The organism is Microbacterium mangrovi, assembly GCF_000802305.1.
GTDB lineage: Bacteria > Actinomycetota > Actinomycetes > Actinomycetales > Microbacteriaceae > Microbacterium > Microbacterium mangrovi.
This window is the reverse complement of sequence record NZ_JTDK01000006.1, coordinates 1-113330: the sequence shown is the minus strand read 5'-3', so window position 1 is coordinate 113330 and position 113330 is coordinate 1. Positions and strand designations below refer to the sequence as shown.

General features: G+C 70.8%; 101 protein-coding genes and 4 tRNA genes (1 of these 105 running past the window's edge). 42 read left to right on the top strand and 63 right to left on the bottom strand.

Going from position 1 to position 113330, the window contains the following annotated elements:
- Positions 1–439, bottom strand: the 5' portion of a protein-coding gene (locus LK09_RS04550; protein WP_039396563.1) for a DUF1990 family protein. 212 nt of this gene lie to the left of the window's left edge; only the first 439 of its 651 coding nucleotides appear in the window; its start codon is at positions 437–439; its stop codon lies off the left edge, out of view.
- Positions 440–496: 57 nt separating this feature from the next.
- Positions 497–1405 (bottom strand): LysR family transcriptional regulator, encoded by a 909-nt coding sequence (locus LK09_RS04545; protein WP_039396560.1) that lies wholly within the window; start codon positions 1403–1405, stop codon positions 497–499.
- Positions 1406–1502: 97 nt separating this feature from the next.
- Here LK09_RS04545 and LK09_RS04540 point away from each other — a divergent pair, with 97 nt between their 5' ends.
- The gene (locus tag LK09_RS04540) at positions 1503–4991 is read left to right on the top strand and encodes a bifunctional proline dehydrogenase/L-glutamate gamma-semialdehyde dehydrogenase (RefSeq protein WP_039396557.1); all 3489 of its coding nucleotides are present in this window, start codon (positions 1503–1505) and stop codon (positions 4989–4991) included.
- A 122-nt stretch (positions 4992–5113) separates the two neighbouring features.
- On the opposite strand, the gene lepA is transcribed toward LK09_RS04540, so the two are convergent.
- Positions 5114–6982, bottom strand: a complete 1869-nt coding sequence (gene lepA / locus LK09_RS04535; RefSeq protein WP_039396553.1) for a translation elongation factor 4 — start codon at positions 6980–6982, stop codon at positions 5114–5116.
- 214 nt (positions 6983–7196) lie between these two features.
- Here lepA and LK09_RS04530 point away from each other — a divergent pair, with 214 nt between their 5' ends.
- A complete protein-coding gene (locus LK09_RS04530) occupies positions 7197–9995 on the top strand; it encodes an ExeM/NucH family extracellular endonuclease (protein ID WP_197060965.1) in 2799 nt (932 codons plus the stop codon).
- A gap of 202 nt (positions 9996–10197) precedes the next feature.
- Positions 10198–10458: a 30S ribosomal protein S20 gene (gene rpsT / locus LK09_RS04525; RefSeq protein ID WP_039396550.1), complete on the top strand. Its 261-nt coding sequence runs from the start codon at positions 10198–10200 to the stop codon at positions 10456–10458.
- Positions 10459–10524: 66 nt separating this feature from the next.
- Here rpsT and holA read toward each other — a convergent pair whose 3' ends face one another.
- The 5 genes from holA to leuS all read right to left on the bottom strand — a co-directional run bounded on the left by holA (position 10525) and on the right by leuS (position 17969).
- On the bottom strand, positions 10525–11586 hold the full coding sequence (gene holA, locus LK09_RS04520) for a DNA polymerase III subunit delta (RefSeq protein ID WP_039396547.1): 1062 nt from the start codon (positions 11584–11586) through the stop codon (positions 10525–10527).
- 43 nt (positions 11587–11629) lie between these two features.
- Positions 11630–12091, bottom strand: coding sequence for a pyridoxamine 5'-phosphate oxidase family protein (locus LK09_RS20585; protein WP_052226414.1), 462 nt, complete (start codon positions 12089–12091; stop codon positions 11630–11632).
- A 97-nt stretch (positions 12092–12188) separates the two neighbouring features.
- On the bottom strand, positions 12189–14564 hold the full coding sequence (locus LK09_RS04510) for a ComEC/Rec2 family competence protein (RefSeq protein ID WP_052226413.1): 2376 nt from the start codon (positions 14562–14564) through the stop codon (positions 12189–12191).
- A complete protein-coding gene (locus LK09_RS04505; protein ID WP_331454262.1) occupies positions 14564–15253 on the bottom strand; it encodes a ComEA family DNA-binding protein in 690 nt (229 codons plus the stop codon). Before LK09_RS04505 ends, LK09_RS04510 begins: the two co-directional genes overlap by 1 nt.
- Before the next feature lie 136 nt (positions 15254–15389).
- Positions 15390–17969: a leucine--tRNA ligase gene (gene leuS / locus LK09_RS04500; RefSeq protein ID WP_039396544.1), complete on the bottom strand. Its 2580-nt coding sequence runs from the start codon at positions 17967–17969 to the stop codon at positions 15390–15392.
- Positions 17970–18104: 135 nt separating this feature from the next.
- On the opposite strand from leuS, the gene LK09_RS04495 reads away from it, so the two are divergent.
- From LK09_RS04495 to LK09_RS04480, 4 genes are read left to right on the top strand one after another with little or no spacing between them, the layout of a single operon-like run.
- Complete coding sequence (locus tag LK09_RS04495; RefSeq protein WP_052226412.1) at positions 18105–18779, top strand: DedA family protein; 675 nt, start codon at positions 18105–18107, stop codon at positions 18777–18779.
- A gap of 4 nt (positions 18780–18783) precedes the next feature.
- Entirely contained in the window at positions 18784–19866 is a 1083-nt protein-coding gene (locus tag LK09_RS04490; protein WP_052226411.1) for an App1 family protein, read from the top strand.
- Positions 19867–19871: 5 nt separating this feature from the next.
- Positions 19872–20588, top strand: coding sequence for an SOS response-associated peptidase (locus LK09_RS04485; protein ID WP_039396540.1), 717 nt, complete (start codon positions 19872–19874; stop codon positions 20586–20588).
- Positions 20585–21460, top strand: a complete 876-nt coding sequence (locus LK09_RS04480) for a hypothetical protein (protein WP_039396536.1) — start codon at positions 20585–20587, stop codon at positions 21458–21460. Before LK09_RS04485 ends, LK09_RS04480 begins: the two co-directional genes overlap by 4 nt.
- Here the strand turns inward: LK09_RS04480 and LK09_RS04475 are convergent, their stop codons facing one another.
- The 3 genes from LK09_RS04475 to LK09_RS04465 form a co-directional block, all read right to left on the bottom strand.
- Positions 21461–23149 carry an acyl-CoA dehydrogenase family protein gene (locus LK09_RS04475; protein WP_039396533.1) on the bottom strand — a complete coding sequence of 563 codons (1689 nt, stop codon included), beginning with the start codon at positions 23147–23149 and terminating at the stop codon, positions 21461–21463.
- Between the two features lie 41 nt (positions 23150–23190).
- Complete coding sequence (locus LK09_RS04470) at positions 23191–24240, bottom strand: YihY/virulence factor BrkB family protein (protein ID WP_039396530.1); 1050 nt, start codon at positions 24238–24240, stop codon at positions 23191–23193.
- A gap of 135 nt (positions 24241–24375) precedes the next feature.
- Positions 24376–25257, bottom strand: a complete 882-nt coding sequence (locus LK09_RS04465; RefSeq protein ID WP_039396528.1) for an SDR family oxidoreductase — start codon at positions 25255–25257, stop codon at positions 24376–24378.
- An 84-nt stretch (positions 25258–25341) separates the two neighbouring features.
- On the opposite strand from LK09_RS04465, the gene LK09_RS04460 reads away from it, so the two are divergent.
- Entirely contained in the window at positions 25342–25914 is a 573-nt protein-coding gene (locus tag LK09_RS04460) for a TetR/AcrR family transcriptional regulator (protein ID WP_039396525.1), read from the top strand.
- On the opposite strand, the gene LK09_RS04455 is transcribed toward LK09_RS04460, so the two are convergent.
- The 5 genes from LK09_RS04455 to LK09_RS04435 form a co-directional block, all read right to left on the bottom strand.
- Positions 25869–27095 carry a sensor histidine kinase gene (locus tag LK09_RS04455; protein ID WP_082008057.1) on the bottom strand — a complete coding sequence of 409 codons (1227 nt, stop codon included), beginning with the start codon at positions 27093–27095 and terminating at the stop codon, positions 25869–25871. The genes LK09_RS04460 and LK09_RS04455 overlap by 46 nt on opposite strands.
- Positions 27092–27826 (bottom strand): response regulator transcription factor, encoded by a 735-nt coding sequence (locus LK09_RS04450; RefSeq protein ID WP_039396523.1) that lies wholly within the window; start codon positions 27824–27826, stop codon positions 27092–27094. The genes LK09_RS04455 and LK09_RS04450 overlap by 4 nt, the downstream gene beginning before the upstream one ends.
- A gap of 73 nt (positions 27827–27899) precedes the next feature.
- On the bottom strand, positions 27900–29237 hold the full coding sequence (locus LK09_RS04445) for a glycosyltransferase family 39 protein (RefSeq protein ID WP_039396519.1): 1338 nt from the start codon (positions 29235–29237) through the stop codon (positions 27900–27902).
- Positions 29237–30328 carry an NAD-dependent epimerase/dehydratase family protein gene (locus LK09_RS04440; RefSeq protein ID WP_039396511.1) on the bottom strand — a complete coding sequence of 364 codons (1092 nt, stop codon included), beginning with the start codon at positions 30326–30328 and terminating at the stop codon, positions 29237–29239. Before LK09_RS04440 ends, LK09_RS04445 begins: the two co-directional genes overlap by 1 nt.
- Positions 30325–31143: an S-methyl-5'-thioinosine phosphorylase gene (locus LK09_RS04435; RefSeq protein WP_039396509.1), complete on the bottom strand. Its 819-nt coding sequence runs from the start codon at positions 31141–31143 to the stop codon at positions 30325–30327. Before LK09_RS04435 ends, LK09_RS04440 begins: the two co-directional genes overlap by 4 nt.
- A gap of 128 nt (positions 31144–31271) precedes the next feature.
- Between LK09_RS04435 and LK09_RS21905 the strand changes: the two genes are divergently transcribed.
- The 3 genes from LK09_RS21905 to LK09_RS04425 are packed head-to-tail and all read left to right on the top strand — an operon-like array spanning position 31272 to position 32906.
- Entirely contained in the window at positions 31272–31865 is a 594-nt protein-coding gene (locus LK09_RS21905; protein WP_231562956.1) for a hypothetical protein, read from the top strand.
- Positions 31855–32466 (top strand): molybdopterin-dependent oxidoreductase, encoded by a 612-nt coding sequence (locus LK09_RS21900; RefSeq protein ID WP_231562955.1) that lies wholly within the window; start codon positions 31855–31857, stop codon positions 32464–32466. Before LK09_RS21905 ends, LK09_RS21900 begins: the two co-directional genes overlap by 11 nt.
- Positions 32463–32906, top strand: a complete 444-nt coding sequence (locus tag LK09_RS04425; RefSeq protein ID WP_052226410.1) for a hypothetical protein — start codon at positions 32463–32465, stop codon at positions 32904–32906. Before LK09_RS21900 ends, LK09_RS04425 begins: the two co-directional genes overlap by 4 nt.
- 12 nt (positions 32907–32918) lie before the next feature.
- Here LK09_RS04425 and LK09_RS04420 read toward each other — a convergent pair whose 3' ends face one another.
- Genes LK09_RS04420 through LK09_RS04410 form a run of 3 tightly spaced genes read right to left on the bottom strand, consistent with a single transcriptional unit; the run spans position 32919 to position 34902 of the window.
- Positions 32919–33587 carry a methyltransferase domain-containing protein gene (locus LK09_RS04420; protein WP_039396507.1) on the bottom strand — a complete coding sequence of 223 codons (669 nt, stop codon included), beginning with the start codon at positions 33585–33587 and terminating at the stop codon, positions 32919–32921.
- Positions 33584–34246 carry a TIGR04282 family arsenosugar biosynthesis glycosyltransferase gene (locus LK09_RS04415; RefSeq protein WP_082008056.1) on the bottom strand — a complete coding sequence of 221 codons (663 nt, stop codon included), beginning with the start codon at positions 34244–34246 and terminating at the stop codon, positions 33584–33586. The genes LK09_RS04420 and LK09_RS04415 overlap by 4 nt, the downstream gene beginning before the upstream one ends.
- Positions 34243–34902, bottom strand: coding sequence for a glycosyltransferase family 2 protein (locus tag LK09_RS04410; RefSeq protein ID WP_039396505.1), 660 nt, complete (start codon positions 34900–34902; stop codon positions 34243–34245). The genes LK09_RS04415 and LK09_RS04410 overlap by 4 nt, the downstream gene beginning before the upstream one ends.
- Before the next feature lie 134 nt (positions 34903–35036).
- Here LK09_RS04410 and LK09_RS04405 point away from each other — a divergent pair, with 134 nt between their 5' ends.
- Both LK09_RS04405 and LK09_RS04400 read left to right on the top strand, forming a co-directional pair.
- The gene (locus LK09_RS04405; protein ID WP_039396503.1) at positions 35037–35474 is read left to right on the top strand and encodes a MarR family winged helix-turn-helix transcriptional regulator; all 438 of its coding nucleotides are present in this window, start codon (positions 35037–35039) and stop codon (positions 35472–35474) included.
- Positions 35474–36952: an MFS transporter gene (locus LK09_RS04400; RefSeq protein ID WP_082008055.1), complete on the top strand. Its 1479-nt coding sequence runs from the start codon at positions 35474–35476 to the stop codon at positions 36950–36952. The genes LK09_RS04405 and LK09_RS04400 overlap by 1 nt, the downstream gene beginning before the upstream one ends.
- A gap of 92 nt (positions 36953–37044) precedes the next feature.
- On the opposite strand, the gene LK09_RS04395 is transcribed toward LK09_RS04400, so the two are convergent.
- Positions 37045–37120 (bottom strand) — tRNA-Ala (locus LK09_RS04395).
- A gap of 139 nt (positions 37121–37259) precedes the next feature.
- On the opposite strand from LK09_RS04395, the gene LK09_RS04390 reads away from it, so the two are divergent.
- Positions 37260–37685 (top strand): VOC family protein, encoded by a 426-nt coding sequence (locus tag LK09_RS04390; protein WP_039396502.1) that lies wholly within the window; start codon positions 37260–37262, stop codon positions 37683–37685.
- A 13-nt stretch (positions 37686–37698) separates the two neighbouring features.
- On the opposite strand, the gene rsfS is transcribed toward LK09_RS04390, so the two are convergent.
- The 9 genes from rsfS to rplU all read right to left on the bottom strand — a co-directional run bounded on the left by rsfS (position 37699) and on the right by rplU (position 44531).
- Positions 37699–38052, bottom strand: a complete 354-nt coding sequence (gene rsfS, locus LK09_RS04385; protein WP_197060999.1) for a ribosome silencing factor — start codon at positions 38050–38052, stop codon at positions 37699–37701.
- A 23-nt stretch (positions 38053–38075) separates the two neighbouring features.
- The gene (locus tag LK09_RS04380; RefSeq protein WP_039396500.1) at positions 38076–39293 is read right to left on the bottom strand and encodes a hypothetical protein; all 1218 of its coding nucleotides are present in this window, start codon (positions 39291–39293) and stop codon (positions 38076–38078) included.
- Entirely contained in the window at positions 39290–39886 is a 597-nt protein-coding gene (gene nadD / locus LK09_RS04375) for a nicotinate-nucleotide adenylyltransferase (protein ID WP_039396499.1), read from the bottom strand. The genes LK09_RS04380 and nadD overlap by 4 nt, the downstream gene beginning before the upstream one ends.
- Before the next feature lie 8 nt (positions 39887–39894).
- Entirely contained in the window at positions 39895–40122 is a 228-nt protein-coding gene (locus tag LK09_RS04370) for a hypothetical protein (RefSeq protein WP_039396497.1), read from the bottom strand.
- A 71-nt stretch (positions 40123–40193) separates the two neighbouring features.
- Positions 40194–41489 carry a glutamate-5-semialdehyde dehydrogenase gene (locus tag LK09_RS04365; RefSeq protein WP_082008052.1) on the bottom strand — a complete coding sequence of 432 codons (1296 nt, stop codon included), beginning with the start codon at positions 41487–41489 and terminating at the stop codon, positions 40194–40196.
- Between the two features lie 4 nt (positions 41490–41493).
- Complete coding sequence (proB, locus tag LK09_RS04360; RefSeq protein WP_039396495.1) at positions 41494–42315, bottom strand: glutamate 5-kinase; 822 nt, start codon at positions 42313–42315, stop codon at positions 41494–41496.
- On the bottom strand, positions 42312–43829 hold the full coding sequence (gene obgE, locus LK09_RS04355; protein WP_039396493.1) for a GTPase ObgE: 1518 nt from the start codon (positions 43827–43829) through the stop codon (positions 42312–42314). The genes proB and obgE overlap by 4 nt, the downstream gene beginning before the upstream one ends.
- A gap of 120 nt (positions 43830–43949) precedes the next feature.
- Positions 43950–44204 carry a 50S ribosomal protein L27 gene (rpmA, locus tag LK09_RS04350; protein ID WP_039396491.1) on the bottom strand — a complete coding sequence of 85 codons (255 nt, stop codon included), beginning with the start codon at positions 44202–44204 and terminating at the stop codon, positions 43950–43952.
- An 18-nt stretch (positions 44205–44222) separates the two neighbouring features.
- Positions 44223–44531 carry a 50S ribosomal protein L21 gene (gene rplU / locus LK09_RS04345; RefSeq protein ID WP_039396490.1) on the bottom strand — a complete coding sequence of 103 codons (309 nt, stop codon included), beginning with the start codon at positions 44529–44531 and terminating at the stop codon, positions 44223–44225.
- A gap of 247 nt (positions 44532–44778) precedes the next feature.
- Between rplU and LK09_RS04340 the strand changes: the two genes are divergently transcribed.
- Both LK09_RS04340 and LK09_RS04335 read left to right on the top strand, forming a co-directional pair.
- Positions 44779–45060 carry a DUF4031 domain-containing protein gene (locus LK09_RS04340; RefSeq protein WP_039396488.1) on the top strand — a complete coding sequence of 94 codons (282 nt, stop codon included), beginning with the start codon at positions 44779–44781 and terminating at the stop codon, positions 45058–45060.
- Complete coding sequence (locus LK09_RS04335; protein WP_052226409.1) at positions 45057–45689, top strand: TMEM175 family protein; 633 nt, start codon at positions 45057–45059, stop codon at positions 45687–45689. Before LK09_RS04340 ends, LK09_RS04335 begins: the two co-directional genes overlap by 4 nt.
- A 25-nt stretch (positions 45690–45714) precedes the next feature.
- On the opposite strand, the gene LK09_RS04330 is transcribed toward LK09_RS04335, so the two are convergent.
- On the bottom strand, positions 45715–48111 hold the full coding sequence (locus tag LK09_RS04330) for an Rne/Rng family ribonuclease (protein ID WP_052226566.1): 2397 nt from the start codon (positions 48109–48111) through the stop codon (positions 45715–45717).
- A gap of 329 nt (positions 48112–48440) precedes the next feature.
- Between LK09_RS04330 and LK09_RS04325 the strand changes: the two genes are divergently transcribed.
- Complete coding sequence (locus tag LK09_RS04325) at positions 48441–49073, top strand: vitamin K epoxide reductase family protein (protein WP_039396486.1); 633 nt, start codon at positions 48441–48443, stop codon at positions 49071–49073.
- A 70-nt stretch (positions 49074–49143) separates the two neighbouring features.
- On the opposite strand, the gene ndk is transcribed toward LK09_RS04325, so the two are convergent.
- Genes ndk through ileS form a run of 4 tightly spaced genes read right to left on the bottom strand, consistent with a single transcriptional unit; the run spans position 49144 to position 54727 of the window.
- Entirely contained in the window at positions 49144–49560 is a 417-nt protein-coding gene (ndk, locus tag LK09_RS04320; RefSeq protein ID WP_039396484.1) for a nucleoside-diphosphate kinase, read from the bottom strand.
- Positions 49561–49563: 3 nt separating this feature from the next.
- A complete protein-coding gene (locus LK09_RS04315; protein ID WP_039396482.1) occupies positions 49564–49998 on the bottom strand; it encodes a DUF4233 domain-containing protein in 435 nt (144 codons plus the stop codon).
- Positions 49995–51359, bottom strand: coding sequence for a bifunctional folylpolyglutamate synthase/dihydrofolate synthase (locus LK09_RS04310; RefSeq protein ID WP_039396479.1), 1365 nt, complete (start codon positions 51357–51359; stop codon positions 49995–49997). The genes LK09_RS04315 and LK09_RS04310 overlap by 4 nt, the downstream gene beginning before the upstream one ends.
- Entirely contained in the window at positions 51359–54727 is a 3369-nt protein-coding gene (gene ileS, locus LK09_RS04305) for an isoleucine--tRNA ligase (RefSeq protein WP_039398005.1), read from the bottom strand. Before ileS ends, LK09_RS04310 begins: the two co-directional genes overlap by 1 nt.
- Before the next feature lie 330 nt (positions 54728–55057).
- On the opposite strand from ileS, the gene LK09_RS04300 reads away from it, so the two are divergent.
- From LK09_RS04300 to LK09_RS04240, 13 genes are all read left to right on the top strand, one after another.
- Positions 55058–57556, top strand: a complete 2499-nt coding sequence (locus tag LK09_RS04300; RefSeq protein ID WP_039396477.1) for a circularly permuted type 2 ATP-grasp protein — start codon at positions 55058–55060, stop codon at positions 57554–57556.
- Positions 57556–58452, top strand: coding sequence for a transglutaminase family protein (locus LK09_RS04295; RefSeq protein WP_231562953.1), 897 nt, complete (start codon positions 57556–57558; stop codon positions 58450–58452). Before LK09_RS04300 ends, LK09_RS04295 begins: the two co-directional genes overlap by 1 nt.
- Before the next feature lie 115 nt (positions 58453–58567).
- Entirely contained in the window at positions 58568–59329 is a 762-nt protein-coding gene (locus tag LK09_RS04290; protein WP_039396475.1) for a DeoR/GlpR family DNA-binding transcription regulator, read from the top strand.
- The gene (gene pfkB, locus LK09_RS04285) at positions 59326–60273 is read left to right on the top strand and encodes a 1-phosphofructokinase (RefSeq protein WP_039396473.1); all 948 of its coding nucleotides are present in this window, start codon (positions 59326–59328) and stop codon (positions 60271–60273) included. Before LK09_RS04290 ends, pfkB begins: the two co-directional genes overlap by 4 nt.
- 19 nt (positions 60274–60292) lie before the next feature.
- Positions 60293–62392: a PTS fructose transporter subunit IIABC gene (locus LK09_RS04280; RefSeq protein WP_039396471.1), complete on the top strand. Its 2100-nt coding sequence runs from the start codon at positions 60293–60295 to the stop codon at positions 62390–62392.
- 30 nt (positions 62393–62422) lie between these two features.
- Entirely contained in the window at positions 62423–62692 is a 270-nt protein-coding gene (locus tag LK09_RS04275; RefSeq protein ID WP_039396469.1) for an HPr family phosphocarrier protein, read from the top strand.
- A 1-nt stretch (position 62693) separates the two neighbouring features.
- Positions 62694–64382 carry a phosphoenolpyruvate--protein phosphotransferase gene (gene ptsP, locus LK09_RS04270; RefSeq protein WP_039396467.1) on the top strand — a complete coding sequence of 563 codons (1689 nt, stop codon included), beginning with the start codon at positions 62694–62696 and terminating at the stop codon, positions 64380–64382.
- 63 nt (positions 64383–64445) lie between these two features.
- Entirely contained in the window at positions 64446–65780 is a 1335-nt protein-coding gene (locus LK09_RS04265) for an MFS transporter (protein ID WP_082008050.1), read from the top strand.
- On the top strand, positions 65780–66439 hold the full coding sequence (locus LK09_RS04260; RefSeq protein ID WP_039396466.1) for a pentapeptide repeat-containing protein: 660 nt from the start codon (positions 65780–65782) through the stop codon (positions 66437–66439). The genes LK09_RS04265 and LK09_RS04260 overlap by 1 nt, the downstream gene beginning before the upstream one ends.
- 109 nt (positions 66440–66548) lie before the next feature.
- Positions 66549–67763 (top strand): MFS transporter, encoded by a 1215-nt coding sequence (locus LK09_RS04255; protein WP_052226408.1) that lies wholly within the window; start codon positions 66549–66551, stop codon positions 67761–67763.
- A gap of 30 nt (positions 67764–67793) precedes the next feature.
- Complete coding sequence (locus tag LK09_RS04250; RefSeq protein ID WP_082008049.1) at positions 67794–68729, top strand: hypothetical protein; 936 nt, start codon at positions 67794–67796, stop codon at positions 68727–68729.
- Positions 68730–68894: 165 nt separating this feature from the next.
- Positions 68895–71456, top strand: a complete 2562-nt coding sequence (gene valS / locus LK09_RS04245; RefSeq protein ID WP_039396462.1) for a valine--tRNA ligase — start codon at positions 68895–68897, stop codon at positions 71454–71456.
- Entirely contained in the window at positions 71456–71689 is a 234-nt protein-coding gene (locus LK09_RS04240) for a hypothetical protein (protein ID WP_039396458.1), read from the top strand. The genes valS and LK09_RS04240 overlap by 1 nt, the downstream gene beginning before the upstream one ends.
- Positions 71690–71716: 27 nt before the next feature.
- Here LK09_RS04240 and LK09_RS04235 read toward each other — a convergent pair whose 3' ends face one another.
- Together LK09_RS04235 and tdh are read right to left on the bottom strand one after the other, a co-directional pair.
- Positions 71717–72895: a glycine C-acetyltransferase gene (locus tag LK09_RS04235; protein ID WP_039396455.1), complete on the bottom strand. Its 1179-nt coding sequence runs from the start codon at positions 72893–72895 to the stop codon at positions 71717–71719.
- Positions 72896–72918: 23 nt separating this feature from the next.
- Complete coding sequence (gene tdh, locus LK09_RS04230) at positions 72919–73962, bottom strand: L-threonine 3-dehydrogenase (RefSeq protein ID WP_039396452.1); 1044 nt, start codon at positions 73960–73962, stop codon at positions 72919–72921.
- Between the two features lie 24 nt (positions 73963–73986).
- Between tdh and LK09_RS04225 the strand changes: the two genes are divergently transcribed.
- The gene (locus LK09_RS04225; RefSeq protein ID WP_407939141.1) at positions 73987–74958 is read left to right on the top strand and encodes a LysR family transcriptional regulator; all 972 of its coding nucleotides are present in this window, start codon (positions 73987–73989) and stop codon (positions 74956–74958) included.
- Here the strand turns inward: LK09_RS04225 and LK09_RS04220 are convergent.
- Genes LK09_RS04220 through LK09_RS04210 form a run of 3 tightly spaced genes read right to left on the bottom strand, consistent with a single transcriptional unit; the run spans position 74936 to position 77014 of the window.
- On the bottom strand, positions 74936–76198 hold the full coding sequence (locus LK09_RS04220; protein ID WP_039396446.1) for an MFS transporter: 1263 nt from the start codon (positions 76196–76198) through the stop codon (positions 74936–74938). The genes LK09_RS04225 and LK09_RS04220 overlap by 23 nt on opposite strands.
- On the bottom strand, positions 76195–76410 hold the full coding sequence (locus tag LK09_RS04215; RefSeq protein ID WP_039396443.1) for a hypothetical protein: 216 nt from the start codon (positions 76408–76410) through the stop codon (positions 76195–76197). Before LK09_RS04215 ends, LK09_RS04220 begins: the two co-directional genes overlap by 4 nt.
- 1 nt (position 76411) lies before the next feature.
- Entirely contained in the window at positions 76412–77014 is a 603-nt protein-coding gene (locus LK09_RS04210) for a winged helix-turn-helix domain-containing protein (protein ID WP_039396440.1), read from the bottom strand.
- Positions 77015–77107: 93 nt separating this feature from the next.
- Here LK09_RS04210 and LK09_RS04205 point away from each other — a divergent pair, with 93 nt between their 5' ends.
- Positions 77108–79162, top strand: a complete 2055-nt coding sequence (locus tag LK09_RS04205) for a M3 family metallopeptidase (protein WP_039396437.1) — start codon at positions 77108–77110, stop codon at positions 79160–79162.
- A gap of 6 nt (positions 79163–79168) precedes the next feature.
- Here the strand turns inward: LK09_RS04205 and LK09_RS04200 are convergent, their stop codons facing one another.
- The 8 genes from LK09_RS04200 to LK09_RS04165 form a co-directional block, all read right to left on the bottom strand.
- Positions 79169–80407 carry an MFS transporter gene (locus LK09_RS04200; protein ID WP_039396434.1) on the bottom strand — a complete coding sequence of 413 codons (1239 nt, stop codon included), beginning with the start codon at positions 80405–80407 and terminating at the stop codon, positions 79169–79171.
- Positions 80404–81753 (bottom strand): GH1 family beta-glucosidase, encoded by a 1350-nt coding sequence (locus LK09_RS04195; protein WP_039396431.1) that lies wholly within the window; start codon positions 81751–81753, stop codon positions 80404–80406. The genes LK09_RS04200 and LK09_RS04195 overlap by 4 nt, the downstream gene beginning before the upstream one ends.
- A 56-nt stretch (positions 81754–81809) precedes the next feature.
- Positions 81810–83078 carry an ATP-dependent Clp protease ATP-binding subunit ClpX gene (clpX, locus tag LK09_RS04190; RefSeq protein ID WP_039396429.1) on the bottom strand — a complete coding sequence of 423 codons (1269 nt, stop codon included), beginning with the start codon at positions 83076–83078 and terminating at the stop codon, positions 81810–81812.
- A 186-nt stretch (positions 83079–83264) separates the two neighbouring features.
- Complete coding sequence (locus LK09_RS04185; RefSeq protein WP_039396426.1) at positions 83265–83939, bottom strand: ATP-dependent Clp protease proteolytic subunit; 675 nt, start codon at positions 83937–83939, stop codon at positions 83265–83267.
- A gap of 23 nt (positions 83940–83962) precedes the next feature.
- Positions 83963–84553 (bottom strand): ATP-dependent Clp protease proteolytic subunit, encoded by a 591-nt coding sequence (locus tag LK09_RS04180; RefSeq protein ID WP_039396423.1) that lies wholly within the window; start codon positions 84551–84553, stop codon positions 83963–83965.
- Positions 84554–84646: 93 nt separating this feature from the next.
- Entirely contained in the window at positions 84647–85159 is a 513-nt protein-coding gene (locus tag LK09_RS04175; protein WP_039396420.1) for a tetratricopeptide repeat protein, read from the bottom strand.
- A 65-nt stretch (positions 85160–85224) separates the two neighbouring features.
- Entirely contained in the window at positions 85225–86652 is a 1428-nt protein-coding gene (gene tig, locus LK09_RS04170) for a trigger factor (RefSeq protein ID WP_039396417.1), read from the bottom strand.
- Between the two features lie 78 nt (positions 86653–86730).
- A tRNA-Pro gene (locus LK09_RS04165) sits at positions 86731–86804 on the bottom strand.
- Positions 86805–86930: 126 nt separating this feature from the next.
- On the opposite strand from LK09_RS04165, the gene LK09_RS04160 reads away from it, so the two are divergent.
- Positions 86931–87004, top strand: a tRNA-Gly gene (locus tag LK09_RS04160).
- Positions 87005–87104: 100 nt separating this feature from the next.
- On the opposite strand, the gene LK09_RS04155 is transcribed toward LK09_RS04160, so the two are convergent.
- The 4 genes from LK09_RS04155 to LK09_RS04140 form a co-directional block, all read right to left on the bottom strand.
- On the bottom strand, positions 87105–87383 hold the full coding sequence (locus LK09_RS04155) for a hypothetical protein (RefSeq protein ID WP_039396414.1): 279 nt from the start codon (positions 87381–87383) through the stop codon (positions 87105–87107).
- Between the two features lie 615 nt (positions 87384–87998).
- Positions 87999–88307: a hypothetical protein gene (locus LK09_RS04150; RefSeq protein ID WP_156138646.1), complete on the bottom strand. Its 309-nt coding sequence runs from the start codon at positions 88305–88307 to the stop codon at positions 87999–88001.
- Between the two features lie 262 nt (positions 88308–88569).
- Positions 88570–89520: an alpha/beta hydrolase gene (locus LK09_RS04145; protein ID WP_052226406.1), complete on the bottom strand. Its 951-nt coding sequence runs from the start codon at positions 89518–89520 to the stop codon at positions 88570–88572.
- Positions 89517–90053 carry a gamma carbonic anhydrase family protein gene (locus tag LK09_RS04140; protein ID WP_039396408.1) on the bottom strand — a complete coding sequence of 179 codons (537 nt, stop codon included), beginning with the start codon at positions 90051–90053 and terminating at the stop codon, positions 89517–89519. Before LK09_RS04140 ends, LK09_RS04145 begins: the two co-directional genes overlap by 4 nt.
- Positions 90054–90275: 222 nt before the next feature.
- On the opposite strand from LK09_RS04140, the gene LK09_RS04135 reads away from it, so the two are divergent.
- Positions 90276–93650 (top strand): S8 family serine peptidase, encoded by a 3375-nt coding sequence (locus tag LK09_RS04135; RefSeq protein ID WP_082008048.1) that lies wholly within the window; start codon positions 90276–90278, stop codon positions 93648–93650.
- A gap of 78 nt (positions 93651–93728) precedes the next feature.
- On the opposite strand, the gene LK09_RS04130 is transcribed toward LK09_RS04135, so the two are convergent.
- The 5 genes from LK09_RS04130 to LK09_RS04110 are packed head-to-tail and all read right to left on the bottom strand — an operon-like array spanning position 93729 to position 98609.
- Positions 93729–95243 carry an amidohydrolase gene (locus tag LK09_RS04130; RefSeq protein WP_039396405.1) on the bottom strand — a complete coding sequence of 505 codons (1515 nt, stop codon included), beginning with the start codon at positions 95241–95243 and terminating at the stop codon, positions 93729–93731.
- Between the two features lie 3 nt (positions 95244–95246).
- Positions 95247–95879: an FMN-binding negative transcriptional regulator gene (locus tag LK09_RS04125; RefSeq protein WP_039396404.1), complete on the bottom strand. Its 633-nt coding sequence runs from the start codon at positions 95877–95879 to the stop codon at positions 95247–95249.
- Between the two features lie 15 nt (positions 95880–95894).
- On the bottom strand, positions 95895–96905 hold the full coding sequence (locus tag LK09_RS04120) for an Fpg/Nei family DNA glycosylase (RefSeq protein WP_039396401.1): 1011 nt from the start codon (positions 96903–96905) through the stop codon (positions 95895–95897).
- On the bottom strand, positions 96905–97396 hold the full coding sequence (locus LK09_RS04115; RefSeq protein ID WP_039396397.1) for a ribose-5-phosphate isomerase: 492 nt from the start codon (positions 97394–97396) through the stop codon (positions 96905–96907). Before LK09_RS04115 ends, LK09_RS04120 begins: the two co-directional genes overlap by 1 nt.
- A gap of 34 nt (positions 97397–97430) precedes the next feature.
- Positions 97431–98609 (bottom strand): ferrochelatase, encoded by a 1179-nt coding sequence (locus LK09_RS04110; protein ID WP_039396393.1) that lies wholly within the window; start codon positions 98607–98609, stop codon positions 97431–97433.
- A gap of 162 nt (positions 98610–98771) precedes the next feature.
- On the opposite strand from LK09_RS04110, the gene pepN reads away from it, so the two are divergent.
- From pepN to LK09_RS04090, 4 genes are read left to right on the top strand one after another with little or no spacing between them, the layout of a single operon-like run.
- Positions 98772–101318, top strand: a complete 2547-nt coding sequence (pepN, locus tag LK09_RS04105) for an aminopeptidase N (RefSeq protein ID WP_039396389.1) — start codon at positions 98772–98774, stop codon at positions 101316–101318.
- An 11-nt stretch (positions 101319–101329) separates the two neighbouring features.
- The gene (locus tag LK09_RS04100; RefSeq protein ID WP_052226565.1) at positions 101330–102412 is read left to right on the top strand and encodes a mechanosensitive ion channel family protein; all 1083 of its coding nucleotides are present in this window, start codon (positions 101330–101332) and stop codon (positions 102410–102412) included.
- Between the two features lie 11 nt (positions 102413–102423).
- Positions 102424–102873, top strand: a complete 450-nt coding sequence (locus LK09_RS04095) for a globin (protein ID WP_039397989.1) — start codon at positions 102424–102426, stop codon at positions 102871–102873.
- Complete coding sequence (locus LK09_RS04090; RefSeq protein ID WP_039396388.1) at positions 102870–104531, top strand: FAD-binding dehydrogenase; 1662 nt, start codon at positions 102870–102872, stop codon at positions 104529–104531. Before LK09_RS04095 ends, LK09_RS04090 begins: the two co-directional genes overlap by 4 nt.
- A 6-nt stretch (positions 104532–104537) precedes the next feature.
- Here LK09_RS04090 and corA read toward each other — a convergent pair whose 3' ends face one another.
- Both corA and LK09_RS04080 read right to left on the bottom strand, forming a co-directional pair.
- The gene (corA, locus tag LK09_RS04085; protein WP_039396386.1) at positions 104538–105527 is read right to left on the bottom strand and encodes a magnesium/cobalt transporter CorA; all 990 of its coding nucleotides are present in this window, start codon (positions 105525–105527) and stop codon (positions 104538–104540) included.
- 54 nt (positions 105528–105581) lie between these two features.
- On the bottom strand, positions 105582–106220 hold the full coding sequence (locus LK09_RS04080) for a hypothetical protein (RefSeq protein WP_039396383.1): 639 nt from the start codon (positions 106218–106220) through the stop codon (positions 105582–105584).
- A gap of 73 nt (positions 106221–106293) precedes the next feature.
- On the opposite strand from LK09_RS04080, the gene LK09_RS04075 reads away from it, so the two are divergent.
- On the top strand, positions 106294–107208 hold the full coding sequence (locus LK09_RS04075; RefSeq protein ID WP_156138645.1) for an acyl-CoA thioesterase: 915 nt from the start codon (positions 106294–106296) through the stop codon (positions 107206–107208).
- Between the two features lie 28 nt (positions 107209–107236).
- Here the strand turns inward: LK09_RS04075 and LK09_RS04070 are convergent, their stop codons facing one another.
- From LK09_RS04070 to LK09_RS04055, 4 genes are read right to left on the bottom strand one after another with little or no spacing between them, the layout of a single operon-like run.
- Positions 107237–107761, bottom strand: coding sequence for an acyl-CoA thioesterase (locus LK09_RS04070; RefSeq protein WP_052226404.1), 525 nt, complete (start codon positions 107759–107761; stop codon positions 107237–107239).
- Positions 107754–109433: an energy-dependent translational throttle protein EttA gene (gene ettA, locus LK09_RS04065; RefSeq protein WP_039396380.1), complete on the bottom strand. Its 1680-nt coding sequence runs from the start codon at positions 109431–109433 to the stop codon at positions 107754–107756. The genes LK09_RS04070 and ettA overlap by 8 nt, the downstream gene beginning before the upstream one ends.
- A gap of 23 nt (positions 109434–109456) precedes the next feature.
- A complete protein-coding gene (locus tag LK09_RS21715; protein WP_197060964.1) occupies positions 109457–109969 on the bottom strand; it encodes a DUF6993 domain-containing protein in 513 nt (170 codons plus the stop codon).
- A gap of 60 nt (positions 109970–110029) precedes the next feature.
- Positions 110030–110533 carry a single-stranded DNA-binding protein gene (locus LK09_RS04055; RefSeq protein ID WP_052226403.1) on the bottom strand — a complete coding sequence of 168 codons (504 nt, stop codon included), beginning with the start codon at positions 110531–110533 and terminating at the stop codon, positions 110030–110032.
- 282 nt (positions 110534–110815) lie between these two features.
- Between LK09_RS04055 and LK09_RS04050 the strand changes: the two genes are divergently transcribed.
- Positions 110816–111085, top strand: coding sequence for a hypothetical protein (locus tag LK09_RS04050; RefSeq protein ID WP_052226402.1), 270 nt, complete (start codon positions 110816–110818; stop codon positions 111083–111085).
- Between the two features lie 7 nt (positions 111086–111092).
- On the opposite strand, the gene yczR is transcribed toward LK09_RS04050, so the two are convergent.
- Entirely contained in the window at positions 111093–112520 is a 1428-nt protein-coding gene (gene yczR / locus LK09_RS04045) for a MocR-like transcription factor YczR (RefSeq protein ID WP_039396377.1), read from the bottom strand.
- Positions 112521–112582: 62 nt separating this feature from the next.
- On the opposite strand from yczR, the gene yczE reads away from it, so the two are divergent.
- Both yczE and LK09_RS04035 read left to right on the top strand, forming a co-directional pair.
- On the top strand, positions 112583–113206 hold the full coding sequence (gene yczE / locus LK09_RS04040; protein ID WP_052226401.1) for a membrane protein YczE: 624 nt from the start codon (positions 112583–112585) through the stop codon (positions 113204–113206).
- 13 nt (positions 113207–113219) lie between these two features.
- A tRNA-Arg gene (locus LK09_RS04035) sits at positions 113220–113292 on the top strand.
- Positions 113293–113330 lie beyond the last annotated feature (38 nt).

Genomic DNA, 113330 nt, shown 5'->3' with positions numbered 1-113330 from the left:
GGGCGAACCCGACGCGGTGCGAGTCTTCGGCGACGAAGATCACGCGCAGTTCGCCGTCGGCCTTCAGGCCCTTGACGCGGCCGTGCAGATTCAGGGTGGCGCCCGGGCTCACCCACGGGGTGCCGTCGGCGTCGAAGCGCTGCTCGGCCTCGGACTTGCTGGGGGCGACCGGGTGCCCCTCGTGGTCGAAGCTGACCCCCGAGTACACCGGGCCGGCGGCCGGACGGATGTCGCTGACCGTGAGCCCGCTCCCCCGCTGCGCGCCCCATTCGAGCAGGGCTTCGCCGGCCGCCTGGAATCGCGCCTCGCCGCTGCCGATCCGCCACGACTCGCTGTACGGGGTGCTCTTCTCGGGCGGATACTGCATCAGATCCGCGGCCTGTGTGGCCCCGACAGCGGCGTAGTCGACGGTTTCGTCTCTGAAGGTCCCACGGCGCATGACATCCAGCCTACCGAGGACATCTCTGGACGGAACGTGGGAATCGGGCGCCGCGGGTCACCGCGGACGGTGCGCGGCGAGGGCCTCGCGGAGGGTATCGGCGACCGCCGTGATCGCCCGGCTGTCCCGGGACGACGCGCGGATCGCGGCGAAGATCTGGCGCACGGGAGCACCGGGAAGCTCCACCAGCCGGACCGTGCCGCGGTCCCCGGTCCACAGCATGTCCGGAAGGATCGCGACGGCGAGGCCGGCGGCCGCCATCCGCACGTGGGTGGTGAGGTCGGTGGCCTCGAAGCGCACGTCGGGTTCGAACCCCGCGGCGCGGCACTGCTGCACCGCCCACTCCCGCACCGCCGTGCCCGGCGGTTCGAGGATCCACGCGCGGCCGGCCAGGTCCGCGAGACCGGCGGCCGGATCGTCCGGCGCGAGCACGAGTCGCACGGGGTCCGCTCCGAGGAGCGTCCGGTCGAACCCGGCCCGGATCTCGCGGATGTGCCCGGGATACTGCTCGGCCACGACGAGGTCGAACTGGCGCATCGCCAACTCGCGCAGCCCCTCCTCCGGCGACATCTCGACGGACTCCAGGCGCAGTTCCGGCTCGCGCTCGGCGAGGAGCCGCAGTGCCCGCGGCACCAGCGCCTGCGCGGCGGTCGGCATCACCGCGATCCGCACGACCGTCGGCGCCCCGCGGGATGCCGCGAGTTCCGCGTGCGCAGCCTCGTCCAGTTCCAGCATCCGGGCGGCGTGCTGCGCGAGCGAGCGCCCGGCCGCGGTCAGCCGCACCCGGCGCCCGTCCGGCTCGAGGAGGGCAGTGCCGGCCTCGCGGGCGAGAATCTCCAGCTGCTGCGACACCGTCGACGGGCTGTAGGAGGTCGCCGCGGCGACGTCGGCGATCGTTCCGCGCTGCGCCAGCTCATGGAGCAGCCGCAGGCGGCGGAGCTCGAACGGTCGAGGGTGATCATTCATCGAGATATCCGAACTGTATTGGATGCAAACAATCGCTTTTCATAGTAGGTGGACGCGCGGACAATCGAGACGTCCCGCCTTCGACAATGGAGTCCCGTTGACCTCACTCGACCTCACCCCGTCCGCTCCCCTCTCCGACGCCGCGCCCGCCCCGGCGGATCTCGCCGACGAGGCCGTCGCGCTCGTGCGGACCTGGCTGGCCGAGAGCCGGGGCATCCCCGTGGACAAGGCGGCCCGGCGGCTCGCCGGCGTGCTGCGGGACGAGAACGGGCTGGACTTCGTCGTGGGCTTCGTCGACGGTGTGGTCCGTCCGGAGGACGTCCGTGTCGCGGCCCGCAATCTCCATGACCTGGTGCCGCTCACCCCGGGGTTCCTCCCGGCGCCCCTGCGCGGCGTCATCCGGCTCGGCGGCGCGCTGGCCCCCATCCTGCCCGGCGTCGTCATCCCGGTCAGCCGGCGCGTGCTGCGCGGCATGGTGCGCCACCTCATCGTGGATGCCACCGACCGCCGACTGGGCCGCACCATCCGGCACCTGCGCTCCACCCCCGGCGTGCGCCTGAACGTCAACCTCCTCGGCGAGGCGATCCTCGGCGAGGAGGAAGCCGCCCGCCGCCTGGAGGGGACCCGTCGCCTCCTCGCCCGCGACGACGTCGACTACGTGTCGATCAAGGTGTCCTCCACGGTCGCCCCGCACAGTCCGTGGGCGTTCGACGAGGCCGTCGAGCACGCCGTGAACGCCCTTCTCCCGCTCTACCGGATCGCCGCGACCGCTGCGGACGGGGGCAAGTTCATCAACCTGGACATGGAGGAGTACAAGGACCTCGACCTGACCCTCGCGGTCTTCACGACGCTGCTCGACCGGCCCGAGTTCCGGCAACTCGAGGCCGGCATCGTCCTGCAGGCCTACCTGCCGGACGCCCTGGCGGCGATGATGCGCCTGCAGGAGTGGGCCACCGCCCGCGTCGCGGGCGGCGGGGCGCCGATCAAGGTGCGCGTGGTCAAGGGCGCCAACCTCCCGATGGAGACGGTCGACGCCGAAGTGCATGACTGGCCGCTCGCGACCTGGCACAGCAAGCAGGCGACGGATGCCTCCTACAAGGCGGTCCTGGACTACGCGCTGCGCCCCGAGCACACGGCCGCCGTGCGCATCGGGGTCGCCGGTCACAACCTCTTCGACATCGCGCTCGCCTGGCTCCTCGCGGACCGGCGCGGGGTGTCCTCGCCCGCGGGGGTCGAGTTCGAGATGCTCCTCGGCATGGCCTCCGCGCAGGCGACCGTCGTCCGCGGCACCGTCGGCGGCCTCCTGCTGTACACGCCGGTCGTCCACCCCAAGGAGTTCGACGTCGCGATCGCGTATCTGATCCGCCGGCTCGAAGAGGGCGCCTCCGCGGACAACTTCATGTCGGCGATCTTCGACCTCGACGACAACCCGGCCCTGTTCGAGCGCGAGCGGGACCGATTCCTCGCCGCCGTCGCGTCGATGCCGGATGCCGTGCCCGCCCCGAACCGGACGCAGAACCGCGAGCTGCCCGCCGAGCCCGCCGCGCGCACCGGATTCCGCAACACGCCCGACACCGACCCGAGTCTCGCCGCGAACCGCGCCTGGGGCGACCGCATCCGGGCGCGGATCGCCGGATCGACGCTCGGTGCGGCGACCGCCGCCGCCCACGTGATCTCCGAGGAGGCGGTGCTCGATGAGACCGTGCGCCGCGGCGTCGCCGCCGGAGCCGCGTGGCGTGGACTCACCGCCGACGAGCGCGCCGCGATCCTCCACCGCGCCGGCGACATCCTCGAGAGCCGCCGCGCGCAATTGCTCGAGGTGATGGCCTCGGAGTGCGGAAAGGTGCTCGAGCAGGGCGACCCGGAGGTGTCCGAGGCGGTCGACTTCGCCCATTACTACGCCGAGCGCGGCCGCGACCTCGTACGCGTGGACGGCGCCCGGCCGAAGCCCGTCGGCATGACCGTCGTCACCCCGCCGTGGAACTTCCCGGTCGCGATCCCGGCCGGCTCCACGCTCGCCGCGCTCGCGGCGGGATCCCCGGTGATCATCAAGCCCGCGCGTCAGGCGCGGCGCTCGGGCGCGGTCATGATCGAGGCGCTCTGGGAGGCCGGCGTCCCCCGGGACGTGCTGCAGTACGTGCAGCTCGACGGGCGCGACCTCGGACGGAAGCTGATCGGCGACCCTGCCGTGGAGCGCGTGATCCTCACCGGCGGCTACGAGACCGCGGAGCTGTTCCGCAGCTTCCGCCCCGAGCTGCCCCTTCTCGCCGAGACGAGCGGCAAGAACGCGATCATCGTGACGCCCAGCGCAGACTTGGACCTCGCCGCCAAGGACGTCGCCTCCTCCGCCTTCGGCCACGCCGGACAGAAGTGTTCCGCGGCATCCCTCGTCGTGCTCGTCGGCTCGGTGGCGACGTCCGACCGCTTCCGACGCCAGCTCGTGGACGCCGTGCGCGCCTACCCGGTGGGTCTTCCCGACGCCGCGTCGTCGCGGATCGGGCCGCTCATCGCGCCGGCCGAGGGCAAGCTGCTGCGTGCCCTGACCACGCTGGATGCCGGGGAGTCGTGGCTGCTGGAGCCGGAGCGCCTGGACGAGCACGGGGCGCTGTGGCGGCCGGGCATCCGCGAGGGCGTCGCGCCCGGTTCCGAGTTCCACCTCACCGAGTACTTCGGTCCGGTGCTCGGCATCATGACCGCCGAGACCCTCGAGGACGCGATCGCGCTCGTGAACGCGATCGAGTACGGCCTGACGTCGGGTCTGCACGCGCTGGACGCAGACGAGATCGCCACGTGGCTCGACACCGTCGAAGCCGGCAACCTCTACGTCAACCGCGGGACCACCGGTGCCATCGTGCAGCGGCAGCCGTTCGGCGGGTGGAAGAAGGCGGCCGTCGGAACGGGCGCCAAGGCCGGCGGACCCAACTACCTGTACGCCCTCACCGACTGGACGGACGCCCCGGTCTCGGCCGCGCCGTCCGACGCGCTCACGACCAGCGCGGTCCGTGCGGCCTCCGGGGCGTCACCCTCGGAGCGCGCGTGGCTCAGCGGGGCCCTGGCCACCGACGCCGTCGCGTGGGCGGACGAATTCGGCACCGTCCGGGATGTCACGGGCCTGCGCACCGAGCAGAACGCGTTCCGATACCAGGCTGTGCCGGTGACGATCCGATTCGAGGGCGCCCGCCTGGTGGAGCTCGTCCGCGTCGCCGCGGCCGGCATCCGCGTCCACGCGCCCCTCGTGGTCAGCACCGCGACACCGCTTCCCGCGGACCTCACCACCTGGCTGCGCGAGAACGGTGCCCCGGTCGCCGTCGAGGGCGCGACGGAGTGGGCCCGGCGCGCCGCGCGCCTGGCCGAGGGCGGCGGCCGCATCCGGCTGGTGGGCGGTTCCGCGTCGGATGTCGCCCGGGCCGTGGACGGATCCCCGGCGGTGGCCGTCCACGCGGCGCCCGTCGTCTCGGCGGGGCGCATCGAGATGCTCGCGTTCCTGCGCGAACAGGCGATCTCCATCGCCGCGCACCGCTTCGGAACGCCGCGCCGCCTCCCGATCGCGCCGCTCGTGCCCGGCGGGCAGACCCTGCTTCCCTGAGCACCCGCGTTTCGTCTCGCTTCGCGGTTCCTGAGCGAGCGAAGCGAGACGAAGGGCGCTCAACGACCGACAACCCTCGGTCGTTGAGCGAGGAGCGCAGCGACGAGACGAAACGCGGCGGCCTACTTCTTCGCGCTCTCCACGTCGCCGGACAGTGCGGCGATGAAGGCCTCCTGCGGCACCTCGACGCGACCGACCATCTTCATGCGCTTCTTGCCCTCCTTCTGCTTCTCGAGGAGCTTGCGCTTGCGGGTGATGTCACCGCCGTAGCACTTGGCCAGGACGTCCTTGCGGATCGCGCGGATGTTCTCGCGGGCGATGATGCGCGCACCGATCGCCGCCTGGATCGGCACCTCGAACTGCTGCCGAGGGATGAGCTTGCGCAGCCGCTCGGTCATCATCGTGCCGTAGGCGTACGCCTTGTCGCGGTGCACGATCGAGCTGAAGGCGTCCACCTTGTCGCCCTGCAGCAGGATGTCGACCTTCACGAGGTCCGCGGTCTGAGAGCCGGCCGGTTCGTAGTCGAGGCTCGCGTAGCCCTGCGTCTTGGACTTCAGCTGGTCGAAGAAGTCGAACACGATCTCGCCGAGCGGCATGTTGTAGCGCAGTTCGACGCGATCCTCGCTGAGGTAGTCCATGCCCAGAAGGGATCCACGCCGCGACTGGCACAGCTCCATGACGGTGCCGACGTAGTCCTTCGGCAGCAGGATGCCGACCTTGACGACCGGCTCGGACACCTCGGCCACCCGGCCGTCGGGGTACTCGCTCGGGTTGGTGACGGTCACGGTCTCGCCGGTGTCGGTCGTCACCTCGTAGGTCACCGACGGCGCGGTGGTGATGAGGTCGAGGTCGAACTCGCGAGCCAGGCGCTCGGTGATGATCTCGAGGTGCAGGAGGCCGAGGAATCCGCAGCGGAACCCGAAGCCGAGGGCCACCGAGGTCTCCGGCTCGTACTGCAGGGAGGCATCCGACAGCTTCAGCTTGTCCAGCGCCTCACGGAGGTCGGCGTAGTCGCTGCCGTCGATCGGGTAGATGCCGGAGAACACCATCGGCTTCGGGTCGGTGTACCCGGCCAGCGCCTCGGTCGCGGGCTTGCGGTGGTTGGTGATCGTGTCGCCGACCTTCGACTGGCGCACGTCCTTCACGCCGGTGATGAGGTAGCCGACCTCGCCGACCCCGAGTCCCTTGGTGGGGGTCGGCTCGGGGCTCGACACGCCGATCTCGAGCAGTTCGTGGGTGGCCTTGGTCGACATCATCTGCACCCGCTCCCGGGGGGACAGCTGGCCGTCGACCATGCGCACGTAGGTCACCACGCCGCGATACGAGTCGTACACCGAGTCGAAGATCATCGCGCGGGCCGGGGCGTCCGCGTCGCCCTTCGGCGCGGGGATCTCGGCGACGATGCGGTCCAGCAGCGCCTCGACGCCCATGCCGGTCTTGCCCGAGACCCGCAGCACGTCGTCGGGCGAGCCGCCGATGAGGCCGGCGAGCTCGGCCGCGTACTTCTCGGGGTCGGCCGCGGGAAGGTCGATCTTGTTCAGCACCGGAATGATGTGGAGGTCGTTCTCGAGCGCCAGATAGAGGTTGGCGAGGGTCTGCGCCTCGATCCCCTGGGCGGCATCCACCAGCAGGATCGCGCCCTCGCACGCGGCGAGGGACCGGCTGACCTCGTACGTGAAGTCGACGTGCCCGGGCGTGTCGATCATGTTCAGGGCGTACACGGTCCCTGAGCCTGTCGACGGGCCGTCGTCCGTCTGCCACGGCATCCGCACGGCCTGCGACTTGATCGTGATGCCGCGCTCGCGCTCGATGTCCATGCGGTCGAGGTACTGAGCGCGCATGTCGCGCTCGGCGACCACGCCGGTGATCTGGAGCATGCGGTCGGCCAGCGTCGACTTGCCATGGTCGATGTGGGCGATGATGCAGAAATTGCGGATGAGCTCCGGCGGCGTGGCGGCGGGCTGGAGAGGCTGGAGGGCGCGCGGGGACATATCCCTTCGATTCTACGGGCGACGACGTCCCGGAAACCTGCACGCGTTGCGCGGGTGTTCGCTGACGTTCACCGATTGATTCCCAGCTGATTCTTTTCTTTCTCCTCGGAGAAGGCCAGGGTGGATCGGGTGAGCCCCAACGAAGGGCTCCCTCACCCCAGGAGAAACCGTGATCCAACACTCACCACGCAGGACCCTCGGGTCCGCTGCGGCCGTGACCGCTGTGGCCTGCCTGCTCGGCGCCGGACTGTCCGCGCCGGCATCCGCGAACGTCGGCGGCACCGACCTCGTCATCAGCGAGGCGTACGTCAACGGCGGTTCGAGCGGCGCGACGTACCTCAACAAGTTCGTGGAGCTGTACAACCCCACCGCGGCCGCGATCTCGCTCGCGGGCGACTCGCTGCAGTACCGCGCGCCCGGCGGCGCCGGCCTGCCGACGGGCGTCTTCGCGCTGAGCGGATCCGTTCCCGCCCACGGTCACTTCCTGATCCAGCTCCCCGGCAACGCTGCGAACGGCGTCGCGCTGCCCGCTCCCGACCTGACGAGCACCAACGTCAACCCCGGCGCTGCCGGCGGCACGCTCTACCTCGCCCGCACCACGACGGGCGTCGTTCCGGGCGACTCCAGCGTGATCGACCGGCTCGGGTGGGGCACGAGCAACGCCCCCGAGGGCACGGCCGCCACCGGCAACTCGGTCATCCTGAGCTATCAGCGGAACGCGGGCGGGACCGACACCGACGACAACGCGGCCGACTTCACGGCGGCCGCACCGACCCCGCAGGCGGCCGGGAACACGACTCCGCCCGACCCGGGCGAGACTCCCACACCCCTCACGATCGCCGAGATCCAGGGCGACGGAGCGACCTCGCCGTATGCGGGCAAGAGCGTCCAGACCGAGGGCGTCGTGACCGCGGACTACCGCACGGGCGGCTTCAACGGCTTCTACCTCGAGACCGGCGGCGCGGGCGGCACGGCGGCCGACGACAGGACGCCGGGCCGCTCGGATGCGGTCTTCGTCTTCGGGTCGATCTCCGCCGGACAGGTCGAGGTCGGCGACAGCGTCTCGGTGACCGGCAAGGTGCAGGAGTTCAACGGCACCACCGAGATCACCTCGCCCACCGTCACGAAGCTCGGCACGGCGCTCGCCCCGGTGCAGCCGGACACCCTCGACTGGGCGGACCTGACCACCGACGCGCAGAAGGAGGCCCACGAAGGCGAACTGATCGCACCGCAGGGCCCGTTCACCGTCACCGACAATTACGACGCGAACTACTACGGCTCGTTCACGCTGGCGGTCGGTGCCGAGCCCCTCCGCCAGCCGACGGATGCCGGCACCCCCGGCTCGCCGGAGGCGGTCGCGGCGGCCGCGGACAACGCCGCACGCACCATCACCCTCGATGACGGCGCGAGCACCAACTACAACTCGGCCGCGAACACCGGCACCGCGCTCCCCTGGCTCAGCGCCACCCATGCAGTGAGCATCGGCGCGAGCGTCACCTTCCACCAGCCGGTCGTGCTCGAGTACCGCAACAGCCTGTGGAACTTCCAGCCGACCGCCCAGGTCACGGGCGACGGCGCCGCCGTCGCCACGTTCGCCGACCAGCGCGCCGCCAACCAGCAGCCCGCGGCCACCGGCGGCGACGCCCGCCTGGCCACGTTCAACGTGCAGAACTACTTCCCCATGACGGGTGCGCGGTTCGTCGGCGACGGCCTGGGGACGTGCACGCTCTACAAGGACCGCGCCGGCACCCCCATCACCGTCAACCGCTGCACGACCACGGCCGGCGGCCCGGGCCCCCGAGGTGCCGCCGACGAGGCGAGCTTCCTGCGTCAGCAGGCCAAGATCGTCGCCGGGATCAACCGGCTCGGCGCGAGCATCGTCTCGCTGGAGGAGGTCGAGAACTCGGTGAAGTTCGGCGAGCCGCGCGACACCGCCCTCGCCGGTCTCGTGGATGCGCTGAACACGGCCGCGGGGTCGACGGTGTGGGCGTACATCCCGTCGCCCGCCGCCGACAAGCTGCCCCCGCTCGCCCAGCAGGACGTCATCCGCACGGCGTTCATCTACAAGCCCGGCGCCGTCACCCCGGTGGGCACGTCGACCGTGCTGACGGACAAGTCCGGTCCCGGTCAGTCCTTCTCGATCGCCCGCCAGCCGCTCGCTCAGGCGTTCAAGCGCGCGAACGCGAGGGATGCCGACGCCTTCCTGGTGGTCGCGAACCACTGGAAGTCCAAGGGCAGCGGCACCCCGCTGTACGACGGCGACCTGCAGGACACGTCCTCGCCCGCCAAGGACCAGGGCGCGTTCAACGCGACGCGCGTGCGTGAGGCCGAGGACACCGTCGCCTTCGCGAACGGCGTCGCCGCCGGACTCGGCACCGAGCGGATCTTCCTGCTCGGCGACCTGAACGCCTACACGCACGAGGACCCGCTCGAGAAGCTGTACTCGGCCGGCTACACCGACCTCGGCAGCGCCTTCGCCCCGGACGAGCACACCTACTCGTACAACGGGCTGCAGGGCTCGCTCGACCACGTGCTCGCGAACGCGGCCGCGCTGAAGATGGTCACCGGCGGCGACATCTGGCAGATCAATGCGCAGGAGTCGGTCGCCTACAACTACAGCCGCTTCAACTACAACGCGGCGCAGCTGTTCGACGCGGGCGACCCGTTCGCGGCATCCGACCACGACCCGGAGGTCATCGGGCTGACGCTCCCGGCCCCCGCCGCGTGGCGGGCCGACGCCGCGTACAGTGCAGGCGACCTCGTGACGTTCGGCGGCTCCATCTGGCGTGCGCAGTTCTCCACGAAGGGTGAGACCCCGGGCGCTTCCAAGAAGGTCGTGTGGGAGCAGCTGGCCACCGCACCCGACGGTTCGGTGCAGTGGACGGCGACGCGCGTGTTCACGACCGGCGACGTCGTGGAGTACGACGGAGTGAAGTACGTCGCGCAGTGGTGGACGCAGGGCGACGTGCCCGGCGCCGCCGCGAAGAAGCAGCCGTGGAAGGTGCTCGGCTAGGAGTCCGACCGGTGAGGGCCCTCGGGATCGGAATCGGTCCCGAGGGCCTTCGTGTCCCGTGCAGGTTCGAGGCGGCGACACCTGGTAGAGTTGTTCCTTGGCTTGCGTGTGAGTGTCTACTCGCACAACGCCGGGTGACTCCCCCTCTCTCTCAACCGTCGTCCGGCACTCAACCGATCACCAAACGAAAGAAACGTCGAACGTGGCGAACATCAAGTCGCAGATCAAGCGCAACAAGACCAACGAGAAGGCGCGTCAGCGCAACCAGGCCGTCAAGAGCGAGCTGAAGACCGAGGTGCGTCGCACCCGCGAGGCCATCGCTGCCGGCGACAAGGCTGCTGCCGAGAAGGCTCTGGCCAAGGCGTCGCGCAAGCTCGACAAGGCCGTGAGCAAGGGCGTCATCCACCAGAACCAGGCGGCGAACCGCAAGTCGGCCATCGCCAAGCAGGTTTCTGCGCTCTGAGCCGCTGAGCTTCAGAAGGCCCGTCCCCCTGGGGGCGGGCCTTCGTCGTTTTCTCGCCCGGAGCGCTCAGCGGGTGCCGTAGGGCGCCTTGGTCGCGATCACGGTGATGAGGCGCTCCAGCGCGAACACGGCGTCGCGGGAGGCGCCCTTCACGTCGGCGTCGGCCTGGGCGGCCGCCATGATCGCCAGGCCGAGGGTCTGCTGGTTCCAGCCCGACAGGTCGCGGCGGGCGTTGTTGACCTGCCAGTCCTTCATGCCGAGCCGGGATGCCAGCGCCTGCGCCGACTCCCGGCTGCCGGCCACCCGCGCCATGGTGCGCAGCTTCATCGCGATCGCGGCGACGAGCGGCACGGGGTCGACGCCGGAGTCCATCGCCTGACGCAGCGCCATGAGCGCGTCGCCGAGACGGCCGGAGATCGCGGTGTCGGCGACAGTGAAGGCCGACGTCTCGACCCGCCCGCCGTAGTAGCGCTCGACGACCTCGGCGGTCACGTCGCCGGGGACGTCGGCGATGAGCTGCTGGCAGGCGGCGGCGAGTTCGGTCAGGTCGCCCGTGAAAGCGGACACCAGCGAGCGAAGTGCTGCCGGCGCGATCCGCTTGGATGCCGCCTTGAACTCGCCGGCCGCGAAGTCGTACCGGTCGCCGTCGCGCTTGATCACGGGGCACGGCACCTCGACACCGCCGCCGGTGCCGGCGCGGATCGCGTCGAGCAGCTTCTTGCCGCGCACGCTCGCGCCGGAGTGGCGCAGCACCACCGTCGCCCCGTCTTGCGGTGCGTCGAGGTAGGCCAGCGCCTCGGTCAGGAACGCGTCGCTCATCTTCTCGCCCCCGGTGATGCGCACCAGCCGCGGCTCGCCGAACAGAGAGGGCGACGTCACCGCCAGCAGCGTGCCCGCGGCGTAGTCGTCGGCGCGGATGTCGGAGACTTCGAGCGTGGGGTCTTCGGCGCGCAGGTAGTCGCGCACGCCGGCGATCGCCCGCTCGGCGCAGACGTCTTCGGGCCCGGAGACCAGCACGATCGGCGCCGGCTGCGGGTCGCGCCAGGACAGCTGCGGGATGACCGCGCGCGACGCCGTGCGGGCGGCGCCGGACTTCGATGCGGGTGAGCGTCGGGGTGCCGGGGCCATGCCCTCAAGCGTAGTCGGGGGCTCGGACACCCCTGTCGAGGACTCAGACCTCCACCGTCGTGTCCAGCGTGTTTCCGTGCTCAGGGTCGCCGCCGCGCACCAGCACGTACCGATGCCGGATGTGCGCGGAGTACATCGTCAGCGGGCCCGCCGGCGCGAGATCCGCGGGACCGAGCTTCTTGCCCTCCGGCAGTCGCGCGTTGAGGGCCGCGAGTGCGAGATCACGAGACTCCTCGGGAAGGAAACCGGCGTCGGCGTCGAAGTAGGCGGCTTCCGCCCGCCCGACGGGGACCGTGCTGTCGAACACCGTGATCGCCACGGCGGCGTGCGAGAGGATGTTCTGCGAGTGCCGGGCGGCCGGGTCGGACACCCAGCAGATCCGATCGTCATCGAGCTGCGCGAAGAAGACGGGACTCACCCACGGCCGCCCGGCCGCATCCGCCGTGCCGAGCACGCAATAGCGGTTCTCCATCAGGATCCGATCGATCACGGAACCGTCGATCATGGCGCACCTCTCCCTCCGGATGTGCTTCGGACACTACCGTCAACGTGCCGGTCCCACACGGCGCGTGGCGCAGCGCAGCGCAGCTCACCCCCGGACGTCACCGCCCGGGGGTGAGCTGCGGCGCTGTGCGGTCGTGCTCGTGCCAAAGGGCGGGGCCGGCAGAGGTCTCGGTGACGGTGACGATGCCCTCCTGGTCGGTGCGGTGGATGTCTGCGCGGTCGGCGGCGAGGAACTGCAGGGTCGGGGCCCGCGGGTGGCCGTAGTCGTTGCCCGCCCCGACCGAGATGAGCGCGACGGGGGCGCGCAGCGCGGCGTACAGGGGCGGATCCTGGTCCGCGCTGCCGTGGTGGGCGACCTTGACGACCTCGTACGGGGGCCGCAGGCCTCCGGTGCGGAGGATCGCCGCCTGCGCCACCTCGTCGGTGTCGCCGAGGAAGAGCCCGGTCGGCATCCCGGGTCCGCGGATGTCCAGCACCACGCATGACTCGTTGCCCGGCGGGTACGCCTTGCCGTCACGCAGCGGCCAGAGGACGGTCCACGAGGCGGCCCCGAGCGGGCCGCGCATTCCGGCCGCGGCATCCACCACGTCCGCACCGGATGCCGCGAGCTCGCGCAGCAGTCGGTCGGCCCTCGGAGAATCGGGCGGGCCGTGCAGAACGACGTCGGCGCGCCCGCGCACCGCCTCGACGCCGCCGACGTGGTCGTGGTCGTAGTGCGTCAGCACCAGGAGGTCGATCCGGCTGATGCCGAACCGGTGCAGGCAGGTCGCGAGGGGCTCCGGATCGGGCCCGGTGTCGATGAGGGCGATCCGCCCCTGGGAGCGGAGCAGGATGGCGTCGCCCTGGCCGACGTCGCACAGCGCGACCGACCAGTCTCGCGGAACGGTGAGCGGCGCGGCCACGCCACCGAGCGTTGCGAACCCGCCCCACACGCCCAGCGCGATCGCGACGCCCGCGGCGACCGCCGCACGAATGCGTCTCGCCGTCCGGCCCGGCACGGCGGGCACCAGCAGCCACACGATGCCCGCGCTCAGCAGCGCGAGAGCGGCCGCGCCGGCGACCCCGCCGAACCACGGCAGCCCGTGGCCGGGAAGCTGCGCGAACAGCCGCGCCGTCGCCGCGATCCACGCGGCCGGCACCCAGGTCAGCGCAGTGAGCCCGGCCTGCAGCACGGGCAGCGGCAGGGCGAGGCACGCCGCCAGCCCGAGCACGGTCGCCGCCGGCGCCGCGGGCTCGGCGAGGAGGTTCGCGACGACGCCGAACACGGGGATGGTCGGGGTGAGGAGCACGAGGAGCGGCCCGCACACCAGCTGCGCGGACAGCGGCACGCTGAGCGCGAAGGCCAGCGTGCGCGGCATCCAGCGGGCAAGTCCCGCCGCCAGCGGACGCGCGAGCACCAGCAATGCGCCGGTCGCGGCCGCCGACAGGGCGAACCCGACCGACATCGCCAGCCACGGATCCGCGAGCAGTGCGACAACGACGGCGAGGAGGAGAAGCGCGATCCCGAGCCGGGCCCGCCCGAGCAGCAGCGCGAGCATCGCGATCGCCGCCATCATCGCGGCACGCACGACGCTCGGTTCCGGCGTCACGAGCACGACGAAGCCCGCAAGCGCGGCGAGACCGCACCCGACCCGGATGATCCGGCGTGCTCCGCACAGAGCGGCCAGGCCGAAGGCGATGCCCACCACGACCGCGCAATTGGCGCCGGACACCGCCGTCAGGTGCGTCAGCGAACTCGCCTTCATGTCCGCGTCCAGCTCGGCGGTGACGGCCGTGGTATCCCCGACGGCGAGCCCCGGGATAAGACCGGCGCCCGGCTGCGGGAGCCCGCCCGTGGCCGTGACGAGCCCCCGGCGCAGGACGGAGGCGATCTGGAGCGCGCCGGTCGCGTGACCGGTGAGGCGGGCGTCACCGTCGCCGAACACGATGAAGACCGGCCGCTCCCCCGGCCCGGTCGGGCGCACGGTGCCGCGCACCATGATGGTGTCACCGAGCCCCACCGGGATGGTCTTGCTCAGCAGGACCTTCACCGGGACGCGGAGCGTGTGCGTCTCCGGCCCGATCCGGATGCTGCGGGCGTCTGCGTCGAACAGCACGCCCCCCGCAGCCGTGCGAGAAGACGAGCCGGTGACCGTCGCCTCGACGACGACGCTGCGACCGCCGCCCGCGGGCAGACTTCCGGCGGCGGTGCGCGCCGGCTCGGCGACGCCGACGGCGGACAGGGCCGCGGCCGCACCGGCGAGGGCGACAGCGGCCAGAACGAGCGCCGCACCCGCGCGTGAGCGCGTGAAGCGGCCGGCGTGCGAAAGCACCAGCGCCACGACGACTGCAGCCACCACCGCCCACAGGATCGCGGCCGCGGTCCCCGCGTGCGCGGGATTCACCACGCCCCAGGCCGCCGCCGTCCAGCAGGCCGCCGCGACCGGCACGAGCCGAAGATCGGTGCGCCGCAGCCGCTCCGTCTCGGCACCCATCAGACCCTCACGAGGTCGCGGAGCGCCGCCAGCATCTTGTCTCCGATCCCCGACACCGCCTGCAGATCATCGACACTCGTGAACCGGCCGTTGTCCTTGCGCCACTGCAGGATCCGCTGCGCCAGCGCCGGGCCGATCCGCGGAAGCTCCTCCAGCTGCTCCTTCGTGGCGGTGTTGAGATCCACCTTCCCGCCGGCCGCAGGCGCTCCGGACGAGTCCCCTACCGAGGAGGTGTTCGCGGCATCCCCCGTCGGCGACGGCGTAGCGCCTTCCGCCGGGACGACGAGCTGCTCGCCGTCGGTCAGCGGCCGCGCGAGGTTCACCGACCCCCGTGCGGCCTTCGACGCGAACCCACCCGCGGCCGAGATCGCATCCAGCACGCGGGCATCCCCCGGCAGCACGAACAACCCGGGACGCTTCACCGCACCGGCCACGTCGACATAGACGCGCTTCTGCGTGCCGGACGTCGGCGCCGCAGCGGGCCGCGTCGCGGACACCGCCGGGGTGGATGCCGCCCCGCCGCCCGCACGGACGACCCCGATCACGACCGTGACAGCCAGAGCCCCGAGGATCAGGATGATGGCCGCGCCGACTCCCAGCCGTCGCCTGGGCGACGCCGCCTCCGGGATGTCGCCGCGGGGCTCTGTCTCATCGTCCCGCTCGGGGACCTCGTCGATCGCTGTGGCCACGCCGCAACGCTAGGCGGCCCGCCCTCCGACGATTCGTCCGGGACGCTCGACTGTGCACAACCGCGGCCCCGCGGCCCGGTGTGGACACACGAGTGCCCCGCCACCACGGGCGAGGCACTCGTGTCAGGTCACGTGCTCAGCGCACGATGAAGCTGACGACCTTCGGGGCGCGCACGATGACACGCACGATCTCGCGGTCCCCGATCGCGCGCTGCACGCGCTCGTCGTCGCGGGCGAGCTTCTCCAGTGCGTCCGGCGTGATGCGCGCCGGCACGTCGAGCGTCGCGCGCACCTTGCCGCCGATCTGCACGACCGCGGTCACGGTGTCTTCGACGAGGAGCGTCGGGTCGGGCTGGCGCCACACGGCGAGCCCCACGAACTTGTCGTAGCCGAGGATCTCCCACATCTCTTCCGCGACATGCGGCGCGAACGGGTCGAGCAGCATCGCGACGGCCTCGGCCGCCTCGCGCACGGCGGGATCGGCCGCCCCGGCCCCCGAGTCGATCACCTTGCGGATCGCGTTGACGAGCTCCATCAGACGCGCGACGACGACATTGAACTTGGTGTGCTCGATGAGACCAGGTGCATCCGCCAGCAGACGGTGGGTGACGCGGCGCAGCGCGGCATCGCCCTCGGCCCAGACCACGTCGGTCTCGCTCGTGACGTCGCGCGCAACGCGCAGAGCGCGCGCCAGGAACTTCGCGGCGCCCGTGGTCGACACGTCGTCCCAGTCCTTGTCGTCCTCCACCGGACCGGCGAAGGCGAGGGCGACACGCAGCACGTCGGCGCCGTGCTGTTCGAGCTCCTCCTGGAACAGGACGAGGTTGCCCTTGCTCTTGGACATCTTCGCGCCGCCCAGGATCACCATGCCCTGGTTGATGAGGCTGGAGAACGGCTCCGTGAAGTCGACCAGCTTCATGTCGTAGAGCGCCTTGGTGATGAAACGCGCGTACAGCAGGTGCAGGATCGCGTGCTCGACGCCGCCGATGTAGAAGTCGACCGGGGCCCACCGGGCCGCCTGCTCCACCGAGAACGCCTGGGCGGTGTCGCCCGGCGACAGGAAGCGCAGGAAGTACCAGGAGCTGTCGACGAAGGTGTCCATCGTGTCGGGATCGCGCAGCGCCGGCGCCCCGGTCGCGGGGTCGACCGTGTTGACCCACTCGGTCGCGGCGCCGAGCGGAGAGGCGCCCTTCGGCGTGAGGTCGAGGCCGTCGGCGTCGGGAAGCGTCACCGGCAGCTGGTCCTCGGGCACCGGGATGATCTGGCCGTCCTCGGTGTGCAGCATCGGGATCGGCGTGCCCCAGTACCGCTGGCGCGAGATCAGCCAGTCCCGCAGACGGTACGTCTTGGCCGCGTGACCGGTCCCGGCGGCCTCGAGCTCCTCGATGACCCGCGCGATCGCGTTGCGCTTGGACAGGCCGTCGAGCGAACCCGACCGGATCATCCGGCCCTCGCCCGTCAGCGCGATGCCGGTGCGCACCGGATCCAGTTCGTCCAGGGATGCCTCGGGCTCGATCGGCACGCCGTCGTCATCCAGCTCGATCACCGGGATCGCCCCCGTGATGGGAGCGGTCGTGTCGACCACCACCTTCACCGGCAGGTCGAAGGCGCGGGCGAAGTCGAGGTCGCGCTGGTCGTGGGCCGGCACCGCCATCACCGCGCCGTGACCGTAGTCCGCCAGCACGTAGTCGGCGGCCCAGATCGGCAGGCGCTCGCCGTTGATCGGGTTGATCGCGTAGCGCTCCAGGAAGACGCCCGTCTTGGGGCGGTCGGTCGACTGCCGGTCGATCTCGGTGGTGCGCTGCACGGTCTCGAGGTACGCCTGGAACCGCATCCGCACGTCGGCGGGTGCCTCGGACGCGATCTCGGCGGCGAGGTCGGAATCCGGCGCGATCACCATGAAGGTCGCCCCGTGCAGGGTGTCCGGGCGCGTCGAGAACACCGTCACCTTCTCGGCGCGGCCCTCGATCTCGAACCGGATGTCGGCGCCCACGGAGCGGCCGATCCAGTTGCGCTGCATCTGGATGACCTTCTGCGGCCAGAAGCCCTCGAGCTGGTTCAGGTCGTCGAGCAGACGGTCGGCGTAGTCGGTGATGCGGAAGTACCACTGGGTGAGCTTCTTCTTCACGACCTCGGCGCCGCAGCGCTCGCAGCGCCCGTCGACGACCTGCTCGTTGGCGAGCACGGTCTGGTCGTTGGGGCACCAGTTGACCGGGCTCTGCTTGCGGTAGGCCAGGCCCCGCTCGTACAGCTTCTGGAACAGCCACTGGTTCCAGCGGTAGTAGTCGGGGTCGCTCGTGTGCAGCACGCGCGACCAGTCGAACGAGACGCCGTACTGTTCCATGCTGGCGCGCTGCTGCGCGATGTTCGCGTACGTCCAGGTGGGCGGGTTGGCCCCGCGCTTGATGGCCGCGTTCTCGGCCGGCAGCCCGAAGGAGTCCCAGCCGATGGGGTTGAGCACGTTGTACCCGCGGTGGCGCCAGAAGCGCGCCACGATGTCCGAGTACACGTAGTTCTCGGCGTGCCCCATGTGCAGGTCCCCCGACGGATAGGGGAACATGGCGAGCACGTACTTGCGCGGACGGGTGTCGTCGTCGCCACCCGCGCGGAACGGATCGCTCTCGGCCCAGAGCGCCTGCCACTTCGCCTGGATCGCGTGGGCGTCGTAACCGCCCTCGCCGGGGGCTACGTGGTGTGACTCGGTGGTCTGTGACACAGGTAAGGCCAATCGCAGTTCGTACGGAGGATTTGCGCGCGACGAGCGCACCTTTCAGGTTACCGGACCGCGCCGGGAAGGGTCTGCGCCGCTGATTCCCAGCGCCACCGAAGCCCAACGACCTACCCTCGGAATATGAACGAGTTCGTCACGTGGCTGCTCGGCGTCATCCAGGACGTCGACCCGATCGTGCGGACCCTGCTGGCAGGCGTCGCGATGGCCTTCGAGACCAGCATCTTCCTCGGCCTGATCGTCCCCGGCGACACGATCGCGATCGCCGCGGGCACCGCCGTGACGACGCCGCTGGGCGGCATCGCCCTGGTGGGCGCGATCGTCGCCGGCTCGCTCGTCGGCGAGAGCGTCGGTTTCTGGCTCGGCAAGACGTTCGGACCGGCGATCCGCGCCTCGTGGCTCGGCCGGAAGCTCGGCGAAGAGAACTGGGACCGCGCCGAGGGCTACATCGACCGTCGTGGCGGACCCGCCGTGTTCCTCTCGCGGTTCCTGCCCGTGCTCCACTCGCTCGTCCCGCTCGTGGTCGGCATGAGCGGCATGCGCTACCGCCGGTTCCTCGCCTGGACCGTCCCGGCCTGCGTCATCTGGGCGACCGCCTACGTGACGGTGGCGGCGCTGGCGGCCGGCAGCTATCGGCAGATGGCCGAGAGCCTGCATCAGGCCGGCTACATCTTCGTCGCGATCATCGCGACCTTCATCCTGCTCGCGTACGTCGTCAAGCGCATCATCGCGCACAACGAGCGGCAGCACCTGCGCAAGACGACGGATCCAACCGGTACGACGGGCGTGGAAGACTGAGAGGATGCCCCACCCGACGGCTGACACCCCCGCGCCGCGACGCGCCACCGAGGCGCGCCGCGTCGAGGTCGGTCTGCCCGCGCGTGCGGAGTACCGCTTCCACGCCTGGCGGGAACGCCGGGCGCGCCATCGCGGGCTCGTGCCGACGGTCACGGCGTTTCCGGGGTACGGCGGCGAGGACTGGGTGCGGGTCCTCGGCCGCGTCCTGATCACGTCCCCCATCCCGTCGAAGTCCGACGGCGAGTACGCCCGGGTGCGCGGATGGCGCAGCTTCGTGGCGGTCCCGATCGGCTTCGCGCAGGTGAGCATCACCGTGGGCGGTGTGACGCACGAGGTGGTCGCCGACCGCGGCGGCGTCGTCGACGCCGTCCTGCCGGCACGGCTCTCCCCCGGCTGGCAGACGCTCACGATGACCGTCGAAGACGGCGACGCCGTCGAAGCCCGGGTGTTCATCGTCGGCGCGGACGTGCGCTTCGGGGTGGTGTGCGACATCGACGACACCGTCATGGTCACCTCGCTGCCGCGCCCGCTCATCGCCGCCTGGAACTCGTTCGTCATCGACGAGCACGCGCGCCAGCCCGTGCCCGGCATGGCCGTCCTGATGAACCGCATCGTCGGGGAGAACCCGGGAGCGCCGGTCGTCTACCTGTCGACGGGGGCATGGAACGTCGGCCCCACGCTCGCCCGCTTCCTCGCCCGGCACCTCTTCCCGCCCGGGGCCATGCTGCTGACCGACTGGGGCCCCACGCACGACCGGTGGTTCCGCAGCGGGTCCGACCACAAGAGCACCAACCTCGCGCGCCTCGCCGAGGAGTTCCCGCAGGTGACCTGGCTGCTCATCGGCGATGACGGCCAGCACGACGAGCAGATCTACAAGACGTTCACGCAGGCGCATCCGGACCGGGTCGCGTCCATCGCCATCCGGCGGCTCACTCCGGCCGAAGCCGTGCTCGCCGGTGGTCGCTCCCCGGCGGATGAGCCCTCCGTCGCCGTGCCGCACGTGACCGGCGACGACGGCGCGGCCCTGCTCGCCCGTCTCGAAGAGGTCGGCGTGCTGCGCGAACGTCGGACCCCCGGCGTAGGGTGACGGCCATGTGCGGACGATTCGTGGTGGCCAATGTCGCGTCGGAACTCGTGGGGGTGCTCCGGGTGGACGTCGTGGGCGACGACCTGCCCGCGCCCTCGTACAACGTCGCGCCCACCAACCAGGTCGGCATCGTCCTCGATTCCGCCAAGACCGAACCGCCCACCCGCCGGCTCGAGTCGGCCCGGTGGGGCTTCGTGCCCTCGTGGGCGAAAGATCTGTCCGGAGGCGCCCGGGCGATCAACGCGCGGGCCGAGGAGGCCGAGCACAAGCCGATGTTCCGCGACGCCCTCATCAAACGCCGCGCGGTGGTTCCGGCGAGCGGCTACTACGAGTGGAAGCGCGAGGGCGAGCGCAAGATCCCGCATTTCATCCACCCCGAGGGCGATGAGCCCATGCTGTTCGCCGGCCTGTACTCGTGGTGGCGCAACCCCGCGCTCGGCGACGACGATCCCGCGCGGTGGGTGCTGAGCTTCACGATCCTCACCCGCGACGCCATCGGACGCCTCGGCTCCATCCACGACCGGATGCCACTGTTCCTCGATGCCGACTTCGCCGACGCGTGGCTCGACCCGACGGTCGAGAACGTCGGCGACGTGCTGGATGCCGCGATCGACGCCGCCCCGGACGTCGCCGGCACGCTCGAAGACCACGTGGTCGGCACCGAGGTGGGCAACGTGCGCAACGACTCCCCCTCGCTCATCGAGCCTGCGGACGCCGCGTGACCCTTCTCCCCCGCGCCGAGTGGCGGGAGATCGAGCGCGCCCACCGTGATCGGGCCGACGCACTCACGGCGGGGCACCGCGAGCGCGCGACCCGCGGCGAGCGGCATCCGGTCGAGGACTTCCTGTTCACGTACTACTCCTACAAGCCGGCGATCCTGCGCCGCTGGCATCCCGGAGCCGGCGTCGAACTGGCCGACGCGGCCGACACCGACCGCGCCACGTGGCGATGGTACGGCGCGGGCACCACACCCGGTGCCCTGGCCGTCGATGCCGCCGCGTTCCGGGCCGAGAAGCCCGAACTGGTGGATTCGATCGAACGCCTGCTGCGGGCGACCGCCGCCCGACCGGCGTCGTTCGGGTGCTTCGGACTTCACGAGTGGGCCATGGTCTACCGGCAGGGCGAGCACCGGCATCCCGTCCCGCTGCGACTCGGTCAGCAGGCCACCGACGCCGTGGTCGAGGCTCACGACCTTCGATGCACGCACTTCGACGCGTTCCGGTTCTTCACCGACGACGCGGTCCCGCGCAACCGCACCACGCTCACCCGGGCGTCGCAGCCGGCGCTCGAGCAGCCGGGCTGTCTGCACGCCAACATGGACGCCTACAAGTGGGCGGTCAAGCTGGGGCCGCTCACGCCCGGCGACCTCCTGCTCGACGCCTTCGAACTCGCACGCGACATCCGGTACCTGGACATGCAGGCATCCCCCTACGACATGCACGAGTGGGCGGGCGAACCGGTCCGGATCGAGACGCCTGAGGGCAAGGCCGAATACGTGCGCCGGCAGCGCGAATTCACGGGTCGCGCGCAGCTTCTGCGCACACGGCTGCTCGCGGCGCTCGACTCCGCCGCGGACCGACAGCAGGCGGCCTGATCAGACCGCGGCCGGTGATTCGTGACGCCGCAGGATGCGGGCGGCATCCGTTCCGCGCGGGAGGGTCCCGTACTGCGCGCCCCGATCGTCGCCCAGCCGCGCCGTGATGAACGCCTCGGCAGCATCCCGCGGCGCGAATCGCAGCATCAGCGACCCCTGCAGCGCGAGCGCGATCATCTCGGTGAGCCGGCGAGCCTGAGCCGCCGCGTCGTCGGGAGCGCGCTGCACGTCCGTGAGCAGCGTGAGCGTGCGCCGCGTGTGCGCATCGAGGATCGGATGCTCCCCCGCCGTGAGATCGAGCTCGGCAGCGAGGGCTGCGGCGGAGGCCGCATCCCGTCCGAGCGCGCGCAGCACGTCCAGCGCGATCACATTGCCCGAGCCCTCCCAGATGGCCATGACCGGCTGCTCCCGATACCGACGCGCCAGTGGGAAGCCCTCGGTGTAGCCGTTGCCGCCGAGGGACTCCATCGCCTCGTACGCGTGGTGCGGACCACGTTTGCAGACCCAGTACTTCAGCACCGGCGTGGCCAGCCGGCGAAACGCCCGGTCGGCATCCCTGGCGTCGGCTTCGAACGACTGTGCCAGGCGCAGGCCGCTGAGCAGGGCCGCCTCGTACTCGAGCGCGAGGTCCGCGAGCACGGCGGTCATCGCGGGCTGGTCGGCCAGGACCGCGCCGAACGCGCGGCGATGCCGCGCGTGCCAGGTCGCCTCCGCGACCGCCTGCCGCATGCCGGCAGCCGTCCCGAGCACGCAGTCGAGCCGGGTGCGCTGGACCATCTCGATGATCGTCGGCACGCCTCGGCCGGCCTCGCCCAGCAGGATGCCGGAGGTGCCGTCGAACTCGATCTCGCTGGACGCGTTGGCGCGGTTTCCGAGCTTGTCCTTGAGGCGCTGAATGCGGAACACGTTTCGCGTCCCGTCGGGGAGCACTCGCGGGACGAAGAGGCACGAGAGCCCTTCGTCGCGTCCTGAGCGACGGGTCTGGGCGAGCACGAGGAAGGCGTCCGACATCGGCGCGGAGCAGAACCACTTGTGCCCGGTGATGCGGTAGTCCTCACCCGTGTCGTGTTCGGCGACCGTGGTGTTCGCCCGGACGTCGGAGCCGCCCTGCTTCTCGGTCATCGCCATCCCGATCAGGGCGCTGCGCTTGCCGCCGGGCACCGACAGTCTCGGATCGTAGGTGCGAGCGTAGAGCCGCGGCAGCCACGTGCCGGCGACGGCGGTGTCGGCGATCGACGCGACGGCGGCGTGCGTCATCGACACCGGACACGCATGGCCGGGTTCGATCTGCGCGTACAGCATGAAGGTCGCCGCGCGCGCGACGGCGGCGCCGGGGCCGGGATCCGACCACGATGCCGTGTGCGCGCCGTCCGCGACCGCGGCGCCGATCACCCGGTGGTACGACGGGTCGTACTCGACCTCGTCCAGCCGGTGACCCCAGCGGTCGAAGGCGTGCAGCACGGGCTCGTGTTCGTTCGCGCGTTCGGCATCTCCCTGGAACTCTGCCGTGCCGACCCGGGTGCCGGTGACGGTGAGGGCGTCGTGCGCGTGGTCGGCTCCGAAGGCCGCCACGGCCTGCACGAGCGGCACGTTCGCGGTGTACTCGTCCAGGCCCGTCCGCCAGGGCGGCTGGTTGTCGACGGTGTGGGTGCGCAACTCGGCCTGCTGCCCGCGCGACAGGGTCGTCATACGGTCAGGCTACGCCCGTGGTCCCTGTCCTTCGTCCGAGGTCAGTCGGCCGCCGCCGCGCCGACGCGGATGCTCCGCGCGTCCTCGATCGACTTCTCGTCCTTGGCCTCTGCCTTGTCGCTGCGCCGGCTGTCGCGCACCGGCAGTTCGAGATGGCGTTCGGCGGCCACGCCGGCCTGGAGTTCGCGACCCCGCTCGATCTCGGCGTCGAGTTCCGCGCCGAACAGCAGGGCGAGGTTCGCGATCCACAGCCACAGCAGGAAGATGATCACCGCCGCGAACGACCCGTAGGTGCGCCCGTAGTTGGAGAAGTTCGCGACGTACAGTGCGAACACCAGGGTTCCGGCGACCAGCACCACGATGGCCAGGAGCGAGCCGGCGGTGATCCAGCGCGCCCGCGGCTGCTTCACGTTCGGCGTCATCCGGTAGAGCACCGTCACCAGGAGGATCACCACGAGCAGCATGAGGGGCCAGCGAAGGATGTTCCAGGCGATGCGTGCGGCGGCGCTCGCACCGAGGAATCGTCCGATCGCATCGACGAGGCCGCCGGACAGGATGAGGACGAGGGCGAGGAGCGCCATCGCCACCACCGTGACCACCGTGACGAGGAGCAGGACGGGACGCAGCTTCCAGAACGGGCGCCCTTCGCTCACCTCGTAGATCCGATTCATGGCGCGCGCGAATGCGCCCACGTACGCCGAGGCCGACCAGAGCGCGAGCAGGATGCCGACGACCAGCGCGAGACCTGCTCCCGGCGCATGGGCGAACTGTTCGATCGGCCCGCGCAGGGTCGCGACCGTGCCCGCGGGAGCCACCTGCGACAGGACGTCGAGGACGGCGCCGGCGGCATTGCCGCTCTGACCGAAGACCCCGAGCAGGGAGAACACCGCGATGAGGGCCGGGAACAGCGACAGCACGGCGTAGTAGGTCAGCGCCGCCGCCGCATCCGTGCCCTGGTCCTGACCGAACTCCCGGATCGTCCGCCGCATGACGTACTTCCAGGTGCGGCCCCGCAGGCGGTCCGGATGCCGTCGCCCGTCTGCCCGGTCCGGAGACTGCGGCTCGCTGGACGTGTCGGTCGGCGTGGCCATGGTTGCCTTCCTCTCGTCAGGCAGGTCGGCTCGTCCGCCGGACGCGCCGGGACACCCTGCGCTCCTCAGTCTCGCGCGAGCAGAGCGTCACGGAAGGCGGTTGCCGCGGGCGCGCCGTCTTGGGACAATCGGCTCTCACGGCCGGATCAGTTCGAGGTCTTCCAGCAGGCTCGGATGGGTCGGATTCCACCCCAGGGTCGCCCGGGTGTACGCGCTCGAGGACGGCTGGTCGGCCGCGAAGATCGGACCGAGGGTCCCGTAGGTCTCCGGCGGGACCGCCTGCACCGGAACCTGCAGGCGACGTCCGATGACCGCCGCGATGTCGCGCACGGCGTCGCCCTCGTCTGCGACGGCGTGCCAGCTGGAGCCGGCGGGCGCGCTTTCGAGGGCGAGCCGGAACAGCACTGCGGCATCCCGTGCGTGCACCGCCGGCCAGCGCTGCGTACCGTCGCCCGGATAGCCGGAGACACCGGACTCGCGGGCGAAACGCGTGAGCAGTCCGGCGAACCCGCCGGCGCCGTCCGCATGCACCGTGCGCGGCAGACGGACCGCACTCGTCCGCACTCCGCGATCGGCCAGGCCGAGCATCGACGTGAGAGTGACCGACCGGCCGGCGACGGGCCCGACCGTGGGGAGCGGATCGGTCTCGAGCGACGCCCGCCCGGGGATGGCGGGAGTCCCCGAGACCGAGACGAACGGCTTGCCGGTGCCCACGAGAGCATCGCCGATCGCCGCGACCGCCGCGGACTCGTCGGCGATGTCGCGAGCCAGGGCCTCGGGGCTGGAGAAGTCGTTGCCGAAGGCGAGGTGGACGGCGCCGTCGGCGCGCTCCGCGCCGCCGCGCACCGTGGTGACGTCGCCCAGGGCGCCGCGGAGCACGTCGGCCCCCGCCGCCTCGAGCGCCGCGGCGCTTCGGTCCGAACGCGCGAGACCCGTGACGGTGTGACCGCTGCGGAGAAGTTCGGCGACGACGACGGATCCGATCAGACCGGTGCCACCGGTGATGAAGACATGCATGGTGCTCCCTCGCGTTGATGCGACCTTTGTGCCATCAGTCTAGACCCGCGACGGGACAATTGTCCCATCGGATAGAATCAACGCATGCCGCGATGGGAACCGGGTGCCCGAGAACGAATGGTCGTCGCCGCCGTGGACCTGTTCACCGAGCAGGGCTACGACGCCACCACCGTCGCCCAGATCGCCGAGCGCGCCGGTGTCACCAAGAGCACCTTCTTCCGCCACTTCCCCGACAAGCGGGACGTGCTCGTCGCCGGCCAGGAGACGCTGAGCACCCTGATCTCCGAGGGGATCGCGGACGCGCCGGACGACGCGACGCCCCTCGAAGCGGTGTCCCTCGGTCTCGACCGCGTGTCTGCGGCGATGGGCTCGATGAACCGGCAGCTCGGCCCGCGGATGAAGGCGGCCGTCGCCGCGAGCGCCGAACTCCGCGAACGCGAAGCTCTCAAGAGCGTGGGGCTGGCGGCCGCGACCTCGGACGCCCTCATCGCACGCGGGGTCCCGGATGCCACGGCCCACGTCGCGGCCGAGCTGGGCGTACTGGCCTTCAAGCGCGGGTATACGCTCTGGGCCGAGTCGACGGCCGAGGTCGATCTCGCGTACTACACGCGTCAGGCGCTCGCCGAACTGCGCGCGGCATCCGCCGAGCTCGGCTGACCGCCGGCCTCCCCCGGCGATCCCTGGCCGGCCAGGAGCGGCAGCAGCACGTCGAAGCGCGCCCCGGAGGCGACGTTGCGCACGCGGATCTCTCCGCCGTGCGCCGCCACGATCCCCTGGGCGATGGTGAGGCCCAGCCCGGCCCCTCCCGAGCGTCCTGACCGGCTGTCGTCGCGCCGGTCGGCGGACGGGGTGCGTGACGCCGCGCCCCGCCATCCGGCCCGGAACACGTCTTCCAGGTCTGCGGCGGGGATGCCCCCGCCCTGGTCGACGACGCTCAGCACCGCGCGTCCGTCGTCGCGCACGTGCGTCGTGACCGAGACCGCCGTGCCGGTCGGCGAGTACTGGATCGCGTTGATGAGCAGGTTCCCCACGGCGCGGCCCAGCTCGTGGGCGTCGCCGGGCACCATCACGTCGGCGCCGGGCGATTCGCTGATGGTCACCGACCGCGTCTCGGCGAACGCGGCGAGCTCTGCGGCCGCGTCGCTGACCAGGTCGTGCAGGGAGACGGGCTCGACGGAGAGGGTCAGGCGCCCGGATTGGATCTTGGACAGCTCGAACAGATCGTCGACGAGGTCCGAGAGGTGGTCGACCTGCAGCCGCATCTGGCGGTGGAAGCGCTGCGGGTCGCTGGCGAGGCCGTCCTCGAGCGCTTCGGCCATCGCCCGGAGACCCGCGAGGGGTGTGCGCAGATCGTGGGAGATCCAGGCGACGAACTCGCGACGCGAAGCCTCGAGCGCCGCGACCTCGGCTCGGGCATCCGCCAGGCGCCGGCTGGTGAGCTCGAGCTCCTGGACGACCGCGGCAAGCTCGGATGCCGCGGCATCCGGCGCGGCGACGGCCTCCCCCTCGCCGAGGGCCTGCGCGATGCTGCGCACGCGACGGGTCTGCCGCACGAACGTCGCCGCCAGGACGATGCCGACGACGAGCGACACGACGGCCGAGACCCCGGCCACCCACAGCGTGACGGTGAGGTCGTGCAGCGAGAGGAACATGGCGCGCGCGACCGCCGCCATGCCGAGCGCTGTCGCGAGCGTCCCGGTGAGAACGACGATCGAGACCTGCAGCAGGATCGACGCGCGCCGCGCCAGGCGCAGTGCCACGATGCCGGCGAGGCCGACGACGACCGCGGCGGCGAGCGCCATCCCGATAATCGCGGCGAGATCGGCGAGGGGGATCATGCGGCATCCGCATCGAGACGGTAGCCCACGCCCCACACCGTCTGCAGGATGCGCGGGCGCGCCGGATCGTCTTCGACCTTCTCGCGGAGCCGCCGCATCGTGACGGTCACGGTCGAGAGGTCGCCGTAGCGCCACCCCCAGACCTCTTTGAGCAGCTCCTCCCGCGTGAACGCGCGCGTCGGATGCTTGAGCAGAAACGCGAACAGGTCGAACTCGCGCGTGGACAGCGCCATCGGCACGCCGTCTCTCAGCACGTAGCGCGCCGAGGGATGCAGGGTGAATCCGCCGACGTCGAAGGGGACCTCGGGCGCGTAGTCGGCGACGCTCCGGCGCAGCACCGTGCCCACCCGGAGCACCAGTTCGCGCGGCGAGAAGGGCTTCGTCAGGTAGTCGTCCGCGCCGGCCTCGAGCCCGTCGATCCGGTCGTCCGTCGCTCCGAGGGCAGTCAGCATGACGACCGGGACATCGCGCTCCGCGCGGATCCGCCGGCACACCTCGACGCCGTCGATGCCGGGCAGCATGCGGTCCATCACGATCAGATCGGGGACGCGCTCGGCGAGCAGGTCCATCGCCGCGAACCCGTCGCCCACCTCGTCGACGAGACAGCCCGCCGCCTCGAGGTACGTGCGCACCACCTCGCGCACCGTCTCGTCGTCCTCGACGACGAGGATGCGCCGATCGCTGAGGGCGCCCACAGCGGCCGGCGGGTCGGCCTCGGGGTCAATCGCCATGCCGTCATCGTACGTCGGCGCCCTGGTCGGGCCGGGGTGCTGACCTTACGGCTCGGTGACAACGCACGGCGCATCACCACCCGGTCTTGACGAGATGCTCGACCAGGAGTGCGAACACCGCCTGCCCGGCCAGCCCCCACCGCTGCCACCGTGGCGTGAGCAGTGCCGTGCCGACGAGGGTCCACGGCACGAACGGCAGCCAGATGCGCTCGACTTCCGCGCGGCTCATCTGCGAGGCGTCCGCCAGCAGCACCGTCGTGACCGCCGCGAGGCAGAGCACGATCGCCACGACCGCGGCACGCGGCAACGGCGGCCTGGCGCCGGTCAGGCGCGCGGCCGCCGCCGCGCCGGCGGTCGCGACGGCGGCTCCGGCGATCGGACCCGTGCTGACCGCGAAGGCGGCGAGGTTCGCCCAGGTCCAGTACGCGGCGGGCCGGGAGGACGCGAGACCGTCCCAGTAGCGGCGGGTCAGGACCGGCAGTGCCTCCCACCACGCGAAGCCTGCGACGGCGAATCCGCCGACGACCAGCACGACGCCCGCGACCACCCACGGGAGCGGTCGCAGGCTCCGGGCGAGGACGAGCACCGCGAGCGCGAGGACGGCGACGAGCGCCAGCCCGTAGGACATCAGAAGGCAGACCCCGAACAGGATGCCGGACGCTCCCGCCCACACCCGTGCGCGCACGCCGACCGACGTCGCGGCGAGGGCCAGGGTGCACAGCGCCCACGCGGCGACGGCCGCGAAGACGGCATCGCCGGTGCTCGCCATCCAGATCGCCGCGGGCGCGATCACGAGGAACGGCGCGGATCGGCGCGCGGCCTCCTCGCCGCCGAGCCGGCGCATGGTGGTCAGGACGGCGACGGCGGTGGTCGACGCGAGGAGCACGATCACCAGGCCCGACGCGATCGCACTGCCGAGGCCGAGGCGCACCAGCAGCACGAAGAACAGCACGGCCCCCGGCGGATGCCCCGCCACGTGCACCGGCCAATTGTGCGGGGCGGCGCTGAACGGGATCCGGGCGACGAACTCGCGCAGCATCGCCCCGACGTCGGTGATGGTCCGCGCCGTGGGCAGGTAGTCGTTGCCGTGGTCGAGCTGCGCGGCGATGCCCGCCCAGCCGTCCACCGTGGCCAGGCTCAGCATCCAGCCGATCCCGGCCAGGACGACGACGACCTGGAGCCGCCACCAGGGCCAGCGCGTGATCCGGGGTGCGAAGACGACGGCGGCGACGGCGAGCAGGATGGCCGCGGGCGTTCCCGGACCGACCCGCGGCTGCCACGGCCCGTGGAGCGGTGCGACGCCCAGGCTGTGCACGGCCCAGCCGGTGAGCGGCGGCACCGCGGCGGCGACGGCGATCAACGCGATCGTGACGCCCAGTCCCGCCCACGCCGCCCGGGTCGGTCGCGTCATCACGGTGGCGGCACCGGGCGCCGGAACCGCGTGGACGCGAGTTCCCGGATGCCGTCGGCGAAGTCGATCTCGGCGCGCCAGTCGAGTTCGTAGCGGGCCCGGGTGACGGACGCGGTGATGTGCCGGACGTCGCCGAGGCGGTATCCCCCGGCGATCTGCGGGGCGGGGCCGCCCAGGGCCCCGGCGAGGGCGTCTGCCAGGTCGCCGACGGTGCGGGGGCTTCCGGAGCCGATGTTGAAGGCGCGCGCGGGCGGGGCGGATGCCCGGGGATCCTGCGTCCAGGCCAGTGCCGCGAGGTTGGCGGCGGCGACATCGCGGACGTGGACGAAGTCACGGCGCTGACCGCCGTCCTCGAAGACCTGCGGGGCTCGTCCGGCGGCCAGCGAGGAGCGGAAGATCGCGGCCACGCCCGCGTACGGCGTATCGCGCGGCATCCGCGGCCCGTAGACGTTGTGGTAGCGAAGCAGTGCGGCCCGTCCGCCGGTCTCGCGGGCCCACGCGGCGGCGAGATGCTCCTGCGCGAGCTTCGACGCCGCGTAGACGTTGCGCGGATCGGTTCCGTCGTCCTCTCCCGTGAGCGCCGGCGAAACGGGCGAACCGGTCCGGGGAGAGACCGGCTCGAACCGCCCCGCCGCCAGGTCGGCGGCCGTCCGGTGGGGCGTTGCCAGGCGGCCGCGTTCGTCGCAGCTCACGCCGGCACCGTAGACGACCATCGAGGAGGCCAGGACGAACCGCGAGACGCCGGCGCGGGTCATCGCCCGCAACAGCACGGCGGTCCCGGAGGCGTTGGTGTGCATGTAGTCCGGCGCATCGCTGAAGTCGACGCCGAGCCCCACCTTCGCGGCGAGGTGCAGCACCGCGTCGGTGCCACGCACCGCGCGGGCGGCGACCGATGGATCGGTGACGTCGCCGACGAGGAACTCCGCGTCACCGCACACCGCCGTGGGCGTCCAGCCATCCGGCCTCACCGGGTGGACGTCGGGCCGCAGCGAGTCCAGCACGCGCACCCGCATGCCCGCTCCCAGCGCCGCCTCCACCACGTGCGACCCGATGAACCCGGCCCCGCCGGTGATCAGGAGCATGCCCGTCATGCCGGAGATCCCGCGAGGAGCGTGCGCACGACCTCCGGCGGCACGAGCGTCCGGGGTGCGTAGTCACGAGGCAGCGCGCGGATCGCGGCATCCAGCACCGCGACGATCCGCGGTCGGGCCTCCGACAGCCGCTGCAGCACCGTCTCGGCGGTGACGACGGGGCTTCCGCTGCCCGGTCCGGCATCCGCGTCGGTGACGAACGCGAGACTCGCGTAGCCCAGCCCGAGTTCCGCGGCGAGGGCCGCCTCCGGGTACTGGGTCATGTTGACGACGTCGGCGCCCTCGGCACGCAGCGCACGGGATTCGGCGCGCGTGGAGAATCGCGGACCCCGGATGACGGCCGTCGTCGCGACCGTCGTCATCGCCTCGCCGCTCGCCGAGAGCCCGTCTGCGAGAGCGGCGCGGATGGCCGGGCAGAACGGATCGGCGAACGGAAGATGCTGCGGCACATCCTCGAAGAAGGTGTCGTCGATGCGCCCCGTGCGATCGAGGAGCTGGTCGGGCACGACGAACTGCCCGGGCGGCAGCTGCGGGTGGAGGCTCCCGACGGCCGCCGTGGCGATCACCGCCCGGACGCCGAGGGACGCGAGCGCCCACACGTTGGCCCGATACGGCACGCGGCGAGGCGACAGCGAGTGGCCGGATCCGTGCCGGGCGAGGAACGCGACGGTCCGTCCGGCGAATCGGCCCACGGCGATCCCGGCGGACGGTGCGCCGTACGGCGTGGAGACGACACGAATCTCCGGTTCGTCGATCAGCTCGTACATCCCGGAGCCGCCGATGACCGCGATATCGATGGGCTGCTGTGCGTGCATGAGCCCACGTTCGCAACCGGGCGTCGCCGTCGCACGTGCATCCGGTGACGAACCGATGACGGATGTTGTCCCCGGTTCGTAAGCCGACGGCCCGCTGCCGTCCCCTCCCGCCGGGACACAATGACGGCATGTCCCGCCTCGTGGATCGGATCGGAGGCCGGCTGGAGCCGCGCTTCGCCGCCGCCCGGCGTGCTCTCGGAACGCCCGAGCGGAACCCGCGCACGGCCGTCGTGATCGGGCGGCTGCTCGGCGCGGGCATGCTCGTGTGCTTCGCCACCGGGGTGTACAGCCACCTCCTGCAGCACCCGATTCCCGGGCTCGCCCTCCCGACGCGACCCGTCTCGCTCTACGCGTGGACGCAGGGAGCACACGTCACCATCGGGGAGATGCTCATCCCGCTGCTGCTCGCCAAGCTCTGGGTGGTCTATCCGCGGCTGTTCGAGTGGCCGCCGGTGCGGTCGTTCTCCCACGCGATCGAACGCGCATCGATCGCCGCGCTGGTCGGCACGGCGCTGCTCCAGCTGCTGATGGGCACCCTGAACACCTTCCAGTGGTACCCGTGGCCCTTCTCGTTCCCGCGCACGCACTGGGCGCTGTCGTGGGTGCTGATCGGCCTCATCGCCGTGCACGTCGGCATCAAGCTCCCCCTCATCATGCGCGAGTGGCGGCGGAGTCCCGCGGCAACGGCACCCGATCGCGAGGAGTCGCCCCATGAACGATGAACGGCCCCCGAGCCGGCGGGCGTTCCTGCTCGGGGTCGGGGCGTCGGCGGTGCTCCTCGGCGCTCTCACCGGAGGCCAGTCGTTCGGGGCGCTCGTACCGCTGAACGCCTTCGCACCGCGCGTCAAGGGTGCCGGCCCGCAGTCGCTCCCGGTCAATCGCACCGGTGCCCAGGCGGGGGTGACCGCATCCGCTCTCTCCGCCGGCTGGCGGCTGCGCGTGACCGGTCCTCGCGGCACGGTCGCGCTCTCGCGGGCGCAGCTGGCGGCGATGCCGCAGGCGTCCGCCCGCCTGCCGATCGCGTGCGTGGAGGGATGGAGCACGACCGCGGACTGGTCGGGGATTCGCCTCGCCGACCTGCTGGATGCCGCCGGCATCCCACCCCGGAGCACGATCCGGCTCGACAGCCTGCAGACGAGGGGCGGGTACCGTTCCACGACCCTGGGTCCGGAGTACGCGCGCGATCCGCTGGCGCTCGTCGCCCTGCGGGTCAACGGAGAGACCCTCGACCTCGACCACGGGTATCCGGCGCGGATCATCGTCCCCGGCCGGCCCGGCGCGCTGCAGACGAAGTGGCTGCAGACGATCGCGGAGCACGCATGAGCGCACGCGCCGGGATCGTGCGGGCGGCCCTCGTCGCGGTCGGCGTCGGGACCGCCGGCTTCGGAGCCCTGACCCTGGTGACGACGATCGCCCCGGTGCAAGTCGCCTGGGTCGTGGTGTGGCTGGCCGCCGCGGTGGTGATCCATGACGGACTCCTCGTGCCGGCGCTGTCGGTCGCCCGATCCCGCCTGCGGGCATGGGGTGTGCGATGGGCGCGCGGCGTCACCGTGGCGATCGAGACGGGGTTCATGGCCTTCGCCACGACGGCGCTGTTCGTCATCCCCGAGATCTGGGCTCAGCTGCGCGGCAACGCCAATCCGACCGTCCTGCAGGGCGACTACGCTGCCCGGCTCGTCGTGCTCGGGATCGCGATCGCAGGTCTCGTGCTGGTGTTCTCCTGGTCGGCCGACGCCCGGGAGCGCCGCCGCGATCGCCGTTAGGCGGGCCGGACGTCAGAAGCCGTACTCGGCGAAGGAACGCCCCGCCGCGCGCCATTCGCGCCGGCACGTCAGCCCCGCGGCGCGCGCATGCCGCCGCAGCGCGTTCGCTCCGGCCTCCGCCCAGGGGAAGGTCTCGCTGACCGCACCGGAGTCGTCCTCGACGATCCCCGCGAAGCGTGCGTCCCGGTCTTCGTCGGGGTGGGTCTCGACCACGATGACGCCTGCGGGGTGGAGCAGTTCGGCGCATCGCGCCAGCAGGAGGTTCGGATCTCCTCCGATGCCGATGTTCCCGTCCAGGAGCAGGGCCGTGGCCCACGTGCCTTCTGCGGGCAGGGCGTCGAAGACCGAGCCGTGCAGGGCGATCACACCGCGGGCCGCGGCGATCGCGACGGATGCCGCGGACACGTCGATCCCCAGCGCGGGGCGCCGAGCGCGGGCGGCGGCCAGCAGCATCCTCCCCGGCCCGCAGCCGATGTCCAGCACGGGGCCGCGCCGCGCCCGGAGGAGTCGCCGCTCGGCGGCGGACGGGTCGCCCAGGAAACGCCCCACGTCCACCGCGACGCCCGGCCGCCCGGCGGCGGCATCGCGCAGAGTGAGGGCGGATGCTGCGCCGAGCAGCACGCGCTCGTACGGTTCCGACCCGCCGGCTCCGAACGCGGGCGCCATCGCCGGGAACGTCACGGGTCGACCGTGAGTCGGGCCAGCAGCAGCGCGCCGGCGTCCGGATGGCGGAACATCTTGTGCAGGTTGCCCTCCGGCGGCACGGCCGGCAGCACGCGTCGGAGGCTGTAGACGTCGTCGATGTCGGTCCGCGTGGGCAGCATTCTCACCCGATACCCGCGGCGCAGGAGGTGAGCGTGCACGCGCGCCCCGGTGTCCGCTCGCGACATCGGGATCCCGTGCACCGCCTCGCCGTCGGGCCGGCCCATCGCGAGGGCCCAGAATCCGCCGTCGGAGGCGGGGCCCAACCATGCCTCCTCCACCGCGGCCTCGTGCTCCCAGGAGCGGAACACCGCCTCGACGTCCGACATGCGCAGGTGCGGGGTGTCCATGCCGAGGAGCAGCACCGGCTCCGCGAAGTCATCGAGCACGGCGCCGATCCGCAGGTCCAGGGCACCGGAGTCCTGAGGGCGCACCTCGAACCCGGACGTGTCGAAGTCCGGGTTGCCGTCGAACGCCAGAACCCGCCGGTCCACGGGCATCCGGCGCACGAGCGTCAGTGTGTCCGCGAGGCTCGCGGCGGCGATCGCGGCGGCGTCCGCTGCGGTGAACGGAGGGCAGAGCCGGGTCTTGACCCGGCCCGGCAGGCACTCCTTCGCCAGGACGACGACCGCGGTCATGCGCGCGCCTCGTGCAGCAGGCGGGACATGTCCGCGACCGCCGAGAACGTGCCGCGCACGGTGCCGGTCACCTTCGATCGCCCGATGCGCGGCCGGTAGGTCACGTCCACTTCTCGGATGCGCCAGCCGGCTTCACTCGCTCGCAGCACCATCTCCAGCGGGTAGCCGCTCCGGCGATCGGTGAGGCCGAGCGCGAGCAGGTCGGCCCGACGGGCGGCGCGCATCGGGCCGAGGTCGCGCAGGGTGAGTCCGGTGAGCGCGCGCAGCCGCGCGGTGAGGGCGGCGTTCGCCACCCGTGCGTGGACCGGCCAGGCGCGGCCGGATGCCGGTCGCCGGCGCCCGAGCACCAGATCGGCCTCCCCCGCGATGACCGGTCGGCAGACGCGGTCGAGTTCTGCGAGGTCGAGCGAGCCGTCGGCGTCGCAGAACGCGACGATGTCAGCGGTGGCGGCCAGGAGCCCGCGATGGGCCGCGGAGCCGAACCCGCGCACCGGCTCGTCGACGACGGTCGCACCGTGTGCCGCCGCCCACTCCCCCGAACCGTCCGACGAGCCGTTGTCGACGACGATCGCCCGGCAGTGGGGAGGGACGCGCGACAGCACTGCGGCCAGCGCGTCCCGTTCGTCGAGGCAGGGCAGGATGATGTCGACCGGCATGTCTTCGACGCTACGAACGAAGGCAGCGCCGGCGCCCGCCCGGATGCTTACAAACCGGGAACACCTCGTCCCTGGGCGGACGCGCCGGTCACGGAAGGATAGCCAGGTACAACTGAACAGTTTAGCCTGTCTATATGCCCGAGCAACGCACCGACTCCGCAGTCCACGTCGCGATCGACCTGCGCGCCGTCGTCGCCCGCCTGTTGCGCCGATTCCGCGAGGCGGGCGCCGATGACGAGATCACGCCGTCCCAGGCCTCCGCACTCGCCCGCCTCAGCAAGGGCGGCGTCTCGACGGTCAGCGTCCTCGCCGCCGCCGAGAAGGTGCGACCGCAGTCCATGGCCGCGACGATCGAGGCGCTCGAGAGCGCCGGCCTGGTCACCCGCACCCCGGATCCGCGCGACGGACGCCGTCAGATCATCGACCTCACCGAGGCCGGATGGCAGCACGTCGAGGGGCAGCGCGAAGCCGGTGCGGCCTGGCTCGAAGAAACGCTCGGCACCCGGGTCAGTGCGGACGAACTGCGCACTCTCGGGGAGGCCGTCGCCATCCTGCAGCGGGTGCTCGCCTGATGGCGCTGAAGCCTCCGCCCGCCGATCGCTTCGACAGGCGACTGCTGGCGCCGATGATGCTCGGCGCCACGCTGAACCCGGTCAACACCGCGATCATCGCGGTCGCACTGACCCCGATCGGCATCGCCCTGGGCGCCCCCGCATCCGACACGGTGTGGCTCGTGTCGAGCCTGTACCTCGTCACTGCCATCGGTCAGCCGCTCGTGGGGCGCCTGGTGGACATCTTCGGCGTCAAGCGCCTGTTCCTCGCGGGAGGCGCGCTCGTGGCGCTGGCCGGTGCGATCGGCCTGTTCGCGCCGACGTCCTCGAGCAGCATCTGGTGGCTCGTGGCATCCCGGGTCATCCTCGGCATCGGCACCTGCGCCGGATACCCCGCTGCCATGCACATGATCCGCGCCGAGGGGCGGCGCACCGGCATGGCGTCGCCGGCCGGCATCCTCACCGCCCTCGCCGTCACCACCCAGACGGTCGCGGTCGTCGGCCCGACCCTGGGCGGACTCCTCATCGGCACCTGGGGCTGGCGGGCGACCTTCGCGGTGAACATCCCGCTGGGGATCGCGAGCGTGGTGCTCGGCTGGATCTTCTTCCCGCGCAAGACGGGACTCGAACCCGCACCCGCAGACCGTCCCCGCATCGACGCCGCCGGTGTCGCGCTGTTCGCGATCACGATGCTCGCCCTGCTGGTGTTCCTGCAGAACATCTCGTTCGGCCTCGTCTGGCTGCTGGCGGTCGCGCTCGTCGCCGGCGCGGCGATGGTGTCCTGGGAGCTGCGCACGGCGGAGCCGTTCATCGATGTGCGCGTGCTCGGCGGCAACGTCCCGCTGCTGCTCACCTACCTGCGTTCGACGCTCACCGCGATCATCGCCTACACGTTCGTCTACGGATTCACGCAGTGGCTCGAAGACGGGCGCGGACTCACCGCCACCGGAGCGGGCCTCGTGCTGCTCCCGGTGTTCGCGGCGGGGATCATCGCCTCGATCACGTTCGGCCGCCGCCCCGAGGTCCTCTGGAAGCTGCTCGTCGGCTCGATCGCCCAGCTCGTCGCGGGCGTGCTGGTGCTCTTCATGACGGGCGATTCCCCGATCTGGATGCTCGTGGTCACCATGCTCGTGCTCGGCATCCCGCAGGGCCTGAACAACCTCGCCATCCAGAACACGCTGTACTACCAGGCCGAGCCCGAGCGCATCGCGTCGTCCGCAGGACTGCTGCGCACCTTCATGTATCTCGGCGCGATCATCTCGTCGGTCGTCTACGGCAACGTGTACGGCGCTCGCGCGACCACCGGCGGCCTGCATACGCTCGGCTGGGTCGTCATCGGGATCTCGATCGTGTTCTTCCTGGTGACCGTGTTCGACCGCAGCCTCCGGCGGCTGGGGCGCCCCTCGCCGCAGGATGCCGAGACGACAGCGCGTCCTGACCCGGCGGCCGATCCCCGCACAGCTCCGCGCGGCCCTGCGCCCCGTGCCCAGGACAGATAAGCGCATCGCAGCACGAGAACGGCGAACGCGGCCGTTCAGTCCGACAGAAAACCCCCGGAGATCCGCGAAGTACCGCGTCTTTCCGGGGGTGATGGTGGACCTGAGGGGACTCGAACCCCTGACCCCCTGCATGCCATGCAGGTGCGCTACCAGCTGCGCCACAGGCCCATCTTTTCGTCTTCCCGGCCTCCCGGGGCAACTCCTCTACCTTACAACACATTTCGCGCGGGCCCGAACTCGGCCGGCATCCCGGGCGCGTTGTCGGAGCCCCGGCGTAGTCTCGGCGCATCCGATGGATGGAGGCGCCATGGCCGGTCTCGGCAACATCACGTTCTACGCGGACGATCCCGTTCGACTGTCCCACTTCTGGGCGGACGTCTTCGGGTATCCGCACACCGAGTTCGACGGCGAGCTCAAAGACATGCTGCTCGCAAATGGACTGACCGAGGTCGATCTCGCCCACCGCGGGCTCGCCGAAGATCCCGACGGCATCGGGCCACGGCTGTTCTTCCACCACGCCGGCGAACGGAAGACGGGCCGAAACCGCATCCACCTCGACATCGCGGCGACGCCGGGCCGCCGGCCCGCTCCCGACGAACTCGACGCGGAGAAGGATCGTCTCGTCGCGCTCGGGGCGAGCGTCGTTCGACTCGTCGAACAGGACTGGGGTCCGTGGGGCGAGCGGTACTACCAGCTGCAGGATCCCGAGGGCAACGAGTTCTGCCTTCAGTGACTCCGCGAAGCGGTCAGGCCTCGACCTCGGCGGGCGCCGTCAGTTCGACGGGGACCGTCGGGCAGTCCTTCCAGAGGCGCTCGAGACCGTAGTAGGTGCGCTCATCGGGGTGGAACACGTGCACGATGAGGTCGCCGAAGTCCAGCAGGACCCAGCGCGCCTCCTGCCGGCCCTCGCGGCGCAGCCGCTTGTGACCGGCCTCGAGCAGGCGATCCTCCACCTCGTCGGCGATCGCCGCGACGTTGCGTTCGCTGCGGCCGGTCACCAGCAGGAAGACGTCGACCAGCGGGAGCGGCTCGGAGACGTCGAGGGCGACGAGGTCCTCACCGCCCAGCTTGTCGGCGGCACGTGCCGCGATCTGCAGCATCTGACGGCCGTTTTCGGTTGCGGTCACTTGAAGACTCCTGTGACGAGGGCGAAGACGAGAACACCGATCAGGGCGACGGCCAGCACACCCGCGGTGATGGCGAGCGTGAGCATGAGCTTGTTCCCCTTCTCGGGGGCCGGCGGCGTGATGATCTCATCGGGCGTGACAGCCGTGCTGACCGCGGCGCTGGCCGAGATCGGCGTGGGCGAGGAATGTGTGGGGAGTTCACCGTCGACGAGGGTCGCGTCGATCTCTTTGCCGTCGGTGGTGCCGGGAGCATGCCCGGTCGAGCCCATCCCCTCCGGCAGGTTCCAGGAGCCGGTGACGATGACCTCGCCCGTCGCGGCCACCGGGGCGACCAGGGACGCCCCGGTCGGTGCCTGCGACACGATGAGCGTGCTCGGTCCGGCGATCGAGCCGGTGGTGGCGGTGTCGCGCTGCAGAAGCTGGTCGAAGGACGTGACCGGGCTCGTCGAGGCCGCGCCGGCGAGGAGACCCGCACCGAGTGCCGGGTTGACCGTCGCACGCGGCCCTTCGGGGGCGCTCGGACCGCCCTCGTCTTCGAAGATGCGCAGGTCGTCGTCATCGGGCGCGGCGAGGTGATCCGGCAGCGGGTGCGACGGATCCTCGGTCGGGAAGGCCGGGGCGGGGGCCGTCGGTCCGGCGAACAGGGCCGTGACCGGCTCGGCCGGCTCCGTCGTCGCGGGGCGCTCGGGCGCGAGGGCGGGCGGGACGCTCGCGATGATGCGCGTCGGCGCGTCCGTGGTCGAGGACTCGGCCGGAGCCGGCGCCGGGGCGGGCGCCTGCGGAACCGCCGAAAGCGCGACGTTGGGTGCCAGAGCGCCGGCCGCGACCTCCGGCGTGATGACCGGAACCGACGCCGTGCGGATGCGCTCCTGCTGACGCGCCTGGCGACGGGTGAGCGGAGCGGTGCCCAGGTCGACGCTCGCATCGGCCACGGGGGCCGGCGGGATCACGACCGGCTCGGCCGCTCGCGGCAGGGGGGCGACGACCGCGGGAGCAATCGGGGCGGGGGTCGGCGCCGGGGCCGGCACGACGGGGGCGGCGGCCGGGGTGGGGACCGGCCGCGGCGCGGGCTCGGGGGCGGCGGCCGGAGCGGATTGTTCGGCGGCGTCCGCGGCGCCGGGGCCGGTGATGACCGGGGTGGCGCCGGTGTTGCGCAGCTCACGCATCTGCTTGCGGGTGAGCTGGGGAGTTTCCGGCTGATCGGGTGTGCTCATGCCATGCTCCGGTAAAGATGATGCTTCGCGATGTATTGGACGACCCCGTCGGGAACGAGGTACCACACGGGGTGGCCGTTGCTCACGCGTTCTCGACAGTCCGTCGACGAGATCGCGAGCGCGGGAACCTCCAGCTGGCTCACTCCTGCGGAGGGCAGCCCAGCGGTGCTGAGCACGTGTCCTGGTCGCGACACGGCGACGAAGTGGGCGAGGTCCCACAGACCATCATGGTCTCTCCAGCTGAGAATCTGCGCTACGGCGTCGGCTCCCGTGATGAAGAAGAGCTCGGCATCCGGCCGCTGCGACTGGAGATCGCGCAGCGTGTCGACGGTGTACGTCGGCCCGTCGCGGTCGATGTCGACCCGGCTGACGGTGAATCGCGGGTTGGATGCCGTCGCGATGACCGTCATCAGGTAGCGATGCTCGGCCGGAGACACCTGCGACTTCTGCCACGGCTCGCCGGTCGGCACGAACACGACCTCGTCGAGGTCGAACGACTGCGCCACCTCGCTGGCCGCGACCAGGTGCCCGTGATGGATGGGATCGAATGTCCCACCCATCACCCCGATGCGCGGAGCGCGTGTCGCCGTCATGCGAGACGTCAGTGGCCGTGTCCTGCCTGCCGCAGGTCGCCCTCGTGGGCCCGTGCGAAGGCCTCCGCCTTGTGGGCGTGCCGGTTGGCGACGTGGCGGTACGACGAGGTGACCAGCGCGAGGCCGCCGAACACGCAGATGGCGATGATCGGGAACACGATCGTCTCGAGCATGACGTTGCCGCCCTCGGCGCCGCCTTCAGCGGCAAAGGCGATCAGCTGCGTGGCCAGGGTCATCGGTGCTCCGTTTCAGAGATGAGCGCATTCACCGTCGGTTGCGGGGCGCGCTGAGCTTTCAGTGTAGTTCGTCAGGGGCGGACTTGCCCGGTGCCGCGCGCGAGCCACTTGGTGCTCGTCAGCTCGGGCAGGCCCATCGGGCCGCGGGCGTGCAGCTTCTGCGTCGAGATGCCGACCTCGGCGCCGAATCCGAACTCGCCTCCGTCGGTGAAGCGCGTGGACGCGTTCGCCATCACGACGGCCGAATCGACCTCGGCGAGGAAGCGCTCCGCGGAGGCCTCGTCGTCGGTGATGATCGACTCGGTGTGGTGGGTCGAGTAGCGGCGGATGTGGTCGAGCGCGTCGTCGAGGTCGGGCACCACCCGCATCGACAGCTCGAGGCTCATGTGCTCCGTCGCCCAGTCGTCGGCGACGGCGGGGACGACCCCCTCGGCGCGACGCGCGACCTCGGCGTCCCCGTGCACGACGACCCCGGCATCCTGGAGCGCCGCAACGAGCGGCCTCACGATGCGGTCCGCGGCATCCTGATGCACGAGCACGGTCTCGACGGCGTTGCACACGCTCGGGCGCTGCACCTTCGCGTTGACGACGATGTCGCGCGACCGCTCCAGCGGGGCGGAGGCGTCGAGGAAGATGTGCACGACACCGGCTCCGGTCTCGATCACCGGCACGGCGGACTCGGTGACGACCGTCTCGATCAGCTGGGCGCTTCCGCGCGGGACGAGCACGTCGACCACGCCGCGAGCGGCCATCAGGGCGCGCGCGCCGTCGCGGCCGAAGTCATCGACGGTCTGGACGGCCTCGGGGTCGATGCCGACGCCGTTCAGCGCCCCGCGGATGAGACCGACGAGCGCGCGATTCGACTCGAGCGCGGCACTGCCGCCGCGCAGGACCACGGCGTTGCCGGAGCGCAGGGCGAGGGCGGCGATGTCGACGGTGACGTTGGGACGGGCCTCGTAGATCGAGCCGATCACGCCGAACGGAACGCTGACCTTCTGCAGGCGGATGCCGTTGGGCAGCGTGCGCTCGTCGAGCATGCGGCCCACCGGATCGGGCAGGTCCGCCACGTCGCGCACCGCGGCCGCGAGGGCGGCGACGCGGGAGGCGTCCAGGGTCAGCCGGTCGAGCAGGCCGTCGGAGAGGCCGTTCTCGCGCCCGCGCTCGAGGTCGAGGGCGTTCGCGGCCACCACCTCGGCGGCGTGCGCGTCGATCGCGTCTGCGATCGCGAGCAGCGCCTCGCGCTTGCGGGCGTCGGAGAGGAGCCCGACCGACCGCGACGCCTCTTTGGCGCGGCGCATCCGCTCGGCGGCCGTCGGAGCCTCCGATTCCGGGGTCGCGACCGTCGCCTCCGTCGTCGTGCTGCTCATCCGGTCAGTCTACCGAGGCGTGCGCCATCACCGGCGCGACGGGGGCCGGGTTGGGCGCGAACCACGTACCCACCGCGGCCCCGCCGAGGGCGTCGGCCACGAGGTCGGCGCGGGTCACCAGCACACCGGTTCCGGATGCTGCGGCCAGTCGTGCGGCGGATGCCTTGGTCGCCGCTCCCCCGGTGCCCACGCCGTTGACCTTGGTGGATCCGAACTGGAAGCGATCCAGCGGCGTGCCGTACTCGATGGTGTCGATGACCTCGGCGCCGGGGGTCCCGGGCGGTGCGGTGTACAGCGCCGGCACGTCGCTGAGCAGCACCAGCGCGTCGGCGCGCACGAGCTGCGCCACCATGGCGGCGAGGCGGTCGTTGTCGCCGAAGCGGATCTCGTGCGTGGCGACGGTGTCGTTCTCGTTGACGATCGGCAGGATGCGCAGGCCGAGCAGGCGTTCCATGGCGCGCTGGGCGTTGGAGCGGTGCGTGTGGTTCTCGAGGTCGCCGGCCGTGAGCAGCACCTGGCCGGCCACGATGTGGAATTCGCGCAGCGCTGCCTGGTACCGGTAGATGAGCACGTTCTGCCCGACCGCGGCGGCCGCCTGCTGGGTCGCGAGATCGGTCGGCCGCTCGTCGAGAGAGAGGAACGGCATCCCCGTCGCGATCGCACCGGAGGACACCAGGACCACCTCGCAGCCGCGCGCGTGCGCCGCCGCGAGGGCCTCGACCAGCGGGCCGATCTGGTCGGCGTTCTCACCGGAGATCGACGAGGACCCGACCTTCACCACGATGCGACGCGCGGTCGCGAGGTCGCGGCGATCGCGCGCCGTCATCCCTCGTCGTCCTCGTCGGCGTCGACCCAGGACGACTCCGCGAGGCGCTCCGCCTCGAGCTCGGCCCGGGCGGCCGCCTTCGCGTCCATCCGCTCGTGGTACTGCTCGCGACGCTCGGACGTGGTGCGGCGTCCGCCGTCGTACAGCCGCGGGTCGGTGCCGCGCGGCGCGGTCATGAGCTCGGCGGCCGAGCTGAGGGCGGGCTGCCAGTCGAACACCACGCCGCCCTGGTCGCCGATGACGACCGTCGCCCCCGGCGTGGCACCGGCGCGGAACAGTTCGTCTTCGACGCCGAGCCGCTCGAGGCGGTCGGCGAGGAAGCCGACGGCCTCTTCGTTCTGGAAGTCGGTCTGCTGCACCCAGCGCAGCGGCTTGTCGCCCAGCACCCGGTACACGGGGCCGTAGGTGCCGCCCTCGACACGCACCTCGAACTCGCGCTCCGACCCCTTGGGCCGGATGATGATGCGCGGGCCGGGCGAGGCCTCCGTGGTCTCCGCGCGGTGCTCCGCGACGAGCTCGCCGAGCGCGAAGGTCAGTTCGCGCAGCCCCTGGTGCGACACCGTCGAGACATCGAACACCCGCAGACCGAGAGCCTCCAGGTCGGGGCGCACGAGGTCGGCGAGGTCCTTGGCCTCGGGGACGTCGAGCTTGTTCAGCACGACGACCTGCGGCCGGTCGAGGAGAGGCGTCTGGCCCTCGGGCACCGGGTACGCGGCCAGCTCCTGCCGGATGACCTCGAGATCGCTGAGCGGATCGCGGCCGGGTTCGAGCGTCGCGCAGTCGAGCACGTGCACCAGCACTGAGCAGCGCTCCACGTGCCGGAGGAACTCGAGGCCGAGCCCGCGGCCCTCGCTCGCGCCCTCGATGAGCCCCGGGACGTCGGCGATCGTGTACCGCACGTCGCCGGCGGCGACGACGCCCAGGTTGGGATGCAGCGTGGTGAACGGGTAGTCGGCGATCTTCGGCCGCGCGGCCGACACGGCCGCGATGAGGCTGGACTTGCCCGCGGAGGGGAAGCCCACCAGCGCCACGTCGGCGACCGTCTTCAGCTCGAGGACGACGTCGCCCTCCCAGCCGGGAGTGCCCAGCAGCGCGAAGCCGGGCGCCTTGCGCTTCGTGGTCGCGAGGGCCGCGTTGCCCAGTCCCCCGCGCCCGCCCGGCGCCGCGACGAAGCGCGTGCCGGGTTCGATGAGGTCGGCCAGCGTCTCGCCGTCGGCATCCTTCACGACCGTCCCGACCGGCACGGGCAGTTCGATCGACTCCCCCAGCGCCCCGGAGCGGTTGTCGCCCATCCCGAACCCGCCGTTGCCGCCGTGACGGTGCGGCGAGTGGTGATACGACAGGAGCGTCGTCACCTGAGGGTCGGCGACCAGCACCACATCCCCGCCGTTGCCGCCGTTGCCGCCGTCCGGGCCGGCCAGCGGCTTGAACTTCTCGCGACGGACCGAGACGCAGCCGTTGCCACCCTTTCCGGCGCGCAGGTGCAGCGTCACTCGGTCGACGAAGGTGACCATGGGGGATGCCTCCCGGGAATCTGGGATGAGGGTGGATATGAAACGAGGGGCGAGCCGAAGCCCGCCCCTCGTCTGAGACTACTCGGCCGCCGTTGCGGCGGCTGAGACCTGCTCGAAGCCTTACGCGGCCTCGACCACGTTGACGACCTTGCGGCCGCCCTTCGTGCCGAACTCGACCGCGCCCGCGGCAAGCGCGAACAGCGTGTCGTCGCCGCCACGGCCGACGTTCGCGCCGGGGTGGAAGTGCGTGCCGCGCTGGCGGACGATGATCTCGCCGGCGCCGACGACCTGGCCGCCGAAGCGCTTCACGCCGAGTCGCTGGGCGTTGGAGTCGCGGCCGTTACGGGTGGAGCTTGCGCCCTTTTTGTGTGCCATCTCTACGTCTCCTGTGACTTACTTGATTCCGGTGACCTTGACGCGGGTCAGGTCCTGACGGTGGCCCTGGCGCTTCTTGTAGCCGGTCTTGTTCTTGAACTTCTGGATCACGATCTTGGGGCCGCGCTCCTCACCGAGGACCTCGGCGGTGACGGTGACCTTCGCGAGCTTGTCGGCGTCGGTCGTGACGGCGTCGCCGTCCACGAACAGCACGGCGGGCAGCTCGATGGTCTCGCCCACATTCGCCTTCTGACGGTCGAGAACGACAACCGTGCCGACCTCGACCTTCTCCTGCCGACCACCGGCGCGCACTACTGCGTAAACCACTTCATACCTGTTTCGTTGGGGAGCGGGGACCGCTCCGTATTCACACGGGAAGACTGTGCTTGCTTCGCACGCCAGCAGAGGGACCGCAATGGCGGGCGCGATTCGCATGTCCCGCAGCATCCGAGTGGGGCGGATGGCACGGTGCACCAAGGGACTACTTTACCGGATGCCGCCCGAACTGGCAAAAGCGCCCCGGGCGCGTGTCGGGCAGGCCCTCCCCCGGCGGCCGCGTGCGTAGGATCGGCGCGTGACCGTGTTGATCGACGACGCGCGCTGGCCCGCGCACGGACGCCTGTGGGCGCACCTCGTCTCCGACGACAATCTCGCCGAGCTCCATGCGTTCGCCGCGGCGAACGGCATCCCTCCGCGCGCCTTCGACCGCGACCACTACGACGTCCCCGACGAGGCTCACGATCGCCTGGTCTCCGCCGGGGCGACCCCGGTGGACGGGCACGAACTCGTGCGCCGCCTCATCGCATCGGGGCTGCGCGTGACCGCACGCGAGCGCCGCGAGGGGGCGCGCCGATGACCTCCGGGCGCCTGGAGGCGTTCAGCGACGGCGTGCTCGCGATCATCATCACCGTGATGGTCCTCGGACTCGCGGTGCCGACGGGAACCCACTGGGCAGACCTGATCCACACGTCGGGGCTCGGGCTGCTGACCTACCTGCTGAGCTTCGTCTACATCGGGATCTACTGGAACAACCACCACCATCTCTTCCAGCTGCGCCCGCCCGTGAGCGGCGGCGTGCTGTGGGCGAACCTCCACCTGCTGTTCTGGCTGTCGCTGTACCCGTTCACGACGGCGTGGCTCACCGAGACCCGCGTGGCGCAGGTGCCGACCGTGGTCTACGGCCTCAATCTGATGGCCGCCGGGGTGGCGTACTACGTCCTCCAGCAGGTGATCACGCGGCGCCCGGGCGGCGAGCGGCTGCGGGAGGCGTTCGGACGCAACGTCAAGGGCGTCATCTCGCCCCTGCTCTACCTGCTCGGCATCGGCTTGGCGTACGTCACGCCCTGGCTCGGTCTCGTGCCGTTCGTCGCGGTCGCGGTGATCTGGCTCGTCCCGGATCGCCGCGTCGAGCGCTACCTGGCGACGCACCCCGCCGTCACCGCCGCGGCGATCCCCGACTCCGACGACGACGACCCGACGCCGTAGCGCCGGGTCGTCGGGCATCGACGGGTCAGGACTCGTCGACCACGATCGGGGTCGGGGTCAGCGCCGCCGTCGTCACGCGACGCCGGGCCCGGCCCTGGCCCGGAGCCTTCGGCTCCGGCAGCGCGCTGAGCACCGAGTCGAGCAGCAGCTCCTTCTCGGTCTTCGGCGACGACGCGTCGGACTTCTTGCGCCGCTTCTTGGTGCGCTCGGCCGGCTTCTCGGCCGGGGCATCCAGCTCGGGCAGCGGAAGCATCGAGGGCTGCGCCTGCGTCGGCTGCTCCTCGTGGTGCAGGGTCGATGCGGCGATCTGCGCGAGCGCGGACTTCGCCCCTTCCGGGATGCCGTGGGCGCCGCCGGACGGCTGGCTCGACGGCTGCGGCTGGCGGTTGCCGCCGCGGCGCGACGACGAGCCGTTGCCGGACTGCTGGGCCTGCGCCGAACGGTGCTTCACGAGCGGGTCGTGGTGCACGATGATGCCGCGGCCCGCGCACACCTCGCACTGCTCGCTGAAGGTCTCCAGGAGGCCCAGGCCGAGCTTCTTGCGGGTCATCTGCACGAGGCCGAGCGAGGTGACCTCGGCCACCTGGTGCTTCGTGCGGTCACGGCTCAGGCATTCGATGAGCCGGCGCAGCACCAGGTCGCGGTTGGACTCCAGCACCATGTCGATGAAGTCGACGACGATGATGCCGCCGATGTCGCGGAGACGCAGCTGCCGGACGATCTCTTCGGCCGCCTCCAGGTTGTTCTTCGTCACCGTCTCTTCGAGGTTGCCGCCGGTGCCGACGAACTTGCCCGTGTTGACGTCGACGACGGTCATCGCCTCGGTGCGGTCGATGACGAGCGAACCGCCCGACGGGAGCCACACCTTGCGGTCGAGCGCCTTCTCGATCTGCTCGGTGATGCGATACGCGTCGAACGGGTCGTTGTCGGCCTCGTAGCGCTCCACGCGCTCGAGCAGGTCGGGCGCCACGGCCTCGAGGTACTTCTCGATGGTGTGCTGGGCGTCCTCGCCCTGGATGAGCATCTTCGTGAAGTCCTCGTTGAAGACATCACGGACGATCTTGACGAGCAGGTCGGGCTCGGAGTGCAGCAGCGTGGGCGCGGGGGTGGATGCCACCGCCTTGCTGATGTGCTCCCACTGCGACGTGAGCCGCTGCACGTCGCGCGTGAGCTGCTCCTCGGTCGCGCCCTCCGCCGCGGTGCGGACGATGACGCCCGACGACTCCGGAAGAACCTCCTTGAGGATCTTCTTGAGACGTGCGCGCTCGGTGTCGGGGAGCTTGCGCGAGATGCCGTTCATCGCCCCGCCCGGAACGTACACGAGGTAGCGGCCCGGGAGCGAGATCTGGCTGGTCAGACGCGCGCCCTTGTGGCCGACCGGGTCCTTCGTGACCTGCACGAGCACCTTGTCGCCGGACTTGAGGGCCAGCTCGATGCGACGGGGCTGGTTGCCGGTCTCGACGGCATCCCAGTCGACCTCGCCGGAGTACAGCACCGCGTTGCGGCCGCGTCCGATGTCGACGAAGGCGGCCTCCATGCTCGGAAGCACGTTCTGCACGCGGCCGAGGTACACGTTGCCGATCAGCGACGCATCCTGGCTGCGGGCGACGTAGTGCTCCACGAGCACGTTGTCTTCGAGGACCGCGATCTGGATGCGGCCGTTCTTCGACCGCACGACCATCACCCGGTCGACGGCCTCGCGGCGCGCGAGGAACTCCGCCTCGGTCACGACGGGACGCCGCCGGCCGGCCTCGCGACCGTCGCGACGACGCTGCTTCTTGGCCTCGAGGCGAGTGGAGCCCTTGATGCGCTGCGGCTCGGTGATCAATTCGACCGCGCGCTGGCGCTTGCGCGGAGCGGGCGACTCCTCGGGCGCCTCGTCGCGGCTCTCACCGCGCCGGCGACGGCGCCGGGAGCTGCTCTGCGCCGGCTCGGAGGCCTCTTCGCGCTCGGGGCGGACCGGGAGCGGCAGCACCTCGGGAGCGTAGAAGTGCAGGGCCGTCGACACCGACGAGACGAACTCGGCCGGCAGCAGGCCGAGGGACACCGCGGTCACGGGCTCGGTCGACGCCGGCTGCTCGGACTCGGCCGACGGAGCCTGCTCGGCCTCGGGCCGGGCCGGTGCGGTCTGCTCGGGCTCGGCCGATCCGGCAGGCTCGGCCTCGGGCACGACGGACTGCTCGGTCTCGGCGACGGGAGCGTCCGATTCGGCGGCCGGACCCGGCTCCGCGGACGCCTCGGACTCGGCGGGGCCGGTCTCCTCGGTGTTCTCGGACTCTTCCGATGCCTCGGGTGCCTCGTCAGCGGCCGCCTCCTCGGCGGGCTGCTCGACCGGAGCGTCGCCGACGGCCTCGGCCGGGGATGCCTCCGGGGCGTCCTCGGGGGTCGCGGCATCCTGCTCCGGCGCCGGAAGGGGCGTCAGATCGGCGTCCGCGCCCGGCTGCTCGTCTCGGTTCGTGGGGATCTCATCAACCGTCACCGGTGCTCTTCCTGCGGGCGACACCGTGCGTCGCCCGGCGAAATCTCGTGCGGAGCACCTCGCTCGGCGAGGCGGCCCCGCGAATTCTCACGGTCTGCAGTCGGCGGGTTCGCTCGGACTGCATTGGGCGTTTCACGCCCGAAAGTCTCTCGACGCGGCCTCGGCGTCGCCGGGGCTGCATCCGCTCCATTATCGCACCAACCGGGCGATATCCGCGAAGCGGAGGCATCCGGGTGGGTTTCGGCTTACGGCGGGATGCCATAATCCGAGTCATGGCCGACACCACGACCGAGTCCGAGTCCACGCCTCCCGCGGCATCCGCGCCCCCGGGCACCCACACCGTCCTGGCGATCGTGCTCATCGTCGGCGGCGCCCTCGGCCTCCTGGCCGCGTTCCAGCTGACCATGGACGACATCAATCTGCTGAAGCATCCGGAGATCGCTCTGACGTGCAACGTCAATTCGATCGTGCAGTGCGGCAAGAACATCAACTCGTGGCAGGGCAGCGTCTTCGGCTTCCCCAACCCGATCCTCGGCCTCATGACGTATCCGGCACCCATCGTCGTCGGCGCGGCATTGCTCGCCCGCGCGCGCTTCGCGGCGTGGTTCTGGTGGACCTTCAACGCCGGCATGCTCTTCGCGATCGCGTTCGTGTTCTGGCTCGCGTTCGAGAGCATCTTCGACATCGGCACCCTGTGCCCGTGGTGCTCGCTCGTGTACTTCGTGACCATCCCGATGTTCCTCGGCGTCACCGTCCGCAACCTCCGCGCCGGCATCGGCGGACGGGCCCTGAAACGCGTCGGCGACGTCCTGGCGCCGTGGATCGTGCTGCTGGCCGTGCTGGGCTACCTGATCATCTTCGGCGCCGCGCAGCTGCACCTGAACGTCCTCGGCACGTTCTTCTGAGCCCACCCGCCTGCAGAGACGGACAGACCCCCGCCGAAAGCGAGGGTCTGTTCGCAGAGGGAAGGGCGACTCAGCCGAACCAGATGCCGAGCTCTCGTGCCGCCGACTCGGCGCTGTCCGAGCCGTGCACGAGGTTCTGCTGCACCGGCAGGCCCCAGTCCCGGCCGAGATCGCCGCGGATCGTGCCGGGCGCGGCGGTCGTCGGGTCGGTGGTGCCCGCGAGCGACCGGAAGCCTTCGATCACGCGGTTGCCGGCGAGACGGATGGCGACCGACGGGCCGGACATCATGAACTCCACGAGGGGCTCGTAGAACGGCTTGCCGGCGTGCTCGGCGTAGTGCTTCTCGAGGACCTCGCGGTCGGGTTCCACGAGCTTGATGTCGACGAGGGAGTATCCCTTCGCCTCGATGCGGGCGAGGATCGCGCCCGTCAAGCCGCGGGCCACACCGTCGGGCTTGACGAGGACGAGGGTCTGTTCGGTGGCCATGGGTCAGTCTCCGTTCGCGGATTCGCGCAAGATTCGGGCGTTGCGCCGGTCCAGTGACGCTCCCTTGATGGTCCCATATCCGTACATGGCGCCGAAAATCAGCGCCACGATGAGCATCGCGGGCACGAGGAAGGCGCAGAGGGCCACCACGACCTGCAGGGCCCAGCCCAGGACGATCCCCCACCGATAGCGCGTCAGGCCGGAGACCACGAGCATCAGCACCGCCAGGACGATCCCGACGATGATCCCCCACCACGGGGCGATGGGTGCAGGCAGCGCCTTCAGGCCGTAGATGACGAGGCCGGCGAGGAACATGATGAGCGCCTCGGCGCCCAGCACCACCTGGCCGAGCGATTCGGCAGCACCACGCTGACGGCGCGGCTTGCGGGCCGGGACCGGCGGCTCGGCGCCCGAGGCCGCGGAGTTCGCCTCGGTCACGACTCGTACCCCGCCTTCCAGTCCTCGGATGCCGACAGGGCCACAGCCTCGCCGGCGAGCACCACCGACCCGGCGATGATCACCGCGCGCCGGTGCGGCGCCTCCTGACCCTGCGCGGCCCACGCCCGGGCGGCGTCGGCCGCGTCGGCGAGATCGCGGTGCACCGTGACCGGCAGCTCCGCCGCCTCGGCGAGGTCGGCGATGCGGTCGGCGTCGTTCGCGCGCTCCGAATCGGGCGCGGTGGCGAACACATGCGCCGCGACCGGTGCCAGCTCGCGGAGGATGCCGGCGGCATCCTTGTCGGCGAGGACGCCCAGCACCACCCCCCACTCGTCGAAGTCGAACGACTCGCGCAGCGCGGTCACAAGCGCGCGGGCGCCGTGCGGGTTATGCGCGGCGTCGACGAGCACGGTCGGCTCGGTGCCGAGCAGCTGGAGTCGTCCGGGCGAGAGCACCTGCCCGAGGCCCTCGGCGAGCACGTCGCCGGTGATCGGCTGGCTCGCGCCGCCGATCAGCGCCTCGACCGCGGCGATCGCGAGTGCCGCGTTGAAGCCCTGGTGGGCGCCGTACAGAGGCAGATAGACGTCGTCGTAGCTGCCGGCGAGGCCGCGCACGCGCAGCTGCTGTCCGCCGACCGCGAGGCGCTGCTCGGCGAGGGCGAATCCCTCGCCCTCGAAGGCGATCGACGCGCCGCGCGCGGCGGCCGCGGCGCGCAGCACCTGCTCGGCCGCGGCATCCTGCCGGGACGAGACGACGGCCGCGCCGTCCTTGATGATGCCCGCCTTCACGCCGGCGATCTCGGCGATCGTGTCTCCGAGGCGGTCCGCGTGATCGATGTCGATCGGGGCGAAGACCGCCACGTCGCCGTCGGCCGTGTTCGTGGAGTCCCACGCGCCGCCCATCCCGACCTCCAGCACGAGGACGTCGACCGGTGCGTCGGCCGCGACCACGAACGCGAGCACGGTGAGCACCTCGAAGAAGGTGAGCCGGGCGTCGCCGGCCGCGGCGAGCTCGGCGTCGACGAGCTCCACGAACGGGAGGATCTCGTCCCACGCATCGGCGACGGCGGCATCCTCGACGGGCGCGCCGTCGATCATGATGCGCTCCGTGAACCGCTGCAGGTGCGGGCTCGTGAACAGGCCCGTCCGCAGCCCGTGGGCGCGGATGAGGCTCTCGATCATCCGGCTGGTCGAGGTCTTGCCGTTCGTCCCGGTGACGTGCACGACCCGGTAGGTGCGCTGCGGGTCGTCGAGCAGCTCCAGCACGCGGCGGGTGCGCTCCACCCGCGGCTGCACCCACTGCTCACCCTGGCGCTCCAGCAGAGCCGAGTAGACGGCGTCCGCGCGTTCGCGATCGTCCATCACACCGCCTCCGTCTCACGCACGAGGACCTTCGTCACACCGACGGTGAAGCCGCCGCGGTTAGCGAAGTCGCCCGCCGCGAACGAACCGGTGTGACCGGCCTCGACCGCCGCGTCGAAGGTGGAGCCGGTGAGCACGGCGCCGTTGACCGTCGCGACGAGAGCGAGGGTCTCGCCGGCCACGTCGGCCGTCGCGAAGGCGTCGCGAACCGCCGCGGCATCCTCCTCGTCGTCGAACGACAGCGACAGGGCGATGCGGTCGCTGACCTCGAAGCCGGCGGCCTTGCGGGTGTCCTGCACGGCGCGCACGACGTCGCGGGCCAGGCCCTCGGCCTCGAGCTCGGGGGTCGTGGTCGTGTCCAGGAGCACGAACCCGCCGGAGGGAAGCAGCGCGAGCGCCTCGCCCTCGGGGCGGCCGGCGGTCTCCAGCACGAGCTCGTACTCCGGTTCTTCGAGCAGGATGCCGCCCGCGACGACGCCCTCGGGGGTCTGCTGCCAGTCCCCCGCCTTGGACGCCTGGATCACCTGCTGCACCTGCTTGCCCAGGCGCGGGCCGGCAGCCCGGGCATTGACCTGCAGGCGGTGCGTGATCCCGTACTCGGAGGCGGTGTCGTCGCCGAGTTCGACGAGTTCGACGCCCTTGACGTTGAGCTCCTCGCGGAGGATGTCGGTGAACAGCCCGAGGCCCGCGGAGCCGGCCACTGCCACGGTGAGGCGAGGCAGGGGCAGGCGCACGCGCTTGCCCTCGCGCTTGCGCAGCGCGTTGGCGACGCTGGACACCTCGCGCGCGGCATCCATCGCCTCGCGGATGTCCGCCGCCGGAGCGAACGCCGTAGCATCCGGCCAGTCGGTCAGGTGCACGCTGCGGCCGCCCGTGAGGCCCTGCCACACCCGCTCGGAGACGAGCGGGATGAGGGGCGCCGCCACGCGGCACAGCGTCTCGAGCACCGTGTACAGGGTGTCGAACGCCTCGCGGCTGCGGGGGTCGTCCGTCACTCCGGTCCAGAACCTGTCGCGCGAGCGCCGGATGTACCAGTTGGTCAGCACCTCGGCGAAGTCGCGGAGCTTGGCCGCTGCCATCGTCGAGTCGAGGCCCTCCAGGTCGGTCGCGACGTCCCGCACCAGGTCGCCGGTGAGCGCCAGGATGTAGCGGTCGAGCACGTCCGTGGAGTCCGTGCGCCACGTGGCCTCGTAGCCGGATGCGGTCGCCGCGTTGGCGTACGTGGAGAAGAAGTACCACGCGTTCCACACCGGGAGCATGAACTCCCGCACGCCCGCGCGGATGCCCTCCTCGGTGACGACGAGGTTGCCGCCCCGCAGCACCGAGCTCGACATCAGGAACCAGCGCATCGCGTCCGAGCCGTCGCGGTCGAAGACCTCGTTGACGTCGGGATAGTTGCGCAACGACTTCGACATCTTCTGCCCGTCGCTGCCCAGCACGATGCCGTGGCAGGCGACGCCGCTGAACGCCGGGCGGTCGAACAGCGCCGTTGAGAGCACGTGCATCAGGTAGAACCAGCCGCGCGTCTGACCGATGTACTCGACGATGAAGTCCGCCGGCGCGTGCGTGTCGAACCATTCGCGGTTCTCGAACGGATAGTGCACCTGGGCGTACGGCATGGAGCCGGAGTCGAACCACACGTCGAAGACGTCCTCGATGCGGCGCATGGTGCTCTTGCCGGTGGGGTCGTCCGGGTTCGGGCGCGTCAGCTCGTCGATGTAGGGACGATGCAGGTCGACCTCGCCCTCCGGGTTGCGCGGCAGTCGGCCGAAGTCGCGCTCCAGCTCGGCCAGCGATCCGTAGGCGTCCACGCGCGGGTGCGCGGGGTCGTCGCTCTTCCAGATCGGGATGGGCGAGCCCCAGTAGCGGTTGCGGCTGATCGACCAGTCGCGCGCGCCCTCGAGCCACTTGCCGAACTGGCCGTGCTGCACGTTGCCGGGCACCCAGGTGATCTGCTCGTTGCCCGCGAGCATGCGGTCCTTGAAGTCGGTGACGCGCACGAACCAGCTGGAGACCGCCCGGTAGATGAGGGGGTTCCGGCACCGCCAGCAGTGCGGGTAGGAGTGCTCGTAGGATGCCTCGCGCAGGAGCCGCCCCTCGGCCTTCAGCACGCGGATGAGCGGCCGGTTGGCGTCCATCCACAGCTCGCCGGCGACGTCGGTCACCTGCGGCAGGAACCGGCCGCCGTCGTCCAGGCTCATGATGAGCGGGATGCCGTGCGCCTCGGTGACGCGCTGGTCGTCCTCACCGTAGGCGGGCGCCTGGTGCACGATGCCGGTGCCGTCGGTGGTGGTGACGTAGTCGTCGACGAGGATGCGCCAGGCGTTGCCGGTGCCCCAGACGTCGGCGTCGGCGTAGTAGTCGAACAGCCGGTCGTAGGTCACGTCGGCGAGCTCGGCGCCGCGGACGATCTGGTCCACGGCCGCACGCGCCGCCTCCGCCGACTCGTAGCCGAGGTCCTTGGCGTAGGACCCGAGGAGGTCGGATGCCAGCAGGTAGCGGTGCGCGGTCGCTTCGAGCGCGTCGTCGCCGGGGTGCACGTCCGCGGCGCCGGCGGGGCCCCCGGGGACCACGACGTACTCGATGTCGGGGCCGACCACGAGCGCCAGGTTCGTCGGCAGCGTCCACGGGGTGGTCGTCCACGCGAGCGCGCGCACGGCGGTCAGGCCGAGGGTCTCGGCCTTGGCGCCGGTGAGCGGGAAGGTCACCGTGACCGAGGGGTCCTGGCGCATCTTGTAGACGTCGTCGTCCATGCGCAGCTCGTGGTTCGAGAGCGGCGTCTCGTCGCGCCAGCAGTACGGCAGCACCCGGTAGCCCTCGTAGGCGAGGCCCTTGTCCCACAGGGTCTTGAAGGCCCACAGCACCGACTCCATGTAGTTGGTGTCGAGGGTCTTGTAGCCGCGCTCGAAGTCCACCCAGCGGGCCTGCCGCGTGACGTAGTCCTCCCAGTCGCGGGTGTACTTCAGCACGGAGGCGCGCGCCTTGGCGTTGAACGTGTCGATGCCCATGGCCTCGATCTCGCTCTTCTCGGTGAGTCCGAGCTGCTTCATCGCCTCGAGCTCAGCCGGGAGACCGTGGGTGTCCCACCCGAAGACGCGGTCGACCCTCTTGCCGCGCATGGTCTGGAAGCGCGGGAAGAGGTCCTTGGCGTAGCCGGTCAGCAGGTGCCCGTAGTGCGGCAGGCCGTTGGCGAACGGGGGTCCGTCGTAGAACACCCATTCCTCGGCGCCGTCACGGTTCGCGATGGATGCGCGGAAGGTGTCGTCCTGGTCCCAGAAGGCGAGGGTCTCCCGCTCGATGTCGGGAAAGCGCGGGCTCGGGACGAGGTCGGCGGCGGGGCCGAAGGCGGAGCTCTTGGGGTAGGTCATCATCTCTCGCAGCAACTCGGATTCATCGTGCTGCCGGGACGATCCTGGGACCGCGGTACCACCCTGCGTTGCACCCTGCGTTTCGTCTCGGGCGCGCTTCGCGCGTCCTCGCTCAACGACCGAGCGCCACTCTCACTGCGGCTGTGACGGGCCTGCCCCGCCCGGTTCTACTGGGGGCTCGCGCCCTGTTCTTCCGAGTGCTCCCCGGTGATGGCCGGATCGATGCGTATCCCTCGATGATACCGCCCCGCGCGGGATGGGCGGGTGGCGGTTGTGCCGGTAGGTTGAAGCGGGGCCTGCGCCCCGTCACGGCAACCGAGAGGCCCGCGCTTGAGCATCATCCAGGACTACGCCCGCACCGCGGGCGAGCAGGTCGGTTCCGGCGCATACGACGAGGTGGTGGATGCCGACGGCACCCTGCGTCCGGCCTGGCGCGAGTTCGCCGCGGTCGCCCTCGACCTGGAGGGGCCCGAGGTCACCCGGGTCGCCGACGATGTCAGCAGGTTCCTCGCCGACGACGGCGTGACCTGGACTCCGCCGACGGGCGAGGCGCTGCCGTGGCGACTGGACCCGATGCCGTTCGTCCTGGATTCCGAGACGTGGGCCCATCTGGATGCCGGACTCGCCCAGCGTGCCGAGCTGTGGAACGCGATCCTCACCGACCTCTACGGCGAGCGCGCGCTCCTGCGCGACGGCGTCCTTCCCGCGGCGGCGATCTTCGGCCACAGCGGCTACCTGCGGCCGCTGGTGCGGGCATCCGCCTCCGGCGCGCAGTCGCTGGTGGTGACCGCGGCAGACCTGGGCCGCGCGCCCGACGGAACCTGGCAGGTGCTGGCGGACCGCCTGCAGGCCCCGTCGGGGCTCGGTTATGTGATGGAGAACCGGCGGGTGATCTCCCAGGTGATCCCGGAGCTGTACCAGCTGGGTGCGCCGCACCGGATGTCCCCGTTCTATGCCGCCCTGCGCGCGGCGCTCCTGGACAGCGCCGCGGAGGGGGTCGCCGAGCCGCGCGTGGTGGTTCTCTCCCCCGGGTCGCGCTCGGAGACCGCGTTCGACCAGGGACACCTGGCGAACGTGCTGGGGTTCCCGCTCGTGCAGGGCGAGGACCTGCTGATGCGCGACGGCCGCGTGTGGCTGAAGCCGCCGGGCTGGCCGCGCAAGCCCGCGACCGAACGGGTCGACGTGATCCTGCGGCGGGTCGATCCGCTCTGGTCGGATCCGCTCGAGCTGCGCGGGGATTCGCGGCTCGGGGTCGCCGGGCTCACCGAGGCGGTGCGTCGCGGGCGGGTGCGGGTCGTCAACGGGCTGGGCGCCGGCGTGCTCGAGAACCCCGCACTGTCGGCGTTCCTCCCGGACGCGTGTCAGACCCTGCTCGGCGAGCCCCTGCGACTCGCGCAGGCCCCCACGTGGTGGTGCGGCGACGACGATGCGCGCGCCGAGGTGCTGGCACGACTCGACGACCCCGGGTTCGAGGTGCTCCGCATCGACGAGCCGGTGCAGCCGGGCGTCCCGGTCTCGGCTCCTCCGCCGGACGAGGTGCGCGGCCGCATCCTGACCGCCCCGCACCTGTACGTCGGCCGGGAGCGCGCGCTGCTGTCGCGGGCGCCGGTCTGGACGGATGCCGGCTCGGCGAGCCCGCATCCGGTGACCCTGCGGATGTTCACGCTGCGCTACGGCGCCGCCTATCGCCCGCTGGCCGGTGGGCTGGCGACGGCGTACGACGAGACCGGGACGCGCATCGCCAAGGACGTGTGGGTGCGCAAGACCGATGCGTCCGAGCCCGACCAGGGGCTCGCCGACATGGACGGGGACGTCGTCGACCGGCTCGACACGGTGCTCTCGCCGCGGAGCCTGGAGAACCTGTTCTGGGCCGGCCGCTACGCGGAGCGCGCCGAGGACGTGCTGCGGATGATCCTCGCGGTCGATCCCGATCTCGATGACCTGCGCGCCGCCGATCCCGGCGCCCCCGGCGCAGGAGCACGGGCCCTCCTCGTGCCGCTGCACCGTTTGGCGGGGCCGCCGACCGGGCGCGCTGCGGCATCCCCCGCGGCCGACCTGCGCTCGCTCCTGCTGGACGCGCAGCGGGTGGGGAGTCCGGCCTACGCCATCGAGCGGATGCGTCAGGCGCTCGAGGAGGTGCGCGACCAGCTGTCCGGTGACACGTGGCGGGTGTTCGCCGCCGTGACGCGGGCGCAGCGCGCGCTGCGTCTCAGCCGGCACGACCACCAGATCGCGGAGTCCGCGGGCCGCATGCTCAGTGCGCTCCTCTCGCTGCAGGGAGTCACGGCGAACATGATCAGGGATGCCGGCTGGCGCATGACCGAAGCCGGCCGCAGCCTGGAGCGCGGACTGCAGGTCTGCCGCCTGCTGCGGGCGACGGTTGTCGAGACCCGCCCGGTCCGCGTCGAACGCGAGGTGCGCGACGTGCTCGTGGCGTGCACCGAGAGCGCCGTCACCTTCCGGCGGCGCTACCGCGGCACGGCTCGCGTCGGGGCTCTCGCGGAGCTCCTGCTCGCGGACCGGCAGAACCCGCGCTCGGTCGCGTTCGCGGTGGACCGCCTCGTGGAGCACCTCGCCGACCTTCCCGCCTCGACGGGCTCGACGCGTGCCGAGCGGCTGGTGGGCGATCTCGCCGACCGGCTGGCCGAGGTGGATGCCGCCTCCCTCGCCTCGTCGCAGGGCGGCCGGCGGCACGCCCTCGCGCTCCTCCTCTCCGAGCTCATCGGCCAGCTCGAGCAGCTTGCCGATGCGACGGCGGAGATCCACTTCGCCGGCGGCCTGCCGCCGGTCGCACTGACCGATCTGTCCGTCATCGAGGAGGTCGGCTGATGCGGTATCGGGTGTTCCACCGCACCACGTACACGTACAACGACGACGTGCGCGACAGTCTCGGCGTCTACCACATGACGCCGCGACCGCTCCCGTGGCAGGACGTCGCGACCACCGCCGCGAGCGTCGACCCGGAACCGGTCGACCTCGACCGCGACACGGACGTCTACGGCAACGCGGTCACGTATTTCCAGGTCACGGCCAAGCACCGTCGGCTGCAGATCGAGGCGAACAGCGACGTGACCGTCCGCGCGCCGCAGTACGATCCGCAGGCCCTCGCGCGTCCGTGGGAGACCTCCCGCCCTCACGGCAGCGCGGCCTCCGACGCGTGGCTGGCCACCGAATTCGCCCTGGAATCGGCCCGGGCCGTGCACGCGGAGGGGGTTTTCGCGTACGCCGCGGCCTCCCTCCTCCCGGGGCGCCCGGTGGGTGAAGCGGCCGACGACCTCATGCACCGCATCTTCCGGGACTTCCGCTACGACAGCACGGCGACGACCGTCACCAGCTCGGTCGCCCACGTGCTCGAGCAGCGCGCGGGCGTCTGCCAGGACTTCGCGCACCTCGCGCTCGCGTGCCTGCGCAGCCACGGCGTCGCCGCCCGCTACGTCAGCGGCTATCTCGCGACGCAGCCGCCGCCCGGCAAGGAGCGCGTCTTCGGCGCCGATGCGTCCCACGCCTGGCTCGCCGTCTGGCTCCCCGAGCAGGATGCCTGGCTGGCCATCGATCCCACGAACGATCAGCGGGCGAACGACCGCTACGTGACCGTGGCGTGGGGGCGCGACTACGCGGACGTCTCCCCCATGCGGGGCATCATCTTCACCGATGCGACCTCGTCGACCCTGCGGGTTTCCGTCGACGTCGCTCCGTGGCAGGAGGCCGCCACTCGGTCGCTCTGAGTCGTAAACCACACGTTCCAACATCCGCATTCTTCGTTTGTATTGTTTTCTGTTGGTTCATGTGGGATAGTGGCTCTACGCCCACCACCGGGGTGGGCACGGCGAAGGAGCCCCGATGTACGCAGCAGAGCGGCAGCAGCGCATCCTCGAGCACGCTCAGGGTGAAGGCCGCGTCGAGGTCGCGACCCTCGCTGACCGATTCGACGTCACGACCGAGACCGTCCGGCGCGATCTCGCCGTCCTCGAGCAGCAGGGCCTCGTCCGCCGAGTGCACGGCGGCGCACTGCCCACCGACCGCCCCGTCCCCGAACTCTCCCTCTCCAGCCGCATCGGACGCCAGGCCGACGCCAAGCTGCGCATCGCCACCCGGGCGCTCGCCGAGCTTCCCGAGGACGGCACGGTGCTGCTCGACTCCGGATCGACGACCCTCGCGCTCGCGGAACTCATCCCCACCGACGCGCGACTCACCGTCGTCACCAACAACGCGACCATCGCGGCGGCGCTCGCCGGCCGCGAGAACCTGACCCTGCTCCTGATCGGCGGCCGGGTGCGCACCGTCACCGCGGCCGCCGTCGGCCCGTGGGCCACCGCCGCCCTGGCCGGCCTCACCGTCGACGTCGCGTTCCTCGGAACGAACGGGTTCGACGCGGCGCACGGCCTCACCACGCCCGACCAGGACGAAGCCGCGGTCAAGCGCGCCATGCTCGATGCGGCCCGCACCCGCGTGCTGCTGGCCGACTCCAGCAAGCTCGGCGCCGTCCACCTTCAGCGCTTCGCCCGGACCGACGAGCTCCACACCGTCATCACCGACACCGATGCCGACGACGACGCCGTCGATGCCCTGCGCAGCGCCGGCCCGAAGGTCGTGACCGCATGATCGTCACCCTCACCCCCAACCCGAGCATCGACCGCGCCGTCGGACTCGATCGCCTCTCCCGTGGAGAGGTGCTCCGCGCGACGACGAGCCGCATCGACCCGGGCGGCAAGGGGCTGAACGTGTCGCGCGCGGTCGTCGCGATGGGCGGCGTCACCCGTGCCGTGCTCCCCTCCGGCGGCCTCGAAGGCGGCCTGCTCGAATCGCTGTGCGCGGCGGCGGGCGTGCCGGTCGACGTCGTCCCGATCCGCGGCAACGTGCGCATGAACATCAGTGTTCTCGAGCCCGACGGCACCACCACCAAGCTCAACGAGCCCGGCCCGCGGCTGGATTCCGCCGAGACCGCGGCGCTCATCGCCACCGCCCTCGCCGACGTCCCCGCCGGCGCGTGGCTGTCCGGCGGCGGCAGCCTGCCGCCGGGCGCACCCGCGGACTTCTACGCGCGCCTCGTCGACGGAGCCCGCGAGCGCGGCATCCACATCGCCGTCGACACGTCCGGCCACTCGCTCACCACCGCCGTCGCCGCCGGGCCCACGCTCATCAAGCCGAACCGCGAAGAGCTGAGCGGCCTCGTCGGCACAGACCTGCGGACCCTCGGCGCCGTCATCGACGCCGCCTGTGCGCTGCACCGCGGCGGCATCCGGATCGTCGCCGTCAGCCTCGGCGTCGACGGTGCGATCCTCGTCACCGGCGACGGCGTCTGGCATGCGCAGGCGCCCGCCGCAGACGTCGTCTCGACCGTGGCCGCCGGCGACTGCATGCTCGCCGGGCTCCTCTTCAGCCTCGACGCCGGACGCCCGGCATCCGATGCGCTCGCCGAAGGCGTCCGCTGGGGCACCGCCGCGGTCGGACTGCCCGGCAGCCAGGTGCCCGCCCCGACCGACATCCGGGACATCCACGTCTCGCTGACCACCTCCCCCGACCGCGAGCTCCCGCTCGCTGACTGACTCCACGGAAGGAATCGCCATGCCACTGATCAACGAAGAGCAGGTGGTGCTCGACCTCACCGGCGCCGACCGGCACGAGGCGACCCGTCACCTCGCCGAACGCCTCGTCGCCACCGGTCGCTGCACCGACCTCGAGCAGTTCCTCGCCGACGTCCGCGAGCGTGAGACGAAGATGGCCACGGGGCTTCCCGGCGGCATCGGCATCCCGCACGCGCGGAGCGCCGCCATCACCGAGCCCTCGCTCGTGTTCGGACGCGTGACGGACGGCATCGACTGGGGTGCGAAAGACGGCCCCGCCAACCTCGTCTTCCTCATCGCGGCGCCGGCCGACGGCGGCGACGCGCACATGCAGATGCTGCCCAAGCTCGCCCGCGCCCTGATGAAGAAGGAGTTCCGCGCCGCCCTGCTGGCCGCGACCACCGAGGCCGAGGTCGTCGCCATCGTCGACGAGCAGGTGCAGCTCGACGCGCCCCCGGCGCCCGCCGTGGCGTCCGACGCGCAGGAGGATGCCGCCGCAGCCGCCGCCGTCGCGGCCGCCGCAGAGTACCCCGTCCCGCTCACCGGGGCCGCGAACCGGTCGCTGAAGCTCGTCGGCGTCACCTCGTGCCCCACCGGGATCGCGCACACCTACATGGCCGCCGAGGCCCTGGAGCGCGCGGCGAAGGAAGCCGGCCACGAGATGAAGGTCGAGACGCAGGGTTCAGCCGGCACCGTGCCGCTCACCGCCGCCGAGATCGCCGACGCCGACGCGGTCGTCTTCGCCCACGACCTCGCCGTGAAGGACGTCGGGCGCTTCGCCGGAAAGCCGACCGTCGACGTCGGCGTGAAGAAGGCGATCTCCGACGGCCCCGAGCTCATCGCGCACGCCGCCGCGCTCGCCGCCGAGTGGGAGGCGGACCCGAGCAAGGCCGCGCAGGCCGCCCAGGCGGCCGCCGCCGGCGGCCTCACCACCAAGGTCGAGGAGAACGCCCGGGTCGGCACCAAGATCCGGCAGTGGCTGATGACCGGCGTCTCGTACATGATCCCGTTCGTCGCGGCGGGCGGCATCCTCATCGCCCTGTCGTTCATGATCGCGCAGCTCGCGATCGGCGCAGCCGGGCCCGTCGCGGTGGTCAAGTACAACCTCATCCCCGGCGACCCGCTCAACATCGCCCAGCACTTCAACCCGCTCAGCCTGATGTCGTGGGGCGGACTGCTGTTCGTCATCGGCGGGGCGTCGTTCGGCTTCCTCGTGCCGATCCTGTCCGGCTTCATCGCCTACGCGATCGCCGACCGGCCCGGCCTCGTTCCCGGCATCGTCGGCGGAGCGATCGCGGCCACGATGAGCGCCGGGTTCCTCGGGGGCCTCGTCACCGGATTCCTCGGCGGCTTCGTCGCCCTGTGGATCTCGCGCTGGAAGGTGCACAAGGGCGTCCGTGGCGTGATGCCCGTCGTCGTGATCCCGCTGCTTTCCACCCTGATCACCGCGGGTCTGTTCATCACCATCCTCGGCCGCCCGATCGTGTGGATCATGACGCAGCTGAACACGTGGCTGAACGGCATGACCGGCGCCAGCGCGCTGATCCTCGGTCTCATCCTCGGCGCGATGATGGGCTTCGACCTGGGCGGCCCGGTCAACAAGACCGCCTACGCGTTCGCCACCACCGGACTCGCCGCCGCGGGCGCCGCGACGGATGCCCCGCAGCTGAAGATCATGGCCGCCGTCATGGCCGCCGGCATGGTCGCCCCGCTGGCGATGGCCCTGGCCACCGCGGTGCGCCCGAAGCTCTTCAACGGCCCCGAACGGGAGAACGGCAAGGCCGCGTGGCTCCTCGGTCTCTCGTTCATCTCCGAGGGCGCGATCCCGTTCGCCGCCGCCGACCCCATCCGCGTGATCGCCTCCTCGGTCATCGGCTCCGCCGTCACCGGTGGCCTCTGCATGATCTTCGCGGTGACCCTGCGCGCCCCGCACGGCGGCATCTGGGTGCTGCCGCTCATCGGCCAGCCGGCCCTGTTCGTGCTGGCTCTCGTGATCGGCGTCGCGGTCATGGCGCTCATCGTGATCGTGCTGAAGACTATGGCGCAGAACAAGGCCGTCGCCTCCGCCGAGGCCCCGGTCACCGAGCCCGTCGCCGCCTGACATCCGTCCGCCCCTTCGAAGGAGAACACCATGGCAACCCGTACCGTCACCATCGCCTCGTCCGTCGGCCTGCACGCCCGCCCCGCGTCGCTGTTCGTCGAAGCGGCCGCCGATTCCGGCCTCGACGTCGAGATCGGCCGCCCGGGCCAGGATGCCGTCGACGCCACCAGCATCCTCGGCGTGATGGCGCTCGGCGCCACCCACGGCGAGGAGGTCGTGCTCACGGCATCCGGCGACGACGCCGACGCGGTCCTGGACAAGCTCGTCGCGCTCCTGGCCACCGACCTGGACGCCGAGTGACATGACCGAGACGTCCGGCGAGATCCAGCAGGGAATCGGCGTCAGCCCGGGCACGGCTTACGGACCGGTGGTGCAGGTCGCACCGCCGGTCCGGCCGCCGGCGAACGAGCCGGCACCGGCCGACCCGGATGCCGCGGCGGCCGCCGTCGCGCAGGCCTTCGCCGACGTGGCGGCCTCGCTCGACGCGAAGGTCGAACGGGTGAACGACACCGCCCAGACGATCCTCAAGGCGACCGCGATGATCGCCCGGGACAAGTCGCTGCTGAAGGCCGCCGTCGCGTCGGTGCACGCCGGCGTCGGCCCGGCGACCGCGATCACGGCCGCCGTCGAGGAGTTCGTCGTCAAGTTCGAGGCGCTCGGCGGCTATTTCGCCGAGCGGGTCGCCGACCTCCGGGACGTGGGGGCCCGTGCCGTCGCGGCGGTGCTCGGCGTCCCCACCCCGGGCGTGCCGGACTTCACGCAGCCGAGCGTCCTCGTGGCCGAAGACCTCGCCCCGGCCGAGACCGCGACCCTCGACCGGTCACTCGTCGTCGGCATCGTCACCCAGGCCGGCGGCCGCACCAGCCACACCGCCATCCTCGCGGCGCAGATGGGCATCCCCGCCGTCGTCCAGCTGCACGGCGCGACCGGCATCGCACCCGGCACCCACATCTCCCTCGACGGCGACACCGGCGAGGTGGTCATCGACCCCGATCCCGCCCTCATCGCGGCCCAGCACGCCCGCCGGGAACGCCGCGCCACTGCGCTCGCCGCCGCGAGCGGACCCGGACGCACCAAGGACGGACTCGCCATCGCGCTGCTGGCCAACATCGGCGGCGTGGAGGATGCCGAGCTCGCCGGCCCTCAGGACCTCGAGGGCGTCGGCCTGTTCCGCACCGAGTTCGTGTTCCTCTCGTCCGAGACCGCCCCGACGGTCGCCGAGCAGACCGAGATCTACCGTCGCGTGTTCGAGCCGTTCGGCGGCCGCCGCGTCGTCGTGCGCACGCTGGATGCCGGCGCCGACAAACCCCTCAAGTTCGCCGACCTCGGCCCCGAGGAGAACCCGGCGCTCGGCCGGCGCGGCCTGCGACTGTCGGCCGAGCGCCCGGAGCTGCTGGACGCCCAGCTGGAGGCCCTCGCCGCGGCCGCGAAGCTCACCGGAGCGGACGTGCGGGTCATGGCGCCGATGGTCGCCACCGTCGAAGAGGCCGCATGGTTCGCCCGCCGCGTGTACGAGAACGGCCTGCCGAAGGCCGGGGTGATGATCGAGGTCCCGGGCGCCGCGCTGCGCGCGTCCCATGTGCTCGGCGCCGTCGACTTCGGCAGCCTCGGCACCAACGACCTCGCCCAGTACACGATGGCCGCCGACCGGATGCAGGGCGAGCTGTCGGATCTGCTCGACCCGTGGCAGCCCGCCGTCCTGGACGTCATCGCGGCCGCCGGCATCGGTGCGCGACAGGCCGGCAAGCCGCTCGGGGTGTGCGGCGAGTCGGCCGGCGATCCGCTTCTCGCCCTCGTCCTGGTCGGTCTCGGCGTCTCGAGCCTGTCGATGGCGCCCGGCAAAGTGCCCGCCGTGCGGGTGGCCCTGGCTGCGCACACGCAGCTGGACTGCCAGCAGCTCGCGGCGGCCGCCCGGGGGGCGGCGACGGCGACCGAGGCCCGCGACGCGGTGCGCGCGGCGGCATCCCCGGAGCTTCTCGAGATCCTCTGACCGGGGTTTTCTGGACCGGGTGTCGGATTCGGCCCCCGCCCTCTCAGGAAACTGGCAGGATGGATGCCCGTGACCACCGCAACACCCGCTGTCGCCCCGAACGCCCTGCCCACCCGTCGTGTCGCCTGGGCGTCGATGGTCGGCACGTCGCTCGAATCGTTCGACTTCTACGTCTTCGCGTACTTCTCGGCGTTCTTCGCCGGCCCGGCGTTCTTCGAGCCGCTCGGGCAGTTCGGCGCGACGATGGCCTCGTTCGCCACGATCGCCGTCGCGTTCGTGGTGCGTCCGCTCGGCGCCATCGCGTTCGGCCACATGGGCGACCGCCTCGGACGCCGGGCGACGCTGCTGTGGACGGTCGCGATCATGGGCGTCGCGACCGCGCTCATCGGCTGCCTTCCCACCTATGCGCAGGCGGGCTGGTTCGGTGCCGTCGCGCTCGTGCTGCTGCGCGTCGTGCAGGGCCTGTCGCTCGGCGGCGAGTGGGGCGGTTCCATCCTCCTCGCGACCGAGAACTCCGGGCGCCTCAAGCGCGCGTTCTACGCCGCCATCCCGCAGCTCGGCTCTCCGGTCGGCTCGACGCTCACCGCCGTCGTCTTCCTCGTCATGGCCCGCGCGATGTCGGCCGAGACGATCGCCGCCTGGGGATGGCGCATCCCGTTCCTCCTGGCCGTCCCGCTGCTGCTCGTGTCGCTGTACCTGCGCTGGTCGATCGACGAGACCCCGGTCTTCACGCGCCTCGTCGCGGAGAAGCGCCGCGACAAGGTGCCGTTCCTCGAGGTCTTCCGGGGCGCCCCGGCGGAGTTCATCGTCGCCGTCGGCGCCGCCCTCCTCGGCATCGGCTCCTACTCGCTGATGAACACGTACACGATGAACTACGGCGCCGACCACCTGCACTACGACTACACGCAACTGCTCACCGCGACGACGATCGGCGCCCTCGTGCAGTTCGTGACGATCCCCCTGTTCGGCGCCTGGGCCAACCGGATCGGCTCGGCGAAGGTCGTGATGTGGGGAGCCCTCGGCACCCTCCTCATCGCGTTCCCGATGTACTGGCTGCTGCCGAGCGCGTCGTTCGGCGTGCTCGTCGGGATGATGGTCGTCGGCGGCATCCTGCCCACGGCATCCTGGGCCGCGCTGGGCGGACTCATGAACGATCTGTTCCCCGACCACTTCCGCTATTCGGCGCTGTCGATCGCGTACGCCGTCGCGGCGACGTTGTCCGGCTTCATCCCGCTCGTCACGCTCGAGCTCGGCCAGGTGACCTCCTACGCGTGGTGGCACCCGGCACTGGTTCTCGCGATCCTGTCGGTGCTCACCCTGGTGTGTGCCTACCTCGCCTCCGGCTGGAAGCGCGTGCCCGAGTCGGACACGTTCACGCCGATCGGCGTGCCGGACTGATGGCGCGCGCGGCCGCCGGCCCCGCCGCGCCGCGGGTGTCGGCGCCCGATCTTCCGGACGACCTCGACGAGGTCTCGTTCCAGGGTCCGGGGGCCGAGATCTCGCAGGCGCAGATCGGTCGCCTGGACGAGGAGCAGGACGCCTCCCGGACGTTGCTCACCGAGTGCGTGCTCGATGCCACCGGGGTGGATCGACTCGATCTGACCCTTGCGCGCCTCGCAGACGTCGAGCTCGCCGGGCTCCGCGCCGCGGAGGTGGTCGCGACCCGGGGCACGTGGCGCAACGTCCGCTCGGTCGGCGGACGCGTGGGTGCACTGGACTTCGGGCGCGCCGAGCTCGCTTCGGTCGAGCTGCGCGGCATCCGCGTCGACTACCTGACCCTCGCCGGTGCGACGGCCGCCGACGTCGTGTTCGTCGACTGCGCGATCGGCACCCTCGACCTGCCGGGCGCCACGCTGTCGCGCGTGCGGTTCGAGGGATGCCGCGCCGACGAGGTCGACACGCGGGACCTGCGTGCGGAACACCTCGACCTGCGCGGTCTGGACGCCCTCTCGTTCACCTCGCCGGCGGGTCTGCGCGGTGCGACTCTCGCGACCCGCCAGGTGGAGCTGCTCGCCGCGGACCTCGCGGTCGCGCTGGGCATCGACGTCCGGGACTGACTCTCGCCCCATCGCGCAGTGCCGCATCCCTTGCCCTGCCGTACGCGCCGTGCGACAATCGACATCAATCCCTAATGGCACTCGGTTTTGAACGAAGAGGTCCGTCCGCATGTCCGACGCCGCAGCAGCCGTCGCCACCGAGTTCGAGGCGCGCACGGTCACCCGCTGGCGCAACGCGGTCATCGCCGCCTTCGCGCTCGGCGGCATCACGGTGGCATCCTGGGGCCCGCGCCTGCCCGCGGTGATGTCCGAGCTGCACACCGACACCGGAACGCTCGGGCTCATCCTCGGCTCCGTGACCGTCGGGTCGATCGTGGGACTGCTCACCTCGACTCCCCTGCTGCACGCTCTGCGCAGTCGCCGGGCGGTCGGCGCAGCGCTCCTCATCGCCGCCATCGCCCTGGCCGTCATGGGGATCGCGGTGGCCGCCGGGTCGATCCCGGGCACGACGATCGCGTTCATCATCGTCGGGTACGGCATCGGCACCCTCGACGTGCTGATCAACGTCGAGGGCGCCGCGGTCGAGAGCGCAGCGCAGCGCACCCTGATGCCGCTCATGCACGGCGGCTGGTCGGTCGGGGCAGCGGTCGGCGCCGGGATCGGCGCCCTCTGCGCGGCCGTCGGCATCTCGCCCTCGGCCCAGTTCCTCGGCGAGGCGGTCCTCGTCGCGGTGGCCGGCATCGTGCTCGCGACCTTCATCGCGCCCGGCATCCGCCACGAGGATGCCGGCGAAGACCGCACGCGGCTGCAGAGGCTCGCCGCCTGGGCCCGCGGCTGGCTGGACTGGCGCCTGCTGCTGATCGGCGTCGTGATGCTCGGCGTGGAGCTCGCCGAAGGCAGCGCGAACAGCTGGATGACGCTGTCGGTCCACGACGACCACGGGCAGACGGCCACCATCGCCGCCCTGTTCTTCACCGTCTTCGCCGTCGCGGAGGCGGCGGCGCGGATCTTCGGCGGCCCCGTGGTCGATCGCCTCGGACGGGTGCGGACCACCCGGGTGACGACCGCCCTCGGCGTGCTCGGCGTCGTCCTGTTCATCATCGGCGGCAATCCCTGGCTGGTGCTCGCCGGTGTCGTGCTGTGGGCGATCGGGGTGTCCATGGGGTTCCCGCTGGGGATGTCGGCCGCCGCCGAGAGCGGTCCGAATCCGGTCGCGCGGGTGAGCGTCGTCGCCACGGTCGCGTACCTCGCCAACCTCGCCGGTCCTCCCGCGATCGGGATGCTCGCCGCCCGGTTCGGCCTGCTGAACACGCTCTGGGTGGTCGTGGCCCTCATGGCGGCCGCGTTCCTGTGCGCGGGATCCTTGCGGACAGCTCGCAGGTAGGCATCCAGAACCAGCATGCACAATGGGGGCATGGCGCGCGCACCGCAGCCCGCTGCTGCACCCACCGATCCGACCCTTCTCGAACGCTCGCTCGAGAAGGTCCTCGCCGTGCAGCGTCCCGCCGTCGTCGCCCATCTGCGCAGCGTGCGGCTGCGGCATCCGGATGCCTCTCCCGCGCAGCTCGCGGTGATCCTCGAACGCCGCTACCTGGCAGCCGTCACCAGCGGCGGGGCGGCCGTGGGGGCGACGGCCGTCATCCCGGGCATCACGACGGGCATGACGCTCGCCCTCAGCGGGGCGGAGACGGTCGGGTTCATGGAGTCGACCGCGCTGTTCGCGCAGTCGCTCGCCGAGCTGCACGGCATCCACGTCGACGATCCCGACCGCGCCCGCGCGCTGGTGCTGACGCTCATGCTCGGATCCGAGGGGGTCGCACTGCTCGGTCAGTTCGGCGGTCAGGCCCGCGGCACCGGGCCCTCACGCTCCGTGTACTGGGGCGAGGTCATCACGCAGACCCTCCCGAAGGCGGCGGTCGGACCCGCGGTCGACAAGCTGAAGTCGACGTTCATCAAGCACTTCGCCGCGCGCGCCGGAGCCTCCTGGGTGGGCAAGGCGCTCCCCTTCGGCATCGGCGCAGTGGTCGGCGGCGTGGGCAACAACGTGCTGGCACGGCGCGTGGTCGCCAGCTCGCGCCGCGCGTTCGGGCCGCCGCCGCTGATCCTCCGCGCCGAACTCGAACCCGGGCCGGATGCCCTCCGCCTCGAGCACCGCGCCGTCGCGGTCGTCCGACGCGCCGGAGGCGCCGCCACCCAGGTGGGCCGATCGGCCACGAACGCCGGCCGCACGGCCACGTCCGCGGTGCGGCGCGCCCTCCCCGCGCGCCGCCGCCCCGACTCTTCCGAGTCCCCGCCGGTCCCGGCCGAGCCCGCCTCCCCGCCGGCCCCCGCGGACCCCGGCGCCCGCTGATCCGTCTCCGTCCGTCGCTCACCCGACGACATTCGCGCCTGCAGGCGACTCCCCGACGCCCGGGCCGGGTCAGCAGGCGCCCCTGCCGCTCCGATAGACTGTCGCGGCATCCCACACTCAGGCACGCTCACACGGTGCCGCACATATTCGCTCGAGGAGACACCTATGACCATTCCCGACAAGCCGGCTCTCGAAGGCCTCGAGCAGAAGTGGGATGCCGCGTGGCGTGCGAACGGAACATACCTGTTCGACCGCGTCCGGGCCGCCGAGGTCGGCCGTGCCGGAGTCTTCTCAGTCGACACCCCGCCGCCGACCGCCTCCGGCAGCCTGCACATCGGGCACGTCTTCAGCTACACGCACACCGACCTCAAGGTCCGGTTCGAGCGCATGCGCGGCAAGACCGTGTTCTACCCGATGGGCTGGGACGACAACGGCCTGCCCACCGAGCGCCGCGTGCAGAACTACTACGGCGTGCGCTGCGACCCGAGCCTTCCCTACGACCCGGATTTCACCCCGCCGTTCGCGGGCGGTGACAACAAGTCCAGCAAGGCGGCCGACCAGGTGCCGATCAGCCGGCGCAACTTCATCGCGCTGTGCGAGAGTCTGACGATCGAGGACGAGAAGCACTTCGAGGACCTCTTCCGCCAGCTCGGCCTCTCGGTGGACTGGACGCAGACGTACCGCACCATCTCGGACGATACGATCCGCACCAGCCAGCTGGCGTTCCTGCGCAACCTGGAGCGGGGCGAGGCGTACCAGTCGCTGGCCCCGACCCTCTGGGACGTCGACTTCCGCTCCGCGATCGCCCAGGCCGAGCTCGAGGATCGCGAGCAGCAGGCGAGCTACCACGAGGTCGCGTTCCACAAGACCGACGGCTCCGGCGACGTGCACATCCAGACGACGCGCCCCGAGCTGCTCCCGGCCTGCGTCGCCCTGGTCGCCCACCCCGACGACGACCGCTACAAGGCCCTGTTCGGCACGACCGTGCGTACTCCGCTGTTCGACGTCGAGGTGCCGGTGCTCGCGCACCCGCTCGCCCAGATCGACAAGGGCTCCGGCATCGCGATGATCTGCACGTTCGGCGACGTGACCGACATCATCTGGTGGCGCGAACTCGACCTGCCCAACCGCACGATCCTCGGCAAGGACGGACGCGTGCTGGCGGACGCCCCCGACGCGATCGTCACCGAGCAGGCCCGCGCCCACTACGCGGAGCTCGCCGGCAAGACGGTGTTCAGCGCCAAGAAGCGCATCGTGGAGCTGCTCGGCGAGTCGGGCGAGCTCATCGCCGTCTCCAAGCCCTTCAGCCACGCGGTGAAGTTCTTCGAGAAGGGCGACCGCCCGCTCGAGATCGTCTCGACGCGCCAGTGGTATCTGCGAAACGGCGCCCGCGACGAAGAGCTGCGCGACCGGCTCATCTCGTTCGGGCAGCAGATGTCGTGGCATCCCGACTTCATGCGCGTGCGCTACGAGAACTGGACGAACGGCCTCACCGGCGACTGGCTGGTCTCCCGTCAGCGCTTCTTCGGGGTGCCCATCCCGCTCTGGTACGGCCTGGACGAGAACGGCGAACGCGACTACGACCGCGTGATCGTGCCGGACGTCGGCCAGCTGCCGCTGGACCCGACCACCGACGTTCCGGTCGGCTACCGCGAAGAGCAGCGCGGCGTCCCGGGCGGTTTCGAGGCGGAGAAGGACATCTTCGACACCTGGGCGACGTCGTCGCTGACTCCGCAGCTGGCCGGCGGATGGCAGCGCGACGACGAGCTGTGGAACCTCGTCGCCCCGTTCGACCTGCGCCCGCAGGGCCAGGACATCATCCGCACGTGGCTGTTCTCGACGATGCTGCGCTCGCTCCTCGAAGACGGCCGCGCGCCGTGGACGGACGCCTCGATCTCCGGCTTCATCGTCGACCCGGACCGCAAGAAGATGTCCAAGTCCAAGGGCAACGTGGTCACGCCGGCGGACATCCTCGCCCAGCACGGCACCGACGCGGTGCGCTACTGGGCGGCATCGAGCCGGCTGGGTGCAGACGCCGCGTTCGATCCGCAGAACCCGACGCAGGTGAAGATCGGACGCCGCCTCGCGATCAAGGTGCTCAACGCGGCGAAGTTCGTGCTGTCGTTCCCCGTTCCGGAGGGCGCCGAGATCACGCACGCGCTGGATGCCTCGATGCTGGCCGGTCTCCACCAGGTGGTGCGCGACGCGACCCGCGCCTTCGAGGCCTACGACCACGCGCGTGCCCTGGAGATCACCGAGTCGTTCTTCTGGACGTTCTGCGACGACTACCTGGAGCTGGTCAAGGAGCGCGCCTACAACCAGTCCGACGTGGGGCAGCCGTCCGCGGCCCTCGCGCTGCGCACCGCCCTGTCTGTGCTGCTGCGCCTTCTCGCCCCGATCCTCGCGTTCGCGACCGAGGAGGCCTGGTCCTGGTTCGAGGAGGGCTCGGTCCACACCGCGCCCTGGCCGGTGGCGCCCGAGCAGGATGGCGGCGACCCGCTCGTGCTGCAGGCGGTCGGCGAGGCGCTCATCGGCATCCGCCGCGCGAAGACCGAGGCGAAGGTGTCGCAGAAGACCCCGGTCGAGCGCATCGTGATCGAGACGCCGCACCTGGACGCGCTGACCGCCGCCGAGGGCGACCTCAAGGCCGTCGGCCGGATCGTCGCCATCGAATTCGTGCCGGGTGAGACCACCGCGGTGCGCGAGATCGAGCTGGGCGAACTCTGATGCAGCTCGGCACGCGCTGGACGGCGGGCGGGGATCCTCCCGCCCGCCTGTCCGCCGAGGTCGTCGCCGCGATCCGCGAGGTCGATGCGCGCGTCGCCGGGGCATCCCCGGCGCCGCGCTGGACCCTCACGTGGCTCGAGGGCCGTCCCGTGGCCGAACTCGACGACGGCGTCACCGTCACGATCGTCACGACGGATGCCGCAGGCGTGCCCGTCGTGCGCATCGAGGACTGAGAGCGTTCGTCCGCGGGGTCCTCGTGGTCAGCCGACCGCGTCCCGCGCCGCGACGAAGGCGGTGACGCACCGCTCCACCTGCTCCGGGGTGTGCGCGGCCGACAGCTGGACGCGGATCCGCGCCCGCTCCCGCGGGACGACGGGGAAGCTGAACGCCGTGACGTACACGCCGTGGCGCTGCATCTCCGCCGCGATCCGGGCGGTGCGGGCCGCGTCCCCGAACATCACCGGCACGATCGGATGCTCACCGGGCAGCAGGTCGAAGCCCTCCTCCGCCATGCGCCGGCGGAACAGTGCCGCGTTCTCCTGCAACTGCCGGCGCAGGTCGCCCGACCCCTCGACGAGGTCGAGCGCGGCAAGAGTGCCCGCCACGATCGAGGGCGCCAGCGTGTTGGAGAACAGGTAGGGCCGCGCCCGCTGGCGCAGCAGGGCGACGATGTCGCGGTGCCCGGAGACGTAGCCGCCGGAGGCCCCGCCGAGGGCCTTGCCGAACGTGCCGGTGTAGATGTCGACCCGGCCTTCGACGCCGCACAGCTCCGGCGTGCCGCGCCCGTGGTCGCCGATGAAGCCGACGGCGTGCGAGTCGTCGACGAACACCAGCGCGTCGTATCGCTCGGCGAGGTCGCAGATCTCGGCGAGGGGGGCGATGTAGCCGTCCATCGAGAACACGCCGTCGGTCACGACGACCCGGAACCGCGCGTCGGAGGCCGCCTGCAGCTGCTCCTCGAGATCGGCCATGTCGCGGTTTCGGTACCGCAGCCGACGGGCCTTGGACAGCCGGATCCCGTCGATGATCGACGCGTGGTTGAGCTCGTCGGAGATGATGGCGTCATCGGCCGAGAACAGCGTCTCGAAGACGCCTCCGTTCGCGTCGAAGCACGACGAGAACAGGATCGCGTCGTCGGTGCCGAGGAACGACGCCACACGTCGCTCCAGCTCGAGGTGCTGCTCCTGCGTCCCGCAGATGAAGCGCACCGACGCGAGTCCGTAGCCCCAGGCATCCAGCGCGCCCTTGGCGGCGTGGACGAGACGCGGGTCGTCGGCGAGCCCGAGGTAGTTGTTGGCGCAGAAGTTCAGCACGTCGGTGCCGTCGGCGACGATCTCGGCGCCCTGCGGACCCCGGATGCCCCGCTCGTGCTTGGTGAGTCCGGCCTCGTCGATGCCGGCGAGTTCTGCGGCCAGGTGCTCGCGGAATGCTCCGTACATGTCGTTCTCCGTTCCGCGCGGGCTCAGAGCCGCGTCCAGTCGAGGATGATCTTGCCGGTGCCCGCCGCGGCTGCGGCGTCGAAGCCCGCCTCCCAGTCGGATGCCGGGATGACGTCGGCGATGATGCGACCGATCGCCTCGCGCAGCGCCGCGCTGCTCTGCAGCATGGCGCCCATCGCGTTCCAGGTCTCGAACATCTCGCGTCCGTAGATGCCCTTGATCGTCAGCATGTGGGTGACGATCTTGCCCCAGTCCACGCTGAAGGGGGCGCTCGGAAGGCCGAGCATTGCGATCCGGCCGCCATGGTTCATGTTCTCGATCATCGTGGGCATCGCCGACGCGGCGCCGCTCATCTCGAATCCGACGTCGAAGCCCTCGCGCATGCCGAGCGCCTTCTGCGCATCGTGCACGTCGCCGGTCGACACGTCCACCGTCTGGTCGGCGCCCATGAGCTTCGCCAGCTCGAGCCGCGGCGCGCTGATGTCGGTGGCGGCGATGAAGCGCGCGCCGGCATGCCGGGCCACGGCGATGGCCATGAGTCCGATCGGGCCGCAGCCGGTGACCAGGACGTCCTCTCCGACCAGCGGGAAGGCGAGGGCGGTGTGCACGGCGTTGCCGAGGGGATCGAAGATGGCGCCGACCTCCGGCGCGACATCCGGGTGATGCACCCAGACGTTCGCCGCGGGGAGCGAGAGGTACTCGGCGAAGGCGCCGTCGCGGTGCAGTCCGAGGCCGATCGTGCGGATGCACATCTGTCGTCTTCCGGCACGGCAGTTGCGGCACATCCCGCAGACGATGTGCCCCTCGCCGGAGACGCGGTCGCCGACGGCGATGTCGTGCGCCAGGGGACCGACCTCGACGACCTCACCGTAGAACTCGTGTCCGGGGATCAGCGGGGTGCGGACCTCGGACGCGGCCCAGTCGTCCCACCGGCGGATGTGCAGGTCGGTGCCGCAGATGCCGGTGCGGAGCACCCGGATGACGACTTCGTCTGGTCCGGCGACCGGGTCGGGGCGGTTGACGAGTTCGAGCCCCGCATGCGGTCCGTCTTTGAACAGCGCTTTCATGACTCCATCCCATGCCCCGCGACCATGAAGAGCAATGCCCACCTGCTGGACGATAGTTTAAGTACGCCTTCATGGTTTGATGGGAGCGTGAACCTCCAGCAGCTGCAGATCCTCCGCGAGCTCGGCGCGCTCGGCAGCGTCACCGCGGTCGCCGAGGTCCTGCACGTCTCGCCGTCCGCCGTGTCGCAGCAGCTGAACGCGCTGCAGCGCGGCATCGTGCCGCCCCTCACGCGCAAGCAGGGGCGCACGCTCGTCCTCACGCCGGCGGGCGAGGCGCTCGCGGCCGAGGGCGCCATCGCGCTCGATGCCATGGCCGCCGCGCGGCGCGCGGTCGACCGATTCGAGGCGGCGCCGTCGGGGGTGGTGACCGTGAGTGGCTTCCTGAGCGCCGCGCAGGCCCTCTTCGGGCCGCTCGTGCGCGATCTCGGCACCGGCCCGGACGTGCCGGACGTGCGTTTCACCGACGAGGATGTCGCGCAGAACGAGTTCGCCGCCCTCACCGCCCGGTACGACCTCGTGCTCGCGCACCGGATGGAGCACAGCCCGCCCTGGCCCCGGAGCGGCATCCGCTGCGTTCCGCTCGCGGCCGAGCCCCTGGATGTCGCCCTGGCCGCCTCGCATCCGCTCGCCCGGCGCGAGACGCTCACCCCCGCCGACGTGGTCGGAGAGCGCTGGGTGACCAGCCGCTCCGGGTTCTCCCCCGACGACGTGGTGCGCACGATCTCCGCGGTGACCGATCGCCCGGTCGACATCGTGCACCGCATCAACGACTACGGCGTCGCCGCGGCCGTGATCGCCGCCGGCGGCGTGGTCGGGATGCTCCCCCGCTACACCTCGGTCATCGCCGACGCCACTGGAGTCGTCCGGCGCCCCCTCGAGGGTGTCGGCACCAACCGGATGATCGACCTGCTCACGCGTCCGGAGAACCTCCGGCGGCGCTCCGTGCGCCTCGTCGCCGAGTCGCTGCAGCGCGTCATGTCGTCGCTGGCTGCGTGAGTGCCTCCGCGCCGGCGCGGCGGGTTCCCACCACCAGCAGGCGGCATCCCGCCAGCGCGGCCACCATCGCGACGGCACCGCCGATGACGAACGGCAGCGGCAGGCTGACCCGGGCGACGAGCCCGCCCAGCACCGTGGCAACCGGGAACAGCCCCCACGTCAGCGTGCGCGAGATCCCGAGCACGCGACCGAACAGCCGCTGCGGGACGATCTGCTGGCGCAGAGCTCCCCACGGGACGTTCCACGTCGAAACCGCCAGCGCCGCCGTGGCGTAGGCGATGAGGGCCGTGATGAGATTCGGCGCAAGACCGGTCACCAGGAGTCCGAGGCCGGCGACCAGGTTCGCGGCGAGCATCACCGGGCCGCGCCCGAACCACCGGACGAGCGTCGAGGCGATGAGCGACCCCACGAGGGCTCCCGCCCCGATCACCGCGGTGAGGAATCCGATCGCTGCCGGCTTCACGTGGAGGGTGTCGAGGAAGAAGAGGAAGTTCGCCGCCTGCGCGAACGCGAACGCGCTCCCGGTGATCGCGGTGAACCCGATCATCGACCGCAGGTACCGGTGACGCCAGACGTACCCCACCGCTTCGCGTGCGGACACCCCGGTCTCGAGCGGGGCATCCCCCGGCTCGCGCAACGGGCGCGCCGCCGAGAGCGGAAGGAGCAGCACGAGCACGATCGGGATCAGATACGCCGCCGAGCCCACCCACAGGGGCAGGGCGAGCGCGACGCCGAAGAGCACACCGCCGATCGGCACGGCGATGAAGTTGTCGATCGTGATCTGGGCCGTCTGGATCCACCCGTTCGCGCGGTCGAGCTGCGCACGCTCCACGACGCCGGTGAGCGCGGCGTTCGTCGCGTTGTCGTAGAGCGTCTCGCCGAGGCCGAACAGCAGCACGCCGATGAGCAGCGTCACCATGCTGAGGCCGCCCGTCACGACGAGGACGGCCAGCCACAGCGCGACCGCGCATCGGACGCCGTTCGCGACCGCCATCACGATGCGGCGGTCGTACCGGTCGACGATCATCCCGGCCGGCAGGCCGAAGACCAGCCACGGGACGAACGCGAGGGCCGTCACGAGCGAGATCTGCAGCGGGTCCTTGGTCAGCGTCGTGGCGATGAGCGGAACCGCGGTGCGGCCGATTCCGTCGGCGAGTCCGCTGAATGCGGTCGCCGACCACAGCGTGCGGAATCCGCGGCCGAGCGTGGAGCGCTCGGCCGCAGGTGCCGTGGTGGTCACCGGTCGAACATCCGCAGCGCGCCGGCCGCCTGGGCGTCACGCTGACGCTCGGCGACCGCGTGGGCGACCGCCTCGTGCTCGGCTGCGGCGGCACGGTGGCGCATGTGGTGCACGGCGGCGCGCTCGAGGCGCTGCGACGTGGCGATCAGCGTGCGCTCCCACAGGGTGGTGGTGGGGACGCGGGTCGAGCGGGTGGCGGTGATGGCGGTCATTTCAGTGTCCTTGCTCGGGGAGCGGGAAGATGTCGGTGCGGATCGTCACCGTGCGGGTGCCCGGTGCGTCCTGGGTGCGGTACTTGTCGACCGTTTCGTTGACGATGTCCTGGATGCGGCTGCCGAGGTCTTGGAGCTGCTCGATGGTCAGCTCGGCGGTCGCCGTGGAGATGATCGCGCTCTCCCCCCAGGGGTCGGAGTCATCCATGGCGCGGTTGATGAACTCGAGCAGCTGTTCGTTGCGGCGCTTGAGGAACTCGGTCATGACGACCTGGCTCGCCGCGCGCCCGGACGGCGTCTTGATGGCCTCGGGATTGGCGAAGGAGACCGCGCCGCGGGGGCGCTCCCACCATCGCTCACGCGCCGTGCCGCGGCCGTCGACCTCGCGGATGAGGTCATGCTTGGCCAATGCCCGCAGGTGGTAGCTCGTGGCTCCCGACGACTCCCCCGTCATGCTCGCGAGGGTGGACGCGGTCTGCGCACCGTACTGCGACAGGATGTCGTAGATCTGGACGCGCAGCGGGTGAGCGAGGGCGCGAAGCGCGCCGGCATCCAGGACGCGCTCGACGCGCTCGGTCGGCTCGGTGGGGCTTTCATCGCTCATGGTTACAAAGATACCTTTGCACACCATCGTTTGCAAGTATTTCTTTGCAACAACTTCTCTGCATGTTCTCGCGGCGGCCAATAGGGTGGAGGGATGACGGACGCCCCCAACCCTCTCCTCGAGTCGCCCACCCTGCCGTACCAGGTGCCGCCCTACGACCGCATCCTGCCCGAGCACTACCTGCCCGCCTTCACCGAGGCGTTCGCGCAGCACCGCGCCGAGGTCGAGGCGATCATCGCCGACCCGGCGCCTGCGACCTTCGAGAACACGTTCGTCGCGCTCGAGCGCTCGGGGGCGCTGCTGGATCGCGTGGCCCACGCCTTCTACACGGTCTCGTCCGCGCACGCCACCGACGAGATCCAGGCGATCGACGAACAGCTCGCACCGCTGATGGCCGCCCACGAAGACGCAGTGAAGCTCGACGCCGGACTGTACGCGCGGATCGCCGCCGTGCGAGCGCGCCTCGACGATCTCGGCCTCACCGGGGAAGACCGCTACCTCGTCGAGCGCTGGTACCGCGAGACCACCCACGCCGGCGCGGCGCTCGACGACGACGCCAAGCAGAAGCTCACCGCGCTCAACCAGCGCCTGTCGACGCTCTCGACGCAGTTCGAGAAGAACCTGCTCGCCGACACCAACGACCTCGCCGTCGTCTTCACCGACGCCGCCGAACTCGACGGGCTCAGCGACGGCGAGCTCTCCGCGGCCGCCGTCGCCGCGGCCGAGCGAGGGCTCGAGGACTCGTACCTCGTGACGCTCCCCCTGTTCACCGGGCACCCCTACCTGGAGAGCCTGACGCGCCGCGACAGTCGCGAGCGCCTGCTCGCGGCATCCCGCGCACGTGCCGCACGCGGCAACGCGAACGACAACGTCGACGTGGTGCGCGAGATCGTGCGCCTGCGCGCCGAACGCGCCGAGCTGCTCGGCTACCCGAGCCATGCCGCCTACATCACCAGCGACGAGACCGCGGGCTCCCCCGAGGTCGTCCACGACCTCCTGCGTCGCCTGGCCGCACCGGCCGCAGCCAACGCGCGGGCCGAGCAAGCAGGACTCCAGGCCCTCGTGGATGCCACCGATGACCCGTATCCGCTCGCCGCACACGACTGGCCGTACGTCACCGAGCAGGTGCGACGGGAGAAGTACGACATCGACACCGCGGCGCTGCGCCCGTGGTTCGAGGCCGAGCGGGTGCTGCAGGACGGCGTGTTCGCGGCGGCGCATCGGCTCTACGGCGTGAGCTTCACGGAGCGGCACGACATCCCGACCTACCACCCGGATGCCCGGGTGTTCGAAGTGTCCGACGAAGACGGTTCCGCTGTGGGCCTCTTCGTGCTCGACCTGTACACGCGTGACACCAAGCGCGGCGGGGCGTGGATGAACCCGATCGTGAGCGAGTCCGCGCTGCGCGGCACGCTGCCGGTCGTCGCCAACAACCTGAACGTCCCGAAGCCCGCGGCCGGTGAGCCGACGCTCCTCAGCCTCGACTTCGTCACCACCCTGTTCCACGAGTTCGGGCACGCGCTGCACGGCCTGTTCGCCCGCACGACGTACCCGCACTTCTCCGGGACTTCGGTGTTCCGCGACTTCGTCGAATTCCCGAGCCAGGTCAACGAGATGTGGCTCATGTGGCCGGAGATCCTCGACAGCTACGCCCGGCACATCGACACCGACGAGCCCATTCCGGCCGACGTCGTCGAGCGCCTCCGCGCGAGCGAGACCTTCAATCAGGGATTCCTCACCAGCGAGTACCTCGCTGCCGCGTGGCTCGACCAGGCGTGGCACTCCCTGAGCGCCGACGAGGCCGCCGCAGACCTAGACGTGCCGGCGTTCGAGGCGGCCGCCCTCGCCGAGATCGGTCTCGACAATCCGCTCGTGCCGACGCGCTACTCGACGACGTACTTCGCGCACGTGTTCTCCGGCGGGTACAGCGCCGGGTACTACTCCTACATCTGGAGCGAGGTGCTCGACGCCGACACGGTGGAGTGGTTCCGCGAGAACGGCGGTCTGGCGCGCGAGAACGGCGAGCGGTTCCGGCGTCGGCTGCTCGGCGTCGGCGGATCGAAGGACCCGCTCGAGGCCTACCGGGACTTCCGCGGGCGCGACGCCGACATCGCCCCGCTCCTGAAGCGCCGCGGCCTCGAGTCCTGAGCGATGTCAGGGCGTGGCACGGACCCGCTCCCGCGCCACGCCCGACATCCCCGCGCCGACCACGGACAGCACCGCGCTGACGATCAGGAGCAGCCAGAAGCCGCCGACGAGCGCCACGAGCGTCGCACCGACGAGTGGGCCGACGAGCTGGCCGAGCGCCGCGCTCACGTTGACGAGCCCCAGGTCGCGGGCGTGATCGTCCGGGAACGGCAGCAGGTCGGTGGCGAACGCCAGGCCCACCGTCGAGAACGCCCCGTAGCCGGCTCCCAGCACGGCTGCCGCCACCATGGTCGTGGTGAGACTCGGAGCGACCACGATCACGACCGCCGCCGCGGCCTGCACCACCGCCGACGCCATTGTGAGAACGCGTCGACGGCCGGTGCGGTCCGACCACCAGCCGGCGAGCACCGAGGCGGCCACGACGAAGATCGTGTAGACGACGATCACCAGCAGCAGGTTGTCCTGTGCCTCCGCCTCCCGCTCGCCGAGCCCGTACATGAGGAAGAAGAGGAACAGGGTCGTCGGTAGGGCGTTTCCGACGTTGGTCACGAACCGACCCCAGACGACCCACGCGAAGTCACGATGCCCGAGCGCGACCCACGGCAGCCGCCGTTCGTCGCGTGTCGGGCCGGTGGCGACGGGCGGGTCGGGCAGCAGCAGCGCGGCCAGCGTTCCGACGAACGCGATGAACAGCGCCAGAACGAGATAGCCCGCGAAGATCGACAGCCCGAGCAGCACGACGGCGCCCACGCCCAGCACGATGCCGACGGCCTGCGACGAGCTCGCGGATGCGGATGCCGCCCCGCGCTGCGATTCGGGGAGCTGATCGGCGATGAGCGCGGTGAACGCGGCGGATGCCACGGCGACGCCGACCGAGACGCCGGTCCAGGCGAGACCGATCGGCCAGGGGCCGTGCACCAGCCCGGCGACGACCAGGCAGAGGCCCGTCCACACACTCGCGCCGATCGCCCAGGGCCGGCGCCGACCCCACCGGGTGCGGGTGCGGTCCGACAGCATGCCGGAGACGGGCCCCGCGATCACCCCCGCGAGGCCGCCCACGCCGAGGACGACGCCCGAGTAGACCACGCCGGCGACCCACGTGCCGGTGGTGCTGGTCGCCGTGTTCAGCTGCGTGGGCAGCAGCAGCTGCACCGGAGTGAGCTGCACCGTCCAGATCGCCAGCCACGCGAGCGTGAAGAGGACGAACCAGCGTGTGCCGACCGTGCGCGGCGACGCTCCGGTCATGCGCGGGATGCCGCGATGAGGTCGCGGTACCAGTCGTAGGATGCCTTGGGCGTGCGTTCCCCCGTCGCGAAGTCGACGTGGACGAGCCCGAACCGCTGAGTGTATCCCTCGAGCCATTCGAAGTTGTCCATCAGCGACCACACCGTGTACTCGCGCACGTCCACCCCGCCCTCGATCGCGGCGGCGACCGCCCCGATGTGGCCGGCCAGGTACGAGATCCGCTCGTCGTCCTGGACGCGGTCGGCGGCATCCGGCTCTGGAAAGGACGCCCCGTTCTCGGTGATGTGCACGGGCGGCATCCGCTCGGCGTAGCGGCGCTTCAGGTCCACGAGCAGCCCGGTGAGCGCCTCGGGGACGATCGGCCAGTCCGGGCCGAAGCCGGTGGTCGGGGCGCCGGGGGTGGGCACGATGTCGAACGGCAGCGGGCTGCCGTCGGGGGCGGCCGTCACCGTCGTCGGGTTGTAGAAGTTGACGCCGTAGAAGTCCTGTGGCGAACCGATCAGCTCGAGGTCGCCGTCGCGCACCGGCATGGGCGGCAGGCCGAGCGCTTCAAGATCAGGGTAGCCGTCGCCCAGCAGCGGGTCGGCGAAGATGCGGTTGTGCAGCAGGTCGTAGACGGCCGCAGCCTGATGGTCTTCCGCCGCGTCTCGCAGGGGGCGCACCTGCGTGTGGTTGTTCACGATGCCGACCCCCTGCGCACCACGCGCCCGCAGCGCCCGTGCCGCGAGTGCGTGTGCGAGGAGCTGATGATGGACGGTCGGAAGAGCCCCGAACAGCAGCTGCTTGAGCGGCGCGAGGGTGCCGATCCCGTACCCCTGGAGCGTCGTCATCGCGGGCTCGTTGATCGTGTACCAGTCGGTCACTCGGTCGCCCAGCCGGTCGCCGACGAGCCCCGCGTAGTCGGCGAACCGGGTCGCCGTGTCCCGGTCGAGCCACCCGCCGCGCTCTTCCAGCGCGACCGGCAGATCCCAGTGGTAGAGGGTCGGGAACGGTCGAACGCCCGCGGCGAGCAGCGCGTCCACGAGCCGGTCGTAGTAGTCGAGTCCGGCACGATTTGCGGGTCCCGTGCCGTCCGGCTGCACCCGCACCCAGGAGATCCCGAATCGGTAGCTGTCGACGTCGAGCCCCTGCAGGAGTGCGACGTCGTCGTCTGCTCTCCGGTACGAGTCTGCAGCGGGATCGGCGGTCGTGGCATCCTTGATCGCGCCCGGCGTCTCGACCACGTCGTCCCAGATGGACCGTCCGCGTCCGTCGGCTGTTCGGGATCCTTCAATCTGGAAGGCGGCGGTCGCCGTGGCCCAGCGCAGCTGCTTCAGTGCAGGTGAGCGCAGTTCGGGATTCGTCATGGAGCGACTCTACGGCCGCTCCCCCGCGCGGAAAAGATCCGCCGCTGATCCGCGCGTCAGGCGCTCTTGCGCTTCTGGCGCAGCACCAGGGTCGGCGCGGCGCCGGTCTCGACGGCCGCCCGCGTCACGATGACCTTGTCGACGTCCTCGGTCGAGGGGATCTCGAACATGATCGGCCCGAGGACGTCTTCGAGGATGGCCCGCAGCCCGCGAGCACCGGTCTTGCGTGCAACCGCGAGGTCGGCGATCGCCTCGAGGGCCTCGTCGTCGAACTCGAGCTCGACGTCGTCGAGCTGGAACATCCGCTGGTACTGCTTGACGAGCGCGTTCTTCGGGCCGGTGAGGATGTCGATGAGCGCGGCGCGGTCGAGCGGCGACACGGATGCCACGACCGGGAGCCGGCCGATGAACTCCGGGATCAGGCCGAACTTGTGCAGGTCTTCGGGCTGCACCTCGCTGAACAGGTTCTGGTCTTCGTCTTTGCGGTGCAGCGAGGCGCCGAATCCGACGCCGTGCTTTCCGACCCGCGACGAGATGATGTCTTCGAGGCCGGCGAACGCACCCGCGACGATGAACAGCACGTTCGTCGTGTCGATCTGGATGAATTCCTGGTGGGGGTGCTTGCGGCCGCCCTGGGGCGGAACGGACGCGACCGTGCCCTCGAGGATCTTCAGCAGCGCCTGCTGCACGCCCTCGCCCGAGACGTCGCGGGTGATCGAGGGGTTCTCGGCTTTGCGGGCGATCTTGTCGACCTCGTCGATGTAGATGATGCCGGTCTCGGCGCGCTTGGTGTCGAAGTCGGCCGCCTGCAGAAGCTTGAGCAGGATGTTCTCGACGTCTTCGCCGACGTACCCCGCCTCGGTGAGGGCGGTCGCATCGGCGACGGCGAACGGGACGTTGAGCTTCTTGGCGAGCGTCTGCGCGAGGTACGTCTTGCCACAGCCCGTGGGGCCGAGCATGAGGATGTTGCTCTTCGCGATCTCGACCTCGTCGGCGCGCTGCTCGGCTGTCTGGAGGGTTCCGCGGGCACGGACCCGCTTGTAGTGGTTGTAGACGGCGACGGACAGGGCGCGCTTCGCGTCTTCTTGTCCGACGACGTACTCCTCGAGGAACGAGAAGATCTCGCGGGGCTTGGGCAGATCGACCTCGGAGATCTCGCCCGGGCCGGACTCGGCCATGCGCTCCTCGATGATCTCGTTGCACAGCTCGACGCATTCGTCGCAGATGTACACGCCGGGGCCGGCGATCAGCTGCTGCACCTGCTTCTGGCTCTTGCCGCAGAAGGAGCATTTGAACAGGTCGGCGCCTTCACCGATGCGTGCCATGCAGCTCCTCCTTCGTCGAGTGGCGGCCGCGGGGGCCGCTCGTGGTTCCGAGCCTAATCGAGGCCTCGGACATCCGGGCGGATCTGTCTGTCACGTGTCGTGTCGCGTCATGGGAGGCCGCCCGGACGGCGGATGCCCCGCGGCACCGTGCGTGATGCACTGTGCCGCGGGGCATCCGGAGTCCGCTCACGCGCCGAGGGCCGGCAGGCCTCCGCGCTTGCGGGTGGTCAGCACCTGGTCGACCAGGCCGTACTCGACGGCTTCGGCGGCCGACAGGATGTTGTCGCGGTCGATGTCCTTGTTCACCTGCTCCTGCGTGCGGTTCGAGTGACGCGACAGCGTCTCTTCGAGCCACGTGCGCATGCGCATGATCTCGTTCGCCTGGATCTCGATGTCGGATGCCTGCCCCTGGCCGGCCTCGCCGACGGCGGGCTGGTGGATGAGGATGCGGGCGTTCGGGAGCGCCAGTCGCTTGCCGGGAGCGCCGGCCGCGAGCAGCACCGCCGCGGCCGAGGCCGCCTGGCCGAGCACGACGGTCTGGATCTGCGGCGACACATACTGCATCGTGTCGTAGATGGCCGTCATCGCCGTGAACGAGCCACCGGGCGAGTTGATGTACATGATGATGTCGCGGTCGGGGTCCTGCGACTCGAGCACGAGCAGCTGCGCCATGACGTCGTCGGCGGACGCGTCGTCCACCTGCACGCCGAGGAAGATCACGCGGTCTTCGAACAGCTTGTTGTACGGGTCCTGGCGCTTGTAGCCGTAGGCGGTGCGCTCTTCGAACTGCGGCAGCACGTAGCGGCTGCCGGGCATCTGCAGGCCCTGCGGCGAACGCAGGCCGGAAGCGGGGATGTTCATTTCCATGTCTGTGTTCCCAACCCTCAGTTCGACTGCTCGGTGCCGCCGCCGCCGATGACGTCGGAGGCCGACTCGCGGATGTGATCGACGAACCCGTAGGCGAGGGCCTCGTCGGCGCTGAACCAGCGGTCGCGGTCGCCGTCGGCGTTGATCTGCTCGACGGTCTTGCCGGTGCGCTTCGCGGTGATCTCGGCCAGGCGCTTCTTCATGTCGAGGATCAGCTGCGCCTGCGTCTGGATGTCGCTCGCGGTGCCGCCGAAGCCGCCGTGGGGCTGGTGCAGCAGCACGCGCGCGTTCGGCGTGATGTAGCGCTTGCCCTCGGCACCGGCGGTCAGCAGCAACTGACCCATGGACGCCGCCATGCCGATCCCGACGGTCACGATGTCGTTCGGGACGAACTGCATGGTGTCGTAGATCGCCATGCCCGCGGTGATCGAGCCGCCGGGCGAGTTGATGTAGAGATAGATGTCCTTCGCGGAATCCTCGGCAGCGAGAAGAAGGATCTTCGCGCAGATCTCGTTCGCGTTCTCGTCGCGCACCTCTGATCCCAGCCAGATGATGCGGTCCTTCAGCAGTCTGTCGAAGACGCTCGTCGCGACAAGGGGTTCAGCCATTGCAGCTCCTGTGTTCGTGGTCGTGGCTTCGAATCTACCGGCGCGCCCGGCGCGACCCGCCCGTGTTCGCCGTGGGCAGAGCGGGCGTGCCCGTCACGGCATGGAACCCTCGTCGGGGGCGACGAGTTCGCGGGCGTAGGCGCCGACCGATCGTGTGTAGAGCGTCAGGTGCGGCGCCAGTGCCTGCAGCGCGATCGACAGCCCGCGGGTCGGATCGCCGGCGCTCGCGAGGGCGAGGGCGTAGAACGCGGATGCCTCGTCGTGGAGTTCGGCATCCGCACCGGCCGCGTACGCGTCGCGCAGCAGCGCCAGCGCCTCCTCCGTCTTGCCGAGGTTGCGGATGGTGCTCGCGAGCTGGATGGTCGCCCGCACGCGGCGGCGCGGGTCGAGTCCCGCCGCGAGGGCCGCGCGGTAGAGCGGTTCGGCATCCACCTCGTGGCCGGCGCTGTCGCGAGCGCCGGCGCGTTCGAACAGCGCGACCGGATGCTCCGCGCCGAGCTCGTCCGCGAGGGCGTCGATCGCCTCGATCCGGGCCTGGTCGTCGAGGTCGGCATCCGCCCAGACGGCGTCGATGCGTCGCTGCCAGTCGTCGAACTGCTCGCTCATGCGCTCCCCTTCCGGAGACGCCGAGGGGCGGACCGCCGCAGCGATCCGCCCCTCGGATGTGTGGATTACTCCGCGGCCTCTTCGGTCGCAGCAGCCTTCTTGGCGCGCGACTTCTTGGCCGGCTTGGCCTCTTCTTCGGCGACGATCTCGTCGGCCTCGGACGCGGCGTCCGCGATCTCCTCGGCCTCTTCGACGACCTCGTCGGCGGCTTCGTCCTCGGTGGCGACGAAGCGGCTCATGTCGACCGCGTTGCCGTCGGTGTCGACGACGTTGACGGTGCCGAGCGCCACGGCGAGTGCCTTGTTGCGGGCGACCTCGCCGACGAGGGTCGGCAGCTGGCCGTTCTGCTGGAGCGCGTTGACGAAGTCCTGCGGGGCCATGCCGTACTGGGCGGCGGACTGCACGATGTACTGCGTCAGCTCGTCCTGCGACACGTCGACGGTGTGCTTCTCGGCGAGCTTGTCGAGCACCATCTGCGTGCGGAACTGCTTCTCGCTGGCCTCGGTCACCTCGGCGCGGTGCTCGTCGTCCTCCAGGCGGTTCTCGGACTCGAGGTGCTGGTGCACCTCGTCGAGCACGAGCTGCTCGGGCACGGGGATGTCGGCCTGCTCGATGAGCGTGTCGATGAACTTGTCGCGCGCGGCGGAGCCCTGCGAGAAGGATGCCTGCTCCTTGACGCGCTCGGCGAGGCTGTCACGCAGCTCGGCGATCGTGTCGAACTCGCTGGCGATCTGGGCGAAGTCGTCGTCGGCGTCGGCGAGCTCGCGCTCCTTGACGTTCTTGACCGACACGGCGACCTCGGCCTCTTCGCCGGCGTGCTCGCCGCCGATGAGCTTCGAGCGGAAGGTGGTGTCCTCACCGGCGGTCAGCGACTCGATGGCCTCGTCGATGCCCTCGAGCAGCTCGCCCGAGCCGACCTCGTAGGAGACGCCCTCGGCGCGGTCGATCTCGTTGCCGTCGATGGTCGCGACGAGGTCGAGCTCGACGAAGTCGCCGGTCTTGACCGGACGGTCGACGGGCACCAGGGTGCCGAACCGGGCACGCAGGCTGTCGAGCTCGGCGTCGACGGCGGCCTCGTCGACCGGGACGGCGTCAATCGTGAGGGTCGTGCCCTCGTAGGCGGGCAGGTCGAACTCGGGACGGACATCCACCTCGACCTCGACCTTGAGGTCGCCGGAGAAGTCCTTCTCGTTCGGCCACTCGACGACCTCGGCGCTGGGGCGGCCGACGATCTTGACCTCGTTCTCGGTGACGGCCTGGCGGAAGAAGGTGTCAAGGCCCTCGTTCACGGCGTGCTCGATGACCGCACCGCGGCCGACGCGCTGGTCGATGATGGCCGGCGGCACCTTGCCCTTGCGGAAGCCGGGGATCTGGATGTCCTCGGCGATGTGCTTGTACGCGTGGGTCACGCTGGGCTTGAGGTCCTCGGGCGTGACCGAGATGTGCAGCTTCACACGAGTGGGGCTCAGCTGCTCGACGGTGCTGGTGACCATACCTGTTCGTTCTCCTCTGGTTTCCGTGCACATACATGCACGGCGGCTGAAGGTTTTGGGGTCTTTGGGGGCCGTTCGTCGGGGCGACAGGATTTGAACCTGCGGCCTCCCGCTCCCAAAGCGGGCGCTCTACCAAGCTGAGCTACGCCCCGGGCGCGCACACGAAGTGCGCCGAAACGGCCACAGAGAGTCTAGCCGACAGGACTGCACCGCCCCTGCACGCGGTCAGCGGCGCCCGAAACATCCACTACACTCGTGAAGGTCGCAAACGCGACGACGGGGATGTAGCTCAATGGTAGAGCCTCAGTCTTCCAAACTGATTACGCGGGTTCGATTCCCGTCATCCCCTCCACTGCCCCTCCGGCCCGGCCCGCTGACCGCGAGCAATGCATGGCTACTCGGTTGAGCGCCGGCGCGACGGCGGACGACGATATGCGGCCAGGCGATGGCTGTCACCGGACGCGTCTGCTGCGGGCCCATTGGAAAGCAAGAACGATGACCGAGCAGAGTGCGGCGACGGTCACGAGGAACGTGAGCGCTCCGGCGATGTTCGACACGAAGAACGGGTCGACGGGCTGCGGCGCGGAATCCGAATAGCGCACCGCCGTCCCACCGGCGGTCAAGGCCTGCCACATCAGCACCCGGGTCGCCGCCCAGCCGACAAACGCGAGCGCCGAGAGGATCAGCGCGACAATAAGCGTGCGTCGGCGGTGAGGATCGAGTCGAGACACGACAAGAGTCAAACACAGCTCAGCGTGCGCCGCGGTCCGCGATCTCGGCGCCGGTTAGCCTGCTCGAGGGAACAGCACAAGAAGACCATCGGATGCCGCGCCTAACCTCCTGCGTATGCCGCCCGTCTCGAGTCAGGCACCCTGCTCGGCATCATCACCACGCTGCCGAGCCCGAGACGATTATTAGTCCGAGCAGAGATGCTCCATGGCGTAGGTCGAGACCATGCCGGTGTAGCTGAAATCGGAAGGACCGTTGGGATCCTCGATCAGTCGGCAGATTCGATAGCCGATCGCGACCATCTGCTGATCCGTGTGATCAAGGAACACCACAGAGTCGCTCTTGTGCAGTGCGCGCAGATACCCGCTCTCGTCGGGCGGCGGGTTTCAGAAGAACCAGCCCACGATGTACAAGGCGACTAGGGCTGCTCCCAGTGCGGCGAGTGAAAGCACCACGCGAGAGACGAACCACGCCTGACTGCCGGGAACACCTGCGCCGAGCAGCGTTCTCGCCCACGCTGACGAATCAACCACATCCGGAGCGTACGCCAGCGGAGGTTCGATTTCCGGCATCCCTCCACGGCAGTCACTCGTGGATCGCCTGAGGCGCGCCGAGGACTACGGGAAGTCGACCATGCAGGGATCGTCCGGGTTGGATGCCGGGGAGTAGATCACCTTGTCTGACTGATTCGGGTCCCACACCCGCCAGCTCGTGCCGTCGGTCGGATCGGCGATCGAAAATCCGTGGTCGACTGCCTTTCCGTCGGCGAAGCGGATGCACGCGTCGAAATACGCCGAATCGGAGCCGTTCTGAACGATGAAGACGGTGGCCGTTCCGTGACGGGCGTCTTCGGACAAGACGAATGCCGCAGCCGTCAGCCTTCCTTCACCTTCGTCATATGACGGGTCAGGCATGACGGACTTCATCTCCTCGGCGTCGCCGCTCGCGAGCGCTTTGAGGTAGCAGCGGACTGCTCCCTCCTGCCCGGGCCGGATGCCGCTCGCGTGAATGTGCGCTGGCCATGCGCACGACAGTCCCCCGCCGAGCGACTGCTGGATCGCCGGCCCTGCGATGACAGCCGCACAGACGACGACCAGTCCGCCAGCGGTGATTCCCGCGGCGGCCGCCCAACGACGCCGACGTCTCTGCGATCTCACGCGCACAACCGTATAGCGAGGTGGACTTGCATCACCGGCGCACCGAGTCCACCCACTGCACGCTCGTGTCGCTGATCTGCCTGCGCGCGTCGGCGTTGCTGATCGCGGGCGTGCCGTCGCCGGTCTGCGGACCGTAGGAGCCGAACTGGGCGTGGACGGCTCCGCGCACAACGACGAAGAGCGCGTCGGACGGCAGATCCGCCCGCGACGCGGCGATCTTCGCCGGTGTCGACAGACCGTCGTGCGAACCGGAGATGGACAGCACCGGAACCTTCAGCGTCTCGCTCATGTCGTCCGCGGGGTACGAGGCGTAGAGCATCAGCCCGACCGCGGGATGCTGGGGCGCGTCGTCGTCGGCATCCGCCTCCATCGCCGCCACCGTGCCGCCCAGCGAGTGCCCCGCCACCACCCAGCCGGCGACGTGCGGAAAGTCGGTCCGCGCGGCATCCAGCGCACCGACAGCGAGGAACGCGACGCCCAGCGGCTGCTTCGCGATCACGACGGTGTGTCCGTCCGCGGCGAGCGGGCGGAGCACGGCCGCGTACGCCCGCGCGTCCACCAACGCGCCGGGCTGGAAGAAGACTCCGGTCGGGTCGGAATTCTTGCGGGGTGTGAGCACGATCCGGGTGGCCGTCTCGCTCACCGTCACAGTGGAGCCCGACGTCATCGCCGTCAAGGCGGGTTCGACCGCGGTGTAGGGCCGCAGCCACGCGGTCGCTCCGAGCCAGGCTGCGCCGAGGACCACGAGCATGATCCGGCCCGTCGTGCGCCGACGGCCCGGCCTTCCGCGGAGGCCGACGATCGCCGTCCACAGCGAGGCGAGCGCCGTCACCCCCAGCCAGACCGCGTACGCGGGATGCCCGTGCACCACCGCGCCCCACTCCGTCAGACACACCCACGCGACCACGAGCAGACCCGCCGCCCCGAGGACGAACGTCACCCAGCTCAGCCAGTCGCGCACCCGACGCCGCGGGCGGGTCACGCGGGCGTCGCCTCTTCGTGCTCCGCGACGTGCCGGCGGTAGACGCGGGCGTTCTTCACGAGCCCCGCCTTCTCCTCGTCGGTCAGCTCGCGGCGCACCTTCGCCGGGACGCCCGCGACGAGCGAGCCGTCCGGGACGACGGTGCCTTCGAGCACGACCGCTCCCCCGGCGATGAGGCATCCCCTGCCGATCCGCGCGCCGTTGAGCACGACCGCACCCATCCCGACCAGCGACCCGTCGCCGATCGTGCAGCCGTGGATGACGGCGTTGTGCCCCACCGAGACGTCCTCGCCGAGCACGACCGGATGCCCGTGGTCCACATGGACCGCGACGTTGTCCTGCAGGTTGCTGCCGACCCCGATCGTGATGGAGTCGCCGTCGGCACGCAGCACCGCGTTGTACCAGACGCTCGATCCCTCGAGCAGCCGGACATCGCCGACGACACGCGCGCCGTCTGCGATGAAGACATTCTCATGAAGCACCGGCGTCTTGCCGAGGACGGTCAGGATCGAGGCGGAATCGGCGATGCTCATGGGTCGAGCGTAGACCGCCGACCCGTCCGGTACCGGTCGCTGGCCGGAACGGCCGCCCGCACGCACATGATGTTCGCTAGGTTGGCTCCCATGTTGCTCGCGGGGGGCTCTTTGGCACTCCTCAGCAATTTTCCAGAATCCGTGCCAGGAGGGCGCGGGTTCGCGTTCGTCTCGACGAGGAGACGCGCGCAGCACCTTCACCAAACCAGGTAGGAGAAACCGATGGATGGACGATCCATGCGTCGAGGACGGACATGGACGGCGTGCATCGCCGCCGCAGCCGTCGTCACGACGCTCGGCATCGCGGGACCGGGCTGGGCCGCAGACGATCCGGGGGCGGCACCGCACGTCACGCCCGGAACGGCTGCCGCAAAGCTGAAGATCGCCGACTCGCTCCAGCTCAAGGGAGCCGGACGACACACGGTGTTCGTGCAGCTCTCCGGTGCCGGCGCCGCCGACACCGCGGCCGCCGCATCGACCAAGGCCACCGGCAAGGCTGCGGCGAAGGCCCGCAAGGCCCAGATCAAGAGCGACGCGGCATCCGCCTTCGCCGATGCCAAGAGCACCGACTCCAAGGCGAAGCAGCTCTACACGGTCACCAACGCCATCCCCGGCTTCGCCGCGCAGCTCGACCAGGCCGCGATCGACGACCTGGCGACGCGTAGCGACGTCGTGAAGATCTCCCCGGTCATCCCCAAGACCCTCGAGAACGCCAGCACCGCCCAGCTGACCAACGCCGTGGCTGACTGGCAGGCCAGCAATCTCGGCAAGGGCGTCACCGTCGGCGTCATCGACACCGGCATCGACTACACCCACGCCGACTTCGGCGGGGTGGGCACGGTCGCCGCGTGGGATGCCGCGCACGCGAACAGCGCGAACCCGAACTGGCGCGACACGATGACCCCGCTCGCCGCGGCCAAGGTCGTGGGCGGCTACGACTTCGTCGGCGATGACTACAACGCCGACCCGAAGGCCGCCGACTACCAGCCGACGCCGCACCCCGACCTCGACCCGCTCGGCTGCGGCGAGCACGGCACGCACGTGGCCGGAACCGTCGCCGGTTACGGAGTCGGCGCCGACGGCAAGACCTTCACCGGCGACTACGGCAAGCTCTCCGGCGATGACCTGTATTCGATGAAGGTCGGCCCCGGCATGGCTCCGGCGGCATCCCTCTACTCGCTCAAGGTGTTCGGCTGCACGGGGTCGACCGACGTGGTCATCCCGGCCCTCGACTGGGCGCTCGACCCGAACGGCGACGGCGACTTCTCCGACCACCTCGACATCGTGAACCTGTCGCTCGGTTCCGACTTCGCGCCCGCCGACGACCCGGAGAACGCGGTCGTCGACAACCTCGCGAAGCACGGCGTGCTGCCGGTCATCGCGATGGGCAACGCGGGCGACATCACCGACGCCGGTGGGTCCCCGGGCAACGCGACGCGTTCGGTCGCGGTCGCCTCCTCGGTGGACTCGTACGTGCTCCGTGACGGTCTGAGGGTCAACGCCCCGGCGGCAGACGCCGGGAATGTGCCCGTCCAGTTCTCGGTCGCGTTCCCGTGGATGACCGCCGCTCCCGTGACCGGGGACGTCGTGGCGCTCTCGGCCGACAACGCCGACGGATGCGCGCCCCTCAGCGCGGCCGATGCCGCCGCCGTCAAGGGCAAGGTCGCGTGGCTGGTGTGGGACGACAACGATGCGACCCGCAAGTGCGGCTCGGTCGGACGTTCCGGGAACGTCGCGAAGGCCGGCGCGATCGGCGCGATCTTCACCTCGACGCTCGACAACTTCAACGCAGGGATCACCGGCTCGACGGTCATCCCCGTCGCCCAGCTGACCGCCGACGGCACCGCCAAGCTGCGTCCGGCGATGGAGGCCGGCACGCTGAACGTCACGTTCGACGGCGACCTCGCCACGACGCAGTCGACGTTCCTGCCGGGCCTCACCGACACCGTCAGCTCGTTCTCGTCGCGCGGCACCCACGGCTCCATCGGTGTCGTCAAGCCCGACATCGCCGCTCCGGGTGACACCATCGCCTCAGCGGGTCTCGGCACCGGCAACAAGCCGCTGGTGATCTCGGGCACCTCGATGGCGACGCCGAACGTGGCGGGCATCGCGGCGCTCGTGAAGCTCGCGCACCCGTCGTGGACCACCGAGCAGCTCAAGGCCGACCTGATGAACACCGCCGGCCACGACATCTACGCGGGCGACGGAAAGACCGGCCCGATCTACGGACCGGCCCGAGTCGGCGCCGGACGCGTGGATGCCGCCTCCGCGGTCTCCAACGACCTGCTGGTCTACAGCAAGGACGTCGCGGGTGCCGTCTCGGCCTCGTTCGGCGTTGTCGCCGTGCCGATCACGCAGAAGTCGTACAGCGAAAGCCGCACCCTCGTCGTGCAGAACACCGGCACGGCCGCTCGCACCGTCTCGCTGAAGTACGACGCGATCACCGCTCAGCCCGGCGTGACCTACACGGTCTCGCCGTCCGCGGTGACCGTCGCCGCCGGCAAGTCCTCCACGGTCCGGGTGACGCTGAACGTCGACCCGACGAAGCTCCGCAAGACGCTCGACCCGACGATGGATGCCGACTCCGGCATCGGCCTTCCCCGTCAGTACGTGTCGGACTCCTCCGGTCGCGTGCTGGTGTCCTCGCCCGGCCAGACCGCCCTGCGCGTTCCGGTCTACGGCGCGGTGAAGCCGATCTCGGCCACGAGCACGAAGGCCGTGACGACGGGCAAGGGCGACTCCGCGACGACGTCGCTGCAGCTGAGCGGGTCCGGCTTCGCGCTGGGCACGGGTTCGACCGCGTTCACGTCGCTCGCCTCCGTGCTGCAGCTGGGTGACACCAGCGGCAAGATGAAGGCGTGCTCCGCAGGCCAGACCACGGGCTGCCTCGCGATGGGATCGGATTCCTCCGGCGACCTGCGCTACGTCGGCGCGGGCAGCTCGGCCGGGTTCCTGTACTTCGGCATCAACACGTGGGGCCAGTGGGCTGCGTACGGCAACACCGTCATCCCGGTGGTCGACATCGACACCACGGGAGACGGCAAGCCCGACTTCGAGGTGTACGTGCAGAACTACCCTGACACGGACGTTCCGCTCGCCTTCCTCGTGGACCTCAACACCGGCAAGACGGTCGACGCCCAGCCCACCAACTTCAACTTCGGCGACGTCGACACGAATGTGTTCGACAGCGACGCGCTGGTGATCCCGGTGAGCACAGAGGCGCTGAAGATTCCGTCGACGGCGACCTCGGTCCCCGTGACCTACCAGGTCGCCACGATCTCGGGCTACACCGGCGAAGCGATCGACACGTCGAAGCCGATCGCCTACGACGTCGCCGACCCGGCTCTCGTCGTCGGCAGCCCGCTGTACCTCGACAAGGGCGGCGTCACGATCCCCTACACCCTCGGATCGGACGCCACCAAGAGCACCCAGGCCCTCGTCCTTCACCTGCAGGGCGCCCCGGGCCAGCGTGCCGAGGTGCTGTCGGTGACGTCGACCAAGACGGCACCGGTGAAGCCGGGCAAGAAGACGGCATCCGACGCCCAGTGGAAGCAGAACGCCACGCACTGGACCGTCAAGGACGCCGCCAACGGCTGAGTCCGCTCGGCGGAGGCCGGCAGAACGCGAAGGCCGCGGGGACAACCTCCCCGCGGCCTTCCGCGTGTGCTCGGCGGATCAGGCGAGGTGCGTGAGGCGTCCGCCGATCATCGTCGCCGCGACGCGCATGGCGCGAAGTTCATCCGCGGACGCCGACATCGGGTCGGCCTCGCACACGATCAGGTCGGAGACCTCGCCCGGCATGATCGTGGCTGCATCGTCCGCGCTGCCGCCGCGGGTGGATGCCGCCAACGCCGTCCCGGCGTCGAGGGCCTGATCCGGCTCCCAGGGGTCTCGCCCGTCGCGGGTGCGCCACACCGCCGCGGCGATCGCGGCCCACGGGTCGAGGGGAGCCACCGGGGCGTCCGAGCCGAAGAGCAGGGTGGCTCCGGCATCCTGCAGGGCACGCAGCGGATACGCGCGCGAAGTCTGACGTGCCCACAGCGAGTCGGTCATGTCCCGGTCGTCGAGCATGTGCACGGGCTGGACGCTCGCCCCGACGCCGAGCCGGGCGAACCGGCGCAGGTCGGAGGCCGCGATCAGCTGGGCGTGCTCGATCGTGCCCCACGCGCCGGTCGCGGCGAACGCATCGAGCGCCTCGGTGTTCGCCCGGTCGCCGATCGCGTGGATGGCGCATGCAAGCCCCCCGCCGGCCGCGGCGGTCATGAGCTCGCGCAGTTCGTCGGGCGTGAGGTTCAGCGTGCCGAAGTTGCGCGGGTCGTCCGCGTACGGGTGCGTGCACGCGGCCGTGCGCGTGCCGAGCGACCCGTCGGCGATGACTTTGAGGGGTCCGACGCGGACGAGGTCGGATGCCGCATCCCGCAGCGGGTCCCCGCTCACGAGGCCCTCGGCCAGCGCACGGTCCAGGTGGTGAGGGTAGACGGCGAACTCCACCCGCCACAGGTCGAACCCGTCGGCCAGACGCCGCCGCCACGCCTCGTCGTTCCACCCCATGTCGAGATCGACGACACCGACGATGCCGCGCGCCGTCGCGGCGGCCGCGGCATCCCGCACCATCGCATCGGCCGTCGCCGTCTCGACCTCGTTGAGCCGTCGCGACACCTCGAATGCGTCGTTCTCGCGGAGCAGCCCGTCAGCGGGCGGCGCGAATCCCTCCCGCGCGAGCGCGGCGGAGTTGAGCCACATGCTGTGCGCGTCGGCGTTTACCAGGTAGGTGGGAACGTCCCCGGTCGCGGCATCCAGCGCCTCGAGCGACGCCGCATCCTCCCAGAGAGCATCACGGTAGCCCGTTCCGATCCGGCGCCCGTCGGCGAGCGGGGCCACGTCGCGGATGACGGCCACCGCCTCCGCCGCGGACCCCGCCGACTCGAGCGACGTGCGCTGCGCGTTCAGGGCCCACTGCACGGTGTGCACGTGGTGGTCCCACAGCCCGGCGGCGAGGTGGCATCCGTCCGCGTCCAGCACGACGCCGCGGCGAGGAAGCGCACCGGCCGGGCCGATGTCGGCGATGCGCCCGTCCGCGAGATGCACGTCGACGGGCTGGTCGCCGAACGGGTCGTACCGGTCGCGGGACGCCAGGCGCACGCCGGCGATGACGTCGACGTGGGCGACCACTTCGGGAACGGATGCCATCTGCTACTCCCCTGCCGCCGGATGCACCCGGCGCATCTCGGCCGCCAACTGGGGGTGGGCGAACGGCCCGTCGCCGGCGAGCTCCGCGATGATCGTCTCCACCACCTCCGGCGGCTTGTTCTGACTCAGCTTTCGTTTCGCGCTGACACGCGCCGGCGTGAGGCGGAATCCCACGGTCCCCTTCTCGAGCCGCTCGATCGCGACCGGATCGTTCGGCGGGCTCCACAGCAGCCTCGGCTCGGGCCGGTGCCGCTCGAAGTGGTGCACGAGGCCGTCGAGCGCACGCAGGTTCTCCTCGGCGCTCAGGATCTCCGGCACCCCCGCCAGATGCACGGCGGTGAAGTTCCACGTGGGCACCTGCGTGCCGTCGCCGTACCAGCCCGGCGAGATGTAGCCGTGCGGCCCGGCGAAGACCACGAGCAGCTCGCGCTGCCCCAGTCCGTGCAGCTGCTCGTCGGGCCGCCCGACGTGCGCGATGATCGTCAGATCGTCGCGCTCCGGGTCGAGCATCATCGCGTAGTGGGATGCCACCAGGCCGTCAGGCGTGTCGCTGATCATCGTCGCGAACGGGTTCTCTTCGACGATCCGGCGCATCTCGGCGAGGTCGTCGAGGGCGAACTTGGGGTTGTACCGCATGGCTCCAGGCTAGGGTCACGCCTGGCAGCGCGGACACCAGTAGAGCTTGCGGGCCTGCATCTCCTCGACCACGATCGCCGTGCCGCACACCCGGCAGGGCAGCCCGGCGCGGTGGTAGACCCAGTGCCGGTCGTCGCGGCTGGCCATCGCCCGCCGCCAGTCCTCGGGTGACAGGTCGTCCATCGTCATCATCTGCCCGGTCTCGACGCCGATGCGCAGCAGGCGCACCCAGTCCCGCCAGATCGCACGCACCACCTCGGGGCGGACGTCCCGCCCGGGCGTGTGCGGGTTCTGCCGGGCGCGGAACAGCATCTCGGCGCGGTAGACGTTGCCGATGCCGCTGACGATCGCCTGGTCCATCAGCAGCTGGCCGATGGCGACGTTGCGGCGCGCGACGGCGGCCAGGAAGCGCCGCTCCCCGACCTCCGGGTCGTCGACGAGCGGGTCCGGCCCGAGCTTCGCGACGGTCTGCAGCATCTCGTCCGGCGTCTGGATGACGCACGCGGTCGGCCCGCGGAGGTCCGCGCACGTGGCGTCGGTCAGCAGGCGCAGCCGGACCTGGCCCACGACCGGCGGCGGCCACTCCCCGTCTTCGTCCGCCAGCCCGGTGGTCTGCTCGGACATGCGCACGTGCACCCGCGTCTTGCGCGGCGCGCCGATCGACGTGAGCGAGTTCTCGCCGGCCGCGTCGAAGACCGCGCCGCCGAGGGCCTCCTCGAGATCCGTCCCGCGCTGGTTCGTCTGGCCCATCCGCCCGTTCGCCGACGCGATCGTCGGGTCGACCAGGATCTCGCCCGCGAAGTCCCACGCGCCGTACAGCCCGAGGTGCACGCGCAGCCACAGCTGTTCGTCGAACTCGGCGAACATCTGCTTGCCGACCGCTCGCACGGCTGTCATCTCCCGCCCGGAGAGCACCGCGGCACCCTCGGCGAAGCGCCCCTGCGGGCTCGATGCGGTCACCGGGCGACCGACGAAGTTGCGCTCGAACTGACGGGCGATGCGGTGGACGGAGTGCCCTTCGGGCATCAGCGACCGGCGCGCGGGTCAGGAAGCAGGGCGCCGCTCTCCTCGAACGCGCGGATCTGCGCGATGCGTCGCACGTGCCGCTCCTCCTCCGAGAAGGGGGTGGCGATGAACGTGTCGATGAGCGACACGACCTCCTCGAAGCTGTGCTGACGCGCACCGATCGCGATCACATTGGCGTCGTTGTGCTGCCGGGCCAGCTCGGCGGTCGAGGTGTTCCAGACGAGCGCCGCTCGGATGCCCGCGACCTTGTTCGCCGCGATCTGCTCGCCGTTGCCGGAACCGCCGAAGACGATCCCGAGGGCCTCGACACCCGCGGTCTGGTCGGCGATGACGGCCTGCGCCGCGCGGATGCAGAACGACGGGTAGTCGTCGACCGGGTCGTACTCGACGGGGCCGTGGTCGGTGACCTCGTGGCCCGCCTGGCGCAGGTGCTCCTGCAGCTGGACGGAGAACTCGAGGCCGGCGTGGTCGGTCGCGATGTGGATGCGCATGATCTCGATCCTAGAGAACGCGGGAGACGCCGGATCAGGGAACGAGACCGGCCGCGGCGGGCTTGAAGCCGGCGCGGATGTTCTCGCAGCATCCGGGGCGGCACACGTCGTACCAGGGCCCGAGGTCGGTGAGGTGCACGCGGTCGGTGACCGGCGTCCCGGCGAGGCGCTCCTCGACGAGGTCGACCAGACCCGACACGAATGCCGGGTCGACGCCCGGGGTGCGCGTGCGGACGGCCCGGAGACCGGCTTCGGCGGCGGCATCCATCGCCTCGTTGTCGAGGTCCCAGAGCACCTCCATGTGGTCGCTGACGAACCCGAGCGGCACCACGGCGACAGCCGTGACGCCGGATGCCGGCAGCTCGGCGATGCGGTCGCACACGTCCGGCTCGAGCCACGGCTGGGATGCCGGGCCGGAACGGGACTGGAAGACGAGCTCCCAGCCGACGCGCGCCGCCTCCGGGATCTCCTCGGCGACCGCGGCCATGACGACGGCGGCCACCGCACGGTGCTGGGCCGCGTACGCGCCGCCGTCGCCGAAGTCCTGATCGCGCGGGCCCGATCGCTCCGCGTCCGCGGTCGGGATGCTGTGCGTGGAGAACAGCACGTGCACCTGCTCGGGCGCGGTGCCGTCGCCGAGCAGTTCGGCCAGGCCGTCGCGCACACCGTCGACGAAGGGCTGCACGAATCCCGGGTGGTCGAAGAACTGACGGACCTTGTCGATCGTGACCGTGCCGCCGAGGCCGGTGTCGGTGAGCACCCGCGCGAAGTCCTCGCGGTACTGGCGGCAGCTGGAGAAGGACGAGTATGCGCTGGTCGCGATCGCGATCAGGTTCGTGTCGCCGGCGGCGGCGGCATCCTTCACGGCATCGTCGAGCATCGGAGCCCAGTTGCGGTTGCCCCAGTAGACGGGAAGGTCGATCGACCGCCGGGCGAGTTCCGCCTCGAGCGCCGCCTTCAGCGCACGGTTCTGCGCGTTGATCGGGCTGACGCCGCCGAAGTGCCGGTAGTGGTGCGCGACCTCTTCGAGGCGCTCGTCCGGGATGCCCCGGCCACGGGTGACGTTGCGCAGGAACGGGATGACATCGTCCTGCCCCTCGGGGCCGCCGAAACCGGCGAGGAGGATGCCGTCGTACGCGACCGGCTCCTCGATGTGGGGGGCGCCGCAGGCGGCGGCGGGTGATGCGAACGGCACGATCTGATCGGATGTCACCCCTCCATCCTGAGGGAACAGTCGCACTGAAGGTGAACAGAGTGCGCTGGAAGTGCACGCCTGTCGGGGCGATCGAGCGCGCGTCGCATAGGCTGGATCGGGTTGCCGCCGATGCCAGCAGCATCGTCGGCACATCCCCCACATCGACACGGGAGCATCGCAGTGCCAGGAGAGAACCTCACACGCATCGAGGCGCAGGAGCGCCGCGCCATCGTCGACACGCACGAATACGACGTGCGGCTCGACCTGACCCGCGGCGAGGAGGTGTTCGGATCGATCAGCACCGTGCGGTTCTCGTCGACCCCGGGGGCCTCCACCTTCATCGACCTGATCGCGCGCGAGGTGCGCTCCATCACGCTGAACGGGCGCAGCATCCCGGTCTCCGCGTTCGCCGATTCGCGCATCGAGCTGACCGATCTGGCCGCCGAGAACGAACTCGTGGTCGACGCGGACTGCCTGTACACCAACACCGGCGAGGGTCTGCACCGCTTCGTCGACCCGGTCGACGGCGAGGCCTACCTGTACTCGCAGTTCGAGGTGCCGGATTCGCGGCGCGTGTTCGCCGTGTTCGAGCAGCCCGACCTCAAGGCGGGCTTCCAGTTCACCGTGACCGCCCCGGCGGCCTGGAAGGTCGTGTCGAACTCCCCCACGCCCAAACCCATCGCCGGTGGCGACGGCTCCGCGACCTGGACGTTCGAGCGCACCCCGCGCATCTCGTCGTACATCACCGCGCTCATCGCCGGCCCGTACGAGGCCACGTTCTCCGAGCTGACCAGCTCGTCGGGACGCGTCATCCCGCTCGGCGTCTTCGGCCGCAAGAGCCTGTGGCAGTACCTCGACGCCGACTACATCTTCGAAAAGACCCGCGAGGGCTTCGCGTACTTCGAGGAGAAGTTCGGCGTGCCCTACCCGTTCGCGAAGTACGACCAGCTGTTCGTCCCCGAGTTCAACGCGGGCGCGATGGAGAACGCCGGCGCGGTGACCTTCACCGAGACCTACGTGTTCCGCAGCAAGGTCACCGACGCCGTCAAGGAGCGTCGCGTCGTCACGATCCTGCACGAGCTCGCCCACATGTGGTTCGGCGACCTCGTCACCATGAAGTGGTGGAACGACCTGTGGCTGAACGAGTCGTTCGCCGAGTGGGCGTCGACCATCGCCACCGCCGAGGCCACCGAGTGGACCGAGGCCTGGACGACGTTCAACGCGATGGAGAAGACCTGGGCCTACCGCCAGGACCAGCTCCCCTCGACCCACCCCGTCGTGGCCGAGATCAACGACCTCGAAGACGTCCAGGTCAACTTCGACGGCATCACGTACGCGAAGGGCGGCTCGGTCCTCAAGCAGCTGGCCGCGTGGGTCGGCATCGACGCCTTCTTCGCCGGCGTCGGCGCGTACTTCCGCAAGCACCAGTGGGGCAACACCGAACTCAGCGACCTGCTCGCCGAGCTCGAGGTCACCAGCGGCCGCGACCTGTCGACCTGGTCCAAGAAGTGGCTCGAGACGGCGGGCGTGAACACGCTGACGCCGCTCATCGAAGAGGACGCCTCGGGCCTCATCAGCCGGTTCGCGATCGTGCAGACCGCGCCGGCCGACTACGCCACCATCCGCCCGCACCGCCTCGGCGTCGGCTTCTACCGCCTGCAGGGCGACGAGCTCGTGCGGGTACACAGCCTCGAGCTGGATGTCGACGGCGACCGCACCGACGTTCCGACGCTGAAGGGCATGGCCCGTCCCGACCTCGTGCTCCTCAACGACGGCGACCTCGCCTACGCGAAGATCCGCCTCGACGACCGGTCGCTGGCGACCGCCGTCGCGCACCTGTCGAAGATCAGCGACCCCCTCGCCCGTTCGCTGGTGTGGGGGGCCGCGTGGGACCAGACCCGCGACGCGGAGGCATCCGCATCCGACTACGTCGACCTGGTGCTCGCGAACATCGGCGCGGAGACCGAGTCGACCACGGTGCGCACGACGCTCGGTCAGCTCCTGCTGGCCGCGAACTCCTACGTCGACCCGGTGGAGCGCGAGCACACGCGCGTGCGCGTCGCCGACGAGCTCTGGCGCCTCGCGCAGGCGGCCGTCGCCGGCAGCGACAGCCAGCTCCAGCTGGTCACCGCCTTCGCCTCGGCCGCGGCGACGAGCGCGCAGTGGCAGCAGGTCAAGGCGCTGCGCGACGGGGCCACGTCCCTCGCCGGTCTCGAGATCGACACCGACCTGTCGTGGCAGCTGCTCGTCTCGCTGGCCGCCGGCGGCGTGGTCACCGACGCCGAGATCGATTTCGCTCTCGCCGCGGACAACACCGCGAAGGGCGGGGAATTCGCCGCGCAGGCCAAGGCCGCGCTGCCGTCGGCGGCCGCGAAGCACCGGGCGTGGGAGGCCCTCGTCGTCCGCGACGACCTTCCGAACACCGTCGTGCGCTCGGCCGCCCTCGGCTTCGTCCACCCGGCCACCCGCAACCTGCTCGACGAGTTCGTGCAGCCGTACTTCGACATGCTGCTGCCGATCTGGGACTCCCGCACCTACCAGATCGCGCAGTACCTGATCGTGGGCCTGTTCCCGGCGCCCCTGGCCGACGTCGCCCTCCGCGACGCCACCCGTTCCTGGCTGCGTGAGCACGCGGACGCCCCGGCGGCGCTGCGCCGCCTCGTGGCCGAGAACCTGGCCGGTGTCGAGCGCGCCCTCGCCGTGCAGGAGCGCGACACGCAGCGGTGAACATCGCAGCCGTGGCGTCCCCTTCGCCGTCGCCTTCGTCCACCACGCCGGATCTGACGAATCCGGCGTGGTGGAGCAGCGTGGGGAAATTCTTCGTCGAGTCCGGTCAGAACCTCCTCGCGGTCGCCGGCATCGTCGTCGCCGCGGTGATCATCGTCTGGATCCTGCATTACGTCATCCGGCTGGTCGTGGGACGCATCGTCAACGGCGCGAAGTCGAAGGCGCAGGTGGCCGACACCCAAGCCCTCGACCGGTCGCCGGTGGCGTCCGTCCGCCTCGTGCAGCGCACCCGGACCCTCGGCTCGATCCTGCGGAACATCGTCAACGTCACCGCGGTGATCGTGGTGCTGATCCTCATCCTCAGCGTGCTCGCACCCAATGCGCTCGGCTCCCTGACACTGCTCACCGCCGCCGTCGGCGCCGGTCTCGGCTTCGGTGCCCAGAACATCGTGAAAGACGTGCTGAACGGCATCTTCATCGTCGCGGAGGACCAGATCGGCATCGGCGACGTCGTCGATCTCGGCCTCGCGACGGGGGTCGTCGAATCGGTCAGCGTCCGGATCACGCAGGTGCGGGACGTCAACGGCACGCTCTGGTACGTCCGCAACGGCGAAGTGACCCGCATCGGCAACATGTCGCTGGGGTGGTCCCGCGTCATCATCGACCTCTCCGTGCCGGTGGATGCCGACATCGACGCCGTCGAGGAGAGCATGCTGCAGGCCGCCCGGAGTCTCGCGAAGGACCCGAAGTGGCGCACCCGGATCATCGAGCAGCCCGAGGTGTGGGGGCTCGAATCGGTCACCGGCGACGCCCTCGTCATCCGCCTCGTGATGAAGACCCGTGCGGGCGCGAAGGACGACGTGGCGCGCGAGCTGCGCATGCGTCTGAAGCATGCGATGGACGAGCTCGGCGTGAAGCTTCCGCAGCTGAACTCGATCATGCTGACCGGACTCGAGGGCGCGCAGCGGGTGCGCGGCGCGAACCCGCCCAAGACGAAGCCCGTCCCGGTCGACGCCGACGTCGTGTGGAAACCGAAGCGGTCTCCCCGAAAGCCCAAGAAGCCGGCAGACGGCGGAACGGAGCCCGAAACGTGAGCGATGAGACCATGAGCACGTTCTACGAGCAGGTCGGCGGGCACGACACCTTCCGACGGCTGGTCGCCCGGTTCTACGAGGGCGTCGCGACGGACGAGGTGCTGCGTCCGATGTATCCCGAGGAGGACCTCGGCCCCGCCGAAGAGCGCCTGATGCTCTTCCTCGAGCAGTACTGGGGCGGTCCGACGACCTACAGCGACAACCGCGGGCATCCGCGGCTGCGCATGCGGCACGTCCCGTTCCACATCAACCCGGAGGCACGGGACCGCTGGCTGGCGCACATGCGCGTCGCCGTCGACGAGCTCGAGCTCCCGGAGCTCTACGAGACGACGCTGTGGGACTACCTGCAGCGCGCGGCGCACGCGATGGTCAACACGTTCGATGCGACGCCGGGGACGCCCGGCGCCCCCTCCGCCGGCGGGCGCCCGACCATCGGCCTGCACTCCGGAGACGCGCGATGAGCGCGACGCACCGGGCGGACGTCCTCGTCATCGGCTGGGGCCTTTCCGGTCTCGTCGCCGCGTCCGAGGCCGCGGCCGCCGGCAAGCGCGTGGTGATCGTCGACCAGGAGCCGCGCAGCAACCTCGGCGGACAAGCCTGGTGGTCGTTCGGCGGACTGTTCTTCATCGACTCGCCCGAGCAGCGACGCCTCGGGGTGCACGACAGCTTCGAGCTCGCCCGCCAGGACTGGTTCGGCACCGCCGGCTTCGACCGCGACGAGGATGTCTGGGCGCGGCGGTGGGCGGATGCCTACCTGCAGTTCGCGGCCGGTGAGAAGCGCGCGTGGCTGCGGGAGAAGGGCGTCGGATTCTTCCCCGTCGTCGGATGGGCCGAGCGCGGCGGCTACACCGCCCTCGGACCCGGGAACTCGGTGCCCCGCTTCCACATCACGTGGGGCACCGGCCCCGGGATCGTCGCCCCGTTCGCCGCCGCCGTCGCGGATGCCGAGAGCCGGGGCCTCATCACGGTTCTCCCCCGCCACCGCGTCACCGCGCTCACCGTCACCGACGGCCGCGTCGTGGGCGCGTCCGGCGAGGTGCTGGCGCCGTCGGGCGCGGCACGAGGAGTCGCCACGGGTCGCGAAGGTGTCGACGACTTCACCGTGACCGCGGATGCCGTGGTCGTCGCCGGCGGCGGGATCGGCGGCAATCACGAGCTCGTGCGGCGCAATTGGCCCGAGCGGCTCGGCACGCCGCCTGCGAGCATGATCACCGGTGTCCCCGCCTACGTCGACGGGTCGATGCAGCAGCCGTCCGCCGACGCCGGAGCGCGGCTGGTCAACGGCGACCGGATGTGGCACTACGTCGAAGGCATCCAGAACTGGGATCCGATCTGGCCCTCCCACGGCATCCGGATCCTTCCCGGTCCGTCATCGATCTGGCTGGATGCCACCGGCCGGCGGCTTCCCGTTCCGCTCTTCCCCGGGTTCGACACGCTGGGGACGCTCGAGCACCTGCGGCAGACGGGGCACGATCACTCGTGGTTCGTGCTGTCGCAGAAGATCGTCGAGAAGGAGTTCACGCTCTCCGGGAGCGAGCAGAACCCCGACCTGACCGGCCGGGACATCCCTGAACTGCTCCGCGCACGGCTCGGAAAGGGCGCCGCTGCGCCCGTGCAGGCGTTCCTCGACCACGGTGCGGACTTCGTGGTGCGCGACACGCTGCCCGAGCTCATCGACGGGATGCGGGCGCTTCCCGGCGGAGACGCACTCGACCCCCATCGCGTGCACGACGAGGTGGTCGCCCGCGACCGCGAGATCGACAACGAGTTCACCAAGGACGCGCAGATCGGGATGCTCCGTCAGGCCCGCTCGTTCCGCGGGGACCGCCTCATCCGCACGGCGGCGCCGCACCGCATCCTCGACCCCTCGTCCGGGCCGCTCATCGCGGTGAAGCTGCACATCGTCACGCGCAAGTCGCTGGGCGGCATCCAGACCGATCTGTCGTCGCGCGCCCTGGGCGAGGACGGCGAGCCGATTCCGGGTCTCTACGCGGTCGGCGAGGCGGCCGGGTTCGGCGGCGGCGGCGTCCACGGATACCGAGCGCTCGAGGGGACCTTCCTGGGCGGATGCCTGTTCTCCGGCCGCAACGCCGGGCGCGCGATCGTCGCCGCCTCGTGAGCCGGGTCAGAGCCAGTTGCGCTGCTTGAACATCACGTAGAGGAAGACCGCGAACGCGAGCATCACGATCAGCGCGATCGGATACCCCCAGTACCAGTGCAGCTCCGGCATCCGGTCGAAGTTCATGCCGTAGATGCCCGAGATGAGCGTCGGCGCGAAGATGATCGCCGCCCAGCCCGAGATCTTCTTCATCGCGTCGTTCTGTCGCTGACCCACCAGGGTCGCGTTCACGCTCAGCGCGTTCTGCAGGGTCTGGCGGAGTTCTTCGGTCTTCTCCACGACCCGCAGCACGTGGTCCAGGACGTCGCGGAAGGACCGCCGCAGCTCCAGCGCCGCCTCGTCGCTGCGGTGGCGGCGCTCCAGATCGAAGCGGATCGACTCGATCAGGGGGATGAGCGGCTTCGTCGCACGCTGGAACTCCATCACCTCGCCGGAGAGGTCGTAGATGCGCTTCGCGACGCGGGCGCCGTCGTCGGAGAACAGGTCCCGCTCGATCTCGTCCACGTCGTTCTCCAGGCCGCTCAGCACCGGCTGGTACTTGTCGACGACCTCGTCGATGATGGCGTAGAAGACGCCGAGGGGACCGTGCGCGAGAAGTTCGGGCGTGCTCTCCAGCCGGGCGCGCACCTGCGCGATGTTCGGGGACTCCGCATGTCGCACGGCGATGAGGTAGTCCTCGCCGATGAACGTGTGGACTTCGCCGAACTCGACCTCTTCGATGTCGTCGAGGTAGCGCGCGGGCCGGAGCACCGCGAACAGCGACTCGCCGTACCGCTCGATCTTCGGACGCTGGTGGCCCGTCAGGGCGTCTTCGACGGCGAGCGGATGCAGCTGGAACTCGTCCGCGACGATCTCGAGTTCGTCTTCGTCGGGACGGTACAGGCCGATCCACGCGAATCCCCCGTGCTCCTGCAGCGCCTCGAAAGTGTCCTCCAGCCCGGCGGGGGTCGCCACACGGCGCCCGTCGACATAGATGGCGTCGTCGATCACAGTCACCTGGCGAGTCTCGCACAGGCCGCCCGGAATGCCCGGCGGATGACCGGAGCGGCGTCAGCTCCGTGCGGAGGGGCGCTGCCGCACCAGCACGTGCCCGCGCTGGAGGGAGACGCGGGTCCACACCCCGGCACGACGCACGGCGGCGACCTCGTCGCCGTGGATGAAACCCAGCGCGAAGGCGGCGAAGGCGACACCCGCGGGAAGCCCCTGCAGGTCTTCGTCGGGAGCGCCCCAGATGCGGCCGCGGACGGCACGCACCACGTCCTCTCCCGCCGCATCGGGCACGGCGTGCGCGACCGACGCCATCCCGTGCTGAGCGCGGGCCGCGAGAACGGATGCCGGCAGTTCGCCGGACATCTCCCAGCCGCTGCGCGGCGGGGCGATGCCCGCCCAGGCGGTCCGGGTGGCGCTGGCCGGAAGCGCGACACCGTCGGGACCGTCGGCGACCAGCGCGGATGCCTGCACCACCAGATCGCATTCGAGTTCCGGGTCGATCGGGAGCATCCGCATCCCGAGCACCGTCGGGGTGGTGTCCATGAGTCCGGACGACGTCAGCGCGGCGCAGCTCATCGCCAGCACTCCCCCGGCGGCCCGCAGGTGCACGAGGCCGTCGTCGAGACGCGCGGCGCGCCCCGCGAAGGTGAGCAGGTCGGCGGCGGCATCGGAATCGGCGAAGGCAAGGCGGGCGGACATCCTCCCCAACCTACAGGCCGCGCGTGTGCGGGCCGCCCTTCGTGACCGCTTTAGACTCGAGGAGCGGCGCCGGATGCCGCAGACACCCGGAGGCTGCGCCGTGACCGACGAACCGTTCATCGACCCGATCGAATCGCTGCTGCAGGTGCTCGACCTCGCCGAGTCGGAGGCGCGCACCACAGAGGACATCTTCACCGGGGTGTCCCAGCCGATGCCGCTCGGGCGCGTCTACGGCGGTCAGGTCCTGGCGCAGTCGATCGTGGCGGCGTCGCGGACCGTCGAGGACGACCGCACACCGCATTCCATGCACGGATACTTCCTCCGTCCCGGAGACGCAGACCGCGGGATCACGTTCGCGGTCGATCGGATCCACGACGGTCGCTCATTCTCCACGCGGCGCACGCAGGCGTTCCAGGCCGGCGTTCCGATCTTCTCGATGATCGCCTCGTTCCAGGTGGCCGACGAAGGACTCGAGCACCAGAAGCCGATGCCGACGGGCATCCCGGACCCGGAGACCCTTCCCGACGTCGAAGACCATCTCGCGGGGCTGCACCCGATGTCCAAGCGGCTGTTCACCGACCGTCCGGTCGATCTTCGCCACGTGCCGTCGCCGATCTACGTCACCGTCGACGGCGAGCCGCAGCCGCACCAGGCCGTGTGGATGCGCACGCGACGGGCGCTTCCGGATGCCCCGGCGATCCACCAGGCCGCGCTCGCCTACCTCAGCGATCTCACCATCCAGGAGCCCATCCTGCGCGCGCACGGGGTGCCGTGGGCGACGCGCGGGCTGAAGGTGGCCAGCCTCGACCACGCGATGTGGTGGCACCGCCCGGGCCGCGTCGACGAGTGGATGCTGTACGTGCAGCAGTCCCCCAGCGCCCGCGGCGGCCGCGGTCTCGCCAACGGACGCATCTACCAGCGCAGCGGCGAACTCCTCGCCAGCGTCGCGCAGGAGATCATGGTGCGCGCGCCCGAGCCGGCGGAATGACCCCGCCGCTCCGGCGCGCACGCCATGGTCAACGGCGGTAGGTGAAGGACGGCGACGCGCCGAGGTACGGCGACCAGGCCGCACGTTCTTCGTCGCTCAGCCGCAGCGGACGCCCGGTCTCGGCATCCACCTTGACGACCGTCGTCACGGCTCGCGCGTAGACCGTCTGCGGGTCCACGTCGGTCGCCGACGCACGCGGTGAGCAGACGTCGTAGCAGACCTCGATGCTCGATCCGCCCAGGCGGCTGAACCACAGCTGCACGTCCAGGGGATGCCGGCCGTACGGCACCGGCGCGTAGTACTCGATCTCCTGACGGGCGATGAGCGTGAGCACGCCCGCGTGCAGACCCGACTCCAGCACGGCGGTGGGCGGCGCGTCCTCACCGGGCGCGGGGCGCCAGAAGACCCGCACGCGGGCCTCCTCGAGCAGCTTCAGCATCGCCGTGTTGTTGACGTGGTTGAACGCGTCGAGGTCTCCCCACCGCAGCGGGATCGGGACGTGGAGGCGTTCTCCGCCATGTGCGACGCCGACGGCCGCCGACGTGTCAGTCACGCGTCAGCTTCCGGTACGTGGTGCGGTGCGGGCGCGCCGCTTCCACGCCGAGACGCTCGACCTTGTTGTTCTCGTACGCCTCGAAGTTGCCCTCGAACCAGTACCACTGGTCGGGGTTCTCGTCGGTGCCCTCGTAGGCGAGGATGTGCGTCGCGATCCGGTCCAGGAACCACCGGTCGTGGGTGATGACCACCGCACAGCCGGGGAATTCGAGCAGCGCGTTCTCCAGCGACTGCAGGGTCTCCACGTCGAGGTCGTTGGTCGGCTCGTCGAGGAGCAGCAGGTTGCCGCCCTCCTTGAGGGTGAGGGCGAGGTTCAGCCGGTTGCGCTCACCACCGGAGAGGACGCCGGCCTTTTTCTGCTGGTCGGGTCCCTTGAAGCCGAACTTGGAGACGTACGCGCGCGAGGGGATCTCCGTCTTGCCGACGGTGATGAAGTCGAGTCCGTCCGAGACGACCTCCCACAGCGTCTTCTCGGGATCGATGTTGGCGCGCGACTGGTCGACGTAGCTGATCTTGACCGTCTCGCCGATCTTCAGGTCGCCGCCGTCGAGCGGCTCGAGGCCGACGATCGTCTTGAACAGCGTCGTCTTTCCGACGCCGTTCGGGCCGATGACGCCGACGATCCCGTTCGGCGGGAGGCTGAAGCTCAGCCCGTCGATCAGGGAACGACCGTCGAAGCCCTTCTGCAGCTTCTTCGCCTCGATCACGACGTTGCCCAGTCGCGGGCCGGCCGGGATCTGGATCTCCTCGAAGTCGAGCTTGCGCGTGCGCTCGGCCTCGGCGGCCATCTCCTCGTAGCGGGCGAGGCGCGCCTTCGACTTGGTCTGGCGGCCCTTCGCGCTCGAACGGACCCACTCGAGCTCGTCCTTCAGGCGCTTGGCCAGCTTGGCGTCCTTCTTGCCCTGGATGTCGAGGCGCTCGGCCTTCTTCTCGAGGTAGGTCGAGTAGTTGCCCTCGTACCCGATCAGCCGGCCGCGGTCGACCTCGGCGATCCATTCGGCGACATGGTCGAGGAAGTACCGGTCGTGGGTGATCGCGATCACGGCACCCTTGTAGGCCTGGAGGTGCTGCTCCAGCCACAGGACGCTCTCGGCATCCAGGTGGTTGGTCGGCTCGTCCAGCAGCAGCAGATCCGGCTTCTGCAGGAGGAGGCGTGCGAGCGCCACGCGTCGCTTCTCTCCGCCCGAGAGCGGGGCGATCGCGGCGTCGGCAGGAGGCGTGCGCAGGGCGTCCATGGCCTGTTCGAGCTGGGAGTCGAGGTCCCAGCCGTCGGCGGCGTCGATCTCTTCCTGGAGTCCGCCCATCTCGGCCAGGAGCGCGTCGAAGTCGGCGTCCGGATCGGCCATGAGTGCGGAGATCTCGTTGAAGCGGTCGAGCTTCGCCTTGATGGCGATGCCGTCCTGGATGTTCTCCAGGACGGTCTTGGACTCGTCGAGTTCGGGCTCCTGCATGAGGATGCCGACGGAGAAGCCGGGCGTCAGCTTCGCCTCGCCGTTGGACGGGGTGTCGAGACCGGCCATGATCTTGAGGATCGTGGACTTTCCGGCACCGTTCGGACCGACCATGCCGATCTTGGCACCGGGCAGGAACGCCATCGTGACGTCGTCGAGGATGAGCTTCTCACCGACAGCCTTGCGGGCGCGGACCATCTGGTAGATATATTCAGCCATAGCCGAACCAGTCTATGCGGGGATCACCAGGTGATCGGGCGCGTATCGCCGATCAGGCATTTCCCGCCCGGCAGACCGGCCACGACGACGGTGACGGGATCGCCCGTGGCCGGGCCGACCTGGCCCACCAGGCACTGGCCGTCCTTCCAACGCACCGAGAACTGGATGCTCTCCGCCGGGTTGCCGACCGTCGATCGATCGTTCGTGACCTGCATCGCGGACTTCGCGAATCCGGCCTTCACGAGCGCATCGACGTAGGCGCGTCCTTCCGCCCGGTGCGAAGACGCCCACACGCGTTCGGTCACCGCGCGGAACAAGGGAAGGTTCTGACGCGCCGACCCGTCGGCGAGCAGGGCGACGGCACCGCGCGGTGCCTCCGTCCCCGCGGACCCGGGCGTGAGCGCGGGCGTGAGCGATGACGACGCCGAACCGCTGTGCGCGGCCGGGGCCGGGATGCCGCAACCGCTCAGCAGCAGTGCGGCCACGAGGACGCCGCCGCCCCCGGCTGCCGCGCGTCGACCCGTGGTGCTGGACACACGTCGAGTTTAGGGAGTCCGGACTTTTCCGGCCGCCGAACGCGCGGCGCCCCGCTCGCGTCAGAACGGCTGGTCCGCTCCGCCGGACTGCGCACCGGCCAATGCGAGCTCCCGATCGCGCCCATCGGTCGCAGCCCGGGAAGACTCCCCCGTGTCCGGCGTCGCTTCGGCCGGCGCCCACGATTCGGCGACGGCGCCAGCACTTCGGCTCTCGTCCTTGGCGAACGTCGTCGTCCCGAAGAGCAGATCGTGGCCGAGGCTGTCGGCATCGATCTCGGCGGCGAACCCGTGCACGCCGGAGGCATTCTCCCATTCCTTGAGCCTCAGCCGTCCGTGGACGACGACGCGGTCGCCGCGGTGCAGAGAAGCGAACGCGTGCTGGGCCAGCCCCCGGAACGCCGACACGGAGTACCAGCTCGTGGACTTTTCGACCCACTTCTGCTGAGCCCTGTCGAAGACGCGATGGGGCGCCCCGATTCTGAAGCTCAGGACTGCGTCGCCGTTCGGCATGGTCCTCAGCTCCGGTTCGGTGATGTTGCCCGTGATCGTGATCGAGTCGGTCATTGTCTTTCCTCTCATCCGTGACGGGGGCCCTCCCCGCCGTCTCCGGTGCCCGCGTGCCCGAATCGGGCACCGGAGACCCCCTCAGCCTGCAACGTCAGAGGAATCGCGCCGCTGCCGAGATTCGAAACTGTGGAGAACACGTCGGGCCAGGGCGCCTGTGGACAGGGGACGACCGCGGCGTGACGCAGGCCAGCGCGTCTTGCTGCCGACCTGCGGGTCCGCCCGGCGCCGCAGGGCACCGATGTCGGAGGTCGAACGTATGTTCTTCCCACAGGAGGGGTCATGAGCACGCAGACCATGGAGAGATCAGAACACCGGGGCACGGGGGCGGCGGCGGTGCGAAGCACCGGGCCGACCCTCGTTCCCCTGGGCGACGCCCGCTGGCGGGTCGTCCTGAACGGCCGCATCATCGGCCACCTCGATGAGCTGAGGGGTGATGGCGGCGTGCGCTACCGCGCCTCGCGCTACCGCAGGGCGACGGCCGCCCTCGTCGCGGTGGGCGACTTCTCCCGCCGGCGCGATGCGATCGAGACGCTGCGCTACGCGCGGTGAGCCGCCATCACACGACCGCGTCGACGGGCGCCGCGCCACGGACGGCCAGGCCGGCACGCTTCGAGACATCCGGCCAGACCTCCGCGAGCACCTCGACAGCTGCTCGCAGTTCATCGGGCGTCGCCGTGAAAGGAATCCGCAAGCGGGCATCATGCCCACCGCCGATGCCGAAGCGCGAGCCGGCCGTCAGATGAACGCCCTGCGCGTGGGCGGCGACCACCAGTGCGCTGCTGACGGGTGCTCCGAGATCGACCCAGAGCGAAACCCCGCCGTCGGGCACTGTCGCCCGCCACGTCGGCAGCGCCGTTGCGAGGCGGTCGACGAGGGCATCGCGCCCGGCTCGCAGGAGGGCGTGGCGCTGCGGCAGGATGTCGTCCATCCGGCGTATCGCCAGCGCGGAGATCGCCTGGTCGAGGTCGGGCGTCCCGAGGTCGAACGCCGGACGATTGGCGACGAGGCGGCTCAGGATGTCGGGGGCCGCTCGGATCCAGCCGACACGGAGGCCGCCCCACACCGTCTTTCCGAGGGACCCGAGATGGATGATCTCGCAGATCCCGTCCGACAGCATCGGCCCCGGGAGCGGTCGGTCGTCCGTGGACAACTCCGCCGTCGTCTCGTCGACGACGAGGACCGTGCCCGAGCGGCCGGCGGCGTCCACGAAAGCCTCGCGCTCCTCGAGGCTCATGCTTCGGCCGGTGGGGTTCTGGAACACCGGCATCAGGTACGCCAACGTGGGCTGGGTCCGTGCGAAGACCTGTTCGGCCTGGTCGAGGTCCCACCCGCTCTCCGATGACACCGGCAGCGGCACCAGCCGCGCGCCGGCCGCCCGCAGCGCATCCGCCGCATGCGGATATGTCGGGGTCTCGATCGCGACCCGGTCGGCACGGCCGACCATCACGGCGGCGATGAGATGGATCGCCGCCTGCGCTCCATTGGTGACCAGGATCTCGTCGGGCGTGGTCGGCAGTCCGCGCTGCGTGTATCGGTCGGCGATCGCGGTGCGCAGGTTCTCGCTGCCGATCATGTCGTAGCCGGCCTGACCGATGAACGTCGTCGCGTTCTGCATCACCTCGGCCGCGAGCGCCGCCAGGCCGGGCCAGGCCGGCGGACATGCCCGCTGCAGGTCGATGCCCTCGCGGGGCGATCCGAAATCGACGGTGCGCTGGGTCGCCGGGAGCGTCACGCTCCCCGCACCGCGACGACTCTCGATGTGCCCGCTCTCGCGCAGACTCTGGTAGGCCGAGGCGACCGTCGTGCGGCTCACCCGGAGTTCGGCCGCAAGTTCCCGCTCGGCCGGCAGGCCGGTGCGCGCAACGATGCGCCCGTCGAGGCACAGCAATCGCACCGCGTCTGCCAGGGCCTCGTAGGCAGGTTCGCGCAGGCGCCAGATGCCGAGCATCGTCGCCAGGGCGCGAGCGGAGAGCTGTGAGTTCATGGGGCCACTCTACCCCGATTGGCATCTGTACAGCAGGCCAATTCTACGATTGGCTGGGTGGCATGGTGAGACGAGTCGTTCAGCTGATCGTGGGACTTGCGCTGTACGGCGCCGGAGACGGCGTGATGATCCGCGCCGGGTTCGGCGTGGATCCGTGGACCGTCTTCGCACAGGGCCTGTCGGTGCACACGGGCATCGGCGTGGGATGGATCACCAACATCGTGGGACTCCTGGTCCTGCTGCTGTGGATCCCGCTCCGCCAGAAGCCCGGCATCGGCACGGTCGCGAACATCCTCCTGGTCGGCACCGCGATGCAGCTCACGATCGCCGTCCTGCCTCCGGCCGACTCGCTCGCGCTCAGGATCGCTTTCCTCGTGGCGGGCATCCTCCTCGTCGCGGTCGCGAGCGGACTGTACATCGGTGCTCACTTCGGCCCCGGGCCGCGCGACGGACTGATGATCGGCATGCACGCCCGGCTGGGCTGGCCGATCTGGGTCTGCCGCGGCACGGTCGAGATCACCGTCCTCGTCGTCGGGTGGGCGCTGGGCGGCACGGTCGGCATCGGCACACTCGCGTTCGCGTTCGGGATCGGACCCCTCGTCGGCATCACGCTGCCGCTGTTCGATACCCGCCGCCCTTCTCGGGCGCTGCGCACCGAGGTGCCGACCGCCGTCGTCGAACGGTAATCTGGAAGCCCTTCCCTCCGTAGCTCAGGGGACAGAGCGAGCGGTTTCTACCCGCCAGGTCGGGGGTTCGAATCCTCCCGGGGGGGCGTTTGTGATGAGTCGAGACATAGGTCTCTGATGAGTC

Excerpts from the sequence above, each read along its gene's own strand:
- LK09_RS04280 (WP_039396471.1), top strand. The coding sequence starts at position 60,293 with ATGCCACTGATCAACGAAGAGCAGGTGGTGCTCGACCTCACCGGCGCC.
- LK09_RS04130 (WP_039396405.1), bottom strand. The coding sequence starts at position 95,243 with ATGGCATCCGTTCCCGAAGTGGTCGCCCACGTCGACGTCATCGCCGGC.
- pfkB (WP_039396473.1), top strand. The coding sequence starts at position 59,326 with ATGATCGTCACCCTCACCCCCAACCCGAGCATCGACCGCGCCGTCGGA.
- LK09_RS04455 (WP_082008057.1), bottom strand. The coding sequence starts at position 27,095 with ATGATCCCCCTCGCCGATCTCGCCGCGATTATCGGGATGGCGCTCGCC.
- LK09_RS04135 (WP_082008048.1), top strand. The coding sequence starts at position 90,276 with ATGGATGGACGATCCATGCGTCGAGGACGGACATGGACGGCGTGCATC.
- yczR (WP_039396377.1), bottom strand. The coding sequence starts at position 112,520 with ATGAACTCACAGCTCTCCGCTCGCGCCCTGGCGACGATGCTCGGCATC.
- LK09_RS04265 (WP_082008050.1), top strand. The coding sequence starts at position 64,446 with ATGCCCGTGACCACCGCAACACCCGCTGTCGCCCCGAACGCCCTGCCC.
- LK09_RS04490 (WP_052226411.1), top strand. The coding sequence starts at position 18,784 with ATGCCCCACCCGACGGCTGACACCCCCGCGCCGCGACGCGCCACCGAG.
- rpmA (WP_039396491.1), bottom strand. The coding sequence starts at position 44,204 with ATGGCACACAAAAAGGGCGCAAGCTCCACCCGTAACGGCCGCGACTCC.
- LK09_RS04290 (WP_039396475.1), top strand. The coding sequence starts at position 58,568 with ATGTACGCAGCAGAGCGGCAGCAGCGCATCCTCGAGCACGCTCAGGGT.
- LK09_RS04450 (WP_039396523.1), bottom strand. The coding sequence starts at position 27,826 with ATGGCGATTGACCCCGAGGCCGACCCGCCGGCCGCTGTGGGCGCCCTC.
- clpX (WP_039396429.1), bottom strand. The coding sequence starts at position 83,078 with ATGGCACGCATCGGTGAAGGCGCCGACCTGTTCAAATGCTCCTTCTGC.
- LK09_RS04485 (WP_039396540.1), top strand. The coding sequence starts at position 19,872 with ATGTGCGGACGATTCGTGGTGGCCAATGTCGCGTCGGAACTCGTGGGG.
- LK09_RS04470 (WP_039396530.1), bottom strand. The coding sequence starts at position 24,240 with ATGGCCACGCCGACCGACACGTCCAGCGAGCCGCAGTCTCCGGACCGG.
- obgE (WP_039396493.1), bottom strand. The coding sequence starts at position 43,829 with ATGGTCACCTTCGTCGACCGAGTGACGCTGCACCTGCGCGCCGGAAAG.
- LK09_RS20585 (WP_052226414.1), bottom strand. The coding sequence starts at position 12,091 with ATGATCGACGGTTCCGTGATCGATCGGATCCTGATGGAGAACCGCTAT.
- LK09_RS04425 (WP_052226410.1), top strand. The coding sequence starts at position 32,463 with ATGAGCGCACGCGCCGGGATCGTGCGGGCGGCCCTCGTCGCGGTCGGC.
- LK09_RS04175 (WP_039396420.1), bottom strand. The coding sequence starts at position 85,159 with ATGAGCGAGCAGTTCGACGACTGGCAGCGACGCATCGACGCCGTCTGG.
- ptsP (WP_039396467.1), top strand. The coding sequence starts at position 62,694 with ATGACCGAGACGTCCGGCGAGATCCAGCAGGGAATCGGCGTCAGCCCG.
- LK09_RS04460 (WP_039396525.1), top strand. The coding sequence starts at position 25,342 with ATGCCGCGATGGGAACCGGGTGCCCGAGAACGAATGGTCGTCGCCGCC.
- ndk (WP_039396484.1), bottom strand. The coding sequence starts at position 49,560 with ATGGCCACCGAACAGACCCTCGTCCTCGTCAAGCCCGACGGTGTGGCC.
- tdh (WP_039396452.1), bottom strand. The coding sequence starts at position 73,962 with ATGAAAGCGCTGTTCAAAGACGGACCGCATGCGGGGCTCGAACTCGTC.
- LK09_RS04510 (WP_052226413.1), bottom strand. The coding sequence starts at position 14,564 with ATGGGTGCCGAGACGGAGCGGCTGCGGCGCACCGATCTTCGGCTCGTG.
- LK09_RS04325 (WP_039396486.1), top strand. The coding sequence starts at position 48,441 with ATGGCCGACACCACGACCGAGTCCGAGTCCACGCCTCCCGCGGCATCC.
- ettA (WP_039396380.1), bottom strand. The coding sequence starts at position 109,433 with ATGGCTGAATATATCTACCAGATGGTCCGCGCCCGCAAGGCTGTCGGT.
- tig (WP_039396417.1), bottom strand. The coding sequence starts at position 86,652 with ATGGTCACCAGCACCGTCGAGCAGCTGAGCCCCACTCGTGTGAAGCTG.
- LK09_RS04140 (WP_039396408.1), bottom strand. The coding sequence starts at position 90,053 with ATGAGCATCGCCGATTCCGCCTCGATCCTGACCGTCCTCGGCAAGACG.
- LK09_RS04195 (WP_039396431.1), bottom strand. The coding sequence starts at position 81,753 with ATGACGAATCCCGAACTGCGCTCACCTGCACTGAAGCAGCTGCGCTGG.
- LK09_RS04095 (WP_039397989.1), top strand. The coding sequence starts at position 102,424 with ATGAGCACGTTCTACGAGCAGGTCGGCGGGCACGACACCTTCCGACGG.
- LK09_RS21905 (WP_231562956.1), top strand. The coding sequence starts at position 31,272 with ATGTCCCGCCTCGTGGATCGGATCGGAGGCCGGCTGGAGCCGCGCTTC.
- LK09_RS04075 (WP_156138645.1), top strand. The coding sequence starts at position 106,294 with ATGCCGCAGACACCCGGAGGCTGCGCCGTGACCGACGAACCGTTCATC.
- LK09_RS04380 (WP_039396500.1), bottom strand. The coding sequence starts at position 39,293 with ATGAGCACACCCGATCAGCCGGAAACTCCCCAGCTCACCCGCAAGCAG.
- ileS (WP_039398005.1), bottom strand. The coding sequence starts at position 54,727 with ATGACCTACCCCAAGAGCTCCGCCTTCGGCCCCGCCGCCGACCTCGTC.
- LK09_RS04235 (WP_039396455.1), bottom strand. The coding sequence starts at position 72,895 with ATGTACGGAGCATTCCGCGAGCACCTGGCCGCAGAACTCGCCGGCATC.
- LK09_RS04050 (WP_052226402.1), top strand. The coding sequence starts at position 110,816 with ATGAGCACGCAGACCATGGAGAGATCAGAACACCGGGGCACGGGGGCG.
- valS (WP_039396462.1), top strand. The coding sequence starts at position 68,895 with ATGACCATTCCCGACAAGCCGGCTCTCGAAGGCCTCGAGCAGAAGTGG.
- LK09_RS04415 (WP_082008056.1), bottom strand. The coding sequence starts at position 34,246 with ATGACCGCGGTCGTCGTCCTGGCGAAGGAGTGCCTGCCGGGCCGGGTC.
- LK09_RS04405 (WP_039396503.1), top strand. The coding sequence starts at position 35,037 with ATGCCCGAGCAACGCACCGACTCCGCAGTCCACGTCGCGATCGACCTG.
- LK09_RS04400 (WP_082008055.1), top strand. The coding sequence starts at position 35,474 with ATGGCGCTGAAGCCTCCGCCCGCCGATCGCTTCGACAGGCGACTGCTG.
- LK09_RS04465 (WP_039396528.1), bottom strand. The coding sequence starts at position 25,257 with ATGCATGTCTTCATCACCGGTGGCACCGGTCTGATCGGATCCGTCGTC.
- LK09_RS04440 (WP_039396511.1), bottom strand. The coding sequence starts at position 30,328 with ATGACGGGCATGCTCCTGATCACCGGCGGGGCCGGGTTCATCGGGTCG.
- LK09_RS04125 (WP_039396404.1), bottom strand. The coding sequence starts at position 95,879 with ATGCGGTACAACCCCAAGTTCGCCCTCGACGACCTCGCCGAGATGCGC.
- LK09_RS04495 (WP_052226412.1), top strand. The coding sequence starts at position 18,105 with ATGAACGAGTTCGTCACGTGGCTGCTCGGCGTCATCCAGGACGTCGAC.
- LK09_RS04185 (WP_039396426.1), bottom strand. The coding sequence starts at position 83,939 with ATGAACATCCCCGCTTCCGGCCTGCGTTCGCCGCAGGGCCTGCAGATG.
- LK09_RS04370 (WP_039396497.1), bottom strand. The coding sequence starts at position 40,122 with ATGACCCTGGCCACGCAGCTGATCGCCTTTGCCGCTGAAGGCGGCGCC.
- LK09_RS04410 (WP_039396505.1), bottom strand. The coding sequence starts at position 34,902 with ATGCCGGTCGACATCATCCTGCCCTGCCTCGACGAACGGGACGCGCTG.
- LK09_RS04250 (WP_082008049.1), top strand. The coding sequence starts at position 67,794 with ATGGCGCGCGCACCGCAGCCCGCTGCTGCACCCACCGATCCGACCCTT.
- LK09_RS04365 (WP_082008052.1), bottom strand. The coding sequence starts at position 41,489 with ATGAGCAGCACGACGACGGAGGCGACGGTCGCGACCCCGGAATCGGAG.
- proB (WP_039396495.1), bottom strand. The coding sequence starts at position 42,315 with ATGACGGCGCGCGATCGCCGCGACCTCGCGACCGCGCGTCGCATCGTG.
- LK09_RS04115 (WP_039396397.1), bottom strand. The coding sequence starts at position 97,396 with ATGCGCATCCACATCGCGACCGACCACGCCGGCCTCGAGTTCTCCGTC.
- holA (WP_039396547.1), bottom strand. The coding sequence starts at position 11,586 with ATGGCCCCGGCACCCCGACGCTCACCCGCATCGAAGTCCGGCGCCGCC.
- LK09_RS04090 (WP_039396388.1), top strand. The coding sequence starts at position 102,870 with ATGAGCGCGACGCACCGGGCGGACGTCCTCGTCATCGGCTGGGGCCTT.
- LK09_RS04335 (WP_052226409.1), top strand. The coding sequence starts at position 45,057 with ATGACCTCCGGGCGCCTGGAGGCGTTCAGCGACGGCGTGCTCGCGATC.
- LK09_RS04255 (WP_052226408.1), top strand. The coding sequence starts at position 66,549 with ATGTCCGACGCCGCAGCAGCCGTCGCCACCGAGTTCGAGGCGCGCACG.
- LK09_RS04545 (WP_039396560.1), bottom strand. The coding sequence starts at position 1,405 with ATGAATGATCACCCTCGACCGTTCGAGCTCCGCCGCCTGCGGCTGCTC.
- LK09_RS04120 (WP_039396401.1), bottom strand. The coding sequence starts at position 96,905 with ATGCCCGAAGGGCACTCCGTCCACCGCATCGCCCGTCAGTTCGAGCGC.
- LK09_RS04260 (WP_039396466.1), top strand. The coding sequence starts at position 65,780 with ATGGCGCGCGCGGCCGCCGGCCCCGCCGCGCCGCGGGTGTCGGCGCCC.
- nadD (WP_039396499.1), bottom strand. The coding sequence starts at position 39,886 with ATGACGGCGACACGCGCTCCGCGCATCGGGGTGATGGGTGGGACATTC.
- yczE (WP_052226401.1), top strand. The coding sequence starts at position 112,583 with ATGGTGAGACGAGTCGTTCAGCTGATCGTGGGACTTGCGCTGTACGGC.
- LK09_RS04215 (WP_039396443.1), bottom strand. The coding sequence starts at position 76,410 with ATGACCGCCATCACCGCCACCCGCTCGACCCGCGTCCCCACCACCACC.
- LK09_RS04275 (WP_039396469.1), top strand. The coding sequence starts at position 62,423 with ATGGCAACCCGTACCGTCACCATCGCCTCGTCCGTCGGCCTGCACGCC.
- LK09_RS04310 (WP_039396479.1), bottom strand. The coding sequence starts at position 51,359 with ATGGACGATCGCGAACGCGCGGACGCCGTCTACTCGGCTCTGCTGGAG.
- LK09_RS04055 (WP_052226403.1), bottom strand. The coding sequence starts at position 110,533 with ATGACCGACTCGATCACGATCACGGGCAACATCACCGAACCGGAGCTG.
- LK09_RS04295 (WP_231562953.1), top strand. The coding sequence starts at position 57,556 with ATGCGGTATCGGGTGTTCCACCGCACCACGTACACGTACAACGACGAC.
- LK09_RS04150 (WP_156138646.1), bottom strand. The coding sequence starts at position 88,307 with ATGAAGTCCGTCATGCCTGACCCGTCATATGACGAAGGTGAAGGAAGG.
- LK09_RS04475 (WP_039396533.1), bottom strand. The coding sequence starts at position 23,149 with ATGACGACCCTGTCGCGCGGGCAGCAGGCCGAGTTGCGCACCCACACC.
- LK09_RS04180 (WP_039396423.1), bottom strand. The coding sequence starts at position 84,553 with ATGGCTGAACCCCTTGTCGCGACGAGCGTCTTCGACAGACTGCTGAAG.
- LK09_RS04200 (WP_039396434.1), bottom strand. The coding sequence starts at position 80,407 with ATGACCGGAGCGTCGCCGCGCACGGTCGGCACACGCTGGTTCGTCCTC.
- LK09_RS04205 (WP_039396437.1), top strand. The coding sequence starts at position 77,108 with ATGACGGACGCCCCCAACCCTCTCCTCGAGTCGCCCACCCTGCCGTAC.
- lepA (WP_039396553.1), bottom strand. The coding sequence starts at position 6,982 with ATGTCCCCGCGCGCCCTCCAGCCTCTCCAGCCCGCCGCCACGCCGCCG.
- LK09_RS04435 (WP_039396509.1), bottom strand. The coding sequence starts at position 31,143 with ATGCACGCACAGCAGCCCATCGATATCGCGGTCATCGGCGGCTCCGGG.
- LK09_RS04210 (WP_039396440.1), bottom strand. The coding sequence starts at position 77,014 with ATGAGCGATGAAAGCCCCACCGAGCCGACCGAGCGCGTCGAGCGCGTC.
- LK09_RS04390 (WP_039396502.1), top strand. The coding sequence starts at position 37,260 with ATGGCCGGTCTCGGCAACATCACGTTCTACGCGGACGATCCCGTTCGA.
- LK09_RS21900 (WP_231562955.1), top strand. The coding sequence starts at position 31,855 with ATGAACGATGAACGGCCCCCGAGCCGGCGGGCGTTCCTGCTCGGGGTC.
- LK09_RS04240 (WP_039396458.1), top strand. The coding sequence starts at position 71,456 with ATGCAGCTCGGCACGCGCTGGACGGCGGGCGGGGATCCTCCCGCCCGC.
- LK09_RS04225 (WP_407939141.1), top strand. The coding sequence starts at position 73,987 with ATGAAGAGCAATGCCCACCTGCTGGACGATAGTTTAAGTACGCCTTCA.
- rsfS (WP_197060999.1), bottom strand. The coding sequence starts at position 38,052 with ATGCTGCAGATCGCGGCACGTGCCGCCGACAAGCTGGGCGGTGAGGAC.
- LK09_RS04080 (WP_039396383.1), bottom strand. The coding sequence starts at position 106,220 with ATGTCCGCCCGCCTTGCCTTCGCCGATTCCGATGCCGCCGCCGACCTG.
- LK09_RS04445 (WP_039396519.1), bottom strand. The coding sequence starts at position 29,237 with ATGACGCGACCGACCCGGGCGGCGTGGGCGGGACTGGGCGTCACGATC.